This is a genomic window from Planomonospora alba, assembly GCF_039534085.1.
GTDB lineage: Bacteria > Actinomycetota > Actinomycetes > Streptosporangiales > Streptosporangiaceae > Planomonospora_B > Planomonospora_B alba.
In genome coordinates this window covers 1-113,710 of record NZ_BAAAUT010000019.1, presented here as the reverse complement: position 1 = coordinate 113,710, position 113,710 = coordinate 1, and the positions used below count along the sequence as shown (strand labels likewise).

98 protein-coding genes and 1 pseudogene (1 of these 99 cut by a window edge) are annotated in these 113,710 nt (G+C 74.7%); 46 read left to right on the top strand and 53 right to left on the bottom strand.

What is annotated here, in order from left to right:
- Positions 1-531: the 3' end of a styrene monooxygenase/indole monooxygenase family protein gene (locus tag ABD823_RS13900; protein ID WP_344859492.1), read on the top strand. It extends 711 nt beyond the left edge of the window; 531 of the gene's 1,242 nt are visible here — the last part of the coding sequence; the start codon falls outside the window, past its left edge; the stop codon is at positions 529-531.
- Positions 528-1,082 carry a flavin reductase family protein gene (locus ABD823_RS13895; protein ID WP_344859490.1) on the top strand — a complete coding sequence of 185 codons (555 nt, stop codon included), beginning with the start codon at positions 528-530 and terminating at the stop codon, positions 1,080-1,082. Before ABD823_RS13900 ends, ABD823_RS13895 begins: the two co-directional genes overlap by 4 nt.
- Before the next feature lie 13 nt (positions 1,083-1,095).
- Here ABD823_RS13895 and ABD823_RS13890 read toward each other — a convergent pair whose 3' ends face one another.
- Together ABD823_RS13890 and ABD823_RS13885 are read right to left on the bottom strand one after the other, a co-directional pair.
- Positions 1,096-1,830, bottom strand: a complete 735-nt coding sequence (locus ABD823_RS13890; protein WP_344859489.1) for a CHAP domain-containing protein — start codon at positions 1,828-1,830, stop codon at positions 1,096-1,098.
- Between the two features lie 241 nt (positions 1,831-2,071).
- A complete protein-coding gene (locus ABD823_RS13885; protein WP_344859488.1) occupies positions 2,072-2,446 on the bottom strand; it encodes a hypothetical protein in 375 nt (124 codons plus the stop codon).
- A 288-nt stretch (positions 2,447-2,734) separates the two neighbouring features.
- Between ABD823_RS13885 and ABD823_RS13880 the strand changes: the two genes are divergently transcribed.
- Entirely contained in the window at positions 2,735-3,496 is a 762-nt protein-coding gene (locus ABD823_RS13880; protein ID WP_344859486.1) for a hypothetical protein, read from the top strand.
- Positions 3,497-3,515: 19 nt separating this feature from the next.
- On the opposite strand, the gene ABD823_RS13875 is transcribed toward ABD823_RS13880, so the two are convergent.
- Complete coding sequence (locus ABD823_RS13875) at positions 3,516-4,958, bottom strand: amino acid permease (protein WP_344859485.1); 1,443 nt, start codon at positions 4,956-4,958, stop codon at positions 3,516-3,518.
- 159 nt (positions 4,959-5,117) lie between these two features.
- Positions 5,118-5,624: an AAA family ATPase gene (locus ABD823_RS13870; protein WP_344859483.1), complete on the bottom strand. Its 507-nt coding sequence runs from the start codon at positions 5,622-5,624 to the stop codon at positions 5,118-5,120.
- A gap of 138 nt (positions 5,625-5,762) precedes the next feature.
- Between ABD823_RS13870 and ABD823_RS13865 the strand changes: the two genes are divergently transcribed.
- Positions 5,763-6,146 (top strand): response regulator transcription factor, encoded by a 384-nt coding sequence (locus ABD823_RS13865; RefSeq protein ID WP_344859481.1) that lies wholly within the window; start codon positions 5,763-5,765, stop codon positions 6,144-6,146.
- A 134-nt stretch (positions 6,147-6,280) separates the two neighbouring features.
- Here ABD823_RS13865 and ABD823_RS13860 read toward each other — a convergent pair whose 3' ends face one another.
- Entirely contained in the window at positions 6,281-6,955 is a 675-nt protein-coding gene (locus ABD823_RS13860) for an endonuclease V (protein WP_344859479.1), read from the bottom strand.
- A 326-nt stretch (positions 6,956-7,281) separates the two neighbouring features.
- Here ABD823_RS13860 and ABD823_RS13855 point away from each other — a divergent pair, with 326 nt between their 5' ends.
- The 10 genes from ABD823_RS13855 (at position 7,282) to ABD823_RS13810 (ending at position 19,491) form a co-directional block, all read left to right on the top strand.
- On the top strand, positions 7,282-8,337 hold the full coding sequence (locus ABD823_RS13855; protein ID WP_344859477.1) for a CHAP domain-containing protein: 1,056 nt from the start codon (positions 7,282-7,284) through the stop codon (positions 8,335-8,337).
- 278 nt (positions 8,338-8,615) lie between these two features.
- Complete coding sequence (locus ABD823_RS13850; protein WP_425566606.1) at positions 8,616-9,635, top strand: LacI family DNA-binding transcriptional regulator; 1,020 nt, start codon at positions 8,616-8,618, stop codon at positions 9,633-9,635.
- Between the two features lie 94 nt (positions 9,636-9,729).
- Positions 9,730-10,728, top strand: coding sequence for an ABC transporter substrate-binding protein (locus tag ABD823_RS13845; protein ID WP_344859475.1), 999 nt, complete (start codon positions 9,730-9,732; stop codon positions 10,726-10,728).
- A 70-nt stretch (positions 10,729-10,798) separates the two neighbouring features.
- On the top strand, positions 10,799-12,310 hold the full coding sequence (locus ABD823_RS13840; RefSeq protein ID WP_344859473.1) for a sugar ABC transporter ATP-binding protein: 1,512 nt from the start codon (positions 10,799-10,801) through the stop codon (positions 12,308-12,310).
- Positions 12,307-13,356: an ABC transporter permease gene (locus ABD823_RS13835; protein WP_344859471.1), complete on the top strand. Its 1,050-nt coding sequence runs from the start codon at positions 12,307-12,309 to the stop codon at positions 13,354-13,356. The genes ABD823_RS13840 and ABD823_RS13835 overlap by 4 nt, the downstream gene beginning before the upstream one ends.
- Positions 13,353-14,348 (top strand): galactofuranose ABC transporter, permease protein YjfF, encoded by a 996-nt coding sequence (gene yjfF, locus ABD823_RS13830; protein WP_344859469.1) that lies wholly within the window; start codon positions 13,353-13,355, stop codon positions 14,346-14,348. Before ABD823_RS13835 ends, yjfF begins: the two co-directional genes overlap by 4 nt.
- 82 nt (positions 14,349-14,430) lie before the next feature.
- A complete protein-coding gene (araB, locus tag ABD823_RS13825) occupies positions 14,431-16,149 on the top strand; it encodes a ribulokinase (RefSeq protein WP_344859467.1) in 1,719 nt (572 codons plus the stop codon).
- A gap of 43 nt (positions 16,150-16,192) precedes the next feature.
- A complete protein-coding gene (locus ABD823_RS13820; RefSeq protein WP_344859465.1) occupies positions 16,193-16,876 on the top strand; it encodes an L-ribulose-5-phosphate 4-epimerase in 684 nt (227 codons plus the stop codon).
- A gap of 26 nt (positions 16,877-16,902) precedes the next feature.
- Positions 16,903-18,456 carry an L-arabinose isomerase gene (gene araA / locus ABD823_RS13815; RefSeq protein ID WP_344859463.1) on the top strand — a complete coding sequence of 518 codons (1,554 nt, stop codon included), beginning with the start codon at positions 16,903-16,905 and terminating at the stop codon, positions 18,454-18,456.
- A gap of 69 nt (positions 18,457-18,525) precedes the next feature.
- Complete coding sequence (locus tag ABD823_RS13810) at positions 18,526-19,491, top strand: TIGR03557 family F420-dependent LLM class oxidoreductase (protein WP_344859461.1); 966 nt, start codon at positions 18,526-18,528, stop codon at positions 19,489-19,491.
- A gap of 37 nt (positions 19,492-19,528) precedes the next feature.
- On the opposite strand, the gene ABD823_RS13805 is transcribed toward ABD823_RS13810, so the two are convergent.
- From ABD823_RS13805 to ABD823_RS13795, 3 genes are all read right to left on the bottom strand, one after another.
- Positions 19,529-20,545 (bottom strand): LacI family DNA-binding transcriptional regulator, encoded by a 1,017-nt coding sequence (locus ABD823_RS13805; RefSeq protein WP_344859459.1) that lies wholly within the window; start codon positions 20,543-20,545, stop codon positions 19,529-19,531.
- A 190-nt stretch (positions 20,546-20,735) separates the two neighbouring features.
- Entirely contained in the window at positions 20,736-22,550 is a 1,815-nt protein-coding gene (locus tag ABD823_RS13800) for an ABC transporter ATP-binding protein (protein ID WP_344859457.1), read from the bottom strand.
- A gap of 167 nt (positions 22,551-22,717) precedes the next feature.
- Complete coding sequence (locus ABD823_RS13795) at positions 22,718-24,529, bottom strand: ABC transporter ATP-binding protein (RefSeq protein WP_344859455.1); 1,812 nt, start codon at positions 24,527-24,529, stop codon at positions 22,718-22,720.
- Positions 24,530-24,816: 287 nt separating this feature from the next.
- Between ABD823_RS13795 and ABD823_RS13790 the strand changes: the two genes are divergently transcribed.
- Both ABD823_RS13790 and ABD823_RS13785 read left to right on the top strand, forming a co-directional pair.
- Complete coding sequence (locus ABD823_RS13790) at positions 24,817-25,824, top strand: ATP-grasp domain-containing protein (RefSeq protein ID WP_344859453.1); 1,008 nt, start codon at positions 24,817-24,819, stop codon at positions 25,822-25,824.
- Between the two features lie 48 nt (positions 25,825-25,872).
- The gene (locus ABD823_RS13785; RefSeq protein WP_344859451.1) at positions 25,873-27,330 is read left to right on the top strand and encodes a carboxylesterase/lipase family protein; all 1,458 of its coding nucleotides are present in this window, start codon (positions 25,873-25,875) and stop codon (positions 27,328-27,330) included.
- Between the two features lie 12 nt (positions 27,331-27,342).
- Here the strand turns inward: ABD823_RS13785 and chrA are convergent, their stop codons facing one another.
- From chrA to fxsA, 5 genes are all read right to left on the bottom strand, one after another.
- Positions 27,343-28,512, bottom strand: a complete 1,170-nt coding sequence (chrA, locus tag ABD823_RS13780; protein ID WP_344859449.1) for a chromate efflux transporter — start codon at positions 28,510-28,512, stop codon at positions 27,343-27,345.
- Between the two features lie 21 nt (positions 28,513-28,533).
- A complete protein-coding gene (locus ABD823_RS13775) occupies positions 28,534-29,265 on the bottom strand; it encodes a hypothetical protein (RefSeq protein WP_344859448.1) in 732 nt (243 codons plus the stop codon).
- A 74-nt stretch (positions 29,266-29,339) separates the two neighbouring features.
- Positions 29,340-31,349, bottom strand: coding sequence for a tetratricopeptide repeat protein (locus tag ABD823_RS13770; RefSeq protein WP_344859446.1), 2,010 nt, complete (start codon positions 31,347-31,349; stop codon positions 29,340-29,342).
- Complete coding sequence (locus ABD823_RS13765; protein WP_344859444.1) at positions 31,346-32,221, bottom strand: SIR2 family NAD-dependent protein deacylase; 876 nt, start codon at positions 32,219-32,221, stop codon at positions 31,346-31,348. Before ABD823_RS13765 ends, ABD823_RS13770 begins: the two co-directional genes overlap by 4 nt.
- 79 nt (positions 32,222-32,300) lie before the next feature.
- Positions 32,301-32,477, bottom strand: a complete 177-nt coding sequence (gene fxsA, locus ABD823_RS13760) for an FxSxx-COOH cyclophane-containing RiPP peptide (protein WP_344859442.1) — start codon at positions 32,475-32,477, stop codon at positions 32,301-32,303.
- A 268-nt stretch (positions 32,478-32,745) separates the two neighbouring features.
- On the opposite strand from fxsA, the gene fxsT (ABD823_RS13755) reads away from it, so the two are divergent.
- Positions 32,746-35,271, top strand: a complete 2,526-nt coding sequence (fxsT, locus tag ABD823_RS13755) for an FxSxx-COOH system tetratricopeptide repeat protein (RefSeq protein ID WP_344859440.1) — start codon at positions 32,746-32,748, stop codon at positions 35,269-35,271.
- 53 nt (positions 35,272-35,324) lie between these two features.
- On the opposite strand, the gene ABD823_RS13750 is transcribed toward fxsT (ABD823_RS13755), so the two are convergent.
- Together ABD823_RS13750 and ABD823_RS13745 are read right to left on the bottom strand one after the other, a co-directional pair.
- Positions 35,325-36,632 carry an HEXXH motif domain-containing protein gene (locus tag ABD823_RS13750; protein WP_344859438.1) on the bottom strand — a complete coding sequence of 436 codons (1,308 nt, stop codon included), beginning with the start codon at positions 36,630-36,632 and terminating at the stop codon, positions 35,325-35,327.
- Positions 36,629-37,831 carry an FxsB family cyclophane-forming radical SAM/SPASM peptide maturase gene (locus tag ABD823_RS13745; protein WP_344859436.1) on the bottom strand — a complete coding sequence of 401 codons (1,203 nt, stop codon included), beginning with the start codon at positions 37,829-37,831 and terminating at the stop codon, positions 36,629-36,631. Before ABD823_RS13745 ends, ABD823_RS13750 begins: the two co-directional genes overlap by 4 nt.
- A 240-nt stretch (positions 37,832-38,071) precedes the next feature.
- Here ABD823_RS13745 and ABD823_RS13740 point away from each other — a divergent pair, with 240 nt between their 5' ends.
- A complete protein-coding gene (locus tag ABD823_RS13740) occupies positions 38,072-39,253 on the top strand; it encodes an FxsB family cyclophane-forming radical SAM/SPASM peptide maturase (RefSeq protein WP_344859434.1) in 1,182 nt (393 codons plus the stop codon).
- Entirely contained in the window at positions 39,250-40,551 is a 1,302-nt protein-coding gene (locus ABD823_RS13735; protein WP_344859432.1) for an HEXXH motif domain-containing protein, read from the top strand. Before ABD823_RS13740 ends, ABD823_RS13735 begins: the two co-directional genes overlap by 4 nt.
- A gap of 11 nt (positions 40,552-40,562) precedes the next feature.
- On the opposite strand, the gene fxsT (ABD823_RS13730) is transcribed toward ABD823_RS13735, so the two are convergent.
- Positions 40,563-43,121, bottom strand: a complete 2,559-nt coding sequence (gene fxsT / locus ABD823_RS13730; RefSeq protein WP_344859430.1) for an FxSxx-COOH system tetratricopeptide repeat protein — start codon at positions 43,119-43,121, stop codon at positions 40,563-40,565.
- Between the two features lie 189 nt (positions 43,122-43,310).
- Here fxsT (ABD823_RS13730) and ABD823_RS13725 point away from each other — a divergent pair, with 189 nt between their 5' ends.
- From ABD823_RS13725 to ABD823_RS13715, 3 genes are all read left to right on the top strand, one after another.
- Positions 43,311-43,469 (top strand): hypothetical protein, encoded by a 159-nt coding sequence (locus tag ABD823_RS13725; RefSeq protein WP_344859428.1) that lies wholly within the window; start codon positions 43,311-43,313, stop codon positions 43,467-43,469.
- A 202-nt stretch (positions 43,470-43,671) separates the two neighbouring features.
- Positions 43,672-44,562, top strand: coding sequence for an SIR2 family NAD-dependent protein deacylase (locus ABD823_RS13720; protein ID WP_344859497.1), 891 nt, complete (start codon positions 43,672-43,674; stop codon positions 44,560-44,562).
- Complete coding sequence (locus tag ABD823_RS13715; protein ID WP_344859426.1) at positions 44,559-46,568, top strand: tetratricopeptide repeat protein; 2,010 nt, start codon at positions 44,559-44,561, stop codon at positions 46,566-46,568. The genes ABD823_RS13720 and ABD823_RS13715 overlap by 4 nt, the downstream gene beginning before the upstream one ends.
- Positions 46,569-46,580: 12 nt before the next feature.
- On the opposite strand, the gene ABD823_RS13710 is transcribed toward ABD823_RS13715, so the two are convergent.
- Together ABD823_RS13710 and ABD823_RS13705 are read right to left on the bottom strand one after the other, a co-directional pair.
- Positions 46,581-47,915 carry an MFS transporter gene (locus tag ABD823_RS13710; protein ID WP_344859424.1) on the bottom strand — a complete coding sequence of 445 codons (1,335 nt, stop codon included), beginning with the start codon at positions 47,913-47,915 and terminating at the stop codon, positions 46,581-46,583.
- 377 nt (positions 47,916-48,292) lie between these two features.
- Entirely contained in the window at positions 48,293-49,705 is a 1,413-nt protein-coding gene (locus tag ABD823_RS13705) for a dihydrolipoyl dehydrogenase family protein (RefSeq protein ID WP_344859422.1), read from the bottom strand.
- Between the two features lie 457 nt (positions 49,706-50,162).
- Between ABD823_RS13705 and ABD823_RS13700 the strand changes: the two genes are divergently transcribed.
- A complete protein-coding gene (locus tag ABD823_RS13700; protein ID WP_344859420.1) occupies positions 50,163-51,473 on the top strand; it encodes a PP2C family protein-serine/threonine phosphatase in 1,311 nt (436 codons plus the stop codon).
- An 8-nt stretch (positions 51,474-51,481) separates the two neighbouring features.
- Here ABD823_RS13700 and ABD823_RS13695 read toward each other — a convergent pair whose 3' ends face one another.
- From ABD823_RS13695 to ABD823_RS13680, 4 genes are all read right to left on the bottom strand, one after another.
- A complete protein-coding gene (locus tag ABD823_RS13695; protein WP_344859418.1) occupies positions 51,482-52,678 on the bottom strand; it encodes an AI-2E family transporter in 1,197 nt (398 codons plus the stop codon).
- Positions 52,679-52,737: 59 nt separating this feature from the next.
- Positions 52,738-53,211, bottom strand: a complete 474-nt coding sequence (locus ABD823_RS13690) for a low molecular weight protein-tyrosine-phosphatase (protein WP_344859416.1) — start codon at positions 53,209-53,211, stop codon at positions 52,738-52,740.
- 121 nt (positions 53,212-53,332) lie between these two features.
- Entirely contained in the window at positions 53,333-54,463 is a 1,131-nt protein-coding gene (locus ABD823_RS13685; protein WP_344859415.1) for a cellulose binding domain-containing protein, read from the bottom strand.
- Between the two features lie 116 nt (positions 54,464-54,579).
- Positions 54,580-55,143: a TspO/MBR family protein gene (locus ABD823_RS13680; RefSeq protein ID WP_344859413.1), complete on the bottom strand. Its 564-nt coding sequence runs from the start codon at positions 55,141-55,143 to the stop codon at positions 54,580-54,582.
- Positions 55,144-55,332: 189 nt separating this feature from the next.
- Here ABD823_RS13680 and murQ point away from each other — a divergent pair, with 189 nt between their 5' ends.
- Positions 55,333-56,238 (top strand): N-acetylmuramic acid 6-phosphate etherase, encoded by a 906-nt coding sequence (murQ, locus tag ABD823_RS13675; protein ID WP_344859412.1) that lies wholly within the window; start codon positions 55,333-55,335, stop codon positions 56,236-56,238.
- Between the two features lie 46 nt (positions 56,239-56,284).
- On the opposite strand, the gene ABD823_RS13670 is transcribed toward murQ, so the two are convergent.
- Entirely contained in the window at positions 56,285-57,178 is an 894-nt protein-coding gene (locus ABD823_RS13670; protein WP_344859410.1) for a MurR/RpiR family transcriptional regulator, read from the bottom strand.
- Between the two features lie 164 nt (positions 57,179-57,342).
- Between ABD823_RS13670 and ABD823_RS13665 the strand changes: the two genes are divergently transcribed.
- Positions 57,343-58,908 carry a glycoside hydrolase family 10-like protein gene (locus tag ABD823_RS13665; protein ID WP_344859408.1) on the top strand — a complete coding sequence of 522 codons (1,566 nt, stop codon included), beginning with the start codon at positions 57,343-57,345 and terminating at the stop codon, positions 58,906-58,908.
- An 89-nt stretch (positions 58,909-58,997) separates the two neighbouring features.
- On the opposite strand, the gene ABD823_RS13660 is transcribed toward ABD823_RS13665, so the two are convergent.
- Both ABD823_RS13660 and pip read right to left on the bottom strand, forming a co-directional pair.
- Entirely contained in the window at positions 58,998-59,939 is a 942-nt protein-coding gene (locus ABD823_RS13660) for an N-acetylglucosamine kinase (RefSeq protein WP_344859406.1), read from the bottom strand.
- A gap of 53 nt (positions 59,940-59,992) precedes the next feature.
- On the bottom strand, positions 59,993-60,976 hold the full coding sequence (gene pip / locus ABD823_RS13655) for a prolyl aminopeptidase (RefSeq protein WP_344859405.1): 984 nt from the start codon (positions 60,974-60,976) through the stop codon (positions 59,993-59,995).
- A gap of 47 nt (positions 60,977-61,023) precedes the next feature.
- Here pip and ABD823_RS13650 point away from each other — a divergent pair, with 47 nt between their 5' ends.
- Positions 61,024-61,701 (top strand): MarR family winged helix-turn-helix transcriptional regulator, encoded by a 678-nt coding sequence (locus ABD823_RS13650; RefSeq protein WP_344859403.1) that lies wholly within the window; start codon positions 61,024-61,026, stop codon positions 61,699-61,701.
- A 152-nt stretch (positions 61,702-61,853) separates the two neighbouring features.
- Entirely contained in the window at positions 61,854-62,579 is a 726-nt protein-coding gene (locus tag ABD823_RS13645) for an NADPH-dependent FMN reductase (protein ID WP_344859402.1), read from the top strand.
- A gap of 101 nt (positions 62,580-62,680) precedes the next feature.
- On the opposite strand, the gene pgm is transcribed toward ABD823_RS13645, so the two are convergent.
- Both pgm and ABD823_RS13635 read right to left on the bottom strand, forming a co-directional pair.
- Entirely contained in the window at positions 62,681-64,318 is a 1,638-nt protein-coding gene (gene pgm / locus ABD823_RS13640) for a phosphoglucomutase (alpha-D-glucose-1,6-bisphosphate-dependent) (protein ID WP_344859400.1), read from the bottom strand.
- Positions 64,319-64,414: 96 nt separating this feature from the next.
- Positions 64,415-64,813 carry an ArsR/SmtB family transcription factor gene (locus ABD823_RS13635; RefSeq protein ID WP_344859398.1) on the bottom strand — a complete coding sequence of 133 codons (399 nt, stop codon included), beginning with the start codon at positions 64,811-64,813 and terminating at the stop codon, positions 64,415-64,417.
- A gap of 1 nt (position 64,814) precedes the next feature.
- Between ABD823_RS13635 and ABD823_RS13630 the strand changes: the two genes are divergently transcribed.
- Positions 64,815-65,744, top strand: a complete 930-nt coding sequence (locus ABD823_RS13630) for an LLM class F420-dependent oxidoreductase (protein WP_344859397.1) — start codon at positions 64,815-64,817, stop codon at positions 65,742-65,744.
- A 17-nt stretch (positions 65,745-65,761) separates the two neighbouring features.
- On the opposite strand, the gene ABD823_RS13625 is transcribed toward ABD823_RS13630, so the two are convergent.
- From ABD823_RS13625 to ABD823_RS13605, 5 genes are all read right to left on the bottom strand, one after another.
- Positions 65,762-66,307 (bottom strand): hypothetical protein, encoded by a 546-nt coding sequence (locus tag ABD823_RS13625; protein WP_344859395.1) that lies wholly within the window; start codon positions 66,305-66,307, stop codon positions 65,762-65,764.
- A gap of 70 nt (positions 66,308-66,377) precedes the next feature.
- Positions 66,378-66,881 carry a GNAT family N-acetyltransferase gene (locus ABD823_RS13620; protein WP_344859393.1) on the bottom strand — a complete coding sequence of 168 codons (504 nt, stop codon included), beginning with the start codon at positions 66,879-66,881 and terminating at the stop codon, positions 66,378-66,380.
- On the bottom strand, positions 66,878-67,369 hold the full coding sequence (locus ABD823_RS13615; protein ID WP_344859392.1) for a metalloregulator ArsR/SmtB family transcription factor: 492 nt from the start codon (positions 67,367-67,369) through the stop codon (positions 66,878-66,880). Before ABD823_RS13615 ends, ABD823_RS13620 begins: the two co-directional genes overlap by 4 nt.
- Before the next feature lie 307 nt (positions 67,370-67,676).
- Positions 67,677-67,877 (bottom strand): ferredoxin, encoded by a 201-nt coding sequence (locus ABD823_RS13610; protein ID WP_344859390.1) that lies wholly within the window; start codon positions 67,875-67,877, stop codon positions 67,677-67,679.
- A 43-nt stretch (positions 67,878-67,920) separates the two neighbouring features.
- On the bottom strand, positions 67,921-69,132 hold the full coding sequence (locus ABD823_RS13605) for a cytochrome P450 (RefSeq protein ID WP_344859389.1): 1,212 nt from the start codon (positions 69,130-69,132) through the stop codon (positions 67,921-67,923).
- A gap of 132 nt (positions 69,133-69,264) precedes the next feature.
- Here ABD823_RS13605 and ABD823_RS13600 point away from each other — a divergent pair, with 132 nt between their 5' ends.
- The 3 genes from ABD823_RS13600 (at position 69,265) to ABD823_RS13590 (ending at position 72,069) form a co-directional block, all read left to right on the top strand.
- On the top strand, positions 69,265-69,924 hold the full coding sequence (locus ABD823_RS13600; RefSeq protein ID WP_344859387.1) for a TetR/AcrR family transcriptional regulator: 660 nt from the start codon (positions 69,265-69,267) through the stop codon (positions 69,922-69,924).
- A gap of 112 nt (positions 69,925-70,036) precedes the next feature.
- On the top strand, positions 70,037-71,053 hold the full coding sequence (locus ABD823_RS13595; protein ID WP_344859386.1) for a diacylglycerol/lipid kinase family protein: 1,017 nt from the start codon (positions 70,037-70,039) through the stop codon (positions 71,051-71,053).
- A 260-nt stretch (positions 71,054-71,313) separates the two neighbouring features.
- Positions 71,314-72,069: a hypothetical protein gene (locus ABD823_RS13590; RefSeq protein ID WP_344859384.1), complete on the top strand. Its 756-nt coding sequence runs from the start codon at positions 71,314-71,316 to the stop codon at positions 72,067-72,069.
- A gap of 37 nt (positions 72,070-72,106) precedes the next feature.
- Here the strand turns inward: ABD823_RS13590 and ABD823_RS13585 are convergent, their stop codons facing one another.
- Entirely contained in the window at positions 72,107-72,301 is a 195-nt protein-coding gene (locus ABD823_RS13585) for a hypothetical protein (protein WP_344859382.1), read from the bottom strand.
- Between the two features lie 17 nt (positions 72,302-72,318).
- Here ABD823_RS13585 and ABD823_RS13580 point away from each other — a divergent pair, with 17 nt between their 5' ends.
- The gene (locus tag ABD823_RS13580; RefSeq protein ID WP_344859380.1) at positions 72,319-72,954 is read left to right on the top strand and encodes a hypothetical protein; all 636 of its coding nucleotides are present in this window, start codon (positions 72,319-72,321) and stop codon (positions 72,952-72,954) included.
- An 81-nt stretch (positions 72,955-73,035) separates the two neighbouring features.
- On the opposite strand, the gene ABD823_RS13575 is transcribed toward ABD823_RS13580, so the two are convergent.
- A complete protein-coding gene (locus ABD823_RS13575; protein ID WP_344859378.1) occupies positions 73,036-73,620 on the bottom strand; it encodes an ATP-binding protein in 585 nt (194 codons plus the stop codon).
- A gap of 156 nt (positions 73,621-73,776) precedes the next feature.
- Between ABD823_RS13575 and ABD823_RS13570 the strand changes: the two genes are divergently transcribed.
- The 4 genes and pseudogenes from ABD823_RS13570 to ABD823_RS13555 all read left to right on the top strand — a co-directional run bounded on the left by ABD823_RS13570 (position 73,777) and on the right by ABD823_RS13555 (position 75,611).
- Entirely contained in the window at positions 73,777-74,013 is a 237-nt protein-coding gene (locus ABD823_RS13570; RefSeq protein ID WP_344859376.1) for a DUF397 domain-containing protein, read from the top strand.
- Between the two features lie 111 nt (positions 74,014-74,124).
- Positions 74,125-75,030, top strand: coding sequence for a helix-turn-helix domain-containing protein (locus ABD823_RS13565; protein WP_344859374.1), 906 nt, complete (start codon positions 74,125-74,127; stop codon positions 75,028-75,030).
- A gap of 143 nt (positions 75,031-75,173) precedes the next feature.
- A pseudogene (locus tag ABD823_RS13560) lies at positions 75,174-75,290 on the top strand (mycothiol transferase); the annotation flags it as partial.
- A gap of 153 nt (positions 75,291-75,443) precedes the next feature.
- Positions 75,444-75,611, top strand: coding sequence for a hypothetical protein (locus tag ABD823_RS13555; RefSeq protein ID WP_344859373.1), 168 nt, complete (start codon positions 75,444-75,446; stop codon positions 75,609-75,611).
- Between the two features lie 20 nt (positions 75,612-75,631).
- Here ABD823_RS13555 and ABD823_RS13550 read toward each other — a convergent pair whose 3' ends face one another.
- Entirely contained in the window at positions 75,632-76,957 is a 1,326-nt protein-coding gene (locus ABD823_RS13550) for a serine hydroxymethyltransferase (RefSeq protein WP_344859371.1), read from the bottom strand.
- 154 nt (positions 76,958-77,111) lie between these two features.
- Here ABD823_RS13550 and ABD823_RS13545 point away from each other — a divergent pair, with 154 nt between their 5' ends.
- On the top strand, positions 77,112-77,270 hold the full coding sequence (locus tag ABD823_RS13545) for a hypothetical protein (protein WP_344859369.1): 159 nt from the start codon (positions 77,112-77,114) through the stop codon (positions 77,268-77,270).
- A 3-nt stretch (positions 77,271-77,273) separates the two neighbouring features.
- Entirely contained in the window at positions 77,274-78,710 is a 1,437-nt protein-coding gene (locus tag ABD823_RS13540) for a WS/DGAT/MGAT family O-acyltransferase (RefSeq protein ID WP_344859368.1), read from the top strand.
- Here ABD823_RS13540 and ABD823_RS13535 read toward each other — a convergent pair.
- The 6 genes from ABD823_RS13535 to ABD823_RS13510 all read right to left on the bottom strand — a co-directional run bounded on the left by ABD823_RS13535 (position 78,675) and on the right by ABD823_RS13510 (position 92,235).
- The gene (locus tag ABD823_RS13535) at positions 78,675-79,124 is read right to left on the bottom strand and encodes an ATP-binding protein (RefSeq protein ID WP_344859366.1); all 450 of its coding nucleotides are present in this window, start codon (positions 79,122-79,124) and stop codon (positions 78,675-78,677) included. The genes ABD823_RS13540 and ABD823_RS13535 overlap by 36 nt on opposite strands.
- A gap of 121 nt (positions 79,125-79,245) precedes the next feature.
- Positions 79,246-79,791, bottom strand: coding sequence for a type 1 glutamine amidotransferase domain-containing protein (locus tag ABD823_RS13530; protein WP_344859365.1), 546 nt, complete (start codon positions 79,789-79,791; stop codon positions 79,246-79,248).
- Between the two features lie 140 nt (positions 79,792-79,931).
- Positions 79,932-85,268 carry a non-ribosomal peptide synthetase/MFS transporter gene (locus ABD823_RS13525; RefSeq protein ID WP_344859363.1) on the bottom strand — a complete coding sequence of 1,779 codons (5,337 nt, stop codon included), beginning with the start codon at positions 85,266-85,268 and terminating at the stop codon, positions 79,932-79,934.
- Positions 85,265-90,118, bottom strand: a complete 4,854-nt coding sequence (locus ABD823_RS13520) for an amino acid adenylation domain-containing protein (RefSeq protein ID WP_344859361.1) — start codon at positions 90,116-90,118, stop codon at positions 85,265-85,267. The genes ABD823_RS13525 and ABD823_RS13520 overlap by 4 nt, the downstream gene beginning before the upstream one ends.
- A gap of 234 nt (positions 90,119-90,352) precedes the next feature.
- Positions 90,353-91,054 carry a response regulator gene (locus tag ABD823_RS13515; RefSeq protein ID WP_344859359.1) on the bottom strand — a complete coding sequence of 234 codons (702 nt, stop codon included), beginning with the start codon at positions 91,052-91,054 and terminating at the stop codon, positions 90,353-90,355.
- Complete coding sequence (locus ABD823_RS13510; protein ID WP_344859358.1) at positions 91,051-92,235, bottom strand: sensor histidine kinase; 1,185 nt, start codon at positions 92,233-92,235, stop codon at positions 91,051-91,053. Before ABD823_RS13510 ends, ABD823_RS13515 begins: the two co-directional genes overlap by 4 nt.
- A gap of 316 nt (positions 92,236-92,551) precedes the next feature.
- On the opposite strand from ABD823_RS13510, the gene ABD823_RS13505 reads away from it, so the two are divergent.
- Positions 92,552-93,529, top strand: a complete 978-nt coding sequence (locus ABD823_RS13505) for a GNAT family N-acetyltransferase (protein ID WP_344859355.1) — start codon at positions 92,552-92,554, stop codon at positions 93,527-93,529.
- Positions 93,530-93,694: 165 nt separating this feature from the next.
- Here the strand turns inward: ABD823_RS13505 and ABD823_RS13500 are convergent, their stop codons facing one another.
- A complete protein-coding gene (locus ABD823_RS13500; protein WP_344859353.1) occupies positions 93,695-95,092 on the bottom strand; it encodes an MFS transporter in 1,398 nt (465 codons plus the stop codon).
- A 101-nt stretch (positions 95,093-95,193) separates the two neighbouring features.
- Between ABD823_RS13500 and ABD823_RS13495 the strand changes: the two genes are divergently transcribed.
- Positions 95,194-96,168 (top strand): helix-turn-helix transcriptional regulator, encoded by a 975-nt coding sequence (locus ABD823_RS13495; RefSeq protein WP_344859351.1) that lies wholly within the window; start codon positions 95,194-95,196, stop codon positions 96,166-96,168.
- A 138-nt stretch (positions 96,169-96,306) separates the two neighbouring features.
- On the opposite strand, the gene ABD823_RS13490 is transcribed toward ABD823_RS13495, so the two are convergent.
- Genes ABD823_RS13490 through ABD823_RS13475 form a run of 4 tightly spaced genes read right to left on the bottom strand, consistent with a single transcriptional unit; the run spans position 96,307 to position 101,046 of the window.
- Positions 96,307-97,650, bottom strand: a complete 1,344-nt coding sequence (locus ABD823_RS13490; protein WP_344859350.1) for an AAA family ATPase — start codon at positions 97,648-97,650, stop codon at positions 96,307-96,309.
- Positions 97,647-99,116 (bottom strand): hypothetical protein, encoded by a 1,470-nt coding sequence (locus ABD823_RS13485; protein WP_344859348.1) that lies wholly within the window; start codon positions 99,114-99,116, stop codon positions 97,647-97,649. The genes ABD823_RS13490 and ABD823_RS13485 overlap by 4 nt, the downstream gene beginning before the upstream one ends.
- Positions 99,113-100,255: a hypothetical protein gene (locus ABD823_RS13480; protein ID WP_344859346.1), complete on the bottom strand. Its 1,143-nt coding sequence runs from the start codon at positions 100,253-100,255 to the stop codon at positions 99,113-99,115. Before ABD823_RS13480 ends, ABD823_RS13485 begins: the two co-directional genes overlap by 4 nt.
- A complete protein-coding gene (locus ABD823_RS13475) occupies positions 100,255-101,046 on the bottom strand; it encodes a hypothetical protein (protein ID WP_344859344.1) in 792 nt (263 codons plus the stop codon). Before ABD823_RS13475 ends, ABD823_RS13480 begins: the two co-directional genes overlap by 1 nt.
- Before the next feature lie 104 nt (positions 101,047-101,150).
- On the opposite strand from ABD823_RS13475, the gene ABD823_RS13470 reads away from it, so the two are divergent.
- The 3 genes from ABD823_RS13470 (at position 101,151) to ABD823_RS13460 (ending at position 103,033) form a co-directional block, all read left to right on the top strand.
- Positions 101,151-101,609 (top strand): NYN domain-containing protein, encoded by a 459-nt coding sequence (locus tag ABD823_RS13470; RefSeq protein ID WP_344859342.1) that lies wholly within the window; start codon positions 101,151-101,153, stop codon positions 101,607-101,609.
- Between the two features lie 205 nt (positions 101,610-101,814).
- A complete protein-coding gene (locus tag ABD823_RS13465) occupies positions 101,815-102,618 on the top strand; it encodes an endonuclease/exonuclease/phosphatase family protein (RefSeq protein ID WP_344859340.1) in 804 nt (267 codons plus the stop codon).
- 28 nt (positions 102,619-102,646) lie between these two features.
- Entirely contained in the window at positions 102,647-103,033 is a 387-nt protein-coding gene (locus ABD823_RS13460; protein ID WP_344859338.1) for a VOC family protein, read from the top strand.
- A 138-nt stretch (positions 103,034-103,171) separates the two neighbouring features.
- On the opposite strand, the gene ABD823_RS13455 is transcribed toward ABD823_RS13460, so the two are convergent.
- Positions 103,172-104,062: an SAM-dependent methyltransferase gene (locus ABD823_RS13455; RefSeq protein ID WP_344859336.1), complete on the bottom strand. Its 891-nt coding sequence runs from the start codon at positions 104,060-104,062 to the stop codon at positions 103,172-103,174.
- Between the two features lie 178 nt (positions 104,063-104,240).
- Here ABD823_RS13455 and ABD823_RS13450 point away from each other — a divergent pair, with 178 nt between their 5' ends.
- Together ABD823_RS13450 and ABD823_RS13445 are read left to right on the top strand one after the other, a co-directional pair.
- Positions 104,241-105,284: a TerC family protein gene (locus ABD823_RS13450; protein ID WP_344859334.1), complete on the top strand. Its 1,044-nt coding sequence runs from the start codon at positions 104,241-104,243 to the stop codon at positions 105,282-105,284.
- 139 nt (positions 105,285-105,423) lie between these two features.
- Positions 105,424-105,771 (top strand): DoxX family protein, encoded by a 348-nt coding sequence (locus ABD823_RS13445; protein WP_344859332.1) that lies wholly within the window; start codon positions 105,424-105,426, stop codon positions 105,769-105,771.
- 91 nt (positions 105,772-105,862) lie between these two features.
- Here ABD823_RS13445 and ABD823_RS13440 read toward each other — a convergent pair whose 3' ends face one another.
- The 4 genes from ABD823_RS13440 to ABD823_RS13425 form a co-directional block, all read right to left on the bottom strand.
- The gene (locus tag ABD823_RS13440; RefSeq protein WP_344859330.1) at positions 105,863-106,489 is read right to left on the bottom strand and encodes a nucleoside/nucleotide kinase family protein; all 627 of its coding nucleotides are present in this window, start codon (positions 106,487-106,489) and stop codon (positions 105,863-105,865) included.
- 165 nt (positions 106,490-106,654) lie between these two features.
- Positions 106,655-108,082, bottom strand: coding sequence for an NADP-dependent phosphogluconate dehydrogenase (gene gndA, locus ABD823_RS13435; RefSeq protein WP_344859328.1), 1,428 nt, complete (start codon positions 108,080-108,082; stop codon positions 106,655-106,657).
- Between the two features lie 107 nt (positions 108,083-108,189).
- Entirely contained in the window at positions 108,190-109,362 is a 1,173-nt protein-coding gene (locus ABD823_RS13430) for a serine/threonine-protein kinase (RefSeq protein WP_344859326.1), read from the bottom strand.
- A 60-nt stretch (positions 109,363-109,422) separates the two neighbouring features.
- Entirely contained in the window at positions 109,423-110,925 is a 1,503-nt protein-coding gene (locus ABD823_RS13425) for a glycosyltransferase family 4 protein (RefSeq protein WP_344859325.1), read from the bottom strand.
- Between the two features lie 199 nt (positions 110,926-111,124).
- Here ABD823_RS13425 and ABD823_RS13420 point away from each other — a divergent pair, with 199 nt between their 5' ends.
- Complete coding sequence (locus tag ABD823_RS13420; RefSeq protein ID WP_344859323.1) at positions 111,125-111,709, top strand: TetR/AcrR family transcriptional regulator; 585 nt, start codon at positions 111,125-111,127, stop codon at positions 111,707-111,709.
- A 19-nt stretch (positions 111,710-111,728) separates the two neighbouring features.
- On the opposite strand, the gene ABD823_RS13415 is transcribed toward ABD823_RS13420, so the two are convergent.
- Positions 111,729-112,589, bottom strand: coding sequence for an ABC transporter permease (locus ABD823_RS13415; RefSeq protein WP_344859322.1), 861 nt, complete (start codon positions 112,587-112,589; stop codon positions 111,729-111,731).
- 52 nt (positions 112,590-112,641) lie between these two features.
- Positions 112,642-113,361 (bottom strand): ABC transporter ATP-binding protein, encoded by a 720-nt coding sequence (locus ABD823_RS13410; protein WP_344859320.1) that lies wholly within the window; start codon positions 113,359-113,361, stop codon positions 112,642-112,644.
- Positions 113,362-113,710: the final 349 nt, after the last annotated feature.

Here is a 113,710-nt window from a genome sequence, read left to right as displayed (position 1 = left end):
AGGAGCCGGTGGATCCTGGAGACCTTCCTGCCGTGGGAGGCCGAGCGCTGCGCCCGAGCCGAGCTCACCGACGACGGCGGCGTGCTGACCGGACGCTTCGCCCCGACCGTGCGCAGGCCGGTCGCGACGCTGCCCTCCGGCGCGCCGGTCCTGGGGGTCGCGGACGTGGTCGTGCTCAACGACCCCGTCACCGGGCAGGGGGCCAACAACGCCGCCAAGTGCGCGGCCTCCTACCTGGAGAGCATCCTGACGCGCGGCGGGCGGCCGTTCGACGCCGCCTGGATGGAGGCCGCCTTCGAGCGCCACTGGGAGACCGCCCGGCACGTCACCGCCTGGACGAACGCGCTCCTGGCGCCCCCGCCGCCGCACGTGCTGGAGATCCTCCGGGCCGCGGGCGGACTGCCGGAGGTGGCCGCCCGGTTCGTGAACGGCTTCGACGACCCGTCCGACTTCGCCGGGTGGTTCATGGACCCCGCCGCGGCGGGCGGGTACCTGGCGCGGGCGCGCGAGCGGGAAGGGGCACGGCGATGAGCACGGCGACGGGGGAGGCCGCCAGGAGCGCGGCGACGGGGGACACCGTGACGGGGGAGGCCGGGACGCTGCGTGAGGCCTTCGGGCAGTACGCGACCGGGGTGGCGGTGGTCACCGCCGCCGCCCGGGGCGGGGAGCGGGCGGGGGTCACCGTCAACTCGTTCACCTCGGTCTCGCTCGACCCGCCGCTGGTGCTGTGGTGCCTGGCCCGGCGCTCGGCCGCCCTGCCGGTCTTCCTGGCGGCGGGGCGGTTCGCGGTCAACGTCCTGGCGGAGGACCAGGAGCACCTGTCCCGGCGGTTCGCCGCGCCGCTGCCCGACAGGTTCGCCGGGGTGGAGGCGCCGCCCGGCCCGGGCGGCGCACCGGTGCTCGCCGGCGCCCTGGCGCACTTCGCCTGCCGTACGGTGGCCGTGCACCGGGGCGGTGACCATCTGATCCTGGTCGGACAGGTGGAGCACTTCCGGCGCTGGGAGGGGGAGCCGCTGATCTTCCACGCGGGACGCTACCGCCGCGCGGCGTCCCCGGAGCCGCTCCCGGTGCGCTGCGCGTAGCGCGCCGCCCGGCTCACCAGCCCGCTCCGGCGGCCCGCGCCGGGGCGCCGGAGCGGGGTCCCCAGATCGCGGGGTACTCGGGGTAGCCGTAGCCGACGACCTCGCCCTTGCCGCGGACGCGCTGCTCGACCAGTCCCCTGTCGGTGTTGCCCTCGATGGTGGTGATCGTGCCGTCGCCGTTGTCCTTCTTCACCAGGCCCATGTGGTCGATCCGGTAGACGTCCTCGCCGCTCCCGCCTCCGCCGTCGATGTCGAAGAAGGCGAGGGCGCCGGGCACGGCGGTGGTGCCCCAGCGCCCGTCGAGCTGGAAGCGCCGGGCCCAGGTGACGACGTAGACGTCGGAGCCGGTCGTGGACCGCAGGCCGACCTGCTCGGCGACCCAGGAGACGAACATCGCGCACCAGGGGGCGTTCACGTAGGCCTGCACGGTGTGGCCGTCGCGGGCCGCGGTCTCCCAGGCCCGCTCGGTGCCCATGTACCAGGAGTGGAACTTGGTGCCGCCGCCCTCGGCGTTCTCCCGGATGCCGATCTGCTGCTCGGCCACCCGCAGCATGCGCTCCAGCGCCGCGTGCGCAGGCCGCTCCATCGGGACGTACGGCCCGGCGGGCGGTCCCGCCCCGCTCCGGCCGGATCCGGCGGACAGCAGGGCGGGGGCGCCGGCGAGGGCCGTGGCGGCGACGAGCACGGCGCTGAGCGCCAGGCGGGGCGGACCGGGGGGGAGGGAACGAGGAAAGCGGGCACGAATCATTCCGGGTTCACTCCTTGTCTCCGTGCCGCCACCGGACCGGTCGGCGGCAAGAGGATCACGCGAGAGTTAATCGGACTATCTTCGCTTTTTATGACAAATGATCATACCCGTTCTCGGACGGTTCACCCCTCCGCGAGGTCCGGGGGCCGGGCGGGGCGGTGGCGGGGCCGGGACGGGGCCGCCGGGCCGCCGCCCTCACCGGGGCGGCGGCCCGGCGGTCATCCCGGACCGGACCCGGGGCTCAGCGGGCCGCCCGCACCGGCTCGGCGCGGCGCGGCTCGGGCTCCGGGGCGGCGGCCGGGCCGGGGTGCGACGCCTCGGGCGCGGGGGCCTGCTGCGCCGTCTGCTGTGCGGGGGCCTGCTGCGGGGAGGCCTGCCTGGCGGGCGTCTCGCGGGCGGGGGAGGGCGGGGGCGCGGCGCCGTCCTCGATGAGCCGGACCGCCCGCTCCAGCTCCTCGGCCGTCTCCGCCTCGGCGTGCGAGGCGCCGGAGGGCCGCCGCGCGCGGGAGAGGGCCCAGAAGTGGCGGGTGTGCTCGCCGTACCAGACCGTCCAGCCGGGCAGCCGTGCGGCCAGCGCGCGCGCCGCGGCCTTGCCTTCGGTGATCTCGTTCGCCATCGTGACCCTCTTTCGTGGTGCGCCCTGCCGGTCCGGCAGTACAGCGGCCGGGACGATTGCCTTACCCAGGAACACCCGTCCCATCCGGATCGGGGCCCGCCGCAGACGGAATCTTTACCGAAATCCCGCCCGTCACCGGGCTTGACCTGCTCGGACGTGCCGCCGACGGGTGCGGTGCCGGCACCCGGAAGGTCGGCCGCGAAGGGTTGTCTCTTACCAAAAATGGTCAAAGGACCATAAAAATCGCATATGGTGACGATGTCCTCATGGTCTTGTCGGAAGGCCGCCATGCCGTCGCATCTGTTCGATCTCTCCCCCGGCCGTCCCGGGCGGCCGGGGCGCCGGGCGGACGGCCGTCCCGGCCGCGGTACGCCGGGCAGGCGGACCGCCGTCGCCGCCGTGCTCGCCCTCGCCGCCGCACTGCTCCTGGCCTGGCCCGCGGACCCGCCGCTCCTCCGGGCGGCGGCCGGCGGCGCACTGGTGTGCGGGCTGCTCCTGGCGCTGCCACGGCGCCGTGCCCGGCGGAGCGGCGGCGCCCGCACCTCCCCCCTCCCGCACGCGGCCGCCCCGGGAACGGCGCGGACCGGAGCACTCGGTGCGGAGCCGGCCGTGCGCCCCACCGTCCCGGCCGCGTACTCCGCCGGCTCCACCGCGCGCCCCGCCGCGGACGCGCCCGGCGGCCCGGGCGGATCCGCCGTCGCGGTCGGCGGGACCTACCGGGTGCACGTGCCCGACGCGCGGTACGGGGATCTGCGGCCGGACCTGCAGCGGGAGTACGGCGGGCTGCGCGGCGGCGCCTTCGAGATGACGGTCACGGAGGTGCTCGTCGTCGACGACGTGCCGATGGTCGAAGGGGTGCGCGTGGTGGAGTCCGGCGGCGTCGACATCGGGCTCACCCCCGAGCAGGCGGCGGCCCTGTGCCTGCGGCCCGGCGTCGCCTACCGGGTGCGCGGCGGGCTGTACGACGCGGACGGGCGCGAGGTGGAGGTGCCGGCGGCGGTGACGGCGCGGGTCCCGGCCCGCTGGCTGCACCCGCCCGCCACACCCTGACCGGCCCCGCGCGGCGGCCCTACGACGGCTCCCCGGGCCCTTCCGGTCCCGCGCGGTCCGCCCCGGCCAGCGCGGAGTGCCGGTAGGAGTAACCGAAGTACACCGCCAGGCCGAGCACGAACCACACGGCGAAGCGCGCCCAGGTCTCCCACTGCAGGAAGGTGATCAGCCAGAGGGAGAAGAGCACGCCGACCGCGGGCACGACCGGCATGCCCGGGCAGCGGAAGGAGCGCGGCATGTCGGGCCTGCGGTAACGCAGCACGATCACCGCCGTGCACACGACGGCGAAGGCGAGCAGGATGCCGATGTTGGTCAGCTCCGCCGCCTCCGCGATGGGCAGGAACCCCGCGATGAGCGCGGAGACGGCCCCGGCGATCCAGGTCACCCGCGTCGGCACGTGCCGGGTCGGGTGCGTCCTGGCGAACCACTTCGGCAGCAGGCCGTCGCGGCTCATCGCGAACCAGACCCGGGTCACGCCGAGCATGAACGTGAACATCACGGTGAGGATGCCGACGATCGCGCCGACCGCGATCACGTCCGCCAGGCCGCGCAGGCCCGCCGCCTGGAAGGCGGAGGAGAAGCCGCTCTCCGGGTCGATCTCCGTGTGGTGCTGCATGCCCGTCAGCACCAGGCAGGCCAGCACGTACAGGACCATCGAGACGGCCAGCGAGTACACGATCGCCTTCGGCATGTGGCGCTGCGCGTCCCTGGACTCCTCGGCCGCCGTGCTCATCGCGTCGTAGCCGAAGACGGCGAAGAACACCGTGGCGGCCCCGGTGAGCGCGCCGCCGAGGCCGTAGGGGAAGAACGGCGTGTAGTTCGCGATGTCGACGTGGAAGACGCCGACGCCGACGACCAGGAGCACCACGGCGACCTTCAGGACGACGACGGCCGTCTCGAAGCGGGCCGCGCTCCGCATGCCGAGGTTCAGCAGGAAGGCGATCAGCAGGCACAGGGCCGCCGCGAACAGGTCCACCCGGTGCCCCTCGCCGGTGCCCGGCGCGCCCAGCATCCACGCCGGCAGCGCCACGCCCAGGTCGGTGAGGAGGAACGAGAAGTAACCGGAGATGCCGATGGCGACCACCGCGACGATCGCGGTGTACTCCAGCAGCAGGTCCCAGCCGATGAACCAGCCCGCCAGCTCGCCGAGGACCGCGTAGCCGTAGGTGTAGGCGGAGCCGGCCTTCGGGATGAGCCCGGCGAACTCCGCGTAGGACAGCGCCGCCGCCGCGCTCGCCACCCCGGCGATCAGGAACGACACCACGACCGCGGGGCCGGCCGTGCCGTTGGCGACCGTGCCCGCGAGCGTGAAGATGCCCGCCCCGATGATCCCGCCCACCCCGATCGCGGTGAGCTGCCAGAGCCCGAGCACGCGGGTGAGCCGCTCGCTCCCGCCGCCCTCCGGCTCGCCGAGGTGCTCGATGGGCTTGCGGCGCAGCACGCCCGATCCTGCCCGGAGCATGGCCATGACCGTCATCTCCCGTGGTCGACGGCGCGGATCGCCCGCCTTCCCCAGGCTAGCCGTCGCGCGCGTCCCTGTCCCGTCCGCGGCGCCGCCGGACGGCGGCCGTGCCGCCGCGCTCCCTCCGGACGCGGCCGTACCTTCCGCGGCGTGCGCCGGTCACGGGGGTCTCTCCGGCAGCGGCCGCACGGTGAACCCGCCGCGACCGTCGAAGCCGACGGTGAACAGCTCGTCGAACCCGTCGGCCAGGCGTGGGCGGCGCAGGCGCTTGAGAGTGGCGTACAGGCCCACCTCCGGGACCCGGGCCCGCCCCTGCCGCGCGGCGTTGCGCTCCAGGGAGGCCGCCAGGTCGGGCGGGAACCAGTAGCCGACCACGCGGGCCCCGTGCCCGCGGGCGACCTCGATGAGGGGCAGCCACTCCTGCGGGGAGGGGTTGGTGTTGTCCACGGCCACGTCGCGTCCCTCCTCCAGCGCCGCGCGGATCAGCCGGAGCTGCCGCTCCTGGCGCCGCCGGGCGCGCGGGAAGTGGTCCTTGCTCACGTGGGCGTGGGTGGCGGCGAGCACCCGGTGGTAGAAACTCGTCTTGCCCGAACCCTGCAGGCCGATGAGGATCGCGACCTCGCGGCGGGGTACGGTTCCGGAGGGTCCCTCGCGCCGGTCCGTCACCCGTCCCAGTGTGCCGCAGGGGTCCCCGGCGGACGGGCCGCGGTCCTCGTCAAATTCGCGCAAAGGGCACGAGGCCGGTATGAATGTCGCTGGTCAGGGCACTGACTTAACGGGGACGCGCTCTGTTGGGGGTGAGACATGGCCAGGGTTCTGACGGTGGAGGACGACACCGACATCCAGTTCGTGATCAGTTTCGCGCTGAAGAAGGCCGGGCACGAGGTGCGGATGGCCAACGACGGGCTGGCGGCGATGGATGCTCTGGCCGAACGGCTGCCCGATGTGGTGATCCTCGACTGGATGATGCCGGGGCTGTCCGGCCCCGAGGTGTGCCGCAGGCTGAGGGAGATGCCGGGCGGGCAGAACGTCGCGGTGCTCATGCTGTCGGCCAAGTCGGAGCAGGCCGACGTGACGCAGGCGTTCGAGGCGGGTGTCGACGACTACATGACCAAGCCGTTCAGCCCCAAGGACCTCGCGACCCGGGTGCAGGACCTGCTGGCCCGGGTGGCGGGGACCCATCTCTGAAGCTTCTCCGCCCGCGCGGGCCGCGCCCGGCCCGCGCCCTCGCCCCCGCCCGCACGCCGCGCCGATCCCTTAGCGTGCCGGTCCGTCCCGGTGCCCCGCGCCGGTGAGGAGGCGCCCCCGGCCGGAGGCCGCCGTCAGGAGGCCGCCCGCAGGGCCGCCCGGGAGAGCCGGTCGGCGGCCCGGGTCGTCTCCGGGAGGCGGTAGCGGGGGCTGAGCGCCAGGACGTGCCGGCAGGCCGTGTCCAGGTCGATGCGGTGGCCGACGGAGACGAAGACCGGTTTGACGCCGTCCTGCGTGCGCAGCACCCGGCCCACCACGTCGCCGTCCAGCAGCAGCTCGCTCCAGTCCCCGCGTCGGTGGCCCGGCTCGCGGTGGGAGCCGACGAAGGCGGTCTTGCCCACGCCCACGGTGGGCAGGCCGGTGAGCACCCCCAGGTGGCAGGCCAGGCCGAAGCGGCGGGGGTGCGCCAGGCCGTACCCGTCGCAGACGATGAGGTCGGGGACCGCGGTGAGCCGCTCCAGCGCCTCGACGAGGGAGGGCAGCTCCCGGAACGCCAGCAGTCCGGGGACGTACGCGAACGCGGTCCGTCCGGCCACCGCGACCTGCTCGACGATCCGGTGGGTCGCCGCGTCGAGGACGACGACCGCGGCCGCGAGCCGGTCGCCGCGGTAGGCGACGTCCACCCCCGCCACGGTCGCCGGGCGGGCGGGGCCCGGGCCCGCCAGGTCGAGCCCGGCCCGGAGCGCGTCCTGCACGGCCTCGGCCTCGGCGGCGGTCTCCGGCCACGGGTGGGAGAGCTGAATCTTCACAGGGCGTGACGATATCCCGCGGACCGGGCACGCGCGACGGCCGTGCCGACCGCTCCGCCGGGCCCGGGCGCGCGGTGCCGACGGTCCGTGAGCGGGATCGCGACCCTCGCCGGAGACGGTGACCCAACGTCACCGCCCTTTTTGCCTCAGTAACGGTCCGCGGTCGCCGACGGTCTAGGCGACAGCAGGATGTGCGCGGACCGTGGTTGCCCGCAGGTCTGCGCCGGTCCCGGCGGGTGGTCCTCCCCGCGCCGGGAGCCTTCTCCGGCCCGCCACCCGCCGTGGTGCGGGCCCCTCCCCGCGGGCAGCAGAAAGGGAACGCGTCCTTGTCCGCTCTGTCGCGCGTCTTCTACCGCGGGGGCGTCTCCGCGGGCCTGGCCCTCGCCGCCGTCACCGGGTTCTCCGTCCTGTCCGCCGGACCGGCCGCCGCCGACGCCCGCACGGCCGTCGACCACAGGCTCGATGCGACCCCCTTCGGGGACATGCAGGCCCGGATCGCCGAGATCCAGTCCAACATCGAGACGCTCCGGAGCGGGACGGCGCAGCGGCCGTCCGCGGCCACCGGGCCCTCCGCGCGGACCGGGACCGGCGGGGCCTCCGGGACGGCCGTCCCGCAGGTGGCGGGCCAGGACCGGCTCGCGCAGGTCCAGGCGCAGATCGCGCAGGCGCAGGCCCAGCTCCGAGGCGGGCTCCAGGCCCCCGCGCAGCCGGGGACCGGCGGGGCCGGGGACCCGGCGGGGGGCCTGGCCGGAGGTCTCACCGAGGACCTCGCGGGGAGCCTCGCGCAGAACCTCGCCGGGAATCCCACGCAGGGCCTCGCGGGAGGCCTCACGCAGGACCTCGCGGGGAGTCTCGCGCAGGAGCTCGCCGGAGGGCTCCAGGCGCCCGGCCTGCCGGCCGCGGAGAGCGGGGCGCACAGCAGCGCCGCCGCCCAGGTGCGGCGGGTCGTCTCCACCGCGCTCGCCCGGGTCGGCGAGGGCGAGAAGAAGGACGGCACGACCTCCTACGGCACCTGGTACGACCGCTACACCGGCCAGAAGGGCTTCGCCGCCGCGGCCTGGTGCGACATGTTCCTGGCCTGGGTCGGGGTGCAGAACGGCGTGCAGGACCGGATGGGGGTCTTCGCCTACACCCCCTGGCACGCCGAGTGGTTCGACGAGCAGGGCCGTTTCGACCGCAAGCCGAAGGTCGGCGACCTGGTCTTCTTCGACTGGGCCGGCTCGCGCAGCATCGCGGCGATCGACCACGTGGGCCTGGTGACCGGGGTGAACCCCGACGGCTCGGTCACCACCGTCGAGGGCAACATCAGCGACAGGGTCGTCACCCGCACGCGCACCATGGCCAACATCGTCGGGTTCGGGCACCCCGCCTACGGAAGCTGATCCTCGCGACCTCCCCGGCCGTCCGCGCCGTCCCGTGCGGTCCGCTCCACGCGGATCGCACGGGAGCGCCGCCGGTCGCCGCGGACCGTCGATGTGAGCGTTAACAGATCTGTGGTGCCCCATTGAAGGGCCTCGCGGTCCCGCCGTCAAGACCGGACTGACGTCACGTTTCACGCCCGGGCGGCGTAATCCGACCGTAACCGGAGAAGTGCTTGACGCGGCGTGTTGTTAACGCTCACAGTCTGACGCAGACGGTCCGACGACGAGGGGAGCCGCCCGTGGCACCGAGCAAGGAGCGCCTGCCCGTGATGGCGGACGTGGCGCGGCTGGCGGGCGTCTCGCACCAGACGGTCTCGCGGGTGCTCAACGACCACCCCAACGTCCGGGCCGAGACCCGGACCCGGGTCCTGGAGGCGATCGACCGGCTGGGCTACCGGCGCAACCTCGTGGCCCGCGCCCTGGTCACCCGGCACTCGCGCACTCTCGGCGTCGTCAGCTTCGACACCACCCTGTACGGCCCGGCGAGCACGGTCTACGGCATCGAGCAGGCGGCCCGGGCCGCGGGCTACTTCGTCAGCATCGTCAGCCTCACGTCCATCGACCGGGCGGGGGTGCGCGACGCGCTCGACTACCTGGCGGAGCAGTCGGTGGACGGCATCGTCGTGGTCGCGCCGCAGCGTTCGGCGGCCCGCGCACTGGCGGACCTGCCCTCGGGCGTCCCGGTGGTCGCCGTCGAGGGGGGCGAGGCCGGGGACGTCTCCACGGTCAGCGTCGACCAGGTCGCGGGCGCCCGCCTGGCCACCGAGCACCTGCTCGGCCTCGGCCACGAGACGGTCTGGCACGTGAGCGGTCCGTCGGACTGGCTGGAGGCCGAGGGGCGGGTCGAGGGGTGGCGGGCCGCGCTGTCCGCCGCCGGCCGCCGGGCGCCCGAGGTGCTCCCCGGCGACTGGAGCCCGCGTTCGGGATACGAGGCCGGGCGCCGCCTGGCCGGGATGGCCGGGGTCACCGCGGTGTTCGTGGCCAACGACCAGATGGCGCTCGGAGTGCTGCGGGCGTTCGCCGAGGAGGGGGTGCGGGTCCCCGAGCGGATCAGCGTCGTCGGGTTCGACGACATCCCCGAGTCGGAGTTCTTCTCGCCTCCGCTCACCACGGTCAGGCAGGACTTCGCCGCGGTGGGCCGCCGCAGCATCGAGATGCTGCTGCGGCGGATAGAGGCGGGAGAGCGGTGGGGGCGCGAGGCGTTCGTGGTCCCGCCGGAGTTCGTGGCCAGGGCCAGCACCGCGCCGGTCCGGCCATAAGCGGGTCGCGGAGGGATCGGGGGTGACGTCGCGACGTGATGTTAACGCTAACGGAAACAGGCTCGCCGAAGGTGGGCGGAGAGGAAGAACGACCGTGTTCAAGAGGATGTCAGCGCTGCTGCTCGCCGGTGTCACCGCCCTGGCGGCGGCCGGCTGCGCGAGCGGCGGCTCCGGCGGGTCCGGAGGGTCCGGCGGCTCCGGAGGGGCCGACGACGGAAAGATCACCATGGGCTTCTCCCAGGTGGGCGCGGAGAGCGGCTGGCGCACCGCCAACACCAAGTCCATCCAGGAGTCGGCCAAGGCGGCCGGGATCGAACTGAAGTTCTCCGACGCCCAGCAGAAGCAGGAGAACCAGATCAAGGCGATCCGCTCCTTCATCCAGCAGCGGGTCGACGTCATCGCCTTCTCCCCGGTCGTGGAGTCCGGCTGGGACACCGTGCTCAAGGAGGCGCAGAACGCCAAGATCCCGGTGATCCTCACCGACCGGGCGGTGGACTCGGCGGACACCAGCCTCTACAAGACCTTCCTCGGCTCCGACTTCGTCGAGGAGGGCCGCAAGGCCGGCAAGTGGCTGGTGGAGGAGTACAAGGACTCCACCGAGACGGTGAACATCGTCGAACTGCAGGGCACCACCGGCTCCGCGCCCGCCAACGACCGCAGGGACGGCTTCGCCGAGATCATCAAGGCCGAGCCCAAGTTCAAGGTGATCGCCTCGCAGACCGGCGACTTCACCCGGGCCAAGGGCAAGGAGGTCATGGAGGCGTTCCTCAAGGCCCACCCCGACATCGACGTGCTGTACGCGCACAACGACGACATGGGCCTGGGCGCCATCGAGGCCATCGAGGGCGCGGGCAAGGTCCCCGGCAAGGACATCAAGATCATCACGGTCGACGCGGTCAAGGACGGCATGCAGGCGCTCGCCGACGGGAAGATCAACTTCATCGTCGAGTGCAGCCCCATCCTCGGCCCGCAGCTGATGGACCTGGCCAAGAAGGTCGTCGCCGGCGAGCAGGTGCCCCAGCGGGTGCTGACCGAGGAGACCACGTTCACCCAGGAGCAGGCCAAGGCCGTCCTGCCCACCCGCCCGTACTAGACCGGACGGGGCCGCTCGCGGATCCTGAGCCCCGCGAGCGGCCCCTCCCTCCCGAGGAAAGGGCCGCCCCATGGCCGCACCCGCCCCGATCCTGCGGATGAGCGGGATCAGCAAACAGTTCCCCGGCGTGCAGGCGCTGGACGGCGTCGACTTCCGGCTGCTGCCCGGAGAGGTGCACGCCCTGATGGGGGAGAACGGCGCCGGCAAGTCGACCCTCATCAAGGTGCTCACCGGCGTGCACGACATCGACGCCGGCCGGATCGAGCTGGACGGGGCGCCGGTCGCCTTCGCCAGCCCCCTCCAGGCGCAGCAGGCCGGGATCAGCACGGTCTACCAGGAGGTCAACCTCTGCCCGAACCTCTCGGTCGCGGAGAACATCTTCATCGGCCGCGAGCCGCGCCGGCTGGGCCGGATCCGGTGGAAGCAGATGCGGCGGCGCGCCGCCGAGCTGCTCGCCCGGCTCGACCTGCGCATCGACGTGTCGGCCCCGCTGTCCTCCTACTCCCTGGCGATCCAGCAGATGGTCGCCATCGCCCGCGCGGTCGACATCTCCGCCCGGGTGCTGATCCTCGACGAGCCGACCTCCAGCCTCGACGCCGGGGAGGTCCGGCAGCTGTTCCGGGTGATGCGCCGCCTCAAGGAGGAGGGCATCGCGATCCTGTTCGTCTCGCACTTCCTCGACCAGATCTACGAGATCTCCGACCGCATGACGATCCTGCGCAACGGCGCGCTGGTGGGGGAGTACCTCACCGGCGAGCTCGGCCAGGTCGAGCTGGTCGGCAAGATGATCGGCCGCGAGCTGGCCGACCTGGAGAAGCTCGACGGCAAGCCGCCGGCCCGGGTGAGCGGCCCGCTGGTGGAGGCCGAGGGGCTGGGCCGCGCCAGGGCGATCGAGCCGTTCACGCTCACCATCCGCCAGGGCGAGGTCGTCGGCCTGGCGGGCCTGCTCGGCTCTGGCCGCACCGAGCTCGCCCGGCTGCTGTTCGGCGCCGACCACGCGACCACCGGCTCGCTGCGGATCGGCGGCGAGCCCGTCACCCTGCGCACGCCGCGCGCGGCCATGAACCGCGGCGTCGCGTTCTGCTCGGAGAACCGGCGGACGGAGGGCCTGATCGGGGACCTCACCGTGCGGGAGAACATCATCCTGGCGCTGCAGGCCAAGCGCGGCTGGCACCGGCCGATCCCCCGGCGCACCCAGGACGAGCTGGTCGCCAAGTACATCGCCGCGCTGAACATCCGCCCCGGCGACCCCGACCAGCTCGTCAGGAACCTCAGCGGCGGCAACCAGCAGAAGGTCCTGCTGGCCCGCTGGCTCATCCTCGAACCCCGCCTGCTCGTCCTCGACGAGCCCACCCGCGGCATCGACGTCGGCGCGAAGGCGGAGATCCAGCGCCTGGTCGCCGAGCTGTCCGACGGCGGCATGGCCGTGCTGTTCGTCTCCGCCGAGCTCGAAGAGGTGCTGCGGCTCAGCCACAGGGTCGGCGTCCTGCGGGACCGGCGCCTGGTGGCCGAACTGCCCAACGACGACGGCCTGACCACCGGAGTCCTCATGGAGACCATCGCGAGCGGAGGGCGCGCATGACCGCCCTCGCCAGGCACCGCCTGCTGTGGCCCGGCGCCGTCCTCGCCCTGCTGCTGCTGGCGAACGTGGCGTTCACGCCGGGCTTCCTGTCGATCGAGATGAAGGACGGCCACCTCTACGGCAGCCTCATCGACATCGTCCGCTTCGGAGCGCCGCTGATCCTCGTGGCGATCGGCATGACGCTCGTCATCGCCACCGGCGGCATCGACCTGTCGGTCGGCTCGGTGGTGGCCATCTCCGGCGCCCTGGCCTGCCTGCGGATCAGCGAGCTGCCCGACCAGGACGGCGTGGGCGGCGTGCTCGCCGCCGTCGGGCTGGCGCTGGCGCTGGCGGTGGCGCTGGGGGCGTGGAACGGCTTCCTCGTCGCCGCGGTCGGCATCCAGCCGATCATCGCGACGCTGATCATCATGGTCGCCGGGCGCGGCCTCGCCCAGCTGATCACCGACGGGCAGATCATCACGGTCAACAGCGACCCCTACAAGCTCATCGGCGGCGGCTACTGGCTGACCCTGCCGTTCGGCATCCTCATCGTGCTGGCCGTCCTGGCCGCCACCGCCTTCCTGACCCGGCGCCTGGCCCTGGGCCTGCTCATCGAGTCCATCGGCGGCAACGCGACGGCCAGCCGGCTGGCGGGCATCCGCTCGCGGGGGCTGACCGTGGCGGTCTACGCGTTCTGCGCGCTGTGCGCGGGCATCGCCGGACTGATGATCAGCTCCAACGTCTCCAGCGCCGACGGCAACAACGCGGGGCTGTGGATCGAGCTCGACGCCATCCTCGCCGTCGTGATCGGCGGCACCTCCCTCATGGGCGGCCGGTTCTCGCTCGCCGGCACCGTGCTCGGCGCGCTCATCATCCAGACGCTCACCACCACGATCTACTCCGTCGGCGTCCCGCCGGAGACCACGCTGCTGTTCAAGGCGCTCGTGGTGACCGCGGTCTGCCTGGCGCAGTCCCCGTCCTTCCGCGAGAAGGCGTTCCGGCGCCGCGGGCGCCGCGGTCCGGCCGCGCCCGCGGCCACCGACGAGAAGGTGGAGGTCGCAGCATGAGCACCGGCGTCCTGACCCGCGGCCGGTCGGCCCTGTCCGGCCAGCGGAGCACCTACCTGCCCGTCCTGGTGACGGCCGGCCTGCTGGTGGCGATGTTCGCCGCCGGCGGCGTGCGCTACGAGGGCTTCGCCACCGGGCAGGTGGTGCTCAACGTCTTCGTCGACAACGCGTTCCTGCTCGTGGTCGCCGTCGGCATGACCTTCGTGATCCTCACCGGCGGCATCGACCTGTCGGTCGGCGCGGTGGTCGCGCTCTCCACGATGGTCTCGGCGAGCCTCATGGCGGGTCCCGGCTGGCCGCCGGTCCTGGTCGTCCCGCTGGTGCTGCTCATCGGCGCGGCGCTCGGCCTCGCGATGGGCTGCATGATCCACTACTTCGACATCCAGCCGTTCATCGTCACGCTGGCCGGCATGTTCCTGGCCCGCGGCCTGTGCTACGTGATCGGCACCGACTCGATCCCGATCACCGACCCGGCCTACACGGCCGTCGCCCAGACCCAGATCGGGCTGCCCGGCGGCATGTTCGTCTCGGTGAGCGTCGTCATCGCCCTGGCGGTGGTGCTCGCGGCGGCGTACGTGCTGCACTACACCCGGCTCGGCCGCAGCGTCTACGCCGTCGGCGGCAGCGAGCAGTCGGCGCTGCTCATGGGCCTGCCGGTGGCCCGGACGAAGATCATGGTCTACACGATCAGCGGCCTGTGCTCCGCGCTCGGCGGCGTGCTGCTCTCGCTCTACATGCTCTCCGGGTACGGCCTGCACGCGGTCGGCATGGAACTGGACGCGATCGCGGCCGTCGTCATCGGGGGGACCCTGCTGACCGGCGGGTCCGGCTATCTGGCGGGCACCGTGCTCGGCGTGCTGGTCCTCGGCCTGATCCAGACGATCATCAGCTTCGAGGGCACCCTCAGCTCCTGGTGGACCAAGATCTTCATCGGCCTGCTGCTGTTCGCCTTCATCCTGCTCCAGCGCCTCATCTCCGCGCGCCGGACCTGACCGGCGCCTCATCTGCGCGGCCGGGCCCCACCGGCCCGGCCGCGGAGCCGTACCCCAGCAACCCCCTGACCCGGGAGAGAGTGTGAACGCTAACAGCGACCGCTACACGGTCGGCGTCGACTTCGGCACGCTGTCGGGCCGCGCCGTGGTGGTGCGGGTCTCCGACGGCGCCGAACTGGGCGCCGCCGTGCACGAGTACGCCCACCGGGTGATCGACGACCGGCTGCCCGGCACGGACGTGCGCCTGGGACCGGACTGGGCGCTGCAGTCGCCCGGGGACTGGCGCGAGGTGCTGCGCACCGCCGTCCCGCAGGCCGTCGCCGCCGCCGGCGTCCCCCCGGAGCACGTCATCGGCATCGGCACCGACTTCACCGCCTGCACGGTGCTGCCCGCCACCGCCGACGGCACCCCGCTGTGCGAGACGGAGCGCTTCGCCGCCCGGCCGCACGCCTGGCCGAAGCTCTGGAAGCACCACGCCGCCCAGCCGCACGCCGACCGGATCAACGCGGTCGCCGCCAAGCGGGGCGAGACCTGGCTGCCCCGCTACGGCGGGAAGATCTCCTCCGAGTGGCAGTTCGCCAAGGGCCTGCAGGTCCTGGAGGAGGACCCTGAGGTCTACGGCGCCGCCGAGCGCTGGATCGAGGCCGCCGACTGGATCGTCTGGCAGCTGACCGGTGTGGAGACCCGCAACGTCTGCACGGCCGGCTACAAGGCGATCCGCCAGGACGGGGCCTACCCGTCGGAGGAGTTCCTGGCCGAGCTCAACCCCGGCTTCACCGGCTTCACCGGCAAGTTCGGCCCGGAGCCGGTCCCGCTCGGCGGCCTGGCCGGCACCCTGTCCGCGACGGCCGCCGCCTGGACCGGCCTGCCCGAGGGCATCGCGGTCGCCGTCGGCAACGTCGACGCGCACGTCACCGCGGCCGCCGCGGACGCCGTACGGCCCGGCCAGATGGTCGCGATCATGGGCACCTCGACCTGCCACATCATGCCCTCCGACGCCCTCGCCGAGATCCCCGGCATGTGCGGCGTGGTCCGCGACGGGATCGTGCCGGGGCTGTGGGGCTACGAGGCGGGCCAGTCCGCCGTCGGCGACATCCTCGGCTGGTTCGTCGAGACCTGCGTGCCCGGCTCCTACGAGCGCGAGGCCGAGCGGCTGGGCGTGAGCGTGCACGAGCACCTGACCGCGCTCGCCGCCGGGCAGGAGGTCGGCCGGCACGGCCTCGTCGCACTGGACTGGCACAACGGCAACCGGTCGGTGCTCGTCGACCACGACCTGTCCGCGGTGGTCGTCGGCCAGACGCTCGCCACCCGCCCCGAGGACACCTACCGGGCGCTCATCGAGGCCACCGCCTTCGGCGCCCGCACGATCGTGGAGGCGTTCGAGACCTCCGGCGTGCCGGTGCGGGAGTTCGTCGCCGCCGGCGGCCTGCTGAAGAACCGCTTCCTCATGCAGGTCTACGCCGACGTGCTCCGCCGCCCGCTCTCGGTGATCGGCTCCGAGCAGGGCTGCGCCCTCGGCTCGGCGATCCACGCGGCCGTGGCGGCCGGGGCCCATCCCGACATCACCGCCGCCGCGGCGGCGATGGGCAAGCGCACCGAGGCCGCCTACCTACCCGACCCCGCCCGCGCGGCCGCCTACGACCTGCTGTACGCCGAGTACCGCCGCCTCCACGACCACTTCGGCCGGGGCGAGGGCCCCGGCGGCTCTGCGGCCTCCGGCGGCCCTGCCGGATTCGCCGCCTCCGGCGGCAACGACGTCCTTCACCGGCTGCGCGCGCTGCGCAACAGGGCGGGCGCATGACCGCCCCCGCCGTCCCCGTCCCCGTCCCGGCCAGGGAGAAGCCATGACCCCCTCCGTCACCAGCGCCGTCACCGACGGCGTCCGGCTCCTGCGGGAGACCGTCTGCCGCCTCCACGCCGAACTGGTCCGCTACGGCCTCGTGGCCTGGACCGCGGGCAACGTCTCGGGCCGGGTGCCCGGCGCCGACCTGTTCGTCATCAAACCGAGCGGCGTCTCCTACGACGACCTGACACCGGAGTCCATCGTCGTGTGCGACCTCGACGGCGACCTGGTCGACGGAGACCTCGCCCCGTCCAGCGACACGGCCGCGCACGCCTACGTCTACCGGGAGATGCCGCACGTCGGCGGCGTCGTGCACACCCATTCGACCTACGCCTCCGCCTGGGCGGCGCGCGGCGAGCCCATCCCGTGCGTGCTCACCGCGATGGCCGACGAGTTCGGCGGGGAGATCCCCGTCGGGCCGTTCGCCCTGATCGGCGGCGACGACATCGGCCGGGGCGTCGTCGGCACGCTCCGCGGCCACCGCTCCCCGGCGGTCCTCATGCGCAACCACGGGGTCTTCACCATCGGCGCCGACCCCCGCGCCGCGGTCAAGGCCGCCGTCATGTGCGAGGACGTCGCCCGCACCGTCCACGTCGCCCGGCAGCTCGGCGAACCGCTGCCGATCCCCCAGACCGACATCGACCGCCTCCACGACCGCTACCAGAACGTCTACGGGCAGCGCTGATGCCCGTGCACAAGGAGTCCGCACAGATGAATCCCCCTCACGGCCGCGAGATCTGGTTCCTCACCGGGAGCCAGGGCCTGTACGGCGAGGCCACGCTGCACCAGGTGGCCGAGCAGTCCCGGCGGATCGCCGAGGCGCTGAACGAGGCGCTGGGCCGGGCACCGCACGGCACCCCGGCCGGGGCACCGGGCGGCGCCCGTGCCGTCCCGGCCCGGGTGGAGTGGAAACCCGTGCTCACCGACGCCGACGCGATCCGCCGCGTCTGCCTGGAGGCGAACGCCGCCGACGGGTGCATCGGGGTGATCGCCTGGATGCACACGTTCTCCCCGGCCAAGATGTGGATCGCCGGCCTGGACGCGCTGCGCACCCCGCTGCTGCACCTGCACACCCAGGCGAACCTGGAACTGCCGTGGGGGTCCATCGACATGGACTTCATGAACCTGAACCAGGCCGCCCACGGCGACCGGGAGTTCGGCTACATCCAGGCGCGGCTCGGGGTGCCCCGCAAGACCGTCGCCGGGCACGTCAGCGACCCGTCGGTCGCGATGCGGATCGGGGCGTGGGCCAGGGCCGCGGCCGGCCGCGCCGAGGTGGGCTCGCTCCGGCTGGCCAGGTTCGGCGACAACATGCGGGACGTGGCCGTCACCGAGGGCGACAAGGTGGAGGCCCAGCGCCGCTTCGGCGTCTCGGTCAACACCTACGGCGTCAACGACCTGGTCGCCGCGGTCGAGGCCGCCTCGGACACCGAGGTGGACGTGCTGGTGGCCGAGTACGAGGACCTCTACAAGGTCGCGCCCGAGCTGCGCGCCGGCGGCGAGCGGCACGGCTCGCTGCGCTACGCCGCCCGCATCGAGCTCGGCCTGCGGGGCTTCCTGGAGGAGGGCCGGTTCGGCGCTTTCACCACGAACTTCGAGGACCTCGGCGGCCTGCGGCAGCTGCCCGGCCTGGCCGTGCAGCGGCTGATGGCCGACGGGTACGGCTTCGGCGGCGAGGGCGACTGGAAGACCTCGGTGCTGCTGCGCACGCTCAAGACCATGTCCGCCGGCCTGCCCGGCGGGACCTCGTTCATGGAGGACTACACCTACCACCTGGTGCCGGGGCAGGAGCTCATCCTCGGCGCGCACATGCTGGAGGTCTGCCCGACGATCGCCGCCGGCACGCCGTCGTGCGAGATCCACCCGCTGAGCATCGGCGGCCGGGAGGACCCGGTCCGGCTCGTCTTCGACGCCGAGCCCGGACCGGCGGTGGTGGTGGGCCTGGCGGACATGGGGGAGCGGTTCCGCCTGGTCGCCAACGAGATCGACGTGGTCGAGCCCGCCGAGCCGCTGCCGAACCTCCCGGTGGCGCGTGCCGTCTGGCGGCCCCGCCCGGACCTGCGCACCTCCGCCGAGGCCTGGCTGACCGCCGGCGCCCCGCACCACACCGTGCTGTCGGCGGCGGTCGGGACCGAGGAGCTGGCCGACTTCGCCGACATGCTCGGCGTCGAGCTGCTCGTCATCGACGCGGACACCACCCCGCGGCGGTTCGCCAAGGAGCTGCGCTGGAACCAGGCCTACTACCGCCTGGCCCAAGGGCTGTGAGCGGCGTGCCCGCGGTCCCGATCCGCCCCGCCGGGAAGGATCACGGCGGGGCCGGGTAGGGACCCGGGCATGACGCGAATCGGATACACGATGATGTGCGAGCAGACGCCCGCCCGGCAGCTGGTGGACGACGTGGTCGCGGCCGAGCGGGCCGGATTCGACTACGCGGTCGTCTCCGACCACTACTTCCCGTGGCTGGAGGAGATGGGGCACTCGCCGTACGCGTGGTCGGTGCTCGGCGCGGCGGCGTACGCCACCGAGAACCTGCCGCTGATGACGTACGTGACCTGCCCGATCATGCGCTACCACCCGGCGGTGGTGGCGCAGAAGGCCGCCACCGTGGGGGTGCTGAGCGGCGGGCGCTTCACGCTCGGGCTGGGCGCGGGGGAGAACCTCAACGAGCACGTGATCGGCCAGGGCTGGCCGCCCGTCAACACCCGGCACGAGATGTTCCGCGAGGCCATCGAGATCATCAAGGGGCTCTTCGAGGGCGGGTACTTCACCTACCGGGGCGAGTACTTCGACGTCGACTCGGCCAAGCTGTTCGACCTGCCCGAGGAGCCGGTGCCGCTGGCCATCGCCGCCTCGGGCGCCCAGTCCGGCGACATCGCCGCCCGGTACGGCGACGCGCTCGTCGCGGTGGAGCCCGACACCGACCTGGTGCGCTGGTTCAACGACTCGCGCGGGCAGGGCAGGCCGGTCTACGGCCAGCTGGCGGTCTGCTACGACCCCGACCCGGCGGCGGCGGTGGAGCGCGCGCACCGGCTGTGGCGCTGGGCGCTGCCCGGCTGGAAGGTCATGGCCGAGCTGCCCGCGCCGGTGAACTTCGCCGCGGCCACCGAGAGCGTGCGCCCGGAGGACGTCGCGCAGAAGGTCCCGTGCGGCGCCGACGTGGACGCGGTGGTCGAGGCCGTGCGCGCCTACACCGACGCCGGGTTCACCCACGTCGCCCTGGTGCAGATCGGCGCCGAGCACCAGCGGGAGTTCATCGGCTGGGCGGAGAAGGAACTGCTGCCCGCGCTGCGCCGGGCGTGAGGCGCCGCCCCGCCCCGGCGTGCGGGCCCGGCGCCTCCTACGCCGGGGGAGGGGCGGTGCTGCCGCGCGGGGTGAGCCGGGCGGCCTGGTCCTCGAAGGAGGGGACCCGCTCCCCGGCCACCAGGTCGAGCAGACGGCGCGCGGCGTGCGCGCCGTACGCCGGGATGTCCCGGCTGAGCGCGGTGAGCGGGGGGTGCACGACCTGCGAGAGGGGCGAGTCGTCCCAGGCGACGATCGACAGGTCGCGCGGGACGTCGAGCCGCATCTCCTGGGCGACCGAGAGGCCGGCCACGGCGCTGATGTCGTTGTCGTAGACGATCGCGGTCGGCCGGTCGGGGGAGCTCAGCAGCCGCCGGGTGGCGCGGGCGCCCTCGTCGCCGGTGTAGTCGGTGTGCACGACGGCGTGGCCGGTCAGCCCGAGCCGCTCGCAGGCCTCGGTGAAGGCCCGGTCGCGCAGGGCGGTGTGCACCAGCCGGGGCAGCCCCGCGACCCGGGCGATGCGGCGGTGGCCCAGCGCGGCGAGGTACTCGATGGTCTCGCGCACGGCCGCGCTGTCGTCGGACCAGACCGAGACCAGCGAACCGGCCTGCGAGGGGTGGCCGATGACGACCGCGGGCATGCCCAGCGCCTCCAGCTCGGCCACCCGGGGGTCGTCGAAGTGCAGGTCCACCACGAACGCGCCGTCGACCCGGCCCTCCCCCCACCAGCGGCGGTAGACGGCCAGCTCCTGGTCGTGGTCGGGGACGATCTGGAGCATCAGCGCGTAGGACCGCACGGAGAGCTCGGCCTCGATGCCGCTGATCAGCTCCATGAAGAACGGCTCCATGCCCAGGATGCGGGCCGGGCGGCAGAGCGCGAGCCCGACCGTGTGCGCCCGCGCGCCGTTCAGCGCCCGGGCGGCGCTGTTGGGGCGCCAGCCGATCTCGGCGGCGATGGCCATGATGTTGGCCCGGGTGGCCTCCGACACCCCGGCCCGGCCGTTCAGCGCGTAGGAGACCGCGACCTTGGAGACCCCCGCCCGGCGGGCGATGTCCGCAATGGTCGGTCGTTTCATCTCGTCCCCCAGCACAGGCGTCCGCTTAACTGTTTCATGGCCATCGCGCAGCTTACTACTCGCTACTGCGGCGTAACCGTCGCCATCGCCTCTTATCGTCCGGGTCGCTGGAATTAACCGGTTAATGACCGTGGTGCCGACGTGCCGCCCCCGCGGCGGCGGCCACGCCGCCGCCGCGGAGACGGCCCGGTCACCCGGTGGTGCGGGGCGCGTCCGAAATGCTGTCCAGCCAGGCGCGGTGCAGGTCCGCGAACCGGCCCGCCGCGGCGATGAGCGCCTCGGGAGGGCCGTCCTCGACGACGCCGCCGCCGTCCAGCACCAGTACCCGGTCGGCGATCTCGACGGTGGAGAGCCGGTGGGCGATGATCAGCGCGGTCCGGCCCGCCAGGATCGTCCGCATGGCCCGCTGCACCAGCCGCTCACCCGGCACGTCCAGGCTGGAGGTCGCCTCGTCCAGGACCAGCACGGCCGGGTCGGCCAGGAAGGCCCGGGCGAAGGCGACCAGCTGCCGCTGCCCCGCCGACAGGCGCCCGCCCTGCTTGCCGACCGGGGTGTCGTACCCCTCCGGGAGCGCCGCGATGAAGTCGTGGGCGCCGACGGCCCGGGCGGCCCCGACCACCTCCTCCATGGTGGCGCCGGGCCGGCCGAACCGGACGTTGTCCGCGACCGAGCCGCTGAACAGGAAGTTCTCCTGCGTCACGACGACCACCGCGGCCCGCAGCGTGTCCTCGCCGAGGTCGCGCAGGTCGACCCCGTCGAGCAGCACGCGGCCCGCGACCGGGTCGTAGAACCGGGCGACGAGCTTGGCCAGCGTGGTCTTGCCCGCCCCGGTGGGGCCGACCAGCGCCACGATCTGCCCCGCGGGGATCTCCAGGTCCATCCGGGACAGCACCGGCGTGTCCCGCCGGTAGCCGAACTCCACCCCCTCGAACCGGATCCCGCCCGCCGGGCGCTCCAGCGGGACCGGTACGCGCGGCTCGGCGACCGCCGGCCGCTCCTCCAGCACGCCGGAGAGCTTCTCCAGCGCCGCCCCGGCCGACTGGAAGGTGTTGTAGAACTGGCTGATCTCCTGCATCGGCTCGTAGAACTGGCGCAGGTAGAGCAGGAACGCGGCGAGCGTGCCCACGCTCGCGGACCCCTCGGAGACCAGCAGGCCGCCGTAGCAGAGCACCGCCGCGACGGTGACGTTCCCGATCAGTTTGATCCCCGGCGAGAAGACCGCGACCAGGCGCATGCTCCGCACGTTGGCGTCCCGGTAGTCGGCGTTGAGCCGGGCGAAGATCTCCTGGTTGCGCGGCTCGCCGCGGAACGCCTGGACCGCCCGGATGCCGGCCATCGACTCCACGAAGTGGACGATCAGCAGCGCCACGGTCTGCCTGGTCCGGCGGTAGGCGATGCTCGACTGCCGCCGGAACCAGCGGGTGAACAGCAGCAGGACCGGGAGCGGGAGCAGGGCCACCAGAGCCAGCCGCACGTCCAGCACGAGCAGGACGACGGCGGTGCCGATCAGCGTCAGCACGGCCGTGACGAGGCTGTCGAAGCCCGACTGGAGCATCTCGGCGATGGCGTCGATGTCGGAGGTGAGCCGGGAGATCACCCGTCCCGAGGTGTAGTCGTCGTGGAAGGAGAGCGACAGGCGCTGGAAGTGGCGGAAGACCCGCCGCCGCAGCTCCAGGATGACGCGCTGGCCGATCCGGCCGGCCAGCTGCAGGAACGCCTGCCGGGTCGTCGCCTGCACGGCCGCCGCCGCCAGCACCGCCGCGACGACCGCCGTCAGCGTGCCCGGACCCCGGCCCGCCAGCATGGGCGGGACACCCGCGTCGATGCCCACCTTCACCAGGTAGGGGATGGCGAGCGAGGCCGCGTTGCAGGCCACGATGAGCGCCACGAGCACCGCGATCCGGGCGCGGTACGGTCCCAGCAGCTCGCCGAGCAGCCGCCGGGAGCGGGCCCGCAGCAGGAAGGAGACCCGCTCGGGCAGCTCGTCGGAGTCCTCGGCGGCCACGCCGCGCCAGTCCCGCGTCCCCCCGGCCGGTTCCTCCGCCGTTCCTCCCGTCGGTCCCTCCGCCGTGCCCGACGGCTCCGCCGTCCCGGGCGCGGGCGTCCTCACCGCCGTGCGCTCCGCGGCCGCCGGGTCTGCCGGGTCTGTCGGGTTCGTCGTGTCCTGACCGCTCATCGCAGCGCCCCCTCCGCGTCCACGTCGCCGTCGAAGTCGCCGAAGTCGCCGAGACCGCCGGAGCCCCCGCCCGGCCCGCCGGAGACGGCGGCGCCCCCGGCGTCCCCGGCGTCCTCGTCCAGGTCGGCGGAGAGCAGCGCCCGGTACTCCGGCACGTCGGCCATCAGCTCCTGGTGGCGGCCGACGTGCGCGACCGTGCCGCCGGAGAGCAGGGCGACCCGGTCGGCGAGCAGCACGGTGGAGGCCCGGTGCGCGACCACGATCCCGGTGGTGTCCCGGAGCACGTGCCGGAGCGCCTCCTCCACCAGGGCCTCGGTCTCCACGTCGAGTGCCGAGAGCGTGTCGTCCAGCACGAGGACCCGGGGCCGGGACAGCACCGCGCGGGCCAGGGCGAGCCGCTGGCGCTGGCCGCCGGACAGGGACATGCCCTGCTCGCCGATCCGGGTCTCCAGCCCCCAGGGCAGCCGGTGCGCGAACTCCGCCTGCGCCACGCGCAGCGCCGCCTCGATCTCCTCGTCGGTGGCGTCCGGCCGCCCGAGCGTGAGGTTCTCCCGCACGCTCATGGAGAACAGGGTCGGCTCCTCGAAGGCGGTGGCGACCATCGAGCGCAGGGCGGGCAGCGACAGGTCGCGCACGTCGTGGCCGTCGATCGTGACCCGGCCCGCGGTGACGTCGTGCAGCCGGGGGACCAGGGAGGTGAGCGTGGTCTTGCCCGACCCCGTCGCGCCGACCACCGCGACCGTCTCGCCCGGCCGCACCTCCAGCCAGACGTCGCGCAGCGCCGGTTCGGCGGCGCCGGGGAAGCGGAACTCCACGCCCTCGAACCGCAGGTGGCCGCGGGGCCGATCGACCGTCCGGACGCCCCCCGTGATGGCCAGCTCGACGTCCAGCACCTCCATCACCCGGTCCGCCGCGGTCATCGCCTCCTGCGCCATCGCCAGCAGGAAGCCGAGCGCCGAGATCGGCCACACCAGCTGGAGCATGAGCATGGTGAAGGCCACCAGCGCGCCGAGCTTCAGCGCGCCCGAGCCGACCGCCAGCGCGCCGAGCAGCAGCACCGCGGCGAGGGTGACGTTCGGCACCACCTCCAGGAAGGTGAAGAAGCGGGCCGAGAGCCGGACCTTCTCCATCGAGGTCCGGTAGACCCGGCGGGCCCCGGAGTCGAAGACGCCGAAGACGTGCCCGCCGCGGCCGAACGCCTTGATCGTGCGGATGCCGGCCGCGGACTCCTCGACCACGGTGGCCAGGTCGCCCTGCTGGTCCTGGACCCTGCGGGAGACCTCGATGTAGCGGCGCTCGAAGCGGAGCGAGAGGATCACGACCGGGATCGCCGCCGCGGCGACCAGCAGGCCCAGCGGCCAGTACTTCTGCAGCAGCAGCACGGTCACCGTGGTGATCTGCAGGGTGGTCAGGACGAGGAAGAGCAGGCCGAAGCCGAGGAAGCGCCGGATCGTCGACAGGTCGGCCGTCGCCCGGGAGAGCAGCTGGCCGGACTGCCAGGCGCCGTGGAAGGCCATCGGGAGCCGGAGCAGGTGCGCGTAGAGGTCGTCGCGGATGTCCGTCTCCAGCCCGAGGACGATGTCGGCCATCAGCCACCGGCGCACGAAGGTGAGCAGCGCCTCCAGCACGCCGAGCGCCAGGACGAGCAGGGACAGGGCGACCAGGCCGGCGGTGTCGCCCCGGGCGACGGGGCCGTCCACGACCTGTTCGGCGATCAGCGGGACGGCGATGGCGATCCCGGTCGCGGCGAAGGCGGCCGGCCAGACCACGGCCAGCCGCCTGGAGTGGGGACGCAGGTAGGACTTCATCCGCCACAGCGAGCGCGTCCCCGCGAGGCGCGGGCGCCGTGGCCGTCGAGAGACGGGTTTCGAGCCGGAGTCAGCGGTGTCAGGGGGCATGGTCAGGCAGCACACTCCTCACGGTCTTCGGTTGACGCCGGTCACCGGGGCGGTGAAGGGCCCGTCAAGGGTAAGGACCCCGTCAACCGGTTTTTCCGTGCGCGACGGCGGTCCATGCCCGCCCGGGGATTACTTTCTGTAATCAGGGAACTACCCGGAGTATGAAAAACGGGGTGAACGGTCCGGGACTCCGCCTGTTGATCATAATCGGCGAAGGCCCCGCGAACGAGGACATCAGATACCTGGAGGAGGGGGCGCGGGAGCGGGGGCATCTGCCGCTGGTCGTCTCCTGGAACGAGCTGAGCGTGGCGCTCGACGACAGAGGCCCGAGGCTCTGCGCCGAGGGCCTCCCGCTCGCGGTGGACGGCATCATCCATCAGATGTCCACCGACGCCCTGCCGGGGCTGACCATCCTCGGCGCGGTCGAGCGGACGGTCCCGCACCTGAACTCCACCGCCGCGGTGCTGCGCTCGGCCGACAAGTTCGCCACGCACGTCCGGCTGGCCGCCTGCGGCGTGCCGACGCCCGCCACCGCGTTCTGCCCCGACGACCGCGAGCTGCGGCTGTTCGCCCGGGCCTACGGCTACCCCGTCGTGCTCAAGCAGCCGGACGGGGCGCGGGGAGCGGAGGTCACCCTCGCCCGCGGCGAGGACGAACTGCTGGAGCGGGCGGAGGCGATCCGGGGCCGCGGGACGCCGCTGCTCGTGCAGCGGTTCGTCGCCGAGGCCGCCGGCCGCAACCACCGGGTGGTCCTCGTCGGCGGCAGGTTCGTCGCCGCGGTCGAGCAGACCGGCCGCCCCGGGGACTTCCGGTCCAACGGGCCCGGGGACGTCTGCCGGCCGGTGGCCCTCACCGAGGAGGAGGTGGCCGTCGCCGAGCGCGCGGCCCGCGCGGCGGAGCTGGACCTGATGAGCGTCGACCTGCTGCGGAGCCGGAGCGGACCGGTCATCCTGGAGACCAACTCCTTCCCCGCCTTCGGCGGGTTCGGCCACGTCGACCTGCGGGCCCCCGTCCTCGACCTGATCGAGCGGAAGGTCGCCGAGCACAGGGGCCGGCCGGCCGTACCGCTGGGCATCCTCCGGCGCCGGACGCCCCCGTGGCAGGCCCCCGCGCCCGCCGGGGCCGTCCTGGACCCCCTCCCGGCGGGCGGGGCCGCGGAGCGGGAGTCCCCCGCGGGGGAGAACCCCCTCACCACGCCGACCTGATCCGCCGCGGCCCGGTCGGCGGGCCCGCGACCGGGTAGACACCCCGGCATGGATCCGCAGGCGGTGACCACGAGCGGCCGGGTGCGCGGGCGCTGGGCACACGGCGTGGCCGAGTTCCTCGGCGTCCCCTACGCCGCGCCGCCGGTCGGCGGCCTGCGCTTCGCCGCCCCGGTCCCGCCGCCCGCCTGGGACGGGGTGCGGTGCTGCCGCGCCTGCGGGCCGACCGCGCCCCAGGCGCCGCACGACCCCGGCGAGGGCGTGCCCGAGCCGCTCATCCCGGGCGACGACTGCCTCAACCTCAACGTCTTCACCCCCGACCCCGGCGCCGCCGGGCTCCCGGTGCTGGTCTGGATCCACGGCGGCGCCTTCGGCGCGGGCTGCAACGCCAGCCCCTGGTACCGCGGGACCGCCTTCGCCCGCGACGGCGTGGTCTTCGTCGCGATCAACTACCGGCTGGGCGTCGAGGGCTTCCTGCCGCTGGACGGCGCCCCCGCCAACCTCGGCGTGCTCGACTGGGTCCGCGCGCTGACCTGGGTCCACGACAACATCGCCGCCTTCGGCGGGGACCCCGGCAGGGTGACCGTCGCCGGGCAGTCCGCGGGCGGGCAGGCCGCGGTGACCCTGCTCGCGGTGCCGGCGGCCGCCGGACTGCTCCACCGGGTGATCACCATGAGCGGCGGGGCGGTGACGTGGGAGCCGGTCGAGCCCGCCCGCGAGGCCGCGCGCGCCCTCGCCCGCCGGCTCGGCGTGCCGCCCACGCGCGAGGCGCTCGCGGCGTTCTCCCCGCAGGAGCTCGTGGCGGCCTACGGCTCGCTCGGCCCCGACGGACCGGCACCCGGCCCGCTCGGTGCGGTCTTCCGGCCCGGCCCCAAGGGCTTCAACCCCGTCAACGACGGCGAGGTCGTGGCCCGCAGCCCGTACGAGGCGATCCGGGACGGCACCGCCCACCCCGCCGCGCTGCTCACCGGCACCACCCGGGAGGAGTTCAACGCGCTCGTCCGCGGCCGGCCCGGCCCGCTCGGCGAACGGGAGTACCGCGACGCCCTGCGCGCGTTCGGCGCCGGCCCGCGGGCCCGCCGGTTCTACGAGGAGCGGCTGCCCGCCGGCCGCGAGGTCCTGGCCCAGATCCTGACCGACCGCCTCTTCCGGGTGCCCGCCCTCCGCCTGGCCGAGGCCGGCGCGGCGGCCGGGCGCCCCGTGCACGCCTACGAGTTCCGCTGGCGCTCGCCTGTACGCGGCGGCGCGGTGGGGGCCGGGCACTGCGTGGACCTGCCGTTCGTCTTCGACCACCTGGACGCCGAGGGGGTGGACCGCGTCTGCGGCCCGGACCCGCCGCGGGAGCTCGCCGAGGCCATGCACGCCGCCTGGACGCGCTTCGCCGCCGACGGCGACCCCGGCTGGCCCCCGTACGGCGCGCCCGGCCGTCCCACCCGGGTCTTCGACGTCCCCGGGAGCCTCGCGCACGACCCGCTCGCCGGCGAGGGCCGCCTCTGGCGGGATCTGTGAACCGCCGCCGGCCTACCCGGACAGGAGCACGCGGACAACCCCGGCCACCGCGCCCGCCGCGATGAACCAGGCGGTGTTGAGCCGGGTCCGCCACTGCAGGACCAAGGCGGTCACGGCCAGCCCGGCGGTCAGCGGGTCCGGGAACGCCTCGCCCGCCAGCTCCAGCGTGACCCCCGCCATCAGGGCCAGCGCCGCGGCGTTGACCCCGTCGAGGAACGCCGCCGACCAGGCGCGGCCGCGGACGCGGTCGACGATCCTCGTCAGGAGGGCGACGAGGGCGAACGAGGGGGCGAAGATCCCCACCGTCGCCAGCACCGCGCCGGGCAGGGCGGCCACCACGTAGCCGAGGAAGGTCGCGGTGGTGAAGACCGGCCCCGGGGTGACCTGCCCGACCGAGATCGCGTCGAGCAGCTGCGCCCGGGTGATCCACCCGAGGCGCTCCACGAGGTCGCCCTCCAGGAAGGCCAGCAGGACGTAGCCGCTGCCGTACAGCACCGAGCCGATCTTCAGGAAGGTCAGGAAGAGCTCGGCGAGCCGCCCGCCGGCGGGATCGCCGAGGTACGGCAGGAGCGGGACCGCCAGCCGGAGGCCGCCCGCCGGCCGGCCCGGCGGCACGCGCGCCGCCGCGGCCAGCAGCCCGCAGGCCGCCAGCACGAGCAGCTCGTTCACCCCGAGCAGGTAGGCGGCCAGGGCGGCCGCGGCGAGCACGCCGGTCAGCGGGCCCTTGACCGCGGTCCGCAGCAGTCCGGCCAGGGCCCACACCACGATCGCCACCACCACCGGCTTGATCCCGTAGAGCAGCCCTTCGACCGCCGGGGTCCGCCCGTACCTGGTGTACGCCCAGGCCAGGCCGAGGACGATGGCGAAAGCGGGCAGGATGAAGCACACTCCGGCGACGACCAGCCCCCGGCCGCGGGCCCGCTCGTGCCCGAGGTGGACGGCCAGCTCGGTGGAGTTCGGCCCCGGGATCAGGTTGACGGCGCCCATCAGGTCGAGGAAACGCGCGTCGGAGACCCAGCCGCGCCGCCGCACCAGCTCCTCGCGCATCATCGCGATGTGCGCGGCCGGTCCGCCGAAGCCGATCACGCCCAGCTTCAGGAAGACCGCGGCGACCTCGGCCAGCATCCGGCCCGCAGGCACCTCCCGGCCCTCCCGCCGCGACCCGCCGGCCGGCCCGCCCATCCGCCCCTCCCCACCAGAAGATCACCCGATCGGGACAGTATGCACGGGTTCGGTGAACTCCTCCCGGACGGCGGGGGAACGGCGTCCCCGCCGCGACCCGGCGTAGGCGGCCTCGCGGATCCGCGCCAGCCGGCCGGGGAGGCGCAGCGCCGGGTGGCAGTGGAGCATGGGGTCGAACGCGACGGCCTCCCCGTCCGGGAGCGGCGTGTGCAGCCGCAGGCGGGCGAGCGGGCGGCGGTAGCCCTCGATGCCGAGGACGAAGTCCAGCGGCGCCAGAGCGACGGCCCGGGCGGCCGCCTCCGGGTCGGCGGAGCGCGCCCGGCCCCGCTCCGCCGCCACGGCCAGGAACCGGATCCGTCCGGCCGCGTGCCGGTAGGGGATCAGCGTGGAGAAGACGCCGGAGCCGAATCCGGCGCTGGGGAAGGGCAGCCACTTCGGCCAGCCCCTCGTGGACAGCAGCAGGTCCAGCGCGCCGCCGGCCGCCGACGCGCACGGCAGCCGTACGGCCAGGCCCAGCACGTCGGGCAGCGCCCCCGGCAGGGACGCCCCCTTCGACAGCCGCACCAGGACCTCCCGCTCACCGGGTTCGTCGAGGACCGGGATGCCGAGATACGGGTCGGCGTGCGGCAGCACGCGCAGGTCCGCCCGGAAGAACCGCCCCCGCGTGTGGAACGCGCGGCCGCCGCGCAGCGCCGCCAGACGCCGGAACAGTGAGGGAACGGTCCCGGCCGGAGCAGGTGAGGAAGATGCCATGCCCTCCCTCTACCCCGGTATCCGGAGCACAGCGGATCTCCGGCGGGAACGAGCGGCCGCGGCCCGGCCGGCGGTCACGCCGGCCTGCGCAGCAGCTCCTCGGCCTGCCGCCGCAGGTGCGCGGGGAGCCCGGGGCCGTCCGCGGCCAGCGCGCGCCGGGCCAGCTCCGCCGCGTTCGGGACCCGGCCGAGCAGGGCGTGCACGCGGGCGGCCCGGAGCAGCGCCGGGCCGCTGCCGGACTCGGTGGCGATCGCGTCCAGCATCTCCTGCTCGGCGGCGTCGAAACGCCCGGCCAGCGCCAGTGCCAGGGCGCGGGCGGCCACCGTGTCCGGTTGCTGGTTCTGCCGGACCCGGTCCAGGTCGCGCAGGGCCTCGGCCGGCCGGTCCAGGTCGGCGTGGATCGCCCCGCGCAGGGCGAGCGCCTCGGCCGGGGGCCGCGCCGCCAGCGCCACCGCCCCGTTGAGGCAGGCGAGCGCGGCGCGCGGCTGTCCCGCGTGCCACAGCGCCTGCCCGAGGGCCAGCCGGGCGGGCAGGTCGTTGGGCGCCCAGGTGAGCGCCCCCTTGAGCAGCTCCACCGCTGCCAGGTGGTCGCCCTGCGCCAGCCGGAGCCGCCCCTCGGCGGTCAGCGCCCGGGCCACCCCGTCGAACCGCTGGAGGCCGGCGAAGATCTCCGCTGCCTCCTCGAAGCGGCGCCGGGCGCCGTCGGCCTCACCCCGCGCGGCCTCCACCGTGCCCAGGATCTCCTGCGCCTCGGCCCGCACCCAGGTCTCGCCGAACTCCGCGACCCGCATCGCCTCGTCCGCGAGCCTGCGCGCGGCCTCCCAGTCCTGCCGGGACAGCGCGGCGCGGGCGTCCGTCAGATAGGCGGAGGGGGACTCCGAGCGGCGTACGGAGGCGATCAGCCGGTCGTGCGCCAGCTCGTACCAGCGGATGCCCAGCCGGTGCTCGGCCTTGAGCAGGTGACGGTCCTCCAGTGCCCTGGCCACGGCGTTCGGCATGCCGGCGGTCTCGTGCAGCCCCTCGTAGACCGTGTTGCGGGTGCCGTGCTCGGTGACGAATACGCTGCGCAGCCAGAACTGGATCTCCGTGGCGGGGACGCCGTGCCCGGCCGCGACCTCGGCGAGCGCGCGCCTGCAGAAGCCCGTCAGGAACCGGTCGACGTCGGCGTGCAGGTTCACGTGCTCGGCGGTGATCCCGGTGACGTCCGGCGGGAGCGACTCCCACAGCGCGGAGCAGACGACCTGGAGCTGGACCGGCTCGACCTCGTCCAGCGCCATGGTCGTCGTCCGGCCCTCGTCGTCGGCGTAGGTGACCGTGCGCAGGTCGTCGACGAGCAGCTCGGCGGCACCGGGCGCGAAGGAGCGCCCGGTGTGCCGCAGCGGCCCGGTCGCCGCGTCGAGCGCGGCGGCGCGGCCGAGCGGCCGCAGGTGGAAGCGGGCCCGCGAGCCCTGGCCGAGCGAGCGCTCGTACGGCAGGACGGCGGCCACGTACTCCTCGCGCAGCGCCAGCAGCAGGTGCAGCCCGCCGTGCTCCGCCGAGGCCCGGGCCAGCTGCTCCAGGAGTTCGGCCTGCTCCTCGTGCCGGTGGGCCGGGCCGCCGAACAGCTCCTCGGCCTGGTCGACGGCGACCAGCACCGGCACCGGGTCGCCGTACCGGTCGAGGCGCTCCGGGCGTCGCGCCAGGAACTCCGAGACCGTCAGCCCGGCGAGCGCCGCGGGCGGCTCCTGCGGCGACCAGGCCGACAGCAGCGCCAGCACGTAGGGGTTGCCCGGCACGCGCGGCCCGGGCGAGGCAGCTCCGCGCGGCGACACGCGCGCGACGGGCAGCACGTCGGCGCGGCCGGGGTCGAGGCGGGGCAGCACGCCCGCGTGGAGCAGGGAGGTCTTGCCGGCGCCCGACGCCCCGTACAGCACGGTGAGCCCGGTGGCCTGCCAGATGGTGGCGACCTCGCGCGCCTCCCGCTCCCGGCCGAAGAACAGCGCGTGCTCCGCCTCGCCGTAGGGGCGCAGCCCCACGTACGGCCCGGCCGCCCGGCCGGTCCCGTGCTCCGCGGCGGCCCCCGTGCCGGTCCCGGTGGTGGTCACGGTGTCGCCTCCATCCTGCGCCGGAGCTCCTCGCAGAACTCCGCCGCGGTGCCCAGGAAGATCGAGATGTTCCAGCCGTTGAGGTAGTGGACGAGGTAGCGCTTGGCCTTGTCCGCCGCGTCGCTCGCCGAGTCGTCCACCTCCGGCATCAGCTGCACGCTCACGTGCCGGCGCCGGTTGCTGCGCGGGGTGCTGCGCGCCAGGCCGTGGAAGAGCACCCGGAACGTCCAGTCCTGCAGGCTGTAGCCGATGAACAGCAGCGGCCGGCCGGCCATCGCGTTGAGGACGGGGGAGGGCAGCGGGTGGCGCCCGTCGGCCGCCGACGCCTCCACGATGTTGACGAGGTAGGACAGGTAGTCGGCCTCGGTCAGCACCATCGAGGCGGGGTGGGACCAGGTCCCGTGCAGGTGGTAGACGAGCGGCTTGTCGACGGTGGGCTCGGGCAGGACGGGCACGTCGGCGGGGCCGGTGTCCCACCACGCGGAGAACTCGCTGGAGGGCGCCTTGCCCGCCGCGCGCAGCGCCTCGTGGAGGAAGTCGTCGTAGTTCGTGGTGAGGAAGACCTTGAGGGGGAAGGAGGCCAGCAGCGCGTGCGGGTCGGCGGGATCGGCCGGGGCGGGCCGCGGGTGGGCCCGCAGGAACCGGCACACGTCGTCCTTGAGGTCCACGGGGTCGCGCACCACCGCCTCGGCGTACTGCATGACGCGGGCGAGGTTGTGGGCGTCGGCGAAGGGATAGCCGTAGCGGGCGGCGTAGTGGCGGCTCAGCTCCGTCCCCTTGGGGAGGGTCCGGCAGGCGCCCGCGCCGAGGAAGGGCGTGCAGTCGCCCCTGCGGAGCTGACTGATCAGCCGGTTCCAGTCCGCATCGTCCACCGCGCCACCCTGATTTGTCGGGAGAATGTCCCCGGTGACATTGTGTCTCCCACAGGGGTGGCGTGGAAGTCAAGCGGTGCTATATGGATGCGGAGAATCCCGCCACCGGGCCGGTGTTGTCTTTCTCGAGCACGCGGCGGAGCGCGTGGTCCAGGACGGAGTCGTCCAGACCGGCCAGTTCGCTCAGGGGGATGCCATTCACGTCGATGATTCCGGCATCGGTGCCGGCGGGGCCTTTGACGGCCTCCTCGCCCATGTGATCTCCTCGTGTGCGACCGGACGCTTGCCGTCCCCCCGCGGGAAACTATACCTACCGGGTTCCGGCCCGGGCAGGGGGTTTCGGTCGCGTTTCCGCGAACGGTTTCCCAAGGAAGTGCGCCGAGCGCGGTCCGGGAAAGTGTCAAGCATTCTGTCCATTATGTTCGCCTTCGGGAATGTGGCAGGAGAACCTCGCCCCCATGCCCATCCCCTCGTCGGCCCCCGGCGTCTAGGCTGAGGCGAACCCAGCAAGCGGAGGCGGTCGCGTGGCGGTGTCGCAGTCTTCAGGGGTGGCCCGGGAGCCGGGACGCCAGCCCCAGGTCTGGGGCAAGGTCCCCCAGCGGAACAAGAACTTCACCGGACGGGACGATCTCCTCGAGAAACTGCACGAGGGGATCACCTCCCAGGTCACCGCGGTGGTCCCGCACGCCCTCCACGGATTCGGCGGGGTCGGCAAGACCCATGTCGCCATCGAGTACGCCTACCGCTACCGCCACGAGTACGACCTGGTCTGGTGGATTCCCGCGGACCAGCCGATGCTGGTCCGCTCCTCGCTGGCCGGCCTCGCCCCCCACCTCGGGCTCCCGCCCTCCAACGTCACGGGCATCGAGGACGCGGCCGCTGCGGTGCTGGACGCGCTGCGCCGCGGCGAGCCGTACGCCAGGTGGCTGCTCGTCTTCGACAACGCCGAGCAGCCCGAGGAGATCAACGACGTCGTCCCGCGCGGCCCGGGGCACGTGCTGATCACCTCGCGCAACCACGCCTGGCAGGGGGTCGTCGACACCGTCCCCGTCGACGTCTTCAGCCGGCAGGAGAGCGTCGAGTTCCTGTGCAAGAGGGTCAGGGGCATCGGTCCCCAGGACGCGAGCCGGCTGGCGCGGGAGCTCGGCGACCTCCCCCTGGCGCTGGAGCAGGCGGGGGCGCTGCAGGCGGAGACGGGCATGTCGGTGGACGAGTACCTCCGGCTGCTGCACGAGCGCACCGCCCAGCTGCTGGACGCCAACAAGCCGTCCGACTACCCGCTGTCCATGACCGCCGCCTGGGCGCTGTCGGTCTCGCAGCTGGAGGCGAAGCTGCCCGAGGCGGTGGAGCTGCTGAAGTGCTGCGCCTTCTTCGGGCCCGAGCCCATCCCACGGGACGTGTTCGGAAAGCTCACCGACGAGCAGATGAGCCGCTCGCGCCTCGCCGGCCTCCTGGCCAACCCGATCCTGCTGAGCAAGGCGATCCGGGAGCTGGGCCGCTACGCGCTGGCGCGCATCGACTCGGGGAGCCGCACGGTCCAGGTGCACCGGCTGGTCCAGGCGCTCCTGCGCGAGGACGTGAGCGAGGAGGACAGACAGGCGTTCCGGGACGAGGTGCACCTCCTGCTCGCCGCGGCGGCACCGGGCGACCCCAACGACACCGAGGCCTGGCCCCGCTACGCGGAGCTGCTCGGCCACGTGACCCCCGCGCGGGTGAAGGCGTCCGGGGACCCGGCCGTGCGGCGCTTCGCCCTCGAAACCGTGCGCTACCTCTACTCCTCCGGCGACTACCCGTCGGCCCGCGACCTGGTGCAGGAGTTCCTGCAGGAATGGGACGCCGGCGGGGACGACCCGTCGGTCTTCTCCGCGCGGTGGCACCTCGGCATCATCCTGCGCGAGCTCGGCGAATACGAGGCGGCCTTCGAACTCAACCAGGCGACCCTCCAGCGGATGCGGGAGGTCCACGGGCCGGAGCACGAGGAGACGCTGCTGCTCACCAACAGCCACGGCGCCGACTTCCGGACGCGGGGCGACTTCACGGCCGCCCTCGAGCACGACCTGGAGTCGCTGCGGCGGCACCGGGAGGTGTTCGGCGACTCCAGCCCCAGCACCCTGAAGGTCATGAACAACCTCGCCGTCGACTACCTGCTGGTCGGCGACTACGAGAAGGCACTCGAGCTGCAGGAGGACACCTTCAGGAGGAGCAGCCGCAGCCCCGGGGCGAGCAAGCTGGAGGAGGTCATCACCTGGAACGGCCTGGCCCGCATCGTGCGGCTGCGCGGCGGGTACTTCGAGGCCTGCGACACCGGAGAGGACGCCTACGAGTTCGCCGTCCAGACGCTGGGCGCCGACCACCTGTGGACCCTGCGCACCGCCAAGGACCTGTCGATCGCCAAGCGCCGGGCCGGGCTGGTCGACGAGGCGCTCGAGCTCGCCCAGCCGACCTTCGAGCGGATGGAGCGCGTCTTCGGCCGAGACCACCCCGACACGCTCGCCGCGGCGCTCTGCCTGGCCAACGCCCTGCGGGCGACGGGGGAGACGGCCGGTGCGCTGGAGCTGCTCCGGGACACCGCCGGGCGCTACCCCCGGATCTTCGGCGAGGACCATCCCTTCCGCTACGGCTGCGACATGAACCTCGCCCTGCTGCTGCGGGTCAACGGCGACGCCGAGGAGGCCCACCGGCTCGACGACGAGTCCCTCACCGGGTTCGACGAGCGGCTCGGCCGGGACCACCACTACTCGCTGACCTGCGCCATCAACCTCGCCAGCGACCTGGCCGCCCTGGGCGAGGGCGCGCAGGCGCGGGGGCTCGGCGAGGACACCCTCGGCAGGCTGCGGAACCTGCTGGGCGAGGACCACCCGCTGACGCTGGCCGGGGCGGCCAACCTGGTGGCGGACCTGCGCGCCACGGGCGCCGGGGACGAGGCCGAGGCGCTGGCGCAGGACACCTTCGAGCGCTACCGGCGGGTGCTCGGCGAGGACCACCCCGACGCCCGGGTCGCGGCGGCGGGCGAACGGCTCGACTTCGACTTCGACCCGCCCGCCCTCTGACCGGCGCGTGCCCCGCCACCCGGGAGCGGCATCACGCGGACCGGCTCCGCGGATCAGCCGTTGCGCTCCAGCCAGAGGGCCCGGTGCCGGTCCGCCCGCTCGCGGCCGAGCGAGCGGGCCCCGGCCGGCACCGCCACCTCCGCCCAGCCGTCGAGCCGGCGCGCCATCGCGGTGACGAAGGACTCCCCGGGCGGGGTCAGCAGACCGCTGCCGAGGAGCGTCCCGCAGACCAGGCGGGCGGCCTCGCGCCACCGGGAGAACTCGGCCCCCGCCTCCAGCGCCGCCTCACCGGTGTCGACGGCGAGCCGGCGCCGCCAGAAGTCGGTCACGCCCAGGTAAGCGTAGGCGCCCTGGAGCAGTCCGGGGACGGGCCGCGGGTCCGGCCGCCAGGGCGCGTAGTGGCGGGAGCCGTCGTCGGGACCGGTCAGCGGCACGAGGTCGAGCAGGGCCGAGAGCTTGACGTGCTGCGTCTCGTGGGCCAGCGTCACCGCGAACGAGGTGGCGTCCGGCGGGGTGGACAGCGCCACGCAGCCGAAGGTCTCGCGGGAGGACGCGCTCGACAGGCCCTGTGGCGGCGCGGTCAGCGGGGTGAGCACGGAGACCGCGCCGCCCACCTCGCCGGCGACGGCCCGGTGGTGCCGGACGAGCAGGCGCCACGCCTCGGTCAGCGTCGTCTGCCAGCGTCCGATCTCGGCGGCGGTGAGCCGGCCGCCCATGTTCGCCGTGCCCGGCATGCGGTAGGGGTCGAGGTCGTCGACGGTGACCCGGAACGGCGTGCCGTCGGCCTCCGCCGCCAGCGTGCGCAGCCCTCGCCAGCCGGGCGCGTCCTGCCGCGGATCGTCCGGGACCCGCACGACGAGGGTGCCGGCCATGACGTCCGCGCCGTCGGGGAAGCACTGGACCGTCGCCTCCGAGGCGGTCGGGGACAGGACCGCCTGCCCCAGGGAGGGCAGGGTGACCACGCCCTCCACCGCGGGCACGTCGACCTCGCAGACCGTGCCGGAGCGGATCGCCGCGGCGGCGGCGAGCGCCGCCAGCTGCTCCGGCCTCGCCCGGTCGTCCCCGGCCTTGAGGGCGATCACGGTGTGCCGGGCCCAGGCGCCGACCGAGGGGTGGCGCAGGACCGCCTCGACCGCGTCCGGACGACGCCGCTGGACGGCGGCCAGCAGGTCGTAGGCGCGGCGGGCGGCGGCGGCCTGCGGGTGGCCCGCCGTCCGTGCGCTCTCCACCACCCCGCGGACCAGGAGCACGTGCTTGCTGCGCTGGGCCGCGGCGAGCCGGGCGACCGCGCCGGCGCCGCCGCCGCCGCCGGCCAGTTCCGAGAACACCTTCGCCGGTATGCGGTGCTCGCGCAGTTTCATGGGCGTCCCCCGGTCCGTGCCGACAGGTCGGCTTCGACGGTGTGCTTGATGTGGGTGATGAGGCGCAGCAGGTCGGGACAGTAGACCGAGGGGTTGGCGAACCCGCGGCCCTCCCGGTAGCGGTGGGCGTACAGCCCGCCCCCGCAGACCCGGGAGACGGGGCAGCGGCGGCAGGCGTCGGCCAGCGCCAGCTCGCCGATCTGGCGGGCGGCGATCGAGGGCAGGAGCAGGACGTCGTCGAAGGAGTCGCGTGCCACGTGCAGTCCGGTCCCGGGCGCCCCGTGGTAGGCGGACTTCAGGAAATCGGACTGCTCGATGCCGCCGTCGGTCTCCACCACCACCATGGCCGCGGGGGACAGGCCCACGTGCTCGCTGGCGGAGACGCCGCCCAGGAGGAGGTGGATGATCTCGCCGAACAGCCGGATCCGGGTGGGCCGCCGGGGCGAGCGGTACCAGCGGTCGAAGATCGTGATCAGCCAGTCGGCGTACGGCGTGGCCGCCGCCTCCGGACGGCGTCCCGGAGGCGGCGCGGTCCAGTTGCCGTGCGGCAGCAGGAAGTCGACGGCGGGCGGGTCGAAGGCCAGCAGCGCCTCGTAGGCGCCCACCGGGTCGTTCCTGAGGTCGACGGTGCACAGCAGGCCGCCGAACAGATGGCGGTAGGCGGGCGAGGTGAGCAGGCCGAGGGCCGCCACGACGGCGGAGTGGCTGCCCCGGCCGTCCGGGCGCCGCCGGCTGCGGTCGTGCATCGCCTCGTCCCCGTCGAGGCTCACCCCCACGCGGACGTCCAGTTCGGCGAAGAGGTCGAGGTGGCGGCGGTCGAGCAGCACGGCGTTGGTCTGCAGGGAGACCCGCACGCGCGTGCCGGGGCCGACCGCGGCGCGGACCCGGGTGACGAGGTCGCGGACGGCCTCCCGGCCGGCCAGCAGGGGCTCGCCGCCGTGCAGGACGAGCTCGATCTCCGGCAGGCCGTGGGTGCGGGCGTGCTCGGCGATCCGGTGGGCCGCGGCGGCGAAGGTCTCCGGCGCCATGCGCCTCGGGCGGCCGCGCCAGCTGGTGTCGGCCATCTCGTACATGTAGCAGTACGTGCAGGCGAGGTCGCAGCGGCTGTGGATCTTCAGAATGAACTGGCGGAACGGTGTCGGCCGCCAGCCGCCGGCCATCAGTTCCCCGACATCGAGGGTCGACGGCCACTCGCGCACCGCTCAGCCTCCGCGTTGAGAGCAGATTACGTAGCGCAGGATAGAGGAGGAGGCCCGCTCCGGAAGGCGGAACCGCCGAGCGCCACCGCCGCTTTCCGTAACGATTCCACCGTCCGGTCCGGAGATCTTGACTATCGATGCGAAGTCAGGCGAAATGGGAAATGGCGCAAGAGAGGTGTGCCGCGGTTGTCGAAAAATCCCAAAACCGAAAATCTGCCACCCGAAAACATGTTTCCGGCAATGCTCGACGTGGACGGATTGCTGGCCTCGGGATGGCAGCCGTCGGCCTTCCAGCAGTTCATCCTGAAGATCCACAGTCGCTGCGACCTCGCCTGCAGGTACTGCTACATGTACGAGATGGCCGACCAGTCCTGGCGGTCGCAGCCGCGCCGCATGTCGGAGGCCGTCGTCGACCGCACGGCGGCGCGGATCGCCGAGCACGCCCTCGCCCACGACCTGGCCGAGGTGGAGGTGATCCTGCACGGCGGCGAGCCCCTGCTGGCCGGGCCCGACCTCATCTCCCGCGCCGTGCGCGCCGTCCGGGCCGCCGCCGCCGACGTCGGCACCCGCGTGCGCGTCTCCGTGCAGACCAACGGCGTGCGCCTCGACGAGGCGTTCCTGCGGCTCTTCGACGAGCTGGAGATCCGGGTGGGGGTCAGCCTCGACGGGGACGAGGAGGGGCAGGACCGGCACCGGCGCTTCGCCGGCGGGAAAGGCAGCCACGCCGCCGTCACGGCCGCCCTGCGCAGGCTGGCCTCCGGACGCTTCCACCACCTGTTCAGCGGCCTGCTCTGCACGATCGACATCCGCAACGACCCGGTGGCGACCTACGAGGCGCTGCTGGCCTTCGACCCGCCCGCCGTCGACTTCCTGCTGCCGCACGGCAACTGGGCCGCGCCCCCGCCCTTCCGGGATCCGGCCTCGCCCGCCACGCCGTACGCCGACTGGCTGATCGCGGTCTTCGACCGCTGGTACGGCACGGCCGCCACGACGGAGGTCCGGCTGTTCACCGAGATCATGCGCCTGCTGACCGGCCGTGCCTCGCGCACGGAGGCCGTCGGGCTGTCCCCGGTCCGCATGGCCGTCATCGAGACGGACGGCGGCATCGAGCAGTCGGACATCCTCAAGTCCAGCTACCAGGGGGCCACCGCGACCCGCATGCACGTGCTGCGGGACTCCTTCGACGCGGTGCTCGCGCACCCGGCCATCGCCGCACGGCAGATCGGCGAGCTCGCGCTGGCGGCCACCTGCCGCCGGTGCGACCTCGTCAGGGTCTGCGGCGGCGGGCTCTACGCCCACCGCTACAACACCGTCACCGGGTTCCAGGCCCCCTCGGTCTACTGCCCCGACCTCTACCGGCTCATCACCCACATCCACGCAACGCTCGCGCGGGACGTCGCCCTGCTGAAGGGAAGCCGATGAGACTCTTCGCACGCCCCCTCCCCGACGGGACCCTCGCCGAACTGGCGGCGGGCGGGGGAGGGGCCGCCGCCGTGCACGCGCTGCGCGCGGCGCAGCGGGTGAAGCACATGCTGCTGCTGCGCGGGGTCGTGGAGGAGGCCGCGGAGACCGGCCACCCGCACGCCGCCCTGACGGCCGACGCCTACGGGCTGCTGACCGAGATGGAGGGGCGGGCGCCGCAGGAGGCCGGCCGGGTGCTGACGCACCCGGCGGCGGGGGCCTGGGCCTGGCGGACCTACCGGTCGCTGCGGCGCGGGGACGGCGCGGAGGACCCGGGCAGGATGGGCGCGCTGGCCGTGGCCGCCGCGGTCGGCTCGCGGACCGCGTGCGAGGTCCGGCTGCCCGTCGCGGGCCGGAGCGTCATGCTGCCGTCCCTGGGACTGCTCACCCTGCCCGCGGAGGCGGGGCCGGTGGCCGACGTCGTGGTCCGGCCGGACGGCCTCGGGGCCGATCTGGGCATCGGCCCCTTCACGGTGCGGGCCGACCCCTTCCTGGACGGCCCGGGCTGGCAGGCGCTGCACCGGCTCCCGGTGACGCCCGACTTCAGCCTGGTCGTCGACGACCTCGACCCGTACCGGTGGGCGGACACCGGGGCCGTCGGGACGCGGTTGAGCCCGGAGCGGCGCCGCTGGTGGGAGTCGTGCCTGCGGGATGCCTGGCGCATCCTGACGGCGCACCACCCGGCCGTCGCCGAGGAGGTGGCCGCGGGCATCACCGTCCTCACCCCGATCCGGGCGCCCGAGAGCGGGCAGAACAGCGCCACGTCCCGGGAGACGTTCGGGACCATGGCGCTGTCGGAGCCCCGGCACGGTCTCGGGTTCGCCGAGACCTTCGCCCACGAGGTCCAGCACGCGAAGCTGACGGCGCTCACCGATGTGGTGGACCTCACGCTGCCGGACGACGGGCAGCGCCACTACGCGCCCTGGCGGCCCGACCCCCGCCCGGTGTACGGGCTGCTCCAGGGCGCCTACGCCTACCTGGGCGTCACCGAGTTCTGGCGGCGCCAGCGGAGGTTCGAGACGGGCGAGACGGCCTTCCGCGCGCAGGTGGAGTTCGCCCGCTGGCGGGAGGGCGCCTACCTCGTCACCGGCACCCTCGAAGGAAGCGGCTGCCTGACGGAGCAGGGGCGGGAGTTCGTCGCCGTGATGCGGGCCGCGCTGGAGCGGGCGCTGGCCGAGCCGGTGGACGCCGCGGCGCAGGCGCAGGCGCGCCGCGAGGCCGACCGCCACCGCCAGGAGTGGGCCAGGCGGAACGCCTGACCCGGCGGCCGTCAGATCGGCGGCGGGTCGAAGTCGGAGTCGATGCGCACCCCCGCGACCGCGGCGAGGATGTCGGGCTGGACCGACGCCAGCGGGCTGTGCGCGTAGCGCTCCAGCGTCTCGGCCCGCAGCCGCTCGGCCTCCTTGTCCGCGCCCACGGCCCGCAGGTCGAGCGAGAGGTTGGCCGCGCACAGCAGCGACAGGTAGTGGTTCTCGCCGAAGAGGCGGTGGAGCCGCTCCAGGGCGTCCTCGCCGACCTCCCGGGCCCGCGCGTGCTCGCCCAGGGCCGCCAGGTCCGAGGCGAGGTTGACCGCGCAGGCCAGCGAGTAGTTGTGCGTCCGGCTCACCTTGGCGGCCAGCCGCTCCAGGGCCTTCTCGTCGATGTCCCTGGCCTTCTCCGCGTCCCCGCGCAGCCGGTGCAGGATCGCGACGTTGCTCCGGCACGCCTGGGTGTAGGGGTGGTCCTCGCCGTACACCCCGGGGTAGAGCTCCACGGTCTGCTCCGCCAGGGCGAAGGCCTCGCCGAGCTCGCCGGTCACGCGCAGGGCGTTGGAGAGGTTGACCGCGGCGGCCATCGTGTCGGGGTGCTCGTCGCCGAAGATCCGCTGGAGCCGGGCGTGCGTGTCGCGGGCCAGCTCCAGGGCCTCGGTGAGATCACCGGAGCGGCGCTTGGCGATGGACAGGTCCTTGGCCGTCAGAAGGGTGGTGGGATGGTCGGGGCCCAGCTCCAGCACCCCGTAGGCGTGCGCCTCCTCGCCGATGTCGCGCGCCTCGGTGTAGTCGCCGCAGAGCCGGACGGCGCGGGAGAGGTTCTGCCATGAGCTGAGCAGGGAGGCCTTGCTGACGCCCTGCGTCGCGTCGCTCTGCTCCTGGTAGGTCTCCAGGTGCAGTTCTCGCGCCCGCGTGTAGTCACTGGTGAGGCCGTAGTCGATGGCCAGGTTGTTCATGACGCGCAGGGTCGAGGGGTGGGTCTCGCCGAAGACCCGTTCGTGCACCTCCCGGGACTGCTCGTCCAGCTCGCGGGCGCGCAGGAACTCCCCCCTGGCGCGCAGGGCGGCTCCGAAGCCGTTGGTGGCCGAGAGCGTCTCGGGGTGCTCGGGCCCGAGGACCTCGCGCATCTCCTCCAGGTTCGTGCGGCCGAGCTCGTAGTCCTCGGCGTAGCGGCCCAGCCCGCGCAGGATGTTCCCCAGATGCCTGCGGGCGATCAGCACGTCCGGGTGCCGCGGCCCGCTGGCCGCGGTCCACCGGGCGATGAAGTCCTCGGCGAAGGAGAGGGCCGACTGGTAGTTGCCGGCCTGGTACAGGTAGCGGACGATGTTGAGGGCGAACCGGCGCACCACGGGGTCGGTGGTCTCGGCCAGCCCCGAGGGGGCGACGTGGCCCACCAGCTCCTCGAACTGGCGCCACTTCGCGCTGTCGTCCGGGTCGCCCGGGCCCGCGCCGGCCAGCAGCAGGTGGACCTCCCGGCGGGCCCGCGCCTGCTGCTCCGGGGCCGGCAGGTCGTCGCGCAGGAGCGCCTGGACGAGGCGGTGCACCTGGATGGTGCGGGTCTCCGGCTCGATCCGGGCCAGGGCGAAGCGGCGCAGCTCGCTCAGGGCCTTGGTCAGCAGGATGGGGTCGGCCAGGATGGCGCTCAGCTGCGGATCGGTGTCCCCGCCGTGGCGGGCGAGGGTCCGGCTGCCCCGGCGGAAGACGTCGCGGGGGATGGGCTCGGGGCCGAAGAACGCGCAGCACCGCAGGACCCGGATCGCCTCGGGCAGCCGGTCCTCCAGCATCGAGACCGAGACCCGCCAGGCGGCCGTCATCGACAGCGGGTATCCCTGGGCGCGGTTGGCGCCGAGCAGCCGGCCGGCCTGTTCGTCGAGCTGCTCGATGTACTCGTCGACGGACATGCCGGTCTCGTACTGGAGCGCTCCGGCCTGCTCCAGCGCGAGCGGGAGGTCGCCGAGCTTCTCCGCCAACCGGGAGGCGTCCTCGTCGGAGATCTCCCTGCGCAGCCGCTTGCGGAGGAACTCCATGCTCTCCTCGCGCTCGAACACGTCGACCTGCAGGGTCTCGAAGTGGTTCTCCCAGTCGGGGTTGCGCGAGGTGATCAGGACGTGCCCGGGGCCGAGCGGGATGAACTCCTCGATCTTCGCCGGGTCCTCGGCGTTGTCGAAGATCAGCAGCCAGCGGCGGTACGGCTCACCGCTCTGGAGCGCCCGGCGCACCGCCTCGGCCGCCTCCTCCACGCCGGTCGTGGCGGCGCTGGGGAGGCCCAGGTGGGGTGCCATCGTCGCCAGCGCCGACGGCACCAGGACGCGCTGGTCGGCGGGGATCCACCAGACCAGGTCGTAGTGGGAGCGGTAACGCCAGGCGTACTCGATGGCCAGATGGGTCTTGCCGACGCCGCCCAGGCCCTGGAGCGCCTGGGGCTGCGGGACGACGGCGGTCACGGTGCTCATGCCCCTGCGGAGCTTGGTGAGGAGCTCCTCGCGGCCGGTGAAGTTCCTGTTGCGGGGCGGGACCTTCTCCCAGATCTCGGGCAGCCGCTCCGGTATCGCGTGCGCCGCGTGTGAAAGCTCCGCCACCATGGACCTCCGCCCGTGAACCGAGAACGATCCTGCGGTCATCTTAGATGTTGATTCACCGGACGGGATATCACAGAATCATTTAAAGGCCGGTGTCCGTCACGGACCGTGGCAGCGGAAAAGGGCGCTCCCCGGTCCGTTCCGGGCTGACCGGAAACAGGTGATCCGGCAGAAGGCGCGAGGGGCGACATGCACGATGTCGAATTGAAGTCCAGGCCGATCGTCGACCTCGGCGATGTCTCGCTGGCCTCTCTCGAGGAGGTCGGCGCGGCGGGGCTGCGCGGATTCCTGGAACGGCTGGTGCTGGACGACAGGGAGCCGTCGGCGGGCTTCCAGAGTTCGCTCTGACGCCTCCTCCCGCCGTCGCGGCGGGCCGTGGAGGACGGCGGGCGCGGCGGAAGGCTGAGGCGTTCGTCCGCCCCCTTCTCCGGTGAGGTGAGCGATGCGCGGTTTCCCGCCGGGGATTGGCCGTACCAATAGAGTCGTACGGCACCGGGCCCGCGACCCGTCGGAGCCCGCGGTCGACGAGGTGGTGCCGTGCGTGGACGACATGGATGACGCCGAGTGGGAGCGCCTGCTCTACCAGTTGAGGAACGGCGACTGCACGCCGTTCCTCGGGTCGGGCGCCTGTGTGGGAACACTTCCCACGGGCAGGGCGCTCAGCCGGGAGATGGCCCGCAGATGGGGTTATCCCTACGACGACGACCACGACCTCCCGCGGGTGGCGCAGTTCGCGGCCATAAAGTACGGCGACGCCGTGCACGTCAAACGACTCGTGTGCGACGAACTGGGCGCGGCGGGCCCGCCGGATTTCCTCGACCCGCTGGAACCGCACGGCCTGCTCGCCGAATTCCCGCTTCCGGTGTACCTCACCACCAATTACGACGATTTCATCCACCGGTCGCTCAGGGCGGTGGGGAAACGGCCCAACGTGGCCGTCTGCCCGTGGAACAAGGACATTCCCTACGCCGAGGAACTGTTCGGCAGCGAGGCCGGCTGGAATCCGCAGCCGGACGCGCCGCTCGTCTACCACCTGCACGGCAACCTGCAGGACCCGCGCTCGATCGTGCTGGCAGAGGACGACTACCTGGAGTTCCTCACCAGCCTCGCCGCAGAGGGCGTCGGCGGCGGCCAGCAGATGCTGCCCCCGTCGATTCTCGCGGCGCTGACCAAGCGTCCCCTGCTGTTCATCGGCTACAGCCTCCAGGACTGGACGTTTCGGGTGCTCTTCCGCGGGCTGCTGAGGGCGGTCCCCGGAATCCACCGGCGCAGGCACGTCAGCGTGCAGCTCGCCCCCACCCTCGACACCACCAGGGCGGACGTGCGGGAGGTGCAGCGCCAGCTGGCCCGCTACTACGAGGACTGGCGGATCTCCATCTTCTGGGGAAGCGCAGAGGAGTTCTGCAAGGAGTTGCGGCGACGGATGGGGGCGGTTTCGTGAGCCCGCGTGACGTTCACCCGGTGGCGGCGCAGGAGCCGTACGTCGGACTGCGGGCGTTCCGGCGCGAGGACAGCGCCAGGTTCTTCGGCCGGGCCAGGGAGTCGCACGAGGTCGCGGACCTGTGGCAGGCCAACCGCCTGACCATCCTCTACGGCCCGTCCGGGGTCGGCAAGACGTCGCTGATCCAGGCGGGCGTGCTCCCCCTGCTGGACCCGACCACGACCGACATCCTGCCGGTCGGCCGCGTCTCGCACGGCTCCCCTTTCCCCTCCGCCGCGCTCTCCCGGCACAACCCGCACGTCTTCGCGCTGCTGTCGTCCTGGGCGCCGGAGGAGACCCCCACCCGGCTGGCCGGCCAGACGCTCCGCGGCTTCCTGCGGCGCAGGCCGCCGCGGCAGGACCCGTACGGCGACCCGGTCCTGACCCTGGCCGCGATCGACCAGGCGGAGGAGTTGTTCGGCGATCCCGACCACCGCCGGCCGTACCGCGAGTGGTTCATCGACCAGCTGGTCGAGGCTCTGGACGGCGACCCGCACCTGCGGCTGCTGGTGTCCATCCGCGAGGACTACCTGGCCGCGCTCCTTCCCCACGAGCCCAAGCTGGCCGGCGCACCCCGGGGCCGCTTCCCGCTGACGGCCCTCGACACGGCGGCGGCGGTGCGGGCGACCGAGGGCCCGCTGGAGGGGACCGGCCGCTCGTTCGCCCCCGGGGCGGCCGAGAAGCTGGTGGAGGACCTGCGCAGGATCAGGGTGGGCCGGGCGCTCGGTGAGGAGGTCGTCGCCGACGCGAAGGCGGTCGAGCCGGTCCAGCTCCAGGTGGTCTGCTCCACCATGTGGCGCTCCCTCCCCGACGACGTGCTGGTCATCACCGCCGAGCACGTGCACCGCTTCGCCGACGCCGACCGCTCGCTCACCGACTTCTCGGAACGCATGATCGCCGAGGTGGCCCGGGACTGCCTCGACGGCGACACCGACCGGCTGCGGACGTGGCTGCGCCGCAACTTCATCACCGAGCAGGGCAAACGCGAGATCGTCTACCAGGGGGAGACGCTCACCGCGGGAGAGCCGAACTACGTGGTCAAGGCCCTCGTGGACCGGCACATCCTGCGGGAGGACGTCCGGGCGGGCGCGCGCTGGTGCGAGCTCTCACACGACCGGCTCATCCAGCCGATCCTGCGAAGCGACCGCTCCGCCGAGCCGGTCGGGAGCCGGATCCTGCCGGAGGAGTACCTGCGCGCCGCCGAGCTCGCCTTCCGCGACGGCGAGTTCGCGCTGGCGGCCAAGCAGGCCGAGGAGGCGCTCAACCGGTGCGGGGACGACACGTTGCTCCGCGCCGAGGTCGAGTCCTTCCTCGGCAACGTCGCGCACCGGCGCGAGGACTTCGACAAGGCGGTGGCGCACTACCGCACGGCGGCCGTCCTGTTCGAGACGCTCGGCGCCACCACGGCGGTCGGCCGCCTACTCGCGGGCATCGGCCGGCTCCGGCTGGCCCAGGGGCACCCTTCGGTCGCGGTGCAGGAACTGTACTCCGCGATCGGCCGCGTCCCCGACGACACGGGCATCCAGACGGAGCTGGCCTGGGCCCTGTGGTACGGCGGGCACCCCGACGCGGCCAGGGACGTCCTCAACGACGTCCTCACCAGGGAGGGGGACGCCGCCGAGGCGCTGCGGGCCAGGGGCGAGATCCTGACCGACCTGGGCCGGACGGCCGAGGCGCTGCGCGACTTCGAGCGGGCCAGACCGCTGCAGTGGCCGTCCACCCGGGCGGCGTACGCTCTCGCCCTGGCCCGCGAGGGGCGGCTGCGGGAGGCCGACCGGGAGATCGCCGCGGTCCTCGCCGAGGCGGGAGAGCACGGGCCCGTGCTGCTCTACGCGGCCAGGATCAGAGAGCTGGCCGGCGACGCGGGCCAGGCGGCGGATCTCGCCCGGCGGGCCAAGGCCGCGCGGGTACAGGGGCTGCCGGCCCATCTGAAGGCGGAGGCCGACCGCCTGGCGTCGTACGCCTGACGCCGGGGCCCGTCAGGCTTTCGCGGTCTGCCTGCCGATCCGCCGCAGGGTGATCCGCCGCGCGATGCACCAGATCGTCACGGTCAGAGCGACGGCGGCCATCGCCGCGAAGAGCCCCTGCGCCGCGCCGGCGGTTCCCAGCACGGAGACCAGGAGCCCGCCGAGCGGAGAGGCGAAGCACACGACGCCGTGCACGGTGAGGCGGTGCACGCTCACCGCGCGTGCGAGTTTGGACCGCTCGACGTTCGCGATCTCGAATGCCCGGATGGAGACGTTGCTGAGCGCCCCCGTGCATCCGGTCATCAGAACGGCGGCGCCGAAGAACAGCGGGTGCCCTCCGAAGGCGGCGACGCAGAGAGCCACCGCCCAGATCCACATCTGGGCGAAGAGCATGGCGTTGCGCCACCCGTGCTCGGACAGTCGCCACGCGGGCCGCCCCGCGGAGCCGATGGCGGTGTTGGCGGCGGTGGTGAAGGCCGGAATGGCGGAGGCCAGGGCCGAGCCCAGCACGCCGCCCAGACCGCCCGCGGCCAGCACCAGCCCCACCTGCAGCGGGGGGAGCGACGCCGAGCCTGCGATGAAGACCATGATGAGCGTGTTGACCATCAGGTTCGTGACCGTGGTGAGCGCCATGGCGTTGCGCAGGAACGGGTGCGCGGTCAGCGCCTTGACGCCGTCGGCCATCTCCCGGAGGAAGCGGACCCTGCCCGCCGCCTCCTTCGCCTCCCCCGCCTGTCGGGGATCGTGGCCCCGCAGGCTCAGCACGGAGAAGAAGGACATGAAGAACAGCAGCGTGTTCACCAGGAACGGCGCCGCCGGTGCCACTCCGAACAGGAAGCCGCCGAGCGGCCTGGCCGTCAGCACCGCGACGTGCGAACTCGTCTCGCTCGTGGTCAGCACACCGCGCAGATCACCCTGGGGAACGAACGAGCGGATCAGGGCGGTCTCCCCGAGAGAGTGGAAGACCCACAGGGCGCCCTCGACGAAGGCGGCGGCCAGGATGTGGGAGAAGTCCGCCGCGTCGAAGGCGACGGCGGCGGTGACCGAGGCCACGGTCAGCCCTCGCGCGGCCTCGGTGACCAGGATGAGGAGGCGGGGGTCCACCCGGTCCGCCAGGACGCCCGCCGGGATGTAGAAGAGCAGGGTGGGGAGGGTCAGGGCGAACCCGGTCCAGCCGGCCTGCACCGGTGAGCCGGTCAGCCACAGGGCCAGCAGCGGGTAGACGACGTTCAGAGTCCGGGAGCCCACCATCGAGGAGGCCGTCCACACCCAGATCCGGACGAGGTTCCATCCCGGCCGGACGGAGCCCGTGCGCTCCTGCGCGGGGACGGCGCCGTTCTCTCCCACACCATGCCCCCCTGGCCCGGTCGGAGCCGCCTGCCGGCAGGGTTCCGCCTCCGCCGGCGGCGTCTGCACGGCTTCCGCGGGGGGATCCGGCTCCGTGGCCCGCTCGTCCTCCGGCTCCGCCGAACGTGCCGGTGAACAGTCCAAGGCCGCGGGCGGCCCGGCCGCTGGAGCGACGCCCCTTCCAGGGGAAACGGTGACGATGGCTTTGTCCTCCGGAGGAAAAGGCATGGGGCGTCGAGAGCCCGCCGGAAGCCCGTCGCACTCCGGCGAGCGGTCAGCAGCATAGCGACGCGTGTACCAGCGCGCGTGATCTTCAGCTCAACGAATCCCCGGCGTGACTGTTCTCTTCCCCGCCCGTGACCCCTCGGGCCGGCCGGTCACAGTCCGTACGCCTCCAGCAGGCGCAGCCACACCTCGCTGACCGTCGGGAAGGACGGTACCGCGTGCCAGAGCCGATCCAGGGGGACCTCCGCCGTCACCGCGATCGTGGCGGCGTGCAGCAGTTCGGCCGCGCCCGGTCCGGCGAAGGTCACGCCCAGCAGCACCCGGCGCTCGGCGTCCACCACGGCCTTGGCCCGGCCCCGGTAGCCGTCGCCGAGCAGGTAGGCGCCGGTCACCGCGCCCAGGTCGTACTCGACCGCGCGCACCGGGAACCCCTCCGCCCGGGCCCGCGCCTCGGTCCGGCCGACCGAGCAGACCTGCGGGTCGGTGAAGACCACCTGCGGCGCGCCGTACCCGCCGGCGGCGTCGCGCAGCGCGGGCAGGTCGTCGGGCTCGCCCTTGGCGCGGGCGGCGATGACGTCGCCGCAGACCCGCGCCTGGTACTTGCCCATGTGGGTGAGGAGGGCCCGGCCGTTGACGTCGCCCACGGCGTACAGCCGGCCGCCGTCGGCGCCGACGGCGCGCATGCTGTCGTCCACCTCCACCGGCCGGTCGCCGGGCAGCCCGACGGTCTCCAGGCCCAGGCCGTCCGTGGCCGCGCGGCGGCCGGTGGCCACCAGCAGCTCGTCGGCCTCGACCGGCGGGCCGGAGGCGAGGTGGACGGTCACCGGGCCGCCCGGCTCGGGCCGCTCCACCCGGACCGCCTCCGCCCCGGTGCGCACGCCGATGCCGGAGGCGGCGAAGGAGTCGGCCACCAGCGCGGAGGCGAACGGCTCCATCCGGCCCAGCAGCCGGTCGCCGCGGACCAGCACGGTGGTCTCGCGCGCACCGAGCCCGTGCAGGGCCTGGGCCATCTCGCAGGCCACCACGCCGCCGCCGAGCACGGCCAGCCGCGCGGGCACGGCCTTGGCCGCGGTGGCCTCCCGGCTGCCCCACGGCCGCGCCTCGGCCAGCCCCGGGACCGGCGGAACGACGGCGCGGCTCCCGGTGGCCAGCACGACGGCGTGCCGGGCGGTCAGCGTCCGCGAGCCGCCGCCTGGCAGGTCCACCGCGACCCGTCCCGGACCGTCGAGCCGTCCCCGGCCCCGGACGAACTCCGCGGGCACGCCCTCGATCCACCGGACCTGGCCGCCGTCGTCGAAGCGGGAGACGGCCTCGTCGCGGCGGGCCAGCACGGCGGCGGTGTCGACGGGGCCGACCGTCAGACCGGGCGCCCGCCGCGCCTCGGCGGCCAGTTCGACCGGGCGCAGCAGCGCCTTGCTGGGTACGCACGCCCAGTAGGAGCACTCGCCGCCGGCCAGCTCGGCCTCCACGACGGCGGCGCTCAGCCCGCCCCGCACGACCCTGTCCGCGACGTTCTCCCCGGCAGGTCCGGCCCCGATCACGATCACGTCGAACTCGTCCGCCACGTCGCCTCCTCGCGGGGGCGCCGCCGGGGACTCCTTCCCCGCCCTTCCGGTCCCACCGCCTGTCGTATGTTCCCCGCCGCGCGGGATCACCACAACCGGCCCGCCGCGCGGGCGCGGTCACCGCCGGGGGTCCGGGACCTCCTCGCCTGCCGGACGCCACCCGCGACCCGGCGGTGACCTGGGGCGACGGGGGCGGTGGGGCGGCGGGCCTGGGCAATGAGAGGGCAGGAGGAAGAGAAAAGGTTCACCGGCCCGGCCGTGTCCGCCGCACCCTATCGACCCGTTTGCGCTCTTGTGAGCAAGGAGCCTCACCGGTCGGGACGGTGCGGCGGGCCGGCCGCCGGCGGGGCGCGGCGCCGGGGCCGTACACGCGTGGAGAGAAGAGACCGTTGATGAGCACAGTCCAGGAAGCGGGTTGTCGTCGCCGTGCTGACGCAGCGGCGGGGAAGAGGTCGTGATGGGCGGCAGGCCGGACAGGTGTGACACCGATGAGGCGTTCCAGCAGGCGCTGGCGCGGTTGACCCTGCTCGGCGACGTGACGTCGGCCCTGTCCAGCACCCTCTCGACCGAGGAGGCGGTCCGCCGGCTCTGCCGGATCCTGGTGCCGCAGCTGGCCGACTGGTGCGTGGTGGACCTGCTGGACGACCACGGCCACCCGCACCGCGTGGCGGCGGCGCACCGCGACCCGGAGCGGGCGGGCGGCCGGTTCGCGGGGCCGCCGCCGCTGCTCTGCGAGGACGCGCCGGGCCCGCTGGGCCAGGTGCTGCGCGGTGCCGGCCCGCTGCTGCTGAGCCCGGCGCCGCCCGGAGAGGAGGACGACCACCCGTCGTGCGCCGTGCGGGAGGGGCTGCTGCGCCGGCTGGAGGCCGACAGCGCGATCGTCGCCCCGCTGCGGGTGCGGCGGCAGGTCCTGGGCGCGCTGACGGTCGCCCGCACCGACCCCGCCCGGCCGCTGACCGCCGACGACCAGGCCGTCGTCGAGGACCTGGCGCACCGCGTCGCCCTGGCCGTGGACAACGGGCGGCTGTACCGGGCGGCGCAGCACATCGCCGAGCGGCTGCAGCGCTCGCTCCTGCCGGACCGGCTGCCCGAGGTCGGCGCGCTGCGCCTGGCCGCCCGCTACAGCCCGGCCCACGAGACCGCGGAGGTGGGCGGGGACTGGTACGACGCCTTCGTCATGCCGAAGGGGGACATCGCACTGATCATCGGGGACGTCACCGGTCACGACCTGCCCGCCGCGGTGGTCATGAGCCAGCTGCGCAACATGCTGCGCACCCTGGCCTGCGACCGGCAGGAGCCGCCGGGGGAGATCCTGCGCCGGCTGGACGCCGTCAACGAGATCCTGTACGGCACGCGCACGGCCACCTGCCTGTACGGCCTGATCACCGGGGGGGAGAGCGGTCCGTGGGGCTTCCACCACTCCAGCGCCGGGCACCCGCCGCCGCTGCTGGTCACCGCCGACGGGGAGACCCGCTACCTGGAGGGCGGGGCGGGGCTGCTGCTCGGCGTGGACCCGGGGGTGTCGCGGACGGGCGCCTACGAGGAGCTGCCGACGGGCTCCACGCTCCTGCTCTACACCGACGGGCTGGTCGAGCGGCCGGACGAGCACCTGACCCACGGCATGATCCGGCTCCGCCAGCACGCCGCCGCCCTGGCCCGGGAGTCCGTGGAGGCGTTCTGCGACGGGGTCCTCGCCGGGCTGGGCGAGTCCGACGACGACATCGCGCTGATCGCGCTGCGCGTGCCCGCCGCGCAGGACCCGCCGTGACCGGCCGGTCAGCCGTCCCGCCGTGACCCCGGCCCCCGCCCCGGCCGGTCCGCGTCCGGGGCCGGACCCTCCGGGCGCCCTGGTCCCTCCGGCCGATCCCGGCCCGGAGGGGGGTCCGGCGGTCCGCCGCCCGCCGGGAGCGGCTGCGCCCGCCGTTCCTCGGCGTAGCCGCGCGCGCGGTCGGCGACCCGGTAGGTGACCGCGACGAGCGGCACCGCCACGACCGCGCCCGCGATGCCGCCCACGAGCGTGCCGCCGGTGACGGCGGTCAGGACCACGGCCGGGTGGAGGCGGAGCGCCCTGCCGATGATGATCGGCTCCAGGAAGTTGCCCTCGACCTGCTGCACGACGACCACCGCGGCCAGGACCAGCAGCGCGTTGGTCAGGCCGTTGGCGACCAGCGCCACGAGCACCGCGACGGCCCCGGCGGTGAAGGCCCCGGCGATGGGGATGAACGCGAACAGGAAGGTCAGGAAGGCGAGGGTGAGGGCGAGCGGCACGTCCAGGACGAACAGCGCGATGCCGATCCCGACGGCGTCGATCGCGGCCACCACCACGATCCCCCGGATGTAGGCGACCAGGGTCTCCCAGCCGGCGCGGGCGGCGGCGTCCACCTGCCGGCGGCGGTGGGGCGGGACCTGGTCCACCGCCCACCGCCACATGCCGGCCCCGTCGCGCAGCAGGAAGAACAGCAGCACCAGGGCGACGAGGACGGACGCCACCGTCTGCAGGGCGGTCATGGCCCCGGCCAGCGGGCTGGGCGCGGCGCGCTGCAGGGTCTCCGTCATCTCCGCGATCGCGGCGTCCAGCTGGTTCTGGCTCAGGGGACCCGAGGTCAGGAACCCGCGCAGCCGCTCCAGGCCCGTCAGCAGTCGGCTCTCCAGGTCGCCGAGCTGCGCGACGGCCTGGTTCGCCACCAGCGTCAGCGGCCCGGCCACGACGAACAGCAGGAACAGCACCGTGCCGAGCGCGCTCAGCCAGGCCGGCGCGCGCAGCAGGGCGGCCACCGGACCGAGCAGAGCGGTGAGCAGGAGGGCGGCCACGACCGCCAGGGTCAGCGGCGCCAGCAGGATGAGCACCCACGCGACCAGCGCCACCACGGCGGTCAGGACGAGCAGGCAGGCGCCGGCCACGGCGGCCGTGCGCAGCGCGCCGGGGGTCGCGCGCCATCCGCTCGGGTCGGGTGGCCGGCTCCGTTCGCTCATCATGGCCATCCGAAGCTACCCAGGGATGAATCCCCCTCAAACGAACGGGCCGTACCGGGTCACCGGAGCCGGCGGGCCAGCTCCTCGGCCAGGCCCTTGGCGGCGGCCTCCACCATCTCCAGCACCTCGGCGAACCCCTCCCGGTCGCCGTAGTAGGGGTCGGGCACCTCCGCCCCCTCCGGCGCCGCCGGGTCGAAGGAGCGGAACAGCCGCACGTCCGCGCCCTCCGGGGCCAGGCGGCGCAGGGCGCGGAGGTTCTCCCGGTCCATGGCCAGCACCAGGTCGGCCTGGCCGTACCACTCCCGCAGGAACTGCCGGGCGCGGTGCGCGGAGCCGTCGTAGCCGCGCCCGGCCAGCGCCGCCGCGGCGCGCTCGTCCATCGGGCGGCCCTGGTGCCACCCCCCGGTCCCGCCGCTCTCGACGGTGACGAGCCCTTCCAGGCCGTGGTCGGCGAGGGTCTTCCTCAGCACGACCTCGGCCATGGGGGAGCGGCAGATGTTTCCCAGGCACACCACGCAGACGCGATAGGTCATGCGCGCATTCTGCCGTCCGTTCCGCCCGGACCGGGAACCGGGACCGGGCGGCACCCGCGGGCGGGAGACGCCGTCCGCCGCCCGCCCCGCGCCGGGCGGCGGTGTCCCGCCGCCCGCCGGGTCACCCGGCCGTGCAGGAGACGGCCGGCGCGCCGGGGACGGTACCGGAGGCGATGAAGCCGAAGGAGGTGCTCGCCCCGGGCGCCAGCGTCCCGTTCCAGGAGACGTTCCTCGCGGTCACGGTGGAGCCGCTCTGGGTGAGCGCGGCGCTCCACGCCTGGCTGACGCGCTCCCCGCCGGAGGTCCAGGTCACGGTCCAGCCGGTGATCGGCGCGCTCCCCGTGTTCTTGACGGTCACCTCGCCCTGGAAGCCGCCCGGCCAGGAGTTGGCGGCCCGGTAGGAGGCGGTGCAGCCGCCGCCCGTGGGGGTCACGGTGGGCGTCACCGTCGGGGTGGCGGTCGGTGTCACGGTGGGGGTCACCGTGGGGGTCACCGTGGGCGTCGCGGTGGGCGTGGCGGTCGGGCCCGCTCCGAGCAGGGCGGTCAGCGCGGGGAACCACCGATCGGCGATCTTCCGGTCGCCGGACGCGTTGGGATGCACGCCGTCACCGGTGTCCGCGGCGGTGTCGAAGCCCGTCCACTGGTCGACCACCACGACGGGCGAGCGCGCGGTCGTCTTGCCCGCGGCCCAGCCGGGGATGGCCGCGTTGAGCGCCCTGACCCGCTCGGCGCACCCGCCGCACGAGGCGGGGTTCATCGGGATGATCTGCGCGACCAGGATCCTCATGCCGGGGTTGCTCGCCCGCATCTGGTCGACCAGCTCGCCGTAGGCGGCCAGGATGGTCGCGGTGGGGCGGTTGCTCCACACGTCGTTGGTGCCGAAGTGCATCATCACGATGTCGGGCCGGCTCGCCGCCAGCCAGGCCGGAAGCCGGTCCTGGTCGGCGACGTCGGTCACCAGGAAGCCGCCGTGCCCCTCGTTCTCGCCGTCGTAGGCGAAGCCGCAGCCCTGGGGCGGCAGCGTCCCGACGAAGTCCACGCCGGTGTGACCGGCCTGCTGCAGCCGCTGCCAGAGCAGCGCCCGCCAGCAGCCGGGTGATCCGGTGATCGAGTCACCGAGCGCCATGATCCTGACCGGCTCGGCCCGCGCCGACAGCGCGGTGCCCGCCGTACCCGCCAGCACGGCCCCCAGGGCCGCCGCCAGTGCCGCCAGCGCGGCCATCGCCGCCGCGACCGTCCTGCCCGTCCGCATCGTCCTCTCCCGCCGTCGTCCGGCGCCCGATGCTAGGAAGCCGCGGCGCGGGCGGGAAGCGGCCGGCCGGCGGCGCCGCCGCGACCTGCCGCGTCAGCGGCGCGGGGATGTAACTTTCACTTCTCGGCCGGGTTGAGGCGGACGATCGCGGTGTTGAGCGCGGTGGCGAACGCCGTCCACGCGGCGTAGGGCAGCAGCACCGCCCCGGCGGCCCGGTCGGTCGCCCACGCCTGCCTGACCAGGTCGGCGTTCGAGGCGTTGAGCGCGGAGATCTCGGCGAGGGCGAGCCGGGGCGAGCGGCCGTGGAAGAAGGCCAGGGTCCACCCGGCGTTGAGGACGAGGTTGGCGGCGAACCGGGCGGCGAAGGCGGTGCGGTCGGCTCCCCGCCGCCGGTCCAGGACGCGGGCCGTCCCGACGGCGATCAGCCCGTACAGCGGTGTCCAGATCAGCCCGAACGCCTCCGACGGCGGCTGCCAGGACGGCTTGCGCAGCCGCCTGTACCACAGGGAGGCCGGTCTGGTGGCGACGCTCCCGACGGCGGCCGCGGCGCTCACCGCGAGCAGGGTCCTGGCCAGGGTGCTCGCGCGGACCCCCAGGGGGCCCGGCGTGCCGCCGCGCGGAGGGGTCCGCGCGCCGGTCCGCGGGGCGGAGGAGAGGGTGGGTGTCGTCTTCGTCTTCATGGCGGGCCCCTACCCCGCACCGCGGGGATATCTCCCGCCGCCGGCGGGGGCGGGCGCGGTGCGGGGAGGGGATGATGGAACGGTGCGGGCCGTCCCGCCGTTCCGCGTACCACGGGTGACACGGCGCCGGTTGTGGAAGATAATTTGCATCGATGAGTGATCAGGTGAAAATCAGCGACATGGGGCGTCATGAGTGACCCACTCGCCGGGCTGGCCACCGAGCGGAGCGACCCGCGCTACAGAGGGATCGACCGGCTGCCGACGGAGGAGGCGGCGCGGCTGATGAACGCCGCCGACGCCACCGTGCCCGCGGCGGTCGCCGAGGCGATCCCGGCGATCGCCGCCGCGATCGACGCGATCGTCGACCGGATGAAGCGGGGCGGCCGGCTCGTCTACGTGGGTGCGGGCACCTCGGGCCGCCTGGCCGTGCTCGACGCCTCCGAGTGCCCGCCGACCTTCGGCACCGACCCCGGGCTGGTGCAGGGCGTCATCGCCGGCGGCCCGCCCGCCCTGACCCGGTCCGTCGAGGGCGCCGAGGACGACGCCGCGGCCGGCGCCGCGGCGATGGCCGAGCGCGAGGTGGGCGGGCTCGACTCGGTGGTGGGGATCTCCGCCGGGGGCCGGGCGCCGTTCGTGGTGGGCGCGCTGGTGGAGGCCGGACGCCGGGGCGCGCTGACGGTGGGCCTGTCCTGCAACGCCGGCACCCCGGTGTCGGCGGCGGCGCGGCACGCGATCGAGGTGGTCGTCGGCCCGGAGGTGCTGACCGGCTCGACCCGGCTCAAGGCCGGGACCGCGCAGAAGCTGGTCCTCAACATGATCTCGACGATCACGATGATCGGGCTGGGCCGCACCTACGGCAACGACATGATCGAGATGTCGGCGATGAACGCCAAGCTGGCCGACCGGGCCGTCCGGATGGTCGGCGACATCGCCGGCGCCGACCCCGCCGCCGCCCGTTCCGCCCTGGTGGAGGCCGACTGGCAGGTGAAGGCCGCGGTGCTGATGGTCCGGCGCGGTCTCGACGCCGACGGCGCGCGCGCCCTCCTGGCGTCCTGCGGCGACAGCCTGGACGCGGCCCTGTCCGCCGACCCCTGACCTCCCGCCCGGCGGAGCGCTGCCCGGAACCCCGCCCGGCGGGGCGCTACCTGCCCCGCCGGCGGGCCTCGCCGAGATACTCCTCCAGCGCCTCCCGGGTGGCTCGCAGCGCCGCGTCCGAGGTGGTGAACGTGCGCTGCGCGACGCCGACGAAGACGCAGTCCACCAGGAGCAGCTGGCTGATCCGGCTGGCCAGCGCGCCGGGCCGGAAGGCCGTCTCCCGGCCCGCCGAGACCAGGACGTGGTCGGCCAGCCCGGCCAGGGAGGACCGCGGGTTGTTGGTGATCGCCACCGTGGCGGCGCCGCCCTTGCGGGCGACGAGCAGCGGGCTCAGCACGTCGGGGGTCTCGCCGGTGCAGCTGATGCCGAAGGCGACGTCGCCGGGGCGCGCCAGCGCCGCGCCGGTGAGCGCCAGGTGGGCGTCGGTGAAGGCGTGCGCGGACAGGCCGATGCGCATGAGCTTCTGCGCCATGTCCGCCGCGACCAGCCCGGACGCGCCGACCCCGTAGACGTCCACCCGCCTGGCGCCGGCCACCGCGGTCACCACCGCGTCCAGCACGGCGGGGGAGAGCTGCGCGGCGGTGTCGGCCAGCGCCTCCGACTCGGCCCGGGTGACCTTGGCGATCACGTCGGTGAGCGGGTCGTCGGGGCCCAGGTCGCCGGGGACCAGCCGCTCGGGGGCCTGGCTGGCGACCGCGGCGGCCAGGGCCAGGCGGAGCTGCGAGTATCCGGCGAATCCGAGGGTCCTGGCGGTGCGCACGATCGTGGCCTCGCTGGTCCCGGAGGCGGCGCTGAGCTCGGTGATGGTGCTGCGGGCCACCGTGCCGGGGTCGTCGAGGATGAGGCGGGCGATGGCCTGGGCCGCCGGGGTGAGGGAGGGCAGCACCGCCCTCACCGTCGCCACCAGGCTGGCCGGGCTGGGGCCGTCGAGCTCGGTCATGGTCGTCCTACTTTCCGTCGGGATCAGCTTATTTGCCGCCGACCGGTCGCGGGGGCCCGCCGGGAGCGTGCATCCGCCGGTGACATTTTCCTTCATATCCATTGATATGAAAGGAGATTTCTGCCAGCGTCGGTGCCGTCAGCTCCGTCCCCCCGGGAGTCCGCATGAGCCTGCCCGCCCGGCGCGCCGTCCTGCGCGGCCTCGCCCTCGGCGCCGCCGCGACCGCCGTCCCCCTGCCCGTCCTCGCCGCCGTCGCCGAGGCCCCCACCGGCGGAGCCGCCCCCGCGGGCGCGCCGCCGCTGCGCCAGATGCGCGGCATGTGGATCGCCTCGGTGCTCAACATCAACTGGCCGTCCAGGCCCGGCCTGGCGCCCGAGCAGCAGAAGGCGGAGTACACCGGCTGGCTGGAGCTCGCCGTCGCCCGCCGGCTCAACGCGGTGTTCGTGCAGATCCGGCCGACCGCGGACGCCTTCTGGCCCTCGCCGTACGAGCCGTGGTCGCAGTATCTGACCGGCACGCAGGGGCAGGACCCCGGCTACGACCCCCTGGCCTTCGCGGTGGAGGAGACGCACCGGCGCGGCCTGGCCTTCCACGCCTGGTTCAACCCCTACCGGGTGTCGATGCAGGGCGACCCGGCGGCGCTCCACCCCGACCACCCGGGCCGCAGGCACCCCGACTGGATCGTCGCCTACGGCGGGCGGCTCTACTACAACCCCGGCATGCCGGAGGTCCGCGCCTTCGTGCAGGACGCGATGATGGACGCGGTGCTGCGCTACGACATCGACGGCCTGCACTTCGACGACTACTTCTACCCGGTCAACACCACCGCCTTCGACGACTCCGCGGCCTTCGCCGAGCACGGCGGGGGCTTCCCCGACCTCGCCGCCTGGCGGCGGAACAACGTGGACATGCTGGTGCGGGAGATGCAGCAACGGGTACGGCGGGCCAAGCCGGAGGCCGCCTGGGGCATCAGCCCCTCCGGGATCTGGCGGAACCGCTCGAGCGACCCCCTCGGCTCGGACACGGCCGGGAGCCAGTCCTACGACAACCTGCACGCCGATACCCGGGGCTGGGTGAAGAAGGGCTGGCTGGACTACATCGCCCCGCAGCTGTACTGGTACATCGGCCAGTCCAACGCCGACTACGCCAAGCTGGTCCCCTGGTGGTCCGACGTGGCGGCGGGCACCGGCGTGCAGCTCTGGATCGGCCAGGCGGCCTACAAGGCCGGGGCGGCCGGGCAGCCGGAGCAGTGGTTCCAGCCGGACGAGCTGACCCGGCACCTGACGCTCAACCGGGACCACCCGGAGGTCGGCGGCGACATCTGGTACAACTCCGGCGACGTGCGCGCCGACCGGCTCGGCTCGGTCAGCGCCGTCGTCGCCGAGCACTACGCCCGGCCCGCGCTTCCCCCGCTGCTGCCCCGGCTCGCCGGCGGCCGGCCGCCGCGCGCCCCGGTGATCGCCCGGGCCCGCCGGACCGGCGGGGGCGTGGAGCTGGACATCGTGGCCACCGGCCGGGACGCGCCGTTCCAGTACGCGGTCTTCCGGCTCGGCCGCAGGGCGCGGCCCGGCGACCTGGCGGACGCGCGCCACCTGCTCGCCGTGGTGCCCGCGGCCCGGCACACCCGCTGGACGGACCCGGAGCCGGTGGCGGGCGCCTGGTACCACGTGACGGCCGTGGACCGGGCCGCCCGGCAGAGCGAGCCGAGCCGCGGCCACCGCGTGCGCTGAAGTCCCGTCCGGGCCCCGCGTCGGGCGGAGGCGCCGCATGGCCGATCCCGCCCGCGGCTCCCGCCCCCGTGGCAGGGAGCCGCGGGCCGTCAGGAGAGCAACCGCCGGTGGGCGGCCGCGGAGGCGGGGGTGCCCGGGCCGGGGCCGTGCAGGGCGAGCGCGGCGGCCCCGCGGGCCCCGGCGTCGCCGGAGCGGGCGGTGAGCACGGTGAGCCCGGCGCCGGCCAGCCCGGCGCGCACCCGCTCGGCCAGCAGGGTGGGCTCGGTCAGCAGGGACCCGGCCAGCACCAGCGGGCCGGGACAGGGGCCCAGCGCGCGGACGGTGGCGAGCAGCCGCTCGGCCGCCTCCCGGACGATGGCCAGGGCCGCCGCGTCGCCGTGCCGGGCGGCGGCCTCCACCGCGGGAGCCAGCCGCGCCAGCCACGCGGGCCCCGCCTCGGCCACTCCGGCGTGGACCGCGTCCACGATCCGCTCGGCCGCCCCGCCGCCCGGCACCGCGTCGCGCAGCGCGGTGGGCCCGGCCCGGCCGTCGAGGGCGGCCAGCACCGCCCGTACGGCGCGCCGCCCGATCCACGCCCCCGACCCCTCGTCACCGAGGATCCAGCCGTAGCCGTCGGCCCGGCCGGCCGGGCCCCGCCCCGTGACCCGGGTGGCCACCGCCCCGGTGCCCGCGACCAGGACGGTCCCGGAGGGCTCGGCGGTGGCCCCGGCGAAGGCGGCGAGCGTGTCGGGCACCACCGCGGGGCGTCCGGCCAGCCCGCAGGCGCGCCAGGCGTCGGCCGCCAGGCCGGCGGCCCGCCCGCCCGCCGGGCCCGACCCCGCCAGGGCGAAGACCCCGGCCGTCACCTGCCCGGGGGGCAGGCCGCCGAGCGCGGCCCGGAGCGCGGCGCGCAGGGCGGCCCCGGGATCGGCGGACGACAGGGCGTTGGACCCGGCGGCGCGGCCCCGCCCGGCCACCTCACCGGCGTGCGTCGCCACCACGCAGCGGGTGCTCGTGCCGCCCCCGTCGACCCCGACGACCAGCGCCGTCACCGGACCTCCCGACGTAGGTTTCCTCCAGGAACATATATTGGCGCGAAGAATCCCTACAGGGAACCGTTTTCCCGGCGCCGTCCGGCGAACCGGTCGATCGCGTCGAGGATGTGCGCGCGCATCGCGTCGTTGCCGGTGTGCCCCGAGTCCTCGACGACGATCAGCTCCGCGCCGGGCCAGGCGCGGGCGAGCTCCCAGGCGGTGGTCAGCGGGGAGCTCAGGTCGAGGCGGCCGTGGATCAGCACGCCGGGGATGCCCGCCAGGCGTCCCGCGCCGCGCAGCAGCTCGTCCTCCTCCAGCCACGCGCCGTGGGAGAAGTAGTGCGCGCAGATCCGGACGAACGCCAGCGCGTCGCGGTCCGGGCGGTCCCTGTAGACGCCGCCGTTGCCCTCGTGGGAGATCAGCGCGTCCTCCCAGGTCAGCCAGTCGGTCGCGGCCTTCGCCCGCACGGCCGGGTCGGGGTCCGCCAGGAGGCGGCCGTAGGCGGCCAGCAGGGCGAAGGTGTCGCCGTCGCGGTCCTTCCCGGGCACGCCGTCGCGGAACCGCTCCCACTCGGCGGGGAAGAACCGGCCGACGCCCCGGTAGAGCCAGTCGATCTCCGAGCGCCGGGTCATGGTGACGCTGGGGATGACGATCTCCGAGACCCGCTCCGGATGCCGCTCGGCGTAGGCGAGGATCAGCGTGGACCCCCACGAGCCGCCGTAGAGCAGCCAGCGGTCGACGCCCAGGTGCTCGCGGAGCCGTTCCATGTCGGCGATCAGGTGGTGGGTGGTGTTGCGGCTCAGGTCGGTCGCGGGGTCGCTCGCGTGCGGCGTGCTGCGCCCGCAGCCGCGCTGGTCGAACAGGACGATCCGGTAGCGCTCCGGGTCGAAGGTGCGGCGGGCGTTCGTCGAGCAGCCGGATCCGGGCCCGCCGTGCACGACGAGGGCGGGCTTGCCGTCGGGGTTGCCGCAGACCTCCCAGTACACGAGGTTCCCGTCGCCGGTGTCGAGCATCCCGTGGTCGTAGGGCTCGATCGGAGGAGGGGGGGCGGTCATTCCGGGGTCCTTCCGTAGAGATACAACAGCGCTGTTACATTAGCGGGATGACGTCCCCCGCGCCCACGCCCCCGGCCGCGCCCCGGCCGGGATCCGTGCCCCCGTCCGGTCCCTCGGTGCTCGGCACCCGCCTGCGGCACCTGCTCGAGTCGCTGGACGCGGACATCTCGGCCCTCTACGCCGACCTGGGGCTGGCCGGCTTCCGCCCGCGCTACACCCTGGCCGTGCGGACCCTGGCGGCCTCCGGGCCCCTCTCCATCCGCGACCTGGCGCGGGCCACCGGGGTGACCCACTCCGCGGCCAGCCAGACGGTGGCGCAGCTGGCGAAGGAAGGGCTGGTCGCCGTCGTCCCCGGGCGGGACGCCCGCCACCGCATCGTCCACCTGACCCCGGAGGCGGAGGCGCTGCTGCCCGTGCTGGAGGCGGAGTGGGCGGCCACCGCCGCCGCGGCCGCCGAGTTCGAGGCCGAGCTGTCGTTCCCGCTGAGCAGGCTGCTGGAGGAGGCGATCGAGGCACTGGACAGGCGTCCGATGCGCCGGCGCATCGCCGACGCCGCCCCGGACCTCCTCGCGCGGGCCCGCGCGAGGGGCGCCGCGGGGTCCCCGCACGCGGAGCGGACGCGAGGCGCCGCCGGGCCTTGCGGGCTCTGCGCCGGACCCGCGGCGCCGGACGGGCCCGGCCCCTCCGGCGCCCCCGAGGGGGAGGGCGGGGCGCGGTCCGGCTGATCGGGCGTCTCACCAGGGGATATGTGCAACATATGTACCTTTGCTGCGAAATAACCCCCTCATGCACTATCGGTACTCACGATCATGTTCGTAACCCCTTTCCCCGGGCACAAGCGCCCTGACGTCGTACCGGGAGGGAAGGGGAGTCGGGGATGGAGATCGTGGGGATCGCGGGGAGCCTGCGGCCGGCGGCGCACGTCGGGCGGCTGCTGGAGGCGGCGGCGGGGGAACTGCCCGCCTCCGCGACCCTGACGGTGTGGACGGGGCTCGAGGAGATCCCCGCCTGCACGGGCGGCCCGCTCCCGCGTCCCGCGGCGGAACTGTGCGCCCTGCTGGCCGGGGCCGACGGCGTGCTGGTCACCGCCCCGGAGCACAGCGTCCTGCCGGTCCAACTGCTCCACGCCCTGGGGTGGGCGTCCTCCCCGGCGGCGGGCGCCGTCCTGCTCGGCAAGCCCGTCGCGGTGGTGACCGCCTGCGTCCGCCCCCACGAGGCGATGTGGACGCAGACCGAGCTGCGGAGGATGCTGGGCGTCGCCGGCGCCGCCGTGCACGGCGCCGACCTGCCCGTCTCCCCGGCCCCGCGGCGCTTCGACGACACCGGCCGCCTCGCCGATCCGGCGGCCCGCGACCGGCTCCGCCGGGTGGTGGAGGAGCTGTGCGGGCGCTCGCCGGAGACCGTCCTGGCCCCCCTCCCGCCCGCGGCGGCGGGCAAGGCCGTCGACCCGGTCGCCGGGAAGGTCCTGGACGGGGTCGCCGGGAAGGCTCCGGCCGTCCCGGGGACGACCCGCGTCACCGCCGCCCCGGGGAGGGCCGCGGCGGTCCCGGCGCTCGGCCCGGCGGCCGCCTCCGGGAAGGTCCCCGCGGGCATCCCGGTCTGACCGCGCGGCGCCGTACGGCCGCGGGGGAGGGCGGCCGGAGCCGGGCGAGGCCCGCCGGGCCCGCCCCAGCCGGCGGTCCCGGCGGATCCGCCGGCCCTCCGTCAGCCCAGCGAGGCCGAGACCAGCTCCCTGGCCGCCCGCTGCACCTCGGCCAGGTGGTCCGGCCCCTTGAAGGACTCGGCGTAGATCTTGTAGACGTCCTCCGTGCCGGAGGGCCGGGCGGCGAACCAGGCGCTGGCGGTGCAGACCTTGACCCCGCCGATGGCGGCGCCGTTGCCGGGCGCGGCGGTGAGCACCTCGGTGACCGGCTCGCCGGCGAGGGTGCCGGCGGGCACCTGCGCGGCGGAGAGCCCGGCCAGCACGGCCTTCTCCTCCCGCGTCGCCGGGGCGTCCACCCGGGCGTAGGCCGGGGCGCCGAACCGCGCGGTCAGCTCGGCGTAGTGCTCGCTGGGGGAGCGGCCCGTGACCGCGATGATCTCCGCGGCCAGCAGGGCCAGGATCAGGCCGTCCTTGTCGGTGGTCCACACCGAGCCGTCGCGGCGCAGGAAGGAGGCGCCCGCGCTCTCCTCCCCGCCGAAGCCCAGCGAGCCGTCCAGCAGCCCCGGCACGAACCACTTGAACCCGACGGGCACCTCCACCAGCGGCCTGCCCAGGTCCGCGGCGACCCGGTCGATCATGCCGCTGCTCACCAGGGTCTTGCCGACCCCGGCGCCGGCGGGCCAGTCCGGCCGGTGGGAGTAGAGGTAGGAGACGGCCACGGCGAGGTAGTGGTTGGGGTTCATCAGCCCGGCGTCGGGGGTGACGATCCCGTGCCGGTCGGCGTCGGCGTCGTTGCCGGTGGAGACGTCGAAGGCGTCCCGGTTCGCGATCAGCGAGGCCATGGCGTACGGCGAGGAGCAGTCCATGCGGATCTTCCCGTCCCAGTCCAGCGTCATGAAGCGCCACGTCGGGTCGGTCAGCGGGTTGACCACCGTCAGCTCCAGCCGGTGCCGCTCGGCGATCTCGCCCCAGTAGGCCACGCTCGCCCCGCCCAGCGGGTCGGCGCCGATGCGCACCCCCGCCGCGCGGACCGCCTCCAGGTCCACCACCGCGGGCAGGTCGTCGACGTAGGAGCCGAGGAAGTCGTACCGGAGGGTCGTCTCGGCGGCCAGCGCCCTGGCGTACGGCAGCCGCCGGACCTCCTTCAGCCCGCCGGCGATCAGCGCGTTGGCCCGGTCCTGGATCCAGGAGGTGGCGTCGGTGTCGGCGGGGCCGCCGTTCGGCGGGTTGTACTTGAATCCGCCGTCGCCCGGGGGGTTGTGCGAGGGCGTCACGACCACGCCGTCGGCCGGCCCGCCCGTCCGCCCCCGGTTGTGGGCGAGGATGGCGTGCGAGACGGCGGGCGTCGGCGTGTAGCCGTCGCGGGCGTCGATCATGACCGTCACCCCGTTGGCCGCGAACACCTCCAGTGCCGAGACCTTGGCGGGCTCGGACAGCGCGTGGGTGTCGGCTCCGAGGAAGAGCGGGCCGTCGATGCCCCGCATCGCGCGGTACTCCACGATGGCCTGGCTGGTGGCCAGGATGTGGTCCTCGTTGAAGGCGGTGTTCAGCGCCGAGCCGCGGTGCCCGGACGTGCCGAACGCCACCCGCTGCCCGGGCTCCGCCGGGTCGGGGTGCAGGCTGTAGTAGGCGGTCACCAGCCGGGCCACGTCCACCAGGTCGGACGGCCGGGCGGGCTGCCCGGCGCGCTCGTGCGTCATCGGCGTCTCCTTGAAATCGTCAGCGACAACGCTCACATACCCGTCAAAAGGCATTTCCGTCTAATCCGGAGGATCATCCCCGGGCCGCGGCGGCGGTCACGCCCCCGCGCCCGCCGTGCCCCCCGGCCTCCCCCCGGGCCCGGTCCGGTCCGCCTCGGCGAGGACGAGGGGGAGCAGACCGGGGAAGCGGGCCTCGAACTCGTCGCGGCGCAGGCGGTTGAGGCGGCGGGCGCCCTCGTCGCGCTGTTCGAGCAGGCCGGCGTTGCGCAGGACGGCGAAGTGGTGGCTCAGAGTGGACTTGGCCACGGGCAGGTGGCCGAAGGCGCCGCAGGCGCGCGTCCAGTCGGGGGAGCCGGCCAGCTCGCGCACGATCAGGCGGCGGACCGGATCGGCCAGGGCCTCCAGCGCGGTCTGCAGCGCCACCTCCGAGGGGGGCACGTGCGCCGGAGCGCGGGAAATGTTCGATGATCGTCGAACCGTCGTGTACTGTTCCATCGTGATCGAACAGTTTACGGTGACCGGATCGGAGACGGGCATGGGCATCGGTCGGATCGGCGTGTGGCACCCGCTGCTGGGGAGGGCTCCGGCGCAGGCCGTACGGCGGGCGGCGGCGGAGATCGAGGCGCTCGGCTACGGCGCCCTCTGGTACGGCGAGGCCCCCGGGACGAGGGAGGCGTTCACCGCCGGAGCCGTCCTGCTGGCGGCCACGGAGCGGATCGCGGTCGGCAGCGGGATCGCCAACATCTGGGCGCGCGACGCGACCGCGATGGCGGCCGGCGCGGCGGCGCTCGGCGAGGCCTACCCCGGGCGGTTCGCCCTGGGTGTCGGCGTCAGCCACGCCCCGCTGGTCGAGCGGCGCGGCCACGACTACACGCGCCCCCTCGCGGCGATGAGCGCCTACCTCGACGCGATGGACCGCTCCGCAGCCGACCTGTTCCCCGTGGACCCGGCCCCGCCCCGGCTGCTGGCCGCGCTGCGCCCCCGGATGCTGGAGCTCGCCCGCGACAGGGCCGACGGCGCCCACCCCTACTTCGTGCCGCCGGAGCACACCGCCGCCGCGCGCGAGATCCTCGGCCCGGACCGGATCCTCGCGCCGGAGCAGGCGTTCGTGCTGGAGAGCGACCCGGGGCGGGCCCGGCAGGTGGCGCGGGAGCACATGGAGGGCTACCTCCGCCTGCCGAACTACGCCAACAACCTGCGGCACCTCGGTTTCGGCGACGACGATCTCGCCGGCGGGGGGAGCGACCGGCTGGTGGACGCGATCGTCGCCTGGGGCGACGCGGACGCCGTCGCGGCGCGGGTGCGCGAGCACCTGGACGCCGGGGCCGACCACGTCGCCCTCCAGCCCCTCCCGCCGGACCTGGACACGGGCGTGGCCCAGCTGACGGAGCTGGCCCCGGCCCTGGGCGTGCGCCCGGAGCGCTAGGCGCCCGTCTCGTACGGTCACTGGGCGCAGCTGAAGCTGAGCCTGGGCCCGGAGGGAGGGGACGAACACGACGAGCGGGTGCTGCGGCTGGTCCGCTCGGTGACCGAGCGCGACATCCCTGGACCTCCGGAGACGCGCGGATCCTCGCGCGCCGGGCGGTCGAGATGGCCACCTGCGGGCACACCCGTTACGAGGAGATCTTCCGGATCCCGTTCGCCGCGGCCCGCCGCTTCGGCTTCCAGGAACGCCGCGAGATCCTGGGATGGCTGAGGGAGCCGGACCGGCGCGACCACGCCCGGACCCCGGTCCGGGCGGAACGGGTCAGGCGGGTCGGGGAGGCGCTCGCCCGGCGGTCGGAGGAGCTGCTGGTCGAGCTGGCCGAGCACGGCCCCGCCGAGGCGGTGCGCAAGGTCCGCGCGCGGTCCGTACAGAAGAACGTGGCGCACGCCCTGGACGCGGTGGCAGAGCAGGCGGGGCTGCCCCGCGAGCAGTTGGTGGACCGCACCGTGCCGGACTTCGGCCTCGGCCCGGACAGGGTGCGCGAGGAACGGATCGGCGACCACCGGGTACGGCTGTGCGCCGACGGCCCGGCGCTGCGGTCGCCCTCCTGCGGCGGGGGAGCGGAAGGGGAACTCAGCCGATCACCGGGCTGCGCCGTTCGACCGCCACCACGTCGCGCCAGACGCCGTGGTGGCGCCCGATGCGCTCGCGGATCCCGACGACGCGGAACCCGGCGCGGGCGTGCAGGGCGAGACTGGCCGTGTTCTCCGGGAAGATCCCTGCCTGGATCGTCCAGATGCCCGCGGCCTCGGTCGAGGCGATCAGCGCCGCCAGCAGCGCACGGCCGACTCCCCGGCCCCGGGCGTCGGGGTGGACGTAGACCGAGTGCTCGACCACCCCGGCGTAGGCACACCGGTCGGACACGGCCGCCGCCGCGACCCAGCCCAGCACGCGGCCGTCGGCGTCCAGGGCCACGTACCGGTGGCCGGGCAGCTTGGCCGCGTCGAACCGCTCCCAGGTCGGGGCGGCGGTCTCGAAGGTGGCCTGGCCCTCGTCGATGCCCAGCCGGTAGACGGACAGCACCTGCTCGGCGTGCCGGGCTCCCATGGCGGTGATGCGCGGCGCGGCGGGACTCATCGCCGCTCCGCATCGGGCGGCAGGCCGGCGACGAGCGCGCGGACGGGGGTTTCGACCGCGTCGCGGACCGGGCGTACGGCGTCGACGGTGAGCACCTTGGGCGGCTCGGCGGAGACGCCGATGCCGGCCTGCGCCGCGGCGGGAATCCGCAGCAGGGCCGACAGGCGGGCCAGCGCGGCGGGCACCACCCAGTAGTGCACCCAGGTGCCGCGCCGCTCGGAACCGACCAGGCCCGCCTCGCGCAGCACCTTCAGGTGGTGGGAGATGGTGGGCTGGGAGACGCCGAACGGGCCGGTCAGGTCGCACACGCAGGCCTCGCCGCCGGGGTGGGAGGCGATCAGTGACAGCAGCCGCAGCCGGACCGGATCGCCCAGTGCCTTGAACATGCGCGCCAGGTCGGCCGCGTCGGCCTCGCCGAGCGGCTCGCTGGCCATCGGCGCGCAGCACGCGGCGGCGAGGTCGAGGACCGGCGGCTTTTGCTTCGGCATACCTCTATGTTGACATCTGTCTATTCAAAGCGCCAACCTCCTTGCATCGGCATCCGTCGATACAACCTGTTGCGCGAGGGGAACCGTCATCTCCCGGATCCGGCTCGCCCTGCGCGTCGCCGATCTGGAAGGCTCGATCACCTTCTGCTCGCGCCCGTTCGGCACCGACCCGGCCGCAGCGTCGCCGAGGCTGAGGCCGCCGCCGGGCCTGGCTCTGCCTCCGAGGTCCGATCATGCGGCTGAAGCTCCTCGCCCCGACCGCACGATCCGAACCTCGGACGGCTCGGGACCGCGCCGGGCGCGGGGCTCACCCCTGCCCGCTCAGCCCGATGGCGGCGGCGGGGCAGACGGCGGCGGCCTCGCGGACGGCCGCGTGCAGGTCCGCGCCGGGCTCGGGATCGAGGAGGACGACGACGCCGTCCTCCTCGCGCTGGTCGAACACCTCCGGGGCGATCAGTACGCACTGACCGGCGCCGCAGCACCTGGCTTCGTCCACGGTGACCTTCATCCGCGGCTCCTCCCCTCCGCCGGCCGGGCGGGGCGGGCGCGGGTCACCAGCGGACCGGGACCGCGCGCAGGCCGCCGACGGCCAGTCCTTCCACGCGCTCCAGCTCCTCGACCGGGACGGCCAGCTCCAGGGAGGGGAGCCTGCGCAGCAGCACCTCGAGCACGACTTGCAGCTCGGTGCGGGCCAGCGCCTGCCCCAGGCAGGAGTGGGCGCCGGAGCCGAAGGCCAGGTGCGGGTTCGGGCTGCGGCCCAGGTCCATCTCGGCCGCGGCCGCGAAGGCGCTCTCGTCGCGGTTGGCCGCGGCCATGCTGCAGATCACGGTGGTGCCGCGAGGCAGGACCGTGCCGCTGACCTCGATCTCCTCGCTCAGGTAGCGCGGCAGGCCGAAACCGGCGTTGGCGTCGAGGCGCAGCGACTCCTCCACCGCCGTGCGCACCAGCGACGGTTCGGCCAGCAGCCGCTCCCAGCGGCTGCGGTCGGCCAGCAGCATGGAGACCATCTTGCCGATCATGTTCGCGGTGGTCTCGTGCCCGGCGACCAGCAGCCCCATGCCGGTGACCATGATCTGCACGTCGGACAGCCCGCCGCCCTCGGGGCCGCCGACCGCGATCAGCTCGCTCAGCAGGTCCTCGCCCGGCGCGGCGCGCTTGGCGGCGACGTGGCCCGACATGTAGTCGACGAACTCCGCCTGGGCGGCGTCGGTCTCGGCCTTGCCGTAGCGGGTGAGGTTGAGCAGCGTGTCGGACCAGTAGGCGAACCGGTCGCGGTCGGCGGCCGGCACGCCGAGCATGTCGCAGATGACGTACACCGGCAGCGGGAAGCCCAGATCCGCCCTGAGGTCGCCCGGCGCGCCGCGCTCGACCATGTCGTCGACGAGCCGCTCGGCGATCTCCGTCATCGCGGGCCGCAGCGCGGACATGCGCTTGGCGGTGAACCACCTGCCGACCAGGCGCCGCCAGTGCTGGTGCCCCTCGCCTCCGTCGGGGACGATCTGCGCCATCTCGCTGTTGAACACCCCGCCGCCCTCCGCCGAGAGCCGGGCCGCGTCGGGGGCGTTGAGCAGGCGGGTGAAGCGCGGGTCGGCGAGCACCTGCTTGACGTCCGCGTAGCGGGTCAGCAGCGTCGCCCGGTCGCCGCTGGGCAGCCTCACGGAGGCCACCGGGCACGCGCCGCGCAGCTCGGCCCACTCCGGCGGCGGCTCCAGCGCCGAGTCGCTGGGGATCGGGTAGTCCAGGATCTGCTCGTTGACGGTCATCGGTTACCTCCGGCGGCGCCCCGGCCCGCACGTGCCCGCATACGTCGTGCTCCCTTCGGTGGTCACACCCTGCCTGGAAGCCTACACATGTAGGAAATCCTGCACCTGTAGTTCGAAGGTAAACTGCGGGGCGTGGTCACGAGCAGAGGCGGCGCCCCCGCGGGGGACCGGAGGGTGCGCCGCACCCGCGCGGCCCTGGCGGGCGCGCTGATCCGGCTCGTCGCCGAGCGGGACCTGTCCAGGATCAGCGTCGCCGACGTCGCCGAGCGCGCCGGAGTGAGCCGCTCGACCTTCTACGACCACTACCGGGACGTCCACGAGCTGGCCGAGGCCGCCTGCACCGCGATGATCGACGAGCTGATCGGGTCCCTGCCCTCTCCCGGCCCCGGCTCGGCGGACCCGGCCAGGGACGCGGCCCGGTCGCTGGAGGCGTTCTTCGCCAGCCTCGCCGAGCACGCCGGTCTCTACCGGGCCCTGCTGGGGCCGCAGGGCAGCGCGCGGCTCGCCGACCACATCCGCCGCCGCGTCACCGAGGGCGTCTACGACCGCGTGCGCCGGGCCTCGGGCGACCTCGGCGACCTCGGCGGCCTCCCAGAGCGCGCCGGCCCGCCGCAGGGTGTCCCGTACGGCACGCCGCACGACGTCCCCGCGGCGTTCACCGCCGGAGCGCTCATCGGCGTGGCCTCGGACTGGCTCCAGCGCGGCTGCCCGTGCTCACCGGCCGAGATGGCCGCCCTGACCTGGCCGCTCCTCGGCGCGCTCTACCGCGTCGACGCCGGCGCGCCCGCCTGAATCCGTCCCACCGGCACGCCTGGACGGGTTCCCTGAGGGCAGAGGACCCCGGACGGCCCGGGCGGAGGACCCGGCCGGACGGACGGCCGACGACGGCGCGGGGAGGACGGGCATGGCCGGGCTGCTGGCGATCTGCAACCGGGGGGCGGGCGGCGCGCAGGAGGAGGCCGTCGAGGCGGCGCTCGGCACGCTGTGCGAGGGCGCCGACGTGGCCGAGGTGAGCAGCACGGGCGCCGACCGGGGGGACGGGGCCGAGGAGCCGGACCGGCGGCTGGACCGGGCGCTGGACGCCTGCCCCGGCCGCGACGTGGTCGTGCTCGGCGGCGACGGCTCGCTCCACGTGGTCGTCGCCGCGCTGCACCGCCGCGGCGAGCTCGGCGAGCGCGCGGTGGGCCTCGTCCCGCTGGGCACCGGCAACGACTTCGCCCGCGCCCTCGGCCTCCCGCTCGACCCGGAGCGGGCCGCCCGCGTGGTGCTGGCCGGGCACCGCAGGCCGATGGACCTGCTGGTGGACGACGACGGCGGGATCGTGGTCAACGCCGTCCACCTCGGCGCCGGCGCGGAGGCCTCGGAGCGGGCCGCGCCGCTCAAACCGCTGCTGGGACGGCTGGCCTACCCGCTGGGCGGGCTGCTCGCGGGGGTGCGCAGCCGCGGCTGGCGGCTGCGGGTGACGGTGGACGGGCGGCCGCTGGCCCGCGGTCGCCGGGTCCTCATGGCGGCCGTCGGCAACGGCGTCACGATCGGCGGCGGCACGCCGCTGACCCCGCGCGCCCGGCCGGACGACGGCATGGTGGACGTCGTGGTCGCCGCGACGACCGGGCCGCTGGCCAGGGCCGCCTACGCCCTGCGCCTGCGCCGGGGGACCCACCTCGGCCTGCGCGAGGTGGTCATGGACCGGGGCCGCGAGGTGACGGTCTCGGGCGGCCCCGTCCCGGTGAACGCCGACGGCGAGCTGACGGGTCCCGTCACCCGCCGCAGCTGGACGGTCCTCCCCGCGGCCTGGCAGGTATTCGCCGAGCCGGGCGGGCAGGTCGCGCAGGCCGGGGCCGCCGACCGGCGGCCCGACCGGCGGAGCGGAGAGGCGCCGGTCCCGGAGGCCGCCGGTCGTCGTCAGGGGCGCGATGCCTGACGTGTCCTCGGCCGGGCCGCGAGGTGGCGGGCCGGGCGGCGGTACTCGCCGCGGCTCGTCGCGCCCACGGCCGACTTCGGTGAACAGCCGTCGTCTACTTTCGGGGGACGGATCCGGCGCTGCGCGTCTCCTAGTGTTCTGTGCATGCTCACGACATCCCTCGCGCCGGCCGCCCCCGTACCGCCGGCCGGAGCCCGGGCGGCGCGGCCGTCCCCGCAGCCGGACCTCCCCGGCCCGACGCACCGGGGAACCGCATGCCCATGACCCGGCGAACGGAGAACCGCCGCCGGAGCCGCCGGTGGTGGATCGTGGCCGCCGCCGCTGCGCTCCTGGCCGCCGCCGTGGCGCTGACGGCGGTCGTCTTCCCGTCCGTCGCCGCCACCGTCTGCCCCGGCTGCTACGGCCTGGAGCGGCTCCGGCCCGGCGTGTACGCCGAGCCCGGCCTCTCCCAGCCCCGGAGGCGGCAGGTGATCGAGGTCGTCGAGCGGGCGGACGAGCGGGTGCGTGACTTCTTCGGGGGGCGGAAGAGCTCCCCGGACGTCCTCGTGTGCCTGTCGGACGAGTGCTACCGCAGGATCGGCGGCGGCCGCGAACGCGGCATCGCCGTGCTCAACCGGTCGGTGATGCTGTCTCCGCGCGGCGTCGATCCCGTGATCGCCTCGCACGAGCTGACCCACGTGGAGCTCCACGCCCGCCTCGGCGGCGCGGAGGTGCCGCAGTGGTTCGACGAGGGCCTCGCCGTCCTGGTGAGCGACGATCCCCGCCACCTCGCCCCGGCCGGCGACCGCTGCCTGGTCGTCCCCCGCGGCCCCCTGCCGGCCACCCTCGGCGACTGGCTGCGCGCGGCGTCGGCCGATCCCCGGGTGTACGCCGAGGCCGCCTGCCAGGTGAGCCGCATGGCGGGGGCGGGCGGCGGGAAGGAGGCCCTGCGGGCCCTCGTCGGACGGCTGTCGGCGGGACAGCCCTTCCCGGACGTCCGGTGGGGGGCCGCCCCGGCCGGCGGGTCCCGCGCATGAGCGTCTCCGCGTCCGGCGCACCGGCCGGGGCGTTCCCCTAGGAGGTCCGCCCCGTCCCCGGAGGCTCCGGCGCGGCCTCCTCCTCCGCCGCCTCCGCCAGGCGGGTGCGGAGCCGCTCGCGGATCTCGTCGGGGGTGTAGGAGCGGCGCCGCCGCTCCGCCCGGGCGACCACCACCCCGGTCGCCGCGACGCCCGCGATTCCGGCCAGGCCGAGTACCTTCCACCAGCGCATGTCTTTAGGGTAGGGGAATGTCCGTTACGAGCATCAGCCTCGACGAGGCGGTCGACCTGACCCGGACCGGCGACGTGTGGGTGTTCCGCGGGCGCTCGGTGCCGGACCGCGCCATCCAGACGGTGACCAACAGCCCGGTCAACCACGTCGGCATGTCCGTGGTCATCGAGGACATGCCCCCGCTGATGTGGCACGCCGAGCTCGGCCGGTCCCTGCCCGACCTGTGGTCGGGCACCCACCAGCGCGGCGTGCAGCTGCACGACCTGCGCGACGCCGTGCGGGTCTGGGCCACCCGGTACGGCCAGCGGGCCTGGCTGCGCCAGCTCCAGCCGGAGGTCACGTCCGCGATGGAGGACGCCGTCCTGCGCACCGTCGCCCGCCTCGACGGCACGCCGTTCCCCTCCACGGCCCGGCTCGCCGGGCGGTGGGCACGCGGGCGGCTGCCCAGGATCCTGAAGCGGGGCGGCGGGCAGAGCGCGCTGGAGAGCGCCTACTGCGCGGAGGTCGTGGCCGTCACCTACGAGGCGATGGGGCTGCTGCCGGGCGGGCGCCGTCCCAACTGGTACGACCCGGGCCGGTTCTGGAGCGGCGACGACCTGGAGCTGTGCGAGGGCTTCCGCCTCGGCGGGGAGATCACCGTCAAGACCGGGTGAGCTCCGCGCCCGGCAGCCGCCCCCGCCGGCCGGGCGCGGGCACCGTACGGCGGGGGGACCGGGCGCCGCGGACCGGTGCGCTCAGCGGCGGGGGCCCGGCTGCCGGTCGTGCGGCTCCGGCAGGACGAACGCCGCCCACACGGCTTTGCCGCCCTTCTCCAGCGGGGACCACCCCCACATGTGGCTGACCCCGCGGACGATCTGCAGCCCGCGGCCGCTCTCCGCCTCGTCGTCGAAGTCCCGCAGGAAGGGGGCCTCGTCGCAGGGGTCGGTGACCGCGCACAGCACCGAGTGCTCGGTGCTGCACAGCACGACCCGCGCGTGCCGGCGGGAGACCGGCGGATAGGGGAGGGCGGCGTTCCGGACGCCGTGGCGCAGGGCGTTGGTCACCAGCTCGGAGACGGTCAGGGTGACGTCGTCGACCAGGGGGGCGAGCCCCCAGGCGTGCAGGGACGCGGTGGTGAAGTCGCGGGCGGTCCGAACGGCGCAGGGGTCGTCGCGCAGGCTCCGCACCGCCATCTGGAGCTGCTCGAGGTGGCTGCGGCCGCCGGACCACGGCGGCAGGCCGCTCGGCGGGAGCAGGTGGTCGAGCATCGACAGCCAGCGCTCCCAACCGCCGATCTCTGCCCGGACGGAAGCGACGTCGTGCCGTGGATAACCAGTCATCAGCGACCTTGGGGGAGAGGCGGCGATCGCATAACGGGGTGTCTCATGATTCATCTTCCATGTGACGATGTGCAAGTGCAAGTACGGATGCATGTGCATATGCACACGTCTATGCTGATCAAAATGTTCCCCTGCCTGATTCGGTGAGAGGCGAGGATGGATCAGCTGCGTAACGGCATGCCCGCGGCCCTGCTGGGGAGGGCGGACTGGCGCAAGAGCCGCTTCAGCAACCCCAGCGGCAACTGCGTCGAGCTGGCCCGGCTGCCGGGAGGCGAGGTGGCCGTGCGGAACTCCCGCGATCCCGAGGGGCCGGTCCTGGTCTACACCCGGGGAGAGGTCGAGGCCTTCGTCCGGGGGGTGAAGGACGGGGAGTTCGACGACCTGATCGACTGAGGTCGTTGAAGATTGAAACGTCGTCTGGCCGGAAACGCTCCCCGGGAGTACCGTGAAGGCCGCGCCGGCCGCGGGCGCGCAACCAGCACTCCAGGGCATGAAGGATCGCCGATGACCAGAGCCGACGCCCATCGTGAGCCGGTCGAGCCCATCCCCCTGGACCGGTCCAGGGGGAGTTCGACGGTGCTGCGGATCGTGCTCGGCGCGCAGCTGCGCCGCCTGCGCGAGGCGCGCCACATCACCCTGGAGCGGGCCGGCCACACGATCCGGGCCTCCCACTCGAAGGTCAGCCGCATGGAGCTCGGCCGGGTGAGCTTCCGCCTGCGCGACGTGGCCGACCTGCTCACCCTGTACGGCGTGACGGACGAGGCGGAGCGCGCGTCGCTGCTGGGGCTCGTCGAGCGGGCCAACCAGCCCGGGTGGTGGCACAACTACAGCGACGTGCTGCCGAGCTGGTTCGAGACCTACGTGGGCCTGGAGGAGTCCGCCTCCGTCATCCGCAACTACGAGGTCCAGTTCGTCCCCGGCCTGCTGCAGAGCGAGGACTACGCGCGGGCCGTCGTCCGCCTCGGCTTCCCGGACGCCCCCGAGCAGGAGGTGGCCCGGCGGGTGCGGCTGCGCATGGCGCGCCAGCGGCTGCTGCACGCGCCCGATCCCGTCCACCTGTGGGCGGTGCTGGACGAGGCGGTGCTGCGCCGCCCGCTGGGCGGGCCCGAGGTGATGCGCGGCCAGATCGACCGCATCCTGAGGGCGGTCGAGCTGCCCAACGTGACCGTCCAGATCGCTCCGTTCAGCATCGGCGGCCACGCCGCGGCCGGCGGCCCCTTCAGCCTGCTGCGCTTCGCCCAGCCGGACCTGCCCGACATCGTCTACCTGGAGCAGCTGACCAGCGCGGTCTACCTGGAGAAGCGCGAGGAGGTGGAGCGCTACCTGGAGGTGATGGAGCGCCTGTGCCTGGCGGCCGAGCCCGCCTCCGAGACCCCGGCGATCCTCACCCGTATCCGTGACGAGCTGTAGCCCTCCGCGCCTCGCGGCGGGGCCCTGTTCCCGGCCGGGCTGAGGGCGGCCGTCGGGGCCTCGCCGATGACCCTGGGCGGACTGCTCAAGCACATGGCCTACGTCGAGGACCACTGGTCCTCCCGGCGGCTGCACGGGCGGGAATCGAGGAGTACGCCCGCCACAACGGCCACGCCGACCTTCTGAGGGAGGCGGTGGACGGGCTCACCGGGGAGCAGCCGTCCGGCTCCTCCGTGCGGACAGTGAGATCTACGTTGTAAAGGCGGGCGGTCGTCCGGCACCTGCGACGTGCGCCCGCGCCGCGCCGACCGCGGACGGTCGGCCCTCCGCCGGACGAGGCGGGTGGCCGGCCGCCGCGGCCGTGACCGGTCAGGGCGGGCGGTGGGGGGAGATACCGGCCCTTCCGGGCGACGATGCAGGGCGCGCGGGCCAACGACCTGCCGGCGGTCTCGTTCACCGAGCGGCACGCGGGCGGCCGGACCCGCTACGTCCTCTACGACCCCGGGTTCGTCGCGACCGGGATGACGCGGTCGCCCCGGCAGCCCCTGCGCGCCCTGGTCGGGGAGGCCGCGCCGCGCTGACCGCGCTCCCGAGGGGAGGGTCAGGCGCGGCGGCGCAGGGCCCGCGCGGCGGGCAGGACCCGCTCCGGGTCCTCGCCGTCGACCAGCAGGCGGCGCACCAGGACGGCGATCTCGCCCATGTCCTGCGGGCCGAGACTGCGGCGGACCACCTCCTGGGTGCCGATGCGCAGCGCCCGCATGGGCTCGCCCGGCGCCTGGCCGGGCAGGCCGATGCCGCTGAGGAAGACGCCTCCGGCGGCCAGCCGCCGGGCCGCCTCGGCCGGGCCGCCGAACGCGGCGGCGTCCACCGCGACGTGGTGGGAGGCGGTCCAGCCCCGGTCGGCCGCGACGACGGGCAGGCCCTCGCCCGCCAGCGCCTCGGCCAGCGCGGCGGCGGCCGCGATGCAGCGGTCGGCGTAGGCGGGGCCGCCGGCGGCCAGCTCGGCGGCGGTGACGGCCAGCGGCGCGAGCCGGGAGGCGTCGTAGTTGGCGGTCAGGCCGGGGTAGGCGGCCTCCGAGATCCGGCGGGCCCGCTCCTCGTCCCGGGTGACCACGGCCGCGCCGGGCGGGCCGCCGAAGGACTTGTAGGTGGACATCGTCAGCACGTGCGCGCCCTCGTCCAGCGGCCGCTGGAACCGGCCGCCCGCGATCAGCCCGGCCACGTGGGAGGCGTCGTAGACCAGCAGGGCGCCGACCTCGTCGCAGGCCGCGCGGATCCGGGCGACGTCGTGCGGGAACAGCATCAGGCTCGCCCCGACCACCACCAGCACGGGCCGGTGACCGCGCAGGAACGCCGGGAGCGCGCCGTGGTCCACGTCGAGGCGGACCGCGTCGTAGGGCAGGTCCACCACGTTCAGGCCCCGGATCCCGGCCGCGCCCTGCGCGTGGTGGCTGGCGTGGCCGCCCGCGGCCTCCGGCAGCACCGCGATCGTGTCGCCCGGCCGGGTGAAGGCGGCGTAGCAGGCGAGGTTGGCCAGGGTCGCGCTCTGCAGCCTGACCTCGGCGAAACCGCCGCCCATCAGCGCCGCGACCTGGAGCGGCGCGAGCACCTCCAGCACGTCCAGCTCCTCCAGGCCGGTCTGGAACTTCTCGCCGGGCCAGCCCATCGACGGCCGGCTCGCCAGGGCCACCTCGTGGGCCGCCCGGGCCCGCGCGCTCATCGTGTTCGTGCCCGCGTACAGGACGACGCCCTCCTCGTCGAGGCGGCGCAGGTGCCCGGACAGCGCCTCGCCGACGGTCTCGACGACCCCGTCGGCGTCCAGCCCGGCCAGCGCCGCCTCCAGCTCGGCCAGGCGCCGCCGCGCGCGGGGCGGGGCCCAGGGGGCGATCCGGCCGCGCTCGCGCTCGTCCACGCCGTCTTCCTTCACGGACGTCTCCCTTCACAGGCGGGCGGCCGGTCGGGGCGGCCGGCCGCCGGCGGATGAGCGTGACGTTAGCGCCTGATGGCACCCGGAGGTGAGAACCCTCTCTCGTCCAGTGGAAAGCGGTATATCAATGGATCATCCGGGCACAGTTCCCGCCGTGCGGCAGCTGATCGGTGAGATCGTGACGATCACGATCGTGCTCGGCCTCGCCGGGCTGGCGGTGCTCGTCGTCTCCGTCGTCACCCTCGCCGTGCTCGGGGTGCTGGCCCTGGTCACCGGCAGGGAGCAGGATGGGACCCAGACTTTCGGGAGGTAGGCGATGCGGCAGCTCAGCGCGGTCGACACGCAGTTTCTGAACTTCGAGTCCGACACGACCGTCGCGAACATCGCCGGTCTGGCGATCCTGGACGGCGTGCTGACCCGGGGAGACCTGCTCTCCCTGCTGGCGAGCCGGCTCCACCTGGCCGCGCCGCTGCGCGAACGGCTGGCCTTCGTCCCGTTCGGGCTGGACCACCCGTACTGGGTGGAGGAGCCCCGGGTGGACCTGGACTACCACGTGCGCGAGCTCGCCCTGGCCCCGCCCGGCAGCGACGAGCAGCTCGGCGAGCAGGTGGCCCGGCTGCACGCCCGCCGCCTGGACCGGCGCCGCCCGCTGTGGGAGATGTACCTGATCCACGGCCTGGCCGGTGACCGGATGGCCCTGTACACCAAGGTCCACCACGCCGCGGTCGACGGCGTCACCGGTGCCGACGTGCTGGCCGCGCTGCTCGACATCTCACCCGAGCCCGCCTCGCCCCCGCCGCCCGTCCCGGACCGGCTGCCGGAGCGGATCAGCACGGCGGAGATGCTCGCCAAGGGGGTGGCCAAGACCGTCGCCAACCCGGCGAACGCCGTCCGGTTCCTGGTGGACGCCGTCCCGCACCTGGACGAGATCCCGGTCGTCTCCCAGCTGCCCGGCGCCGGCCTCGTCTCGCGGGTCACCCGCGACCTGGAGAGCCGGCTGACCAGGAACGACCCCGGGCCCGAGCTGCCCCGGATGGTGCCTCCCCGCACCCCCTTCAGCGGCCGGATCAGCGCCCACCGCAGGTTCGCGTTCACCGAGCTGCCGCTGGAGGAGGTCAAGCGGGTCAAGAACGCCTTCGGCGTCACGGTCAACGACGTGGTGATGACCCTGTGCGCCGGGGCGCTGCGGCAGTGGCTGCTCAAGCACGACGCGCTGCCCGACCGGCCGCTCGTCGCCGGGGTCCCGTTCTCCCTGCGCGCGGCGGGCAACCAGAGCGCCGGCAACCAGGTCACCCTCATGATCACGCAGCTGGCCACGCAGATCGCCGATCCGGTGGAGCGCCTGGAGGCCGTGCGGGACGCCATGCGGCGGATCAAGAGCCGCTCCGCGCTCGCCCCCGCCCCCTGGCTCCAGCAGATCAGCGACATGATGCCCTCGGCCCTGACCGGGCTGGCCGCCCGGGCGGCCTTCGAGCTGTTCGCCGGGGCCGCAGGGCCGATCAACCTGCTGGTCTCCAACGTCCCGGGCCCGCAGATCCCCCTGTACGTCTGCGGCGCCCGGCTGCTGGCCTACCACCCCGTCTCGGTGATCACCGACATGAGCGGCGGCCTGAACATCACGGTCTTCTCCTACGACGGCTCCCTGGACGTCGGCGTGATCGCCTGCCGGGAGATGGTGCCCGACGTGTGGACGATCACCGAGTATCTCCGCGCCGCCCTATCGGAGCTGGTGCTCATCGTCGAGCACCAGTGACGCGCCGGGGGCGTCGTCGTCGAAGTGCAGCGCCTTCTCCAGGCAGACGATCGTGCCCTTCTCCTGCCGCCGGACGAAGTGGATGTCGTCCGCCAGCGCCCGCATGATCTGCAGGCCGCGGCCGGACTCGGCGGTGGGGGAGGCGTGGCGCGCCTGGGGGAACTCGAAGCCGCCGCCGGCGTCCACCACCTTGATCACGCAGCGGCCGCGGGAGAGCTCGGTGCGTACCACGTAGTCGTCGCTCTCGACGGCGTGCCGGATCACGTTGGAGCACGCCTCGGAGAGCATGAGCTGGATGTCGTCGCGGATCTGCGCCTTGACGCCCAGCGCGGTGAGCGACGAGTCCAGCATCTGCCTGATGACCGGGACGCTCGCGGCGTCACGCGGCAGGCGCAGCGCGATGGTGGCTTCCACGGTTCTCCCCTTCCCCTTCCCCCGGCGGCCCTGCCGACCCCCTGCCCCGGGGGACGCCGCCTAATCGGGTACGGCGGGGCGGGGCGGCCCCGCCGTACCCGGAGCCGGCGGGCCGGCCGCCTCAGGCCGAGAAGGCGTCCACGGCGGCCTCGCAGAACGCCTTGAGGTCGTCGGGCTTGCGGCTGGTGACCAGGACGTTGGGGCCGCCGTCGCAGACCACGACCTCGCGGTCCGTCCACATCGCCCCGGCGTTGCGCAGGTCGGTCTGGAGGCTCGGCCACGAGGTGACCGCCCGGCCGCCCACCACGTCGGCCTCGATGAGCGTCCAGGGCGCGTGGCAGATCGCCGCGACGGGCTTGCCCGCGTCGAAGAACGCCTTGACGAACCGCACGGCGCCGGGCACGGTCCGCAGGAAGTCGGGGTTGGCGACGCCGCCGGGCAGGACCAGCCCGTCGAAGCCGTCCGCCGACACCTCGTCGACCGTGGCGTCCACCGGGAAGGTGTCGGCCCGGTCCAGATGGTTGAACGCCTGGACCTCCCCGCCCTGCGTGGAGACCAGCCGGGGGGTGCCGCCCGCCTGCCGGACGGCCTGCCACGGCTCGGTGAGCTCCACCTGCTCGGTGCCTTCGGGAGCGACGAGGAACGCGATCGTCTTGCCGGTGAGCATGGTCCTCCCCCTGGTGGGATTCAGAGCTGTGCGTGTCAGCGGCACGTCATGCCCCACCCGCCGGGATCTATGCGGTGGAACGGGGGAGGACCCGGCGGGGGCCCGGCGCCCGGCCGGTCCGGCGGACCGGCCGGGCGTGCTCACGGGCGGCGCCCCCCGGCGAGGGCCGCGTCGGCCTCCGCCTGGACCGCGTCCAGGTCGTCGGCGATCTCGGCGCCCGCGACCGCGTCGGGCAGCGCGTCCTCCATCCGCCGCAGCGGCCGGTACCACAGCCCCAGGGCGCCCCAGAACATCAGCAGCGCGCCGCAGACGGCCAGCAGCAGCCCGATGCCGCGCCCCGGCCCCACCCCGACGACGTCGCCGACGACCGTGTCCGCCAGGGCGCCGCCCGGCGCCAGCAGCGGGCCGAAGACGTCGTCGGCCAGGACCGGCGCGGTGAGGAACGCCAGCGGCGTCATCGACACCGCCATCATCTGGTTGGTGGCCAGCACCCGGCCCTGCAGGTCCAGGCCGACCTTGAGCTGGATGAGCGCGAGCCAGTGCGCGTTCAGCACCGTGAGGAACGCCCACGCCACCAGCGAGCCGGCGGCGGCCAGCAGCAGCGAGGGCCGGAGCCCGACCAGCAGGATCCCCGCCCCGAAGCCGATCACGAAGCCGACCATGCCGATCGCGCGCCGCTCGGTGCCGCCCCAGAACACCATGACCAGGGAGCCGAGCACCGCGCCCACGCCCTCCATCGCGGCCACCGTGCCCACGCCCGCGGCGTCGCTGAAGGACAGCACCGCGGGCACCGTGACGGCGACGGCGAGCATGCCCAGGTAGTTCTCCACGACGAAGAACCCGATCATGAGCATCAGCGGGCGGCGCCGGACGAGGAAGCGCCAGCCGCCGACGATGGCCTGGCCGAAGGACTCCTCCAGGCGGTGGAAGAGCCGGTCGGGGAAGCGGACCAGCAGCAGCGTGCCCAGCCCGGCGAGGAACGTCACGACGTTCACGGCCACCACGCCGTGCACCCCGACCGCGGTGATGAGCGCGGCGCCCCCCAGCGGGCCGATGAGCATGCCCAGGCCGGTGCCGAGGTTCGCCAGCGCGTTGGCCTGCATGAGGTACGGCTTGGGCACCAGCTGCGCGACCGCCGCCAGGTAGGCGGGCCGGTGGAAAGCCGTCACGAGCGACAGCAGCCCGGCGATGATCCCGACCTGCCACACCTCCAGCCGCCCCAGCCACAGCAGCAGCACCAGGACGGCGGTGGCCGCGGCGGAGACCCCGTCGCAGACCAGCATGATCGTCCGCCGGTCCATCCGGTCGGCGAGCGCGCCGCCCAGCGGCGCCGCCAGCAGCGACGGCAGCAGGGCGAGCATGGTGACCAGGGAGTAGTCCAGCACCCGGCCGCTCTCCTGGTAGGCCCACACGCCCAGCGCGAAGGAGGTCAGCGCGGCGCCGAGCAGCGACAGGGTCTGCCCGGCCGCGACGGTGTAGAAGCGGCGCAGGTCCCGGCGGGCGCCGCTCCCGGCGACCCCGACCTCCCCGACCGGCTCGGGCAGGTCGCCGCCGGACCAGCGGTCCAGGTGCCCGTCGATCAGCCGGGCCAGGGCCGCGGCCTGGTGCTTGAGGAAGTAGTGGCCCGCCCGGGGGATCGTGGCCAGCTCCACCCGCTCGGCGAACGCCCCCCACTCCCGGTAGCGCTCCTGGTACAGCTCGGTCGCCCGGTCCCGCTCGCCGATCACGCACAGCAGCGGCGCGGCGAGCCTGCGCCCGTCGGCCGCCTCCAGGTGGCCGCTGAACCACGCCTGCGCCTGCTCGACGTCGTGCCGGAGCGCGCGCAGCATGACCTCGGTGTCGCCGAAGTCCTCGTCCAGGGCGCCCAGCATGCGCAGGAAGTCGCGCTGGGTGCGGTCGGAGGCCCACCGGTGGGCGGGGAAGCGCCGGTTCCACCAGGCCGACAGCCGGCCGGGCAGCCGCGCGTCGGGGAAGCTGCCGCCGACGAAGACGCCGGCGACCCGCTTGCCGGCCGCCTCCAGCCGGAGCGCCACCTCGGTCGCGGCGGCCGAGCCGACGCAGTGGCCGTACAGCGCGACGGGACCGGACACGCCGTCCAGCTCGGCCGCGATCCGCTCGGCCAGCTCCGGCAGCGGCAGCATCGCCTCCTCCGGCCGGGCCGGGTCGTGCCCGGGCAGCTCCACGGCCAGCACCGCCGTACCGGGACAGGTGCGGGCCAGCTCGGCGGCGAGCGGCTGGTAGGCGGCGGCCGAGCCTCCGCCGTACGGCAGGCACACGACGGTGCGGCTGGCCGTGCGCGGCCCGGCCAGCCGGTGCAGCAGCCCCGCCTCGGATCCGGCCCCGGCACCGGCGTCGAGGTGGGCGGCGAGCTCGCGGACCGTGGGCCGGGTGAACAGGTCGATCACCCGCAGCGCCGGGTCGATCTCCCGCACCGCCCGCACCGCGCGGAAGGAGTCGCCGCCGAGGGCGAAGAAGTCGTCGTCGGCGCCGACCTCCTCCACCTCCAGCACCCGCGCCCAGACCTCGGCGATCCGCCGCTCGGTCGGGGTGCCCGGCGCGGTCCGCTCCGCGGCGGGCGCCGCCTCGGGGACCGGCAGGCGGGCCCGGTCGACCTTGCCCAGAGGGGTGAGCGGCAGCTCGTCGAGGACGACGATCGCGGGCGGGACCATGTAGTCGGGCAACCGCTCGCGCAGCCCCGCGCGGACCGCGGCCAGGTCCACGGAGGCGGGCGCCACCCAGGCGGCCAGCCGCCGGGAGCGGCCCTCGCCGACCGGCAGCACCGCGGCCTCCCGGACCCCGGGCTGCTCCTGCAGCGCGGCCTTCACCTCGCCCAGCTCCACCCGGAAGCCCCGGATCTTGACCTGGTCGTCGACCCGGCCGAGGAACTCCACGAGCCCGGCGGAGTTGAGCCGGACCCGGTCGCCGGTGCGGTAGCAGCGGCCCGTCCCGGTCACCGGGTCGGGCACGAACCGCTCGGCGGTCAGGTCGGGGCGGTTCAGGTAGCCGCGGGCCAGGCTGGGACTCGACACCCACAGGTCGCCCGGGACCCCGGCGGGCAGCGGGCGGCCCGCGGCGTCGACGATGTGGCACTCGACGCCGGGCAGCGGGCGGCCCAGCGGGACCGACCCGGGCCCCGGCGGCGTGTCCGGCACCCGGCCGCCGAGCACCGAGACCGTCGTCTCCGTCGGCCCGCAGTGGATCTGCACCTCCAGGTCGGGGCGGGCCGCGCGGACGCGCTCGGCCAGCTCCCACGAGGTCGCCTCCCCGGCGAGGATCAGCAGCCGGCGCGGCAGCATCCGGGCCAGGTCGCCGTGGGCGGCCAGCAGCTCCAGGTGGCTGGGCACCATCTTGACCACGTCGACGGGGTGGGCCTCGAGGTAGGCGGCGTACTCCTCGGGGTCGGTGGCGGCCTCCTGGTCCACGAAGTGCACCGCGGCGCCCCGGGTGAGCGCGCCGTACAGGCAGGTCATCACCAGGTCGGAGGCGATCGTGGAGACCACGCCGTAGGAGGCGTAGGCGTCGGGCACCAGCTCGGCCACGCCGTGCAGGTAGTGCAGGGCCGAGCGGTGCTCGATCCCGACGCCCTTGGGGCGTCCGGTGGAGCCCGAGGTGAAGATCACGTGCACGAGGTGGCCGGGGGTGACGCCGGCCTCCACCGGCCCGGCCGGCCCGTCCGGCTCGGCGGCCAGCAGGTCGGGCAGGACCAGCGTGCCGGGGACCCGGCCGGCGTGCTCGCGGTCGGCCAGCACGATCCGCGCGCCGGCCGTCTCCATCATGTAGGCGAGCCGGTCGTCGGGGTAGGCGGGCTCCATCGGCATGTAGGCGCCGCCGGCCCGCAGCACGCCCAGGAGCGCGGGGACCAGCCCGGTGTGCCGGCCGGCCAGCACGCCGACCGGCTCGTCCGGCCGCACCCCGGCCGCGGCCAGGTGGCGGGCCAGCCGGTCCGCCAGCCGGTCCGCCTCGCCGTAGGTGAGCGATCCGGAGGCGTCCACCGCGGCCACCGCCTCCGGCGCCTGGCGGATCCGGTCGCCGATCACCGCGTGCAGCGGCCGGGACAGGTCCATCCGCAGCGCCGGGCCCGCGACCGCGGGACCGGTCACCGGCTCCAGCGGCACGGCCGCCGCCGGCGCGTCCAGGTCAGCGAGCATGCCCTCCAGCAGGTTCAGGTACCAGCCGGTCATGCGCCGCACGGTCGCCTCGTCGAACAGGTCGGTGCGGTAGGTGAGTTCGCCGTCGTAGGTCTCGCCGTCGTTGACGAAGGCCAGGTTCAGGTCGTACTTGGCGGTGCGCGGCGCGGCCTGCACGACCTGGGCGGCCAGGCCGGGGAAGTCCAGCGCCTGCGGGGGGTCGTCCAGGACGTTGAGCAGCGCCTGGAAGATCGGCGTGGTGGCGAGGTTGCGCTCGGGGTGCAGGTGCTCGACGATCCGCTCGAAGGGCACGTCCCGGTGGGTGAGCGCGTCCAGCACGGCGTCCCTGGTGCGGGCCAGCAGCTCGCGGCCGGTCGGCTCGCCGGAGCGGTCGCCGCGCAGCACCAGCGTGTTGACGAAGCAGCCGAGCATGCGCGCGGTGTCCGGGTGGAGCCGGCCCGCCTCCGGCACGCCGACCGGCACGTCGTCGGTGCCGGAGATCCGGCCCAGCAGCTCCTGCCAGGCGGCCAGCAGCACCATGAACGGCGTGCAGCCGGTCAGGGCCGCGGCCTCGCGGACCCGGGCGGTCAGCGCGGGCGCCAGCCGCACCGGGACGCTCGCGCCCGTCCAGTCGGCGACCGACGGCCTGGCCCGGTCCACGGGCAGGTCCAGGACCGGCTCCAGCCCGGCCAGCCGCTCGGTCCACCAGGCCAGGTCGCCCTCCGGCCGCCCGGCCAGCCAGGCCGCGTAGTCGGCGTACTGCACCCGCGGCGGCGCGGGCGGCTCGGCCAGGCCGAGCCGGGCCGCGTACAGGGCGGCCAGCTCGGCCAGGGCCAGGTTCCGCGACCAGGCGTCGAAGGCGATGTGGTGCACGGTCAGCGCCAGGACGTGCTCGTCGCCGCCGGGCAGGCGCAGCAGCAGGGCGCGGGTGGGCGGCTCGGCGTCCAGCGCGAACGGCCGGGCCAGCTCCCGCTGGAGCCGCTCCTCCAGCAGGCCGGGGTCGGCGAGGTCCTCGACCGCGATCGGGACCCGGTCGGCCGCCACCGGGACGGCGCCCGCGTCGGTGACCAGGCTGCGCAGCACCTCGTGCCGGTCGGCGAGGTCCCGTACGGCGCCCAGCAGCGCGCCGGTGTCCAGCGGGCCGCGCAGCCGCAGCGCGGCGGGCACGTTGTAGGCGGCCAGCTCGTCGAGCTGGGCGAGGAACCAGAGCCGGGCCTGGGCGGGGGACAGGGGGGCGGGGCCGCCGGTCGCCGGCCGGGCGGGGATGCCCGGGGCGGCCTGGGCGGCGGCCCGCCGCGCGGCCGACAGCCGGGCCGCCAGGGCGCCGCGGCGCTCGTCGCTGACGGTCACGGGGTCTCCTCCTCCAGCTCGGCCAGGAGCAGGGTCTCCAGCCGGGCGGCGTAGTCGGACAGCGTCCGCGCCTCGAACAGCAGGCGGACGGGGACGGTGAGGCCCACGGCGTCGCTCAGCCGGGCCGTCACCAGGGCGGCGGTCGCGGAGTGGCCGCCGAGGGCGAAGAAGTCGTCGTGCGCGCCGAGGCCGGAGCGGCCCAGCACCGCGGCCCAGACCTCGGCGACCAGCAGCTCGGCCTCGGTGCCCGGCGGCACCGGCGCGGCCTCGCCGGCCGGTTCGGGCAGGGCGGTGCGGTCCACCTTGCCGGAGGCCGTGACGGGCAGGGCGTCCATGACCACCCAGCGGCGCGGCACCATGAAGTCGGGCAGCCGGGAGCCCAGGGCGCGCTCCAGCTCGCGGGTGTCGGTCCCCCGCGGCGCGGCGAGATAGCCGATCAGGTGGTCGCCGCCGTGCACGGTCACGACCGCGTCGGGGACGTGCTCGCGCAGCGCGGCCTCGATCTCGCCCGGCTCGATCCGGTGGCCGCGGACCTTCACCTGCCGGTCCCGGCGGCCCAGGAAGTCGAGCGTGCCGTCGGGCCGCCAGCGCGCCAGGTCGCCGGTGCGGTAGCGGCGCCCGCCCAGCGGGTCGTCGGCGAAGGCCGCGGCGGTCTGCTCCGGCCGGCCCCGGTAGCCCCGGGCCACGCCGGCGCCGCCGATCCACAGCTCGCCGGGCGTCCCGGCGGGCAGCAGGCGGCCCGCCCGGTCGAGCACGTAGGCCCGCTCCCCGGCCAGCGGCGTGCCGATCGGCACCGGGTCGCCGACCGGCGCGGTGACGCGGGCCATGGTGGAGTAGATCGTGGTCTCGGTGGGGCCGTAGGCGTTCCACAGTTCGCCGACCCGCTCCAGCAGGTCGGCGGCGAGGGCGGCGTCGAGCACCTCGCCGATGCTGACCACGCGCACGTCCCCGCCGCGCCAGCCGGAGGCGACCAGCATGCGCAGCGTCGTCGGGGTCGCGGTCATCAGCGTGACGCCCGCCTCCTCGATCCGCCGGGCGACGGCCCGCCCGTCGAGCGCGTCGTCGCGGCCCAGCAGCTCCAGCCGCATGCCGTGGCAGAGGCTCACCCACAGGTCGAAGCCGAACACGTCGAACGAGAACGGCGTCAGCCCGAGCATCACGTCGCCGGGCCGCAGGCCCGGGGCGATCCGCATCGAGGCGGTGAACGCCGCGAGGTTGGCGTGGGTGACCTCCACGCCCTTGGGCGCGCCGGTGGAGCCGGAGGTGTAGAGCACGTAGGCGAGGTCGCCGGGGTCCACGCGCGGCGGGTCGCCGGGGTCCGCCCCGTCCGGCCCGGGCAGGCCGACGACGGCGCAGCCCAGCTGCCCGGCCACCGCCAGCCCCTCGCCCGCCGCGACGACCAGCTTGGCGCCGGAGTCGTCGACGTAGTGGCGGAGCCGCTGGACCGGGTGCCCGGGGTCGAGCGGGACGTAGGCGGCGCCGGCGAGCAGCACGCCCAGCAGCGCCGCGGGCAGGTACCGGTCGCGGGGCAGGCACACGCCCACGCAGGCGCCCGCGGCGGCCGGGCCGAGCGCCGCGGCGACCCGCCGCGCCCGGTCGGCCAGCTCGCCGTAGGTGAGGACGCCGCCGCCGTCGGCCACCGCGACCTCGTGCGGGCGCCGGGCGGCCTGCTCCAGCACCGCCTCCACCACGGTCCGCGGCCTGTCGGCGGGCAGCGGCGCGCCGGTCCCCGCGGCCAGCAGCGCGGCCCGCTCCTCGGGACCGACCACCTCGAAGGCGGACAGCGGCCGGTCGGGGTGGGCCAGCGCGTCGGACAGCAGCCGGACCAGGCGGTCGGTGAGGGCCTCGGCCCCCGCCCGGTCCAGGTGCTCCAGGTCGTACTCGACCTGGAGCTCGGGCCCGGCCGCGGTGTCGTTGACGTAGACGATCAGCGGGGCCTGGGCGCTGCCCGCGTCCAGCTCGCCGATCAGGTCCACGCCCACGCCGCCGCGCTCCAGCGAGACGGGCACCTCCGCGGGCTGGAGGGAGAGCGTGACGGGCGTCAGCACCGCGCCGGGCGGGCGCTCCACACCCGCGGCCTCGGCCCGCTCCCGCGGCGGGAGCGCGCGGTGGTCCATCGCGCGGGCGGTCACGGCGCCCGCGTGCCGTACGGCCGCGCGCAGCGACAGCTCGTCGTCCAGGCGGAGCCGTACCGGCAGCACGTCGACCAGCAGGCCGACCACGTCCTCCAGGCCGGGGGCGGCGCGGTCGGCCACGGCGGCGCCGACGACGACGTCGCGCCGGTCGGTCAGCCCGGCGACCAGCATGCCGAGCACGGTCAGGTGGACCGCGAAGGGGGTGGCCCCGCACTCGGCGGCGAGCTCGCCGACCCGCGCGGCCGTCGCCGGGTCGAGGGGGCGCACCAGGCGCTCGCCGCGCAGCCGGCTGGGCCGCCCCTCGGGGTGGGGCAGCAGCTCGTACGGCGGGACCGCTCCGGCGAGCTCCCCGGCCCAGAAGGCCCGCAGCGCCTCGGTGTCCGGCGCGGCCGCCTGCTCGCGCAGCGCGACGTCGCCGATCTGGAGCGGCTCCGGCGGGGAGGCGTCGCCGGAGCGGGCGAGCCCGTCGAGGAGCTCCCGCATGACGATCCCCAGCGACCAGCCGTCGAAGGCGGTGTGGTCGGTCAGGAGCACCAGTTCGGCGCTGTCCGGCCCCGACCACAGCAGGGTGGCCCGCAGCAGCGGCGTCTCCCGGGAGATGTCGAAGTCGTGGGCGACCGCGGCCCGGCGCAGCTCGTCGGCCTCCCGCTCCGAGGCCGGGCGGTGCTCGGCCAGCGGCACCGGCGCCGGCGGCCGGACCTCGGCGGTCGCGCCGTCCACGACGACGGTGCGCAGCGCCTCGTGGCGGCGGACCAGCGCGTCCAGCGCGGCCCGCACCGGCTCCGCGGAGGTCGGGCCGCGCAGCCCGAGCCGGAAGGCGATGGCGGTGGCGCCGGGGTTCTGGCTGACCTCGCGCAGCAGGCGCATGCCGCGCTGGGTCTCCGTCAGCGGGTAGGAGGTCCGCCCGGCGTGGCGGACCAGCGGTGCGGCGGCGGCCGGGGCGGCCTGGGCGACGTACGCCGCCAGCTCGGCGACCGTGGGCCGGGACAGGAAGGCCGTCAGGGGGACGTGGACCCCGAACTCCCGCTCGATCCTGGCGCAGATCCTGGCGGCGGCCAGGGAGTGCCCGCCCAGGTCGAGGAAGTGGTCGTGGACGCCGACCCGTGCGGCGCCGAGCACCTCGGCGGTGACGGCGGCCAGGCGCCGCTCGGTCTCGTCGCGGGGGGCGGTGTGCCCGGCGGTCTTCCCCGCCGTGTCCCCGCCGGTGCCGCCGGAGGTGTCCCCTGCGGTGTCCCCGGTGGCGTCCTGGGAGAACGCCACCGCGGGCAGCCGGGAGCGGTCCGCCTTCCCCGTGGGGCCCACGGGGATGGCGTCGAGGAACACGATCCTGGCCGGGATCATGTAGTCGGGCAGCCACTCGCGCAGCCAGGACCGCAGCCGCTCGTCGTCGAGGCCCGGACCGGCCGGTTCGACGTAGGCGACCAGCCGCCGGGTGCCCTCCTCGTCGGCCGGGGCGAGCACGACCGCGTGGTTCACCAGCGGGTGGCGGGCCAGCCTGCCCTGGACCTCGCCCAGCTCGACGCGGAAGCCCGCGACCTTGACCTGGTCGTCGATCCGCCCCTCGTAGAAGTGGACGCCGTCCTGGCGGCGGACCAGGTCGCCGGTGCGGTAGTGGCGGACGCCGGCGGCGTCGGTCACGAACCGCTCGTCGGTCAGCTCGGGCCGGTTCAGGTAGCCCCGGCCGACCAGCGGGCCGGCCACCCACAGCTCGCCGAGCTCGCCGTCGCCGAGCTCGCGGCCCTCGGCGTCGCGCACCGACAGCTCCGACCAGGCGTACGGCGTGCCGATCGGCGGCTCGCCCGCCTCGTCCCGGGAGATCTCGTGGGCGCAGCAGTGCACGGTGCACTCGGTCGGCCCGTACAGGTTCACCATGCGCCGCACGCCGGGGTTGGCGAAGACCCGGTCGGCCAGCGCCCGGCTCACCGGCTCGCCGCTGGACAGCACCGTGCGCACACCCTCCGGCAGCGGCTCCCGCAGCAGCGCGGTCAGCGCCGAGGCCGCCGCGCTGATCATCGTGACCTCGTCCCGGGCGGGCAGGGTGTGCAGCGCGAGGGGGTTCTCGGCCATGATCACCGTGCCGCCCACCAGCAGGGGCAGGTAGAGCTGGGGCACGGAGGGGTCGAAGCAGACCGAGGTCGAGGCGAGGAAGCCGGACAGCTCCTCGGCGGTGAAATGGCCGGAGTCCCAGCGCAGCAGCGTCATCACGTTGCGGTGCTCGATCACGACGCCCTTGGGGCGGCCGGTCGAGCCGGAGGTGTACATGACGTAGGCCAGGTCGGACGGGTCGACCGGCACGCCGGGGTCGTCGCACGGGCGCTCGTCGAGCCCGTCCACCAGGACGAGGCCGCGCTGCGGCAGCCGCCCGGCCAGCGCCGCGGAGGTCACCGTGTGCGAGACCCCGGCGTCCCCGGTGATGAACTCCAGGCGGTCGGCGGGGAAGGCGGGGTCCAGCGGCACGTAGGCGGCACCGGTCTTCCAGACGCCCAGGAGCGCCGCGATCAGGCTCTCGTCGCGGTTCAGGCACACGCCGACGGTCGAGCCCCGCCCCACCCCCAGGGAGAGGAGCTCATGGGCGATCCGGTTGGCCCGGGCGTTGAGGTCGGTGTAGGCGGTGCGGAGCGTTCCAGCGATGACCGCCGTGTGGTGAGGGGTCCGTCGCACCTGCTCCTCGAAGGCCTTATGGACCGGTTCGAGCAGCGCAAGGTTGCCAGCCACCCTTGGTCTCCTCTTGTGTACGGGAAAGGGCGTACGGGTTGTACGCGGGCAAGGCTGGCAAAACACGCGCGAACCGGATAGGGCAAAAGATCCTTCTGTTACCTGAACGATACTGAGTATGACTAATTAGCTTTGCGTAACATTTCGGACACACTGCGGGGTGGTGGCTCCACGCGGGCCCGGCGGGTTCCGGCCGCCTCCGGTGGTCGCGCCGCTCCGGCCGGACGCGCAGGGCTACCGTGAGGACGGCTCGGTGACGAGCCCGCCCTCGTAGGCGGCGATGACGAGCTGGGCCCGGTCCCGGGCGTGCAGTTTGGCCAGGAGACGGCCGATGTGGGTCTTGACCGTGCCGACGGTGAGGTGGAGGTGTCCGGCGATCTCGGAGTTGGACATCCCCTTGCCGATGAGGGCGAGCACCTCGCGTTCGCGCGGAGTGATGCCGTCGAGGTCGCGCACCACCGGGACGGGGCGGGGGCCCTGCAGGAACTCGGTGATGAGCCGGCGGGTCACGCTGGGTGCGAGCAGCGCCTCGCCGGCGGCGACGACCTGGATGGCGGTCAGGAGTTCGGTCGCGGTGGCGCTCTTGAGGAGGAAGCCGCTCGCGCCCGCCCGCAGCGACGCGTAGACGTACTCGTCCAGATCGAACGTGGTGAGGATCAGCACGCGGACGTCGGCGCCGTCCGGGGCGGCGCAGATGCGCCGGGTCGCCTCGATGCCGTCCATGTCCGGCATGCGCACGTCCATGAGGACGACGTCGGGCCGGTGCCGGCGGGCCAGGAGCACGGCTTCGGTGCCGGTGCCCGCCTCGCCCACGACGGCCATCCCCGGCGTGGCGTCGATGAGGAGCTTGAAGCTGTCGCGGATCAGCACCTGGTCCTCGGCGAGCAGGACGCGCACGGGCTGGGACGGCTGGTGCGGATCGGTGCCGGCGGTCATGCCGTGATCCTGTCCGGGGCGTAGGGCAGTCGAGCCGACACCTGGAATCCTCCTTCGGGCCGGGGCCCCGCACTGAACGTTCCTCTGTACATCCTGACCCGTTCCCGCATGCCGATCAGGCCGTGGCCGCCCCGGACGGCACGGTCCGCCCGGGGCGGCCGGCCGTGGCGGGGCCCGTCGTCGACGACCTCGATCACCGCCTCCCGCCCGTCGACGTCCACGGTGACCGAGCAGCGGGTGGGCCCCACGTGGGTGACGACGTTGGTCAGGGCCTGCTGCACGATCCGGTACACCGACACCGCGACCGCGGCGGGCAGCGCGGCCCCTTCGCGGACGGTCAGGTCCACCTCGACCCCGGCCGAGCGGGCGTGGGCGGCCAGCTCGGGCAGGTCCGCCATGCCCGGCGCGGGCAGCTCGGCCTGCTGGGGCTCGCCGTCGGCGCGCAGCAGGTCGAGCACCCGGTGGATCTCGACGAGCGTGCTCCGGCTGGTCTGCTCGATGACGGCCAGCGCGGCGCGGGCCTCCTGCGGGCGGGCCTCGGCGACGTGGTTGGCGACGGTGGCCTTGACGGCGATCAGACTCATGCTGTGGCCGATGACGTCGTGCAGCTCCCGGGCGATGCGCCGGCGTTCGTCGGTCACCGCGGCGTCGGCGAGGTGGCGGACGAGGCGGGCGGTGGTCTCCCGTTTCCAGCGCACGACCGCCCCGGCGGTCCACGAGACCGTCAGCAGGACGGTGATCGTGCCGATCTCGATCGGCCAGGCCGGCGGTATCTCGCTGGGCGTGGCCGGGGGCGCGAGACCGGGGAACACCTGCGCGTAGAAGGTCAGGACCGCGGTCACCATGGCGAGCAGGCAGACCGCCAGGCCCGTGGCCGACCATGCGATCGAGGCGGTGGCGGCCACCAGGTACAGCACGAGCACGGTCGGTGCGAACGACAGCCAGATCGCGCCCGCCGCGACGGCACCGGCCATGGTCGTCACCGTGGCCGTGGCGCACGCGAGGACCAGCGCGGCGCGCGGCCGGCGCCGCCGGAAGGCGATCGGAGCGCTCACGACCGCCGCCACCGGCCAGGCCGCCCAGGCGGGCCAGGGCGACGACGGCCCCGGCGGGTCGACGATGGCGTATCTGACGAGCAGCGCCACGGCGACCGCCGCCACCGCGTCGGTGAGGTCCTTCACACCGAGCCTTCCACCGACTCTTCCACCGAGTCCTCCGCCGAGCCGTCGAGCCCACTCCATGACGGGAAGCTACCGCCCCGCGGGATCATCCGGCATCTGCCCACGGTAGGACATGCGCCTGCGCCCGGGGTCGGACCACCGGCCGGAGCACACCGGGGTGCGCCGGGGTGCGCCGGGGTGCGCCAGGGTGCGCCCCGCCGGCGCCGGGGCGCCGCGGTGGGAGGCCGGACCGTGCGCGCGCCGCGGTGCGCGGGAGCAAGCGGCGGCCCAGCGGCGCCCCAGCCGATCCCAAGCCGCCTCCGGCACGCTCACCGCCATGGACACCGCTATGGACACCGCCACGGACACCGCCACGCTCCCCACCGGGTACCGCACCCGGCGGCCCACCGTAGAAGACGCCCCCGCCATCCATGAGCTGATCTCCCTGTGCGACACCCGGGTGATCGGCAAGGCGGACATGACCCTGGACGACGTCGCCGACCAGCTCAACGAGCCCGCCTTCGACCGGGAGCGGGACGGCTGGCTCGTCCACGAGCCCGGCGGCCGCCTCGTCGCCTGGGCCTGGGCCTGCCGGAAGGGCGCCGGCGCGGGCGTCGAGATCGACGTCGTGGTCCACCCCGACGCCCAGTCCCTCACCGGAGGACTCTGGGACACCGTGACCGGGCGGGCCCGGCAGATCACCGCGACTCTCGGCCACGACCACGCCGTGCTGGACATCGGCCTCTACCGGGAGGACAGCGGCAAGCGCGCCGTCGCGGCCGCGCGCGGATTCGCCCCCGCCACCAGCTTCATCCGCATGCTCGCCGACCACTCCGGACCGGTCGCCGCACCCGAGCCGCCGCCCGGCCTGACCCTGCACGACGGCACCGCGCAGGAGGTCCGCCGCCAGGGCCACGCCGTCCAGCAGGCGGGCTTCACCGAGCACTTCGGGTTCACCCCGAAGGGCTTCGACGAGTGGTTCGCCGACCTCGACGCCTCGGCGAGCACCGACTGGTCGCAGCTGCTGGTGGCCCGCCTCGGCGGCGAACCGGTCGCGATGCTGCTGGGCAGCGACATGTTCGCCGGTGACGAGAACTGCGGCTACGTCCGCCAGCTCGCCGTCCTGCCCGCCTACCGGGGCCGGGGCCTGGGCCGGTTCCTGCTCCGCACGGCGTTCGCCGCCGACGTGCGGCGCGGCCGGGCCGGGACCTACCTGCACGTGGACGCGAACAACAGCACCCCCGCGCTGGACCTCTACCTGTCGGTCGGCATGCGCCAGGTCCTGGCCATCGACGTCTGGCGCCGCACCGTCTGAGGCCGTCCGGAGCCCGGGCGGCGGGACCGTGCCAGCCGGCACCGGACGGGCCGCCGGGCACGCCTGGCCCTCGCCGGTGCCGGGCGAGGCACCGGGCACATCCGGACCCCGCCGGCACCGGACGGGCCGCCGGGCGCACCCGGAACCCGGCGCCCGGATACGGCCTCAGCGCGCCCGCCGTACCCGGAGCAGGGGCAGCGCGCACGCCCCGGTCGCCAGAGCGGCGGCGGCCAGGGCCGCCCCGGTCCCCGCGGCCGACCCCTGCGCCAGATAGAAGGTGCCGAACGTCGCCACCCCCACGACCTGGCCGAGCTGGGTCACCATCACGAACAGCCCGCTGGCCTCGGCGGCGTCGGCGGGCGCGACATGGGTGAGGACCAGCGAGAGCACCGGGCTGAACGCCCCCGCCAGGCCCAGTCCGGTCACCGCCAGCGCCACCGCCAGCAGCGGCTGCCCGTGCCCGCCACCGCCCAGCGCTCCCGCCAGACCGAGATAGCCGAGCGCCGCCACGGCGAACGACACGACGATCATCCGCCGGTGCAGGCGCTCCGGCACCCGCCGCCAGGTGAGACTGGCCGCGGCGAACGCACCCGCGGCGGGCAGGAACGTCAGGCCCGCCTCCAGCGGGCCGTCACCGAGGGGGCCCTGCAGGTGCAGGGCGAGGGAGAACAGGAAACCGCCGTAGGTCGCCATCACCCCGAACACCGCCAGCGCGGACGGGAGCACACCCGGCGCGCCCAGCACCCGTGCCGGCACCAGCGGGGCGGCGGCCCGCCGCTCCACCAGCGCGAAGGCCACCAGCAGGAGCGCACCGCCGGCCATCGCCGCCCAGCCCCACCGCGGCCAGCCCTGCTCGGGGCCCAGCACCAGCGGGACCACCAGCAGGCCGACCGCGGCCGAGAGCGTCACCAGGCCGGGAAGGTCCAGGAAACGCAGCCCGGCCCGGGAGCCCGGGTGGCCGGAGGGCAGCAGCCGCGCACCGACGGCGAGCAGGACGAGCCCGAGCGGCACGTTCACCAGGAAGACCGGACGCCAGCCGCCGCCCAGCAGATCGGCCGAGACGAGCACACCGCCCAGCACCTGACCGGCGATCGCGGCCCCCGAGATCACCGCGGCGTAGAGGCTCAGCGCGCGGGCCCGGGCGGCCCCCGTGAAGCTCGTCTGGATCATGCTCAGCACCTGGGGCACCATCAGGGCGGCCCCCGCCCCCTGCAGCAGCCGGAAGGCGACCAGCCACCCGGCGGAGGGCGCCAGCCCGCAGGCCAGCGAGGCGGCGGTGAACAGCAGCAGACCCGCCAGGAACAGCCGCCGCCCGCCGTACCGGCCGCCGAGGCGAGCGCCGCTGATCAGCAGCATGGCGTAGGCGACCGTGTAACCCGAGACGACCATCTGCAGCACCGAGCCGGACGCGCCGAGATCCGAGCGGATCACCGGGGCGGCGACGTTGACGATGGAGACGTCGAGGATGGCCATGAACTGCCCGGCCAGCAGGACGGCCAGCAGCCAGGGCGCCCGCGCGGCCGGAGTCCGCGGGGGAGTGGCGGAGGTGGAGATCGTGGTCATGGCACGAGCCTGGCGCCGGGCCGGTCAGGGGAGTGAGAGCCCGCCGATCCTGGTACCGGCAGCACCTGGCAGGCGGCCCCGCCCTCGGCCAGCATGGAGGGGTGACCGTGACCCAGCCCGACGCCCGTCCCGTCCCCGACGCCCGCCCCGGTGACCGGCCGGGCACCCGGTCCGAAGCCCGGTCCGGCGATCCCGCGGACGGGCCCGGCCTCCGCTCCGGGGCGGGGCCGCGTGCCCGCCGCGGCGAGCTGGCCGCCTTCCTGCGTAGCCGCCGGGAGCGCATCACCCCGGCGGACGTCGGCCTGCCGCCCGGCCTGCGCCGGCGCACCCCCGGACTGCGCCGGGAGGAGGTCGCCCAGCTCGCCGGGGTCGGCGTGACCTGGTACACGTGGCTGGAGCAGGGCAGGCCGATCAACGTCAGCGTGCAGGTGCTCGACGCGATCTCCCGCACCCTCCGCCTGGACCAGGCCGAGCACGAGCACCTCTACCGGCTCGCCGGCGTGCCCGCGGTGACCGACACCGGCGGCGGCCGGGGGCTGGAGCCCGAGACGCAGCTCATCCTCGACCACCTCACCCCGCTGCCCGCCGCCGTCTACAACGGCCGCTACGACCTGATGGCCTGGAACGCCGCCTACGAGCGGCTCTTCCCGGTCATGACGACGCAGCCGCCCGCCACCCGAAACGCGCTCTGGCAGCTGTTCACCGCGCGCGACTGCTGCAACCCCGTGGTCAACAGGGACGAAGAGCTCCCGCAGATGGTGGCCACCCTGCGGGCCGGGTTCGGCCGCCACCTCGGCGAACCCGCCTGGACCGGATTCGTCCGGCGCCTGTCGGCCGTCAGCCCGGAGTTCGCCCGCATGTGGGCCACCCACGACGTGGCCCGGCCGGGCAGCCGGATGAAGCTGTTCCAGCACTGCGCCGTCGGGCTGATCCGCACCGTCTCGACCAGCATGGCCCTGCCGTCGCCGCCCGAGGCGCGGATGGTGGTCTACACGCCCGTCGGCGACGACAGCCGTGAACGCGTCGCCTGGCTCCTCGCGCACCCGGAGGTCCCGGCGGCCGATCACGTCCACTGACCGGCCCGGTCCGGCCCACCGCCTCCCGGTATCCCCGGGCGGCGCCCCGCCGTCCGGCCCCGGCCTGGCACCGTCGGCCCACCACCTGCCTGCGTCCCGCCGTCCGGTCCCTGCCCGGACAGGACGGGGGCCGCCGGGTCAGTGGGCGCGCACCCGGTGCTTCTCCAGGTGGGCCAGGACCGCCTGGTTGGCCTCCCAGCCGTCGGGGAACTTCACCGGCACGCCCAGCTGCACCGGCTCCGCCGACGGATGGGCGTCCAGCAGCTCGGGGATGCCCGCCCGGGCCACCACGATGCACGCGTGCCGGTGCCGGGAGGCGAGCACGCACAGCCGCCCCGACTCCAGGTGGAACGCCGTGGCGTCCCGCCGCCCGGAGAGCGGGTGCAGCACGATCGTCACGTCGTACTCCCGGCCCTGCAGCCGGTTGGCGGTGTCCACCGTGATCTCCTCCGGCACCCCCGCCGCGCGGATCGCCGCCACCTGGTCGCGGTGGGCCGCGCCGACGGCGATGCGGCCGGCCGTCACCGGGTGGGAGCCGCGCTCGGAGTGCGCCACCGGCGCCCGCTGCAGCAGCCGCAGCGCCAGCACCGCCACGGCCTGCACCGCCTCGGCGTCGGTGCGGACCGTGTGCCGGCTCGGCAGCTCGAACAGCGCCCAGCCCGAGGCGGCCGCCTCCTCCAGCGCCCGGTCGTAGACCGTCCGCATGCCGTCCACCGTCAGCTCCAGCGCCCGGTCGGAGTGCTCGGTGCCGGCCCGGAACCCGGTGAACGGGTAGAACGCCTCCGACACCACCGGCGCCGCCGAGGCCGGCAGCCGCCAGGAGACCGGCAGCCGGTGCACCGGCAGGTCCGGGTTGTGCCGCAGCAGCACCGAGACCGCGCTCTGCACCGGGTCCCACGACAGGCCCGCCCACCGGTCGCCGTCCACGATCGAGAACGGGTCCAGCTGCCCCGGGTCGCCCACGAACAGCGCCCGGTCGAACAGCGAGGCGATGCGCAGCAGCTTGTCCGAGCGCATCTGGTAGGCCTCGTCGACGATCGCCCACGGCCAGGTCCGGTCGCCGACCCAGGCCCACTTGTCGGCGGTGGCGACCACCACCGCCGGGTCGCCCAGGTCCGGCAGCTTGCCCGCCACCGCGACGTTGCCGCGCGCCAGGATCCGCTGCGGCGTGACGTACCCGCTCGCCGACAGGCGGCCGATCCGCAGGTCGGGGTGCTCGGCCGCCAGCCGGTCCACCAGGTCGTCGACCTGCTCGTTGGTCTGCGCCACGATCATCAGCGGCTCGCCGGTCTCCGCGATGTGCCCGGCCGCCCGCACCACCAGCGTCGACTTGCCCGCCCCCGGAGGGGAGTCCACCACGACGCCGCGGTGGCGCGGCAGGTCCGCCAGCACGCCCGCGACCACCTCCGCCGCCTCCTGCTGCGGCGTCGGGCGCGGGGCGGCGGCGGACGGGACGGCGTCCCTCACGACCTTGAGCGTCACTCCCACTCCTCCTGCGCGTCGTCGTCACCGGGCACGTACTCCTCGGGCGGGCCGCCGTGGGTCCACGGGGTCTCCTCCGGGTCGGGCAGCGCCGCCGAGGTCTGGAAGTCGTCGGTCAGCGCGGTGTAGCAGACCCGTTCGCCGGGCTCGGGAACCGCGCCCGGAGCGGGCGTCCGCCCCCGCCCCATCCCCTTCGTGATCTTGAGGACGACCTCGCCGCCGGCCACCTCGACCACCTCGGCGCCGTGGCCGCGCCGGTCCGGGCTGCCCACCGCGGTGCCCGGCGCCAGCCGTACCGGGTCGTCGGTGCGGACCGTGACGAGCGGCCGGAGCTTGCGCGAGCGGCCCTCGCCCTCGGAGTGCTCCGGGTCCGCGGCCGTCACCACCCCGGCGAACGCCTCGCCGGTCAGCCGGTACTCCGCCATGACCAGCGGGTCGTCGTAGGCGCGCTGCACGTCGTAGGAGGCGCGCGCCCGCTCCAGCCCGGCCAGCCGCGCCGCCGCGCCCACCGCCCCGTCCCGGCGCGCCTGCGGCGGCGCGCCCTCGGCGAGGCGCTCGACGAAGCGGGTGAACGAGCCGCGGTCGGCCTCCCAGCGGCCGGCCACCCGCGAGCCCTCCGGCAGCGCGCGCAGCAGCTCCACCGCCCGCCACATCAGCCGCCAGGTCGGCTCCAGCTGCGTGCGCAGCGCCTCGGCGACGCGCTCCACCGCCCGCTCGGTCGGCGCCTCCTCGTACGCCTGCACGGCGGGGGCCAGCACCTCGTTGTCGAACCCCGGGTCGGTGGCCGGCCCCGCGGGCGGCCAGAGCAGCGGGTCCTCCGCCTCCTCGGCGGCCTGCCGCCCGCTCGTCCCGGCGGGCGGGTCGATCCAGCCGACCAGCGAGGCGAGGTTGGCGTCCTCCAGCGAGCTCTGCCCGGTGGCCCAGTGCGCGCCGAGCGCCTCGGTGGCCGCCAGCATCAGCGACGAGCCCGGCTGCCGCGACCGGTCGGCGAAGTAGGTCAGCCACCGGCCCAGCAGCGGCACCGACGGGTGCACCGGGTACGGGCCGTCGGCCCGCCGGAAGCGGGTGGATCGGCCCAGCAGCGCGGTGAACTCCGCCGCCGGCCGGTTCGGCACCAGCAGCTGCGGCGCCTCCAGGCACCGCTCGTACGGCTCGGCGCCCCTGCGCTCGACCGTCTCCGTCTCCTTCTGGAAGCCCTCCACGTACGGCAGCAGCACCTCGGCCAGCTCGGCTGCGAAGGCGAAGCGCAGGTCCCGGTTGCGCGGCTGCGGCACCACCAGCAGCCGGGGGTGCTCCGGATCGGTGCCGATCATCGCGCCGAGCGGGGCCGCCGCCTCCCCGGCCAGCTTCAGCGGGACGAACACCATGGGGCGCTCCGACAGGTGGCAGTGCCGCACCGTGGCGATCGGCTGCGCCACGCCCTCCCGCATCGCCCGCAACCGCGCCAGCGCGGTGAGAGTGCTCACGCGACGCACTCCCGGCGCAGCCGCTCCGCCTGGCGGAGCAGGTGGGCGATCTCCTCCTGGCCCTCGCCCGGCTCCCGCACGCCCTCGGCCAGGCCCAGCGCCTCCTCCATCCCGGACACGCCGCCGAGCTGGTCGCGCACCTGGCGGCCGAGCAGGTCCGTGGAGCCGCAGGCGCGCGCCTCGTCCCGGCAGAACATGCACAGGTCGCACGTCGACAGGCAGTCCGGCGCGTACCGGGCGGGCACCTGGCGCAGCGCCTGGGCCACCTCCTCCGCCGAACGGGTGGGGACGCCGTCCGGGTCCGGGTCGAGGGAGAAGGTCAGCCCCGGCGGCAGGCCCTCCAGCAGCCGGTCCACCCGGGTCATCCGGGCCAGCTGCCGCCGCAGCACCGCCAGCTGCCTGCGCACGTCCACCAGCGTGGCCACCGGCCGGTTGGCGAAGTTCTCCGGGCAGACCAGCACCACGTCGTGGGAGACCCGCTCCGGGTCGTGCCCCAGCTCCTCCATGAGCGTGCGCAGCGCCAGCACGTAGACCGCCGCCTGGCGGGCGGCCGCCGCCACCTTGTCCGGCTCGGCCTGGCCGTCGATCACGGCGAACGACTTGATCTCCACGACGTGGAAGCGCCCGCCGAGCTGGAAGGCCACCACGTCCGGCTCCAGGTAGGAGGTGTGCCCGGCGATGCGCAGGCTCAGCAGCGGGTGGTCGTAGAAGACCGCCGTCTCCGTCTCCCGGGCCGCCCGGTCGATCAGCGCCCGGGTGTGGGAGGCCCGCAGGTGGGCTCCGACGTTCTCCACGTCCTGGTAGCCGACCTGCTCGATCGGCAGGCCCAGCAGCCCGCGCAGGAGCCGCAGCAGCTCGGCGCAGCCGTTCTCCTTCACCAGCGTCTCGAACGCGTTCCCGCGGGTGATCGCGAACTGCGACTGGCCGAAGGGCGCCGGGAAGCCGACGTGCCGGGCCGCGGTGTCCTTGTCCACCCCGGCGGCGTCCAGCAGTGCCCGCCGGGCGCACCCGGGGTTGGCGGCCAGCGCAGCGATGGCCCGGGCGTCGTGCGGGCGCGCCGGCGCCGGCCCGCGCAGCTCCTCCAGCCGGTTCGCGGTCCGCGCCCAGTCGCCGTCCGGCCGTTCCTGCCGTCCGCCCATCAGCAGGCCCCCCTCAGCGTGGTCAGCGCGGCCGCGCCGAACAGGCGCTCCGCGTCGGTCAACTGCTCGCCCGCCCGTGCCGCGACCTCGGCCCGCTGGGCGGTGTCGGCGGGAAGGTGCACCTCGAGCTCCGCCCGGGCGGCGGCGATCACGGTCGCCGGATCGGCCGGGCCGAACCCGGTCTCGGCGGCGCCGGGGATGTTCTGCGCCATCCGCGACAGCAGCCGCACCGCGCCCGGCGGCGGATCGGCCAGCCGCGTCAGGTGCTCGGCGATGCGCACGGCCGCGCTGAGGAAGTCGACGCGCGGGCTCAGCGGCCCCACCACCCGGGCCCGCAGCGGCCACGTGCTGTCGGCGAACAGCCCGCGGGCGGGGGAGAGGCGGTCGGTCAGCGCCGCGCACAGGTAGTACGGCCGGGTGTAGGGGGCGCCGCGGAAGGAGCGCTCCTCGTCCCGGCGGAGGCTGGACAGCTGGGGGCCGCGCAGCGCCCCGCTGAAGAACGCCCCGTTCACCGCCACGATCAGTCTGGCCGCGGCCGGCACCCCCAGCAGGAGAAGCGCCTGGTGCACCTGCTCCCGGACCGGCATCAGCGTCGCGGCGGGCTCGCGGGCGGCGGGCCCGTCCCCGTCCGCCCCGTCGGCGACGACGGCCTCGTCCCAGGCCCGCTCGGCCCGGCGCAGATCCGCCCTCAGGTGGCGGGCCAGCGCGGTGTCGCGGGCCTTGACCGCGCGCCGCACCTCGGCGCGGAGCTCGGCGATCCGCCGCTCCAGCGCGTCCAGTGATTCACTCACGGCCCGGATCGTAACAGGAGTTCCATCCGCCTCCCTTGAATTCCAGCGATTTCCAGCATTAAAGTGCAAGACATGTGGTGATATGTGGGCGAAAGGGGCATTCCATGCGCAACTTGTCGCAGGGTCGGACGGTCCACCTCCTGGACGTCGAGAACCTCGTGGGAGCCCCGCGCCCCGCCTCCGACGAGGTCGCCACCATGATGAGCCTCTACCGCCGGCGCGTCCCCACCGGCGGCATGGACCAGTACGTCGCCGCCGTCAACCACGGCGCCCTGCTGCCCGTCGGCCTGGTCCTGACCGGCATCCAGATCCTGGTCCGCTCCGGCCGCGACGGCGCCGACGAGGCGCTGCGCGAGGTGATCCGCCTCGACCGGCTCGACGTGCGCTTCGAACGGGTCGTCATCGGCTCGGGGGACGGCGTCTTCACCGACCTGGCCGACTGGCTCCGCGGCCGGGGCGTGGACGTCGTCGTGGTCTCCCGCCCCGACGCCCTCAGCAACAGGCTCCGCCGTACGGCGGGCCGCGTCATCCCCCTCGACCTCCCCCTGGACCTGGCCGCCTGACCGGCCCGCGGCGGGGAGACGCAGGCGGTCCGGCGGGGCTGCCGGGGCCGCGCGCCCCGGTCCCACAGCGCCTGCGGGACCGGGCCGGGCGTCACCGGCGGCCCCTCCACCGGGGACGGCCGGGGCGCGGAGGCCGGCGTGCCCGATGGACCGGGAACCGGATCCGGCGTGCATCCGCGGCCGGTCGCCGGGAAGCGTGTGGGGTATGCGAGTTCTCTCTCTCAACGTGCTCGTCGGCGGCGAGGAGCGGTTCGACGAGATCCGCGCCATCGTGGCGGCCGAGCGGCCCGACCTGATCGTGCTGCAGGAGTGCGTCGGCTGGGAGGACGGCGAGCGGCTCCGCGAGCTCGCCGAGGCGGTCGGCATCCCCGCCGCGGAGGAGCACCTTGTCGTCGGCGCGGCCAACCCGCGGCCGAGCGGCCGCCGCTACAACGTCTGCGTGGCCTCCCGGACGCCGTTGCGGCGGCACGCGGTGCACGCGCCGCCGACCGTGGCGCACTGCGTCGTCGAGGCGGAGCTCGAACCCGCCGGAGGAGGCGACCCGCTGCTCCTGCTCGGCACCCACCTCGTCGCCGCCGACGAGGAGGCGAGGCTGGCCGAGGTGGACGAGCTGCTGCGGCTGCTCCCGCCCCGGCTGCTGGCCGTACGCGACTGCCTGCTGGTCGGCGACCTCAACGGGCTGTCGCGGCACGATCCCTACCCGGACGACCTGGCCGGGCGCCTGGCCGCGGCCGGGATCGACAAGTACGGCAACCCGCCGCGGTTCGCGGTCATCGACCGGCTGGAGGAGGCCGGCTGGGTGGACGCCCTGCGGGCCCGGCCGCGCTCGTCGCGCTGGGCCACCGCGCCCCGCGGGGGCGGCGGCGTGCTGGTCGACACCCGCAGCGACTACATCATGCTCTCGCCCCCGTTGGCCTCCCGCCTGGACTGGGCCGACGTGGTCGAGACCGGTACGGCCTCCGACCACCACGCGGTCGTCGCCCGCCTCGACTGGCGGGGGCGGTCCTGAGCCCGCGAGCGCGGGTAGGGGGAGGGGCGTGGAGATACTGAGCAGCCGGATCCTGCTGCGCCCGCGCGACCCCGGGCGCAGCCGCCGGTTCTACCGGGACGTCCTGGGGCTGGCCGTCCACCGGGAGTTCGGTCCCCCCGACGATCCCGGCCTGGTCTTCTTCCTCGGCAACGGCCTGCTGGAGGTCTCCGGCCGGGCGGAGGAGCCGCCGGGCCGGGGCATGTCGATCTGGCTCCAGGTCCGGGACGTCGCCGCCGAGCACGACCGGCTGCGGGAGGCGGGCGTGCCGGTGCTCCGCCCCCCGGAGCGGGAGCCGTGGGGACTGATCGAGATGTGGATCGAGGACCCGGACGGGGTGCGCGTCGTGCTCGTCGAGGTCCCGGCGGACCACCCGCTCCGGCGCGACCAGCGGTGACCGCACGGGGCGGCGGGACGGCGGAGCCCGGACGCAGCACCGGCGCGGCCGGTCCCCGCCCGCGCCGGAGCCGCCTGAACCGCCCGCGGCGCCTCGGTCCTCGGGCCGGGCAGCGCGCCGATCAGGCCGGGCAGCGCCTCAGCGCAGGTCGCGCAGGAGGAAGGTGACGAAGCCCAGGACGCCCCGGTAGCCGCCCAGCCACAGGTCGCGGTGCTCCCGGGCGGTGGCCAGGGCGGCGTCCCCGTCCGGGCCGGGGTGGTCCAGCGCCCAGCGGGTGAGCGTCCCGGTCCAGGACCACTCGTACTCGTCCCACTCGGCGAGCGTGCTGGTGTGCGCGTGGACGACGGCGTAGCCGGCGCCCTCCGCCCGGGCCACCGTCCCCGCCAGGTCCGCGTACTCGTCGGGGGCGGCGCCGAGCCCGTCCAGGACCTCCTGGCCGGGCGGCCTCTCCCAGAACCCCTCCCCGACCAGGGCCAGCCCGGCCGGGCGCAGGTGGCGCCGTACGGCGCGCAGGGTCTCGGTCAGCCCGCCGAAGGCGTGGGTCGCGCCCACGCACAGCACGAGGTCGTACGGCTCGGCGGCGGTGAAGTCCGCGGCCTTGGCCTCGTGCAGCCGGAGCCGGTCGGACAGTCCGCGGCGGTCGGCGTCCTCGGCGGCCGCGGCGAGGCCGTCACCGGAGATGTCCACCCCGTCCGCGGTGGCCTCCGGGTAGAGCTCCAGGGCCCGCAGGATCCACGGGGCCTGCCCGCATCCGAGGTCGAGGACGCGCGCCCCGCCTGCGAGCTTCGCCCGCCGGAGCAGGCGTTCCAGATGGGCCGCGCTGATCGGGCGGCGATGGGGTGGTCGGAGTGGGCGATGTGGCTGAGATCCATCCCGGGCAATATGCCGGACGGCCCGGCGCCGCGCCACCGGATATCCCGCTATACCGGCCGCCCGGCGCGCGTCCCTCCGCCCTGCGATCCGCCGCGGGCCCTCCTCGGTGCGTCCGTTCCGGCGCCTGTCCCCGGTCCGAGGTCTCCGGGCGCCCATCCGGGGCAGGACTCCGGGCAGGACGCGGCCGCGGGGGCCCGGCGGCGCCGTTCGGAGCGCCCGCGGCGGGGCAGGACTTACTCCTGCTCACCGGTGGGAACGGTGACGGGCGCGGCCGCGCCGCGCCGCGGCGTGGTGCGGGAGCGCGGACGAGAACGCGGATGGGGACGGTGTCGAGATGTCCATTGACTCGTTGGGGGCCTGGGCCATCGTGGTGGCGATCGTGATCGCCCTGCTGGCCCTGGACTTCGTGGTCACCGCCCGGCGCCCGCACGCGGTCGGGCTGCGGGAGGCGGCGGCCTGGTCGGTGTTCTACATCGGGGTGGCGATCGCCTTCGGGCTCGTGCTCTGGTGGATCGCGGGCCCGGAGCTGGGGACCGAGTACTTCGCCGGGTGGATCGTCGAGAAGAGCCTCTCGGTGGACAACCTCTTCGTCTTCGTCGTCATCATGGGCCAGTTCTCGGTGCCCCCCGTGTACCAGCAGAAGGCACTGCTGTTCGGCATCTCGGCCGCCCTGGTGATGCGGGCGGTCCTCATCACCGTCGGCGCGGCGGCCATCTCGCTCTTCTCGCCGACGTTCCTGCTGTTCGGCCTGCTGCTGATCTGGACCGCGGTGCAGCTGCTCCGCCACCGCAACGAGGACCCCGACCCCCGCGACAACCCGCTGCTGCGCTGGACCCGGCGGAGGTTCCCGATCACCGACGACTTCCACGGCGGGAGGCTGCTGGCGAGGGAGGACGGCAGGCGCGTGATCACCCCCCTGTTCCTCGTCTTCGTCGCCATCGGCAGCACGGACCTGCTCTTCGCGCTCGACTCGATCCCGGCGATCTTCGGGATCACCCAGCACCCGCTGATCGTCTTCTCCGCCAACGCCTTCGCCCTGCTGGGCCTGCGCGCCCTGTACTTCCTCATCGAGGGGCTGCTGGAGCGGCTGGTCTACCTGTCGATCGGGCTCTCGGTCATCCTCGCCTTCATCGGCGCCAAGCTCATCCTGGTCTTCCTGCACCGGGAGGTCTCCGCCGAGTTCCCGGAGGTCCCCACGGTCCTCTCGCTCGCCGTCATCCTCGGCGTCCTGCTCGTCACCGTCGCCGCGAGCATGCTGCGGGTCCGCCGCCACCCGCAGGAGCGGGCGCACGCCGGACGGGTGTACCCGGAGCACCGCGAGGCGGAGGCCGGAGCGGCCGGGGAGGGCGCGCCGCCCGCCGGCCCGTCCCCGTCCTGACGGCCGGGCTCCGCGCGGAGCGGTCGCCGCCGGGCCGAGGGCCGGCGGGGACGCCGTGCATCGCGAGCGCATCGCGGAACTATCAACCGGGGCCCGCAGGATCGGTGCCGCAGGAAAGCACCGATCAAGGAGTGTCCCCATGTCCACCACCGCCACCGTCGTCACCGTCCTGACCGCCCTCTGGGTGGGCTTCTCCGCCTTCTCGCTCCTGCGCCGCGCCGAGTGGGTGGTGAAGCCGCTGACGGACTACGGCGTTCCCCGCTCGTGGTGGACCTGGCTCGGCGCGGCCAAGGCCGCGGGGTCCGCGGGCCTGCTCGCCGGCCTGTTCGTGCCGGTCGTCGGCGTCCTGGCCGGGATCGGCCTGGTGCTGTACTTCACGGGAGCCGTCGTCACCGTGCTGCGGGCGCGCTCGTACTCGACCGTCGTCTTCCCGCTGCTGTACATGGGCCCGGTGATCGCCGCCCTGGTGCTGGGACACGCCGTCTGACGGCGGTGCGGGTCGCAGCCGCAGGCCGCCGCCCCACGCCGGGCCGCTCCGCTGCTCCGTTCCGCTCGGAGGACTCCGGACCCGCCCGTCGCTAGCCGACCACGACCGCCGGGTGCCGCGGGTCGTTCATCCGGACGACGACGTCGGCGGTCTCGGCAGGTTCGGCCTCGAGCTCGTAGCGCTCGTAGGCGGGCAGCGTCCAGCCCATCTCCGGCTCCGTACGGCGGGCCAGCGCGCCTGGGGAGAGCCGCAGGTGCACGGTCAGGTCGAACGGCAGCCACCGGCCCAGCAGCAGCGCCCCGTCCACCAGCAGCACCGCCCCCGGCGGGAGCGTGACGTACGGCGCGCGGGTCGCCCGGTCGGTCACGGTGTTCCACAGCGAGGGCAGGACCCTGCCGGATCCGCCCGGATCCAGCGGCGCCAGCACCTCGCGGGTCAGGCCGCCGGCGTCCAGCCAGTCCTCGTAGAAGGCGTCCGGGTCGGTCTTGCCGTGCTCGAAGCGGAGCGAGGCCGGGCGCAGGAAGTCCCACGCGGACACGCGCATGACCTCGCGGCCGCGCAGCCGGAGCGGACCGGCCAGCGCGTCGGCGAGGTCGCCGGGCCGCGCGGCGGGCGCGCCGTCGACCGCGACCCGCACCCAGGAGTCCCGGGGCGCCTCGGCGATCCGGTCGGCGAGCTCCTCGACCAGAGCTGACAGGGAGATGGGTCGTACACGCACCCTGCCATCCTGCCGAACGGCGGGCACCGGGGCGCACGGCCGCCCCGGGGGGATCGGCACCGGGACGCGCGGCCGCCCCGGTGCCGACCCCCCGGGGGCTGGGCGGCGGAGGGCCCGGTCCCGGCGGCGCGCCGGGACCGGAGGATCACGCCGGGACCGGGAGGGTCAGCCCTCGACCTCGGTGCGGTCGCCGGACCAGAGCGTGTGGAAGACGCCCCGGCGGTCCACCCGGCGGTAGGTGTGGGCGCCGAAGAAGTCCCGCTGGCCCTGGATCAGGGCGGCCGGGAGCCGCTCGGCCCGCAGCGCGTCGTAGTACGCCAGCGCGCTGGAGAACCCCGGCACCGGGATGCCCAGCTCGGCCGCGGTGGCCACCACCCGCCGCCACGACCGCTGCGCCAGCGCCAGCGCGTCGGCGAAGTACGGCGCGACCAGCAGGGTCGCCGGCTGCTCCGCCGCCGCGTACGCCTCGCGGATGCGGTCGAGGAAGACGGCCCGGATGATGCAGCCGCCCCGCCAGATCGTGGCCAGCGCTCCCGGGTCCACGTTCCAGGCGTACTCGGCGCTCCCCGCCCGGATCTGGTCGAAGCCCTGCGCGTAGGCGACGATCTTCGAGGCGTACAGCGCCCGCCGTACGTCCTCGGCGAAGTCCCCGCCCACCGTGCCGCCGGTGGCCGCCGGGCCGGGCAGGCCGCGCGCCGCCTCGCGCAGGTCCGCGTGACCGGAGACGGACCGGGCGAACACCGCCTCGGCGATGCCGCTGACCGGCACGCCCAGGTCCAGCGCGATCTGCACGGTCCAGCGGCCGGTGCCCTTCTGCTCGGCCCGGTCCGCCACGACGTCCACGAACGGCCGTCCGGTCGCCGCGTCGACCTGCCGGAGCACCTCGGCGGTGATCTCGATCAGGTAGGACGACAGCTCGCCCCGGTTCCACTCGGCGAAGACATCGGCCAGGTCGGCGGGGGACATGCCGAGTCCCTGGCGGAGCAGGTCGTAGGCCTCGGCGATGAGCTGCATGTCGGCGTACTCGATGCCGTTGTGCACCATCTTCACGAAGTGCCCGGCCCCGTCGGGCCCGATGTGCGCGCAGCACGGCACCCCGTCGACCTTCGCGGCGATGTCCTCCAGCATCGGCCCGAGCGCCGCGTAGGACTCCGCGGAGCCGCCCGGCATGATGCTCGGCCCGAGCAGCGCGCCCTCCTCGCCGCCGGAGACCCCGCACCCGACGAAGTGGATCCCGCGCTCGCGCAGCGCCGCCTCGCGGCGGCGGGTGTCGAGGAAGTGCGCGTTGCCGCCGTCGACGAGCATGTCGCCCGGCTCCAGCAGGGGAGCGAACTGATCGATCACCGCGTCGGTCGGCGCGCCCGCCTTGACCATGACCAGGACGCGCCGGGGCCGCTCCAGCGCCGCCACGAGCTCCTCCGGCGTCTCGCACGCGACGAACACCCCTTCGTGGCCGTGCTCCTCGACCAGCGCCTTGGTCCGGGAGTGCGACCTGTTGTGCACGGCCACCACGTGCCCGTGCCTGGCAAGGTTCCTGGCGAGGTTCGCCCCCATCACGGCGAGACCGGTCACGCCGATTCGTGCCTGGGTCATCGTCCGGCACCTCCTCTCATGACCACGATGCCAGGCGCAGCGCCGTTACCGATCAGTACGGCGGAAGCGGCGCCCGGCCGTGTCCCGCGGGCGCCGCGCCCCGCAGGTCAGGGGGACTGCCCGGTCCCCGCGCCGGAGGGGCGGTTCTCCAGGTACATCAGCCCGGCCCCGGCCAGCAGCAGGATCGCGAACGCCAGAGCCACGGCGGCGAACACCCGGCCGGACGGTCCGCCGGACGGCGCGGGCGAACGGGTGTCCGCGAACGCCTTCAGCCCCGGCGAGGTCAGGTGCGCGCGCATCCGGCCCCCGGCGGGCGGGCCCGCCGGGAGCGGCCCGGCCGGCCCGGCGTACGGAGCGGGCCCGGCGGGGGCCGGCGGCGCGGCGGGCGGGGCGGCCCCTGTCGCGCCGGGCACGGCGGCCGGAGCGTGGGGGAGGGGGTGCGAGGGCGGGGCGTGCCGTTCCAGGCGCAGGTCGGTGAGGGCGTCGCGCAGGGCCGCGGCCGAGGGGGTGCGCCGGGCCGGATCGGAGGCCATCGCCTGCCGGAGCACCTCGGTCAGCTCCGCCGGCACGCCCGGGATCTCCGGGATCGGCTGCCGGTGCAGGGCCATGATCACCGCGAGGTTCGCCACGCCGCTCTCCGGGAAGCGGGGCGGGCGGCCCGACAGCAGCGCGTACAGCGTGGCGGCCAGCGAGTAGACGTCTCCGGCCGGGGTGGGCTCGGCCAGCTCGAACGCCTCCGGCGGGGCGTAGGCGGGCGTGAGCGACTCGCGGGTCACCGACACCTCGCCGCCCGCCGATGGCATGGTCGCCAACCCGAAGTCCGACAGCACCACGTTGCCGTAGCGGTTGACCAGGATGTTGGCGGGCTTGATGTCGCGGTGCAGCACCCCCGCGGCGTGCGCGGCCGCGACCGCGTCGGCGATCCGGACGCCGATGCCGGCGACCTCGGCCGGGGCCAGCCGCCCCTCGGCGCGCATCCGGTCCAGCAGCGACCCGCCGGGGCACAGCTCCAGCACCATGTACGGCCTGCCGTCCGGCAGCACACCGGCGTCGTAGACGTGGGCGACGTGCGGATGGCCGGACAGCGCGCCGGCCGAGGTGACCTCGCGCACGAAACGGCGCCGGTCGCGCTCGGAGAGCAGCACCCGGTTGTCCACCTTGAGCGCGACCTCCCGGTCCACGGCCACCTGCCGGGCCCGGTAGACGATCCCGAAACCGCCCTGGCCGAGCACGCCGGTCACCTCGTAGCCCGGTACCGCCACGGCACCCGCTTCGGCCACCTGCCACCTCCTGGAGAGAGCGGCAAGATTACCGGAAGACGACCTTTCATCCCGGTTGAATCACCGAAGGGCGGGATGCGGCACAGGGTCACGGGGGAGAGCCCTTCCGCGTCCATGGCCGTGCCCGGCGTCCTCTCCGCGCTCGGCACATCCGGTATGCCCCGCGTGCTCGGCATGACCGCCGTGCCCCGCGTGCTCGTGCTCCACGGTCGGGTGCTCCACGGCCCGTCCCTCGCCCGGGCCGTGGAGCGGCTCGCGCGCCCGTGGGCCGCCGGTCCCCTCCCGGGCCGCGCGCGCGGCGGCGAGGTCGTCCAGGAGGGCGTCCCACTGCGCGCCCACCGACCCGAGGTCGTATCCGGCGGCCGTGCGCAGCGCGTTCCGGCCCAGCCGCAGGCGGAGCGCCCGGTCCTCGATCAGCCGGCACACGGCCGCGGCCAGCGCCTCGGGCTTCTTGGAGCGCACCAGCAGCCCGTCCTCCTCGTGGGTGATGATCTCCCCGGGCCCGTGGGGGCAGTCGAAGCTCACCACCGGCACGCCCTTGCTCATCGCCTCCAGGATCGTCATGCCGAAGCCCTCGTAGCGCGAGCTGACGACGTAGACCGACGCCTTGGAGAACTCCACGCCGATCTCCGCCGCGCGCCCCATCAGCTGCACCTTGCCGGACAGGCCGGCCTCCTCGATCCGCGCGCGCAGCTTCTCCTCCGCCGTCCGCGTGCCCGCGCCGTAGATGCGCAGGACCCAGTCGGGGTGCCGCGCCGCGACGTGCTTCCAGGCCGAGACCAGCCGGTCGAAGCCCTTGGCGTGCACCAGCCGGCCGGCCGCGGCCACCACCTTCTCCTCCAGCCGCGAGACGTCACCGGCCAGGTCGGGGACGGCGTTGGGGATGCGGACCAGCCGCCGGGGCGGATCGGCCCTCAGCAGCCTGGCGTACTCCTTCAGATCGGCCCGGGTGAGGGTGACGAAGGCGTCGAGCCTGCCGTACCGCCGCCTGGCCAGGCGCAGGATCTCCGGGGCGTGCACGCCGTACGTCACGTGCTCCTGGCCGATCGTGATCACCTCCGGAGGTGCGAACAACGCGGTGACCAGGTTGAACGCGGGCCGGGTGGAGATGACGACGCCGGAGCGGAGCGAGCGCAGGCGGCGGACCAGGCACAGGTCGGTCCAGAGCGTCAGGGCGTGGTGGACACGCTCCTGCTCGGGGACCAGCAGGCTGGGGAAACGCGACAGCAGCCGGGCCAGCGGCCCGGCCGGCGCGGTCCGGTCGTCCAGGAACGACACCCGGACGCCCGGCGGGACCGGGAAGAACGGCTCCTTCGCGGCCCGTACCACGCTGATGATCTCCACGTCCCGCTCCCGGGCCAGGTGACCGGCGAGGTTCAGCACGGTGCGGATGGTCCCGCCCATGCCGTAGGCGTGCTGCAGGATGATGCGGACCGTCCCGGCGTCCGGGGCCGGCGCCCTCCGCGCCCGCCTGTCGTTGACCGCTCTCAGCAGCCGCAGCGCCGACCGCGCGGCCAGCCTGCGGATCTCCTGCGCCGATCTCCCCGCCGGACGTCCCGCCATCCGAAGAGCCCCCTGCCCAGAACCGGTCCTCAAGCGCCCGAGGCGCACTTCCACGGGCCTCGCCCTGCCCCGGATGGACGGAGATATCCCCCCGAGAGGGCCAGAAGACCTTTACCGGGTGCGGGGACCGGCGGGTCCGGCGGCGGGCGGCCCGTTTATCCTGATCTCTCTTCCGAGAAGGTCCGAGAGGGGACTATTCGTGAGCGGACGGGATCCGGACCGGCGGCGGGCCCTCCTGGACGCCGCGGACCGGGTGATCCGGAGGGAGGGCCCGGAGGCGTCCATGGCGTCGATCGCCGCCGAGGCCGGCATCACCAAGCCCATCCTCTACCGGCACTTCGGCGACAAGAGCGGGCTCTACCAGGCGCTGGCCAACCGGCACGTCCGCAGCGTGGTGGCGCTGCTGCGGCCCGAGTTCGACCGGCCCGGGAGCGGGCTGCGCGAGCGCGCCCGCGCGGCCGTCACCGCCTACCTCGACATGATCGCGGCCAACCTGAACCTCTACCGCTTCCTGTTCCACCGGGCGGGGGCGGAGGACAGCCGGACCCACTCGCAGATGACCGCGGTCGTGCGCGGCCTGGGGGAGGAGCTCGGGAAGGTGATCGCCGCGGAGTCGGCCGTCCTCGACCCGGTCCGCGCCCAGGTGCTCGGGCACGCCTTCGTCGGCATGGTCCAGGCCACCGGTGACTGGTGGCTGGAGCACCCCGAGGTCGACCGCACCGAGGTCGTCGAGGGCCTGGTCAGCGTGATCATGGCGGCCATGTCGGCCGCCCCGCCCCGCTGACCCGCCGGGTGCGCGGGCGCTACTCGCCGAAGCGGGACAGCTTCCCGTGCGCGCGGGCGTACCGCAGCGTCCACGCGAACAGGCCCAGCGTCGCCGCCAGGTAGACGGCGTCCAGCGCCGCCGCCCAGGCCAGGCTCTCCCACGGTACGGCGCCGCCGTCGAGGACGGCCCGCATGCCGGTGAACACGTGCGTCGCCGGCAGGAACCAGGCGACCGCCTGGAGCGGTCCGGGAAGCACCTCCACCGGGTAGAAGATCCCCGCCAGCGGCTGCACGACGAAGACCAGCGACCAGGCGATCACCTGGGCGTTCTCCCCGAAGCGCAGCACCGCCGAGATGCCCACCAGCCCCAGCGACCAGCCCATCACCAGCAGCAGCGCCATGAACGGCACCAGCCCGGCCCCGAGGCTGGTGACGCCGAAGCCGTAGAAGGCCAGCGCGAGCCCCGCCATGACGGCGATGGCGAAGACCACCTTGCCGAAGGAGAACACGACCAGGCCCACCACGTACTCGACGGTGGACAAGGGGCTCACCTGGACGTTCAGCAGGTTCCTGCTCCAGATGTCCTCCAGGAACGCGATGGAGATCTCGTTGCTGGCCTTCTGCAGCACCTGCCAGAGGAGGACGGCGCCGATCAGGAAGGCGACCACGAACGGCACCCGCTGAGACTCCAGGAACACCGTCACGAAGCCCCAGACGAGCAACTCGACCGTCGGCCAGAACACGATCTCGAACATCCGGATCGGGCTGCGCCGCAGCGCGGCGAAGTCCCTGCGGACCACGCCGCCGACGCGGGTCGCGCGTGCAGCGAGGCCGAGCGGCGGATGGATCACGGCCGTGGCCCGCCGCTCCCGGGCCTCGGGGCGGTCGTGCGCGGTCATCGGCGGTCCTTCCGGCCGTGGACGGGCAGGGGCGTCGCCGGTCGTCTCCCGGTCATGAGCGGGCCACCTTGAGGAAGACCTCCTCCAGGTTCTGCGCGCCGTAGACGTCGGCGAGCTCGGCGGCGCTGCCGCTCGCCACGATCCGTCCCGCGGACATGAAGTGGATACGGTCGCACATGCGTTCCACCTCCTGCATGTTGTGCGAGGTGATCAGCATCGACCGGCCGCTCTCCCGGGCGACGCGGACCAGGAGGCTCCGGATGCGGTCGCCCGCGTCCGGGTCGAGGTTGGCCGTCGGCTCGTCGAGGACGAGCAGGCTGGGCTCGTTGACGAGCGCCTTGGCGAGCTGGACGCGGGTGCGCTGGCCGGAGGAGAGCTCCATGACCCTGCGTCTGCGCAGGGGGCCGAGGTCGAGCAGCTCGATGAGCTCCTCGACGCGGGCTCCGGGGGCGCGCACGCCGTACAGGCGGGCGAAGACGTCCAGCACCTCGCGGACGTGCAGGACCCCGGGCAGGTCCACGTAGCTGGCGGCGAAGTTGATCCGGCTGAGGACCTCGGTCCGGTGACGGTCCAGGTCCAGGCCGAACATGCGGATGCTCCCGGAGTCCGGGGTGATGAGTCCCAGGAGCATGTGCAGGGTCGTGGACTTGCCGGCCCCGTTGGGGCCGAGCAGCCCGATGATCTCGCCGGGGCCGACCGTGAGACCGACCTCGCGGACGGCGGTCACGGCGCCGAAGCTCTTCGCCAGTGCGCGGGCTTCAAGGATCGTCACCGCTCCAGCGTGCGCTCCGTCACACCTGCCCGGCAAAGGGTTTTCCGCAGGTGGCGTTGATTTGACGATGCGCGCGAGGGGACATAAAGTCCACCGGGCCCGAGAGAGACGGCGGAGACCGCCGGAGACCTCGGGACCTCTCGATCGCTCCTCTCCGGTTCGACACGAAACGGATGGGCGGGTAAATTCGAGGGGTTGCTCCGGAGACGGAGCGGTCGGAATTCCGGAAGGAATCGCAAACCGGGTCAAATTGACACGGAAAAGCGGTTCTGAAAGAATGAAGACACAACGAAGCGAACGAAACGCCCCGCGAGCGGCGGGCCGCCTGGCCGGCCGGGAGCGGTGGACG

Excerpts from the sequence above, each read along its gene's own strand:
- ABD823_RS13795 (WP_344859455.1), bottom strand. The coding sequence starts at position 24,529 with ATGAAGTCCTACCTGCGTCCCCACTCCAGGCGGCTGGCCGTGGTCTGG.
- ABD823_RS13840 (WP_344859473.1), top strand. The coding sequence starts at position 10,799 with ATGGCCGCACCCGCCCCGATCCTGCGGATGAGCGGGATCAGCAAACAG.
- ABD823_RS13865 (WP_344859481.1), top strand. The coding sequence starts at position 5,763 with ATGGCCAGGGTTCTGACGGTGGAGGACGACACCGACATCCAGTTCGTG.
- ABD823_RS13700 (WP_344859420.1), top strand. The coding sequence starts at position 50,163 with ATGGGCGGCAGGCCGGACAGGTGTGACACCGATGAGGCGTTCCAGCAG.
- ABD823_RS13505 (WP_344859355.1), top strand. The coding sequence starts at position 92,552 with ATGGACACCGCTATGGACACCGCCACGGACACCGCCACGCTCCCCACC.
- ABD823_RS13565 (WP_344859374.1), top strand. The coding sequence starts at position 74,125 with ATGACCAGAGCCGACGCCCATCGTGAGCCGGTCGAGCCCATCCCCCTG.
- ABD823_RS13515 (WP_344859359.1), bottom strand. The coding sequence starts at position 91,054 with ATGACCGCCGGCACCGATCCGCACCAGCCGTCCCAGCCCGTGCGCGTC.
- ABD823_RS13610 (WP_344859390.1), bottom strand. The coding sequence starts at position 67,877 with ATGAAGGTCACCGTGGACGAAGCCAGGTGCTGCGGCGCCGGTCAGTGC.
- ABD823_RS13450 (WP_344859334.1), top strand. The coding sequence starts at position 104,241 with ATGTCCATTGACTCGTTGGGGGCCTGGGCCATCGTGGTGGCGATCGTG.
- ABD823_RS13785 (WP_344859451.1), top strand. The coding sequence starts at position 25,873 with ATGGATCCGCAGGCGGTGACCACGAGCGGCCGGGTGCGCGGGCGCTGG.
- pip (WP_344859405.1), bottom strand. The coding sequence starts at position 60,976 with ATGACCGCCCCCCCTCCTCCGATCGAGCCCTACGACCACGGGATGCTC.
- ABD823_RS13805 (WP_344859459.1), bottom strand. The coding sequence starts at position 20,545 with ATGAAACGACCGACCATTGCGGACATCGCCCGCCGGGCGGGGGTCTCC.
- ABD823_RS13425 (WP_344859325.1), bottom strand. The coding sequence starts at position 110,925 with ATGGCGGGACGTCCGGCGGGGAGATCGGCGCAGGAGATCCGCAGGCTG.
- ABD823_RS13740 (WP_344859434.1), top strand. The coding sequence starts at position 38,072 with ATGCTCGACGTGGACGGATTGCTGGCCTCGGGATGGCAGCCGTCGGCC.
- ABD823_RS13680 (WP_344859413.1), bottom strand. The coding sequence starts at position 55,143 with ATGAAGACGAAGACGACACCCACCCTCTCCTCCGCCCCGCGGACCGGC.
- ABD823_RS13635 (WP_344859398.1), bottom strand. The coding sequence starts at position 64,813 with ATGGAACAGTACACGACGGTTCGACGATCATCGAACATTTCCCGCGCT.
- ABD823_RS13555 (WP_344859373.1), top strand. The coding sequence starts at position 75,444 with ATGCAGGGCGCGCGGGCCAACGACCTGCCGGCGGTCTCGTTCACCGAG.
- ABD823_RS13750 (WP_344859438.1), bottom strand. The coding sequence starts at position 36,632 with ATGAAACTGCGCGAGCACCGCATACCGGCGAAGGTGTTCTCGGAACTG.
- yjfF (WP_344859469.1), top strand. The coding sequence starts at position 13,353 with ATGAGCACCGGCGTCCTGACCCGCGGCCGGTCGGCCCTGTCCGGCCAG.
- ABD823_RS13820 (WP_344859465.1), top strand. The coding sequence starts at position 16,193 with ATGACCCCCTCCGTCACCAGCGCCGTCACCGACGGCGTCCGGCTCCTG.
- ABD823_RS13480 (WP_344859346.1), bottom strand. The coding sequence starts at position 100,255 with ATGGGCGGACGGCAGGAACGGCCGGACGGCGACTGGGCGCGGACCGCG.
- araA (WP_344859463.1), top strand. The coding sequence starts at position 16,903 with ATGAATCCCCCTCACGGCCGCGAGATCTGGTTCCTCACCGGGAGCCAG.
- ABD823_RS13685 (WP_344859415.1), bottom strand. The coding sequence starts at position 54,463 with ATGCGGACGGGCAGGACGGTCGCGGCGGCGATGGCCGCGCTGGCGGCA.
- ABD823_RS13580 (WP_344859380.1), top strand. The coding sequence starts at position 72,319 with ATGTCCGTTACGAGCATCAGCCTCGACGAGGCGGTCGACCTGACCCGG.
- ABD823_RS13615 (WP_344859392.1), bottom strand. The coding sequence starts at position 67,369 with ATGCCGAAGCAAAAGCCGCCGGTCCTCGACCTCGCCGCCGCGTGCTGC.
- ABD823_RS13885 (WP_344859488.1), bottom strand. The coding sequence starts at position 2,446 with ATGGCGAACGAGATCACCGAAGGCAAGGCCGCGGCGCGCGCGCTGGCC.
- ABD823_RS13775 (WP_344859448.1), bottom strand. The coding sequence starts at position 29,265 with ATGGCATCTTCCTCACCTGCTCCGGCCGGGACCGTTCCCTCACTGTTC.
- ABD823_RS13445 (WP_344859332.1), top strand. The coding sequence starts at position 105,424 with ATGTCCACCACCGCCACCGTCGTCACCGTCCTGACCGCCCTCTGGGTG.
- ABD823_RS13585 (WP_344859382.1), bottom strand. The coding sequence starts at position 72,301 with ATGCGCTGGTGGAAGGTACTCGGCCTGGCCGGAATCGCGGGCGTCGCG.
- ABD823_RS13690 (WP_344859416.1), bottom strand. The coding sequence starts at position 53,211 with ATGACCTATCGCGTCTGCGTGGTGTGCCTGGGAAACATCTGCCGCTCC.
- gndA (WP_344859328.1), bottom strand. The coding sequence starts at position 108,082 with ATGACCCAGGCACGAATCGGCGTGACCGGTCTCGCCGTGATGGGGGCG.
- ABD823_RS13605 (WP_344859389.1), bottom strand. The coding sequence starts at position 69,132 with ATGACCGTCAACGAGCAGATCCTGGACTACCCGATCCCCAGCGACTCG.
- ABD823_RS13695 (WP_344859418.1), bottom strand. The coding sequence starts at position 52,678 with ATGAGCGAACGGAGCCGGCCACCCGACCCGAGCGGATGGCGCGCGACC.
- chrA (WP_344859449.1), bottom strand. The coding sequence starts at position 28,512 with ATGGGCGGGCCGGCCGGCGGGTCGCGGCGGGAGGGCCGGGAGGTGCCT.
- ABD823_RS13540 (WP_344859368.1), top strand. The coding sequence starts at position 77,274 with ATGCGGCAGCTCAGCGCGGTCGACACGCAGTTTCTGAACTTCGAGTCC.
- ABD823_RS13570 (WP_344859376.1), top strand. The coding sequence starts at position 73,777 with ATGGATCAGCTGCGTAACGGCATGCCCGCGGCCCTGCTGGGGAGGGCG.
- ABD823_RS13415 (WP_344859322.1), bottom strand. The coding sequence starts at position 112,589 with ATGACCGCGCACGACCGCCCCGAGGCCCGGGAGCGGCGGGCCACGGCC.
- ABD823_RS13875 (WP_344859485.1), bottom strand. The coding sequence starts at position 4,958 with ATGCTCCGGGCAGGATCGGGCGTGCTGCGCCGCAAGCCCATCGAGCAC.
- ABD823_RS13530 (WP_344859365.1), bottom strand. The coding sequence starts at position 79,791 with ATGCTCACCGGCAAGACGATCGCGTTCCTCGTCGCTCCCGAAGGCACC.
- ABD823_RS13590 (WP_344859384.1), top strand. The coding sequence starts at position 71,314 with ATGACCCGGCGAACGGAGAACCGCCGCCGGAGCCGCCGGTGGTGGATC.
- fxsA (WP_344859442.1), bottom strand. The coding sequence starts at position 32,477 with ATGGGCGAGGAGGCCGTCAAAGGCCCCGCCGGCACCGATGCCGGAATC.
- ABD823_RS13455 (WP_344859336.1), bottom strand. The coding sequence starts at position 104,062 with ATGGGCGCCCGGAGACCTCGGACCGGGGACAGGCGCCGGAACGGACGC.
- ABD823_RS13895 (WP_344859490.1), top strand. The coding sequence starts at position 528 with ATGAGCACGGCGACGGGGGAGGCCGCCAGGAGCGCGGCGACGGGGGAC.
- pgm (WP_344859400.1), bottom strand. The coding sequence starts at position 64,318 with ATGACGCACGAGCGCGCCGGGCAGCCCGCCCGGCCGTCCGACCTGGTG.
- ABD823_RS13880 (WP_344859486.1), top strand. The coding sequence starts at position 2,735 with ATGCCGTCGCATCTGTTCGATCTCTCCCCCGGCCGTCCCGGGCGGCCG.
- ABD823_RS13735 (WP_344859432.1), top strand. The coding sequence starts at position 39,250 with ATGAGACTCTTCGCACGCCCCCTCCCCGACGGGACCCTCGCCGAACTG.
- ABD823_RS13835 (WP_344859471.1), top strand. The coding sequence starts at position 12,307 with ATGACCGCCCTCGCCAGGCACCGCCTGCTGTGGCCCGGCGCCGTCCTC.
- ABD823_RS13725 (WP_344859428.1), top strand. The coding sequence starts at position 43,311 with ATGCACGATGTCGAATTGAAGTCCAGGCCGATCGTCGACCTCGGCGAT.
- ABD823_RS13500 (WP_344859353.1), bottom strand. The coding sequence starts at position 95,092 with ATGACCACGATCTCCACCTCCGCCACTCCCCCGCGGACTCCGGCCGCG.
- ABD823_RS13810 (WP_344859461.1), top strand. The coding sequence starts at position 18,526 with ATGACGCGAATCGGATACACGATGATGTGCGAGCAGACGCCCGCCCGG.
- ABD823_RS13670 (WP_344859410.1), bottom strand. The coding sequence starts at position 57,178 with ATGACCGAGCTCGACGGCCCCAGCCCGGCCAGCCTGGTGGCGACGGTG.
- ABD823_RS13575 (WP_344859378.1), bottom strand. The coding sequence starts at position 73,620 with ATGACTGGTTATCCACGGCACGACGTCGCTTCCGTCCGGGCAGAGATC.
- ABD823_RS13645 (WP_344859402.1), top strand. The coding sequence starts at position 61,854 with ATGGAGATCGTGGGGATCGCGGGGAGCCTGCGGCCGGCGGCGCACGTC.
- ABD823_RS13470 (WP_344859342.1), top strand. The coding sequence starts at position 101,151 with ATGCGCAACTTGTCGCAGGGTCGGACGGTCCACCTCCTGGACGTCGAG.
- ABD823_RS13665 (WP_344859408.1), top strand. The coding sequence starts at position 57,343 with ATGAGCCTGCCCGCCCGGCGCGCCGTCCTGCGCGGCCTCGCCCTCGGC.
- ABD823_RS13595 (WP_344859386.1), top strand. The coding sequence starts at position 70,037 with ATGGCCGGGCTGCTGGCGATCTGCAACCGGGGGGCGGGCGGCGCGCAG.
- ABD823_RS13890 (WP_344859489.1), bottom strand. The coding sequence starts at position 1,830 with ATGATTCGTGCCCGCTTTCCTCGTTCCCTCCCCCCCGGTCCGCCCCGC.
- murQ (WP_344859412.1), top strand. The coding sequence starts at position 55,333 with ATGAGTGACCCACTCGCCGGGCTGGCCACCGAGCGGAGCGACCCGCGC.
- ABD823_RS13465 (WP_344859340.1), top strand. The coding sequence starts at position 101,815 with ATGCGAGTTCTCTCTCTCAACGTGCTCGTCGGCGGCGAGGAGCGGTTC.
- ABD823_RS13650 (WP_344859403.1), top strand. The coding sequence starts at position 61,024 with ATGACGTCCCCCGCGCCCACGCCCCCGGCCGCGCCCCGGCCGGGATCC.
- ABD823_RS13720 (WP_344859497.1), top strand. The coding sequence starts at position 43,672 with ATGGATGACGCCGAGTGGGAGCGCCTGCTCTACCAGTTGAGGAACGGC.
- ABD823_RS13620 (WP_344859393.1), bottom strand. The coding sequence starts at position 66,881 with ATGAGTCCCGCCGCGCCGCGCATCACCGCCATGGGAGCCCGGCACGCC.